Consider the following 115343-nt stretch of genomic DNA (forward strand, 5'->3'; position numbering starts at 1 on the left):
CGCCCGGTTACATTCCGAACCCGGAAGCTAAGCCTTTCAGCGCCGATGGTACTGCAGGGGGGACCCTGTGGGAGAGTAGGACGCCGCCGAACAATCTTTCAGGACCCTTGGTCCCAGCGTTCAACGCTGGGACCAAGGGTCCTTTTTGTTTTGCCGAAGCGCGTCGGATGGTCGGCTGCGCGAGAATGTCTGTGGTACCCGATGACAGGAGTCACCCCCATGTCCACCAACTCTTCCGACGACCGTCCGGAGCGCGAGCCGCGTCGCCGTGACGGCGGTGACAGGGGCGGTTTCCGTGGCGGTCGTGACGACCGGTCCGGCGCGCCTCGACGTGACACCAACGACCGTTCCGGCGGCCCCCGCCGTGACGACAGCCGTGGTGGCAGCGCCGGTGGTGGTTTCCGTCGTGACGACCGGGCTCCGCGTCGTGACGACCGTCCCAGCGGCGGCCCTCGTCGTGACGACCACCGTGGTGGCAGCGCCGGCGGCGGCTTCCGCCGTGACGACCGGGCTCCGCGTCGTGATGACGAGCGTGGTGGGTATCGCGGTGGCCAGCGCGACGACCGCGGCGGTCGCCCCAGCGGTGGTTTCGAGCGGCGCGACGACCGCGCTCCGCGTCGTGACGACCGTCCCAGCGGCGGCCCCCGCCGCGACGACAACCGCGGTGGCAGCGCCGGTGGTGGTTTCCGTCGCGATGACAGCCGTGGTGGGTACCGCGGTGGTCAGCGTGATGACCGTGGTGGTCGCCCCAGCGGTGGCTTCGAGCGTCGTGACGACCGGGCCCCGCGTCGTGACGACAGCCGTGGTGGCAGCGCGGGCGGTGGTTTCCGTCGCGATGACAGCCGTGGTGGTAGCACCGGTGGTGGTTTCCGTCGCGATGACAGCCGTGGTGGCAGCGCCGGTGGTGGTTTCCGTCGCGATGACAGCCGTGGTGGGTACCGCGGTGGTCAGCGTGACGATCGCGGTGGTCGCCCCAGCGGGGGCTTCGAGCGTCGTGACGACCGGGCCCCGCGTCGTGACGACAGCCGTGGTGGCAGCGCCGGCGGCGGTTTCCGTCGCGATGACCGGGGTGGTCGCCCCAGCGGTGGCTTCGAGCGTCGTGATGACCGTGGTGGCCGTCCCAGCGGTGGGTTCGAGCGTCGTGACGACCGTCCCAGCAGCGGCCCCCGTCGTGACGACAACCGTGGCGGCAGCGCCGGCGGCGGCTTCCGCCGTGACGACCGGGCTCCGCGTCGTGATGACGAGCGTGGTGGGTATCGCGGTGGCCAGCGCGACGACCGCGGCGGTCGCCCCAGCGGTGGCTTCGAGCGTCGCGACGACCGTGGTGGTCGCCCCAGCGGTGGTTTCGAGCGCCGTGACGACCGGGCTCCGCGCCGTGAAGACCGTCCCAGCAGCGGCCCCCGTCGTGACGACAGCCGTGGCGGCAGCGCCGGCGGCGGCTTCCGCCGCGACGACCGGGCTCCGCGTCGTGACGACAGGAGCCGTGACCGGGACCGTGCGCCCCGTCGCGACAACGACCGCGGTGGCTACCAGGGCCGCGACGACCGTGGTGGCTACCAGGGCCGTGACGACCGTGGTGGCTATCAGGGCCGCGACGACCGCGACCGTGAGCCGATCAAGCGGCTTCCCATCCCGGACGACGTCACCGGCCACGAGATCGACAAGGATGTCCGGCAGGAGCTGTACAGCCTTCCGAAGACCCTCGCCGAGGACGTTGCACGGAACCTCGTGATGGTGGCCCGCCTCCTCGACGAGGACCCGGAGCAGGCCTACGCCTACTCGCGTATCGCACTGCGTCTGGCCTCGCGCGTCGCAGCGGTGCGTGAGGCTGCCGGCTTCGCCGCGTACGCGACGCAGAAGTATGCGGAGGCACTGGCCGAGTTCAGGGCGTCCCGTCGCATGACCGGCTCCGTGGACCTGTGGCCCGTCATGGCCGACTGCGAGCGTGGACTCGGCAGGCCCGAGCGGGCGATGGACATGGCCGGTGGGCCCGAGGTCCAGAAGCTGGACAAGGCCGGCCAGGTCGAGATGCGCTTGGTCGCCGCCGGAGCCCGCAGGGACATGGGCCAGATCGACGCGGCAATCGTCACACTGCAGGGCCCCGAGCTCGCCTCCAGCGCCGTCCACTCGTGGACCCCGCGCCTGCGGTACGCGTATGCGGACGCGCTCCTGGAAGCAGGGCGCGAGGACGAGGCACGCGAGTGGTTCGGCAAGGCCCTCGAGGCGGACAAGGACGGCACGACCGATGCGTCGGACCGGCTCGCCGCGCTCGACGGTGTGGAGTTCGTCGACGCCATGGGTGAGGACGACGAGCACCCGGCCGTGGTCGAGGCCGAGGCGCCGGGCGCCGAGGAGCAGGACGACGAGGACGACGGCGTGGAGGAGTACTACGACGACGATGACGAGGAAATCGAAGAAATCGAGGACGACGACGCGGAAGGCTCCGCGAAGGCGTAAGCGCTGAAGGGCTGACAGAAGAGGGCGGCACCCGTCACGGGTGCCGCCCTCTTCTGTTTGCTGCCCGTTGCTCAGTCCGTGTCGAGAGTGCGCAGGACGAGTCCCGTGGCCGGCTTGGGGCCGAACGAGGTCGACTTACGGGGCATGGTGACGCCCTGTCTGGCCAGTTCCCGGACGACGTCCTCGCGGACCGGGTGCATCAGCACTGCCGTGGCATTGTGCCGCTCTGCCTGCTCGACGGCCGCCGCGGTGTCGTGGATGTAGGCGATGTGCTCCGGGGCGTCGGGAATCCTCCAGACGTGGTCCAGGAGTGTGGAGTGCAGCACGGTCGCATCCAGTGCGCGCCAGGCCGCCGGCTGGTCGGCACGGACCGTGCGGCTGAGGAGATCTCCGTCCGGCCGGTCGACGAGGTGGAAACTGCCGTCGCCCGCGAGCAGAAAGGCGTTGCCCCCCGCGGCGGCCTCGGTGAGTGCGTCGAGGGCCCGGGGGAGCGGTCCGCCGATCTCCCTTACCCGGAAGCTGCTGCCCAGGGCCTCGATGGCCTCGGCGACCGGAAGGCGGTGCAGCAGCCGGTGGATGGCTCGGACCCGCAGCGGATAGCGGGCGGTGTCGACGAGCAGGACGAGACCGAAGTCCCAGGGCCCGGGGGCAGACTGCTCCCGCTGGAGCCGCAGATAGGTGGCCCAGCGGTGATGGCCGTCGGCGATCAGTGCCTGGCGGTGGGAGAGATCGGACTCGATCTCCGCCCGCTCCGCAGGGTCGGAAACGGCCCAGAGACGGTGGCTGAAACCGTCCTCGGTCGTCGTGGTGAGGAGCGGAAACCGCTCCACCACCCGCTCGATGACGGCCGTCGTGCCGCACGGCCCGCCGTCTCCCGCGTAGCTGAGGAGCAGGGGCTCGAGGTGGGCGGCCGCGGTGCGCATCAGGTCGGCGCGGTCCTCCACGACATCGGCCATGACGTCCTCGTGCGGCAGCACCACACCCTCCGACGCGGGGGAGAGGGCCAGGGCCCCGATCACACCGCGCTGAAGGATGTCTCCGGCCCGCTGTTCGTAGACGTAGAGCACGGGCACCGGGTCCGGGGCGAGGACGCCCTCCGCGAGCCAGCGTTTCAGGGTGTCGGCGGCCTGCCGGTGGCGTGCGGCGGCCGTGCCGGCCTGCGGGAGGATCAGCCGGACGATGTTGTGCGGGTCCGCGGACTCCAGGTGGTGCAGCCCGTCGGGCCGGACGACGACGTCGTACGGAGGCGAGGTCACCGCCGCGAGGCTGCCGACCCGTTCGGGGACGTATCGCAGTCCACGGAAGGGGACCAGCCGCAGTCCCTCGCCGGCAGCGGGCCCGGATGTGTTCATTCGCGCATCGTATGTGCGCTCCCGCGATGCGCGATGATCGGGGGAGAAGCATGGAAAGAGGAGCGTACGCATATGAGTCAGCAGTACAGGTCCCGGCCGCTCGGAAGCGGCGTGGCGCTGAGTGAGGCGTACGACACGGCCCTGCTTGATCTCGACGGGGTGGTGTACGCGGGCGGGCACGCGATCGTCCATGCCGTGGAGTCGCTGGGCAGTGCGCGCGCGGGCGGCATGCATCTCGCGTACGTGACGAACAACGCGCTCCGGACGCCGGACGCCGTGGCGGAGCACCTGACGGAGCTCGGCGTGCCGGCCGATGCCGCTGATGTGATCACGTCGGCGCAGGCGGTGGCCCGGCTGATGGCCGATCAGCTGCCGTCCGGGGCGAAGGTGCTCGTGGTAGGCGGCGAGGGGCTGCGGGTCGCGCTGCGCGAGCGCGGCCTGGTGCCGGTGGAGTCGGCGGACGACGAACCCGTCGCCGTGGCTCAGGGGTTCGGCGGGCCGGATCTGGCATGGGGCCGCTTCTCCGAGGCGGCGTACGCGATCTCGCGCGGGGCCGTGTGGTTCGCGTCCAACACGGACCTGACGATCCCCGGCGCCCGGGGTATCGCTCCGGGCAACGGCGCGGCGGTCGAGGTCGTACGGATCGCGACCGGTGCCGAGCCGCAGGTCGCGGGCAAGCCGCTGCCGCCGATGCACCGCGAGACCGTGCTGCGGACCGGGGCGAAGCGGCCGCTGGTCGTCGGGGACCGGCTGGACACGGACATCGAGGGCGCGTTCAACGGCGGCGTGGACTCGCTGCTCGTCCTCACCGGGGTGACCGACGCGGCACAACTGGTCGCGGCCGAACCCAAGTACCGCCCGACCTATGTGGACCGGGACCTGCGTGGTCTGCTCACCGGGCAGCCCGAGGTGACGGAGGAGGACGGTGGGTTCCGCTGCGGCGGCTGGACGGCCGTGGCGCGCGGGGACGCGCTCGTGCTGGAAGGTGACGGCGACGCGATCGACGGGCTGCGAGCCATGTGCGCAGCGGCGTGGACGCATGCCGGGGACGGCTCGTGCGGGCTGGACGCGGGGAAGGCCGTGGCCAGGCTCGGGCTGTAGCGGGGGAGGCCGGCCCGCCCACGGCGCGGTGGACGTCCTGGTCGGCCCCGCTCCACGGAGCGGCGCCGGCCGGCCGGGCAGCGGTTGCCTCCGGCTCCCCCTGGTGGCCGGAACCGGAGGGTAGGCTACCCTAACCCGGTGTTGGTCGAGAGCCCTTCTGAAACGAACGCCGGTCCCGCGGCGGCGCCGGACGAGTCCGCGCGCACCGGGCGCCACGCGGCACGAGCCGTGGGGCTGCTGGTCGCCGTGGGCGTACTGGTCCTGGTGTGCCTCGCGAGTATCGCGATCGGCGCCAAGGCCCTGCCCCTCTCCGAGGTGTGGCACGGCCTGTTCCACTACTCGGGCACCAACGGCGACGTGCTCGTACGGGATGTGCGGGTCCCGCGCACCGTGCTGGGGCTGATCGTCGGGGCCGCCCTGGGGCTGGCCGGCGCCGTGATGCAGGCGCTGACCCGCAATCCGCTCGCCGAGCCCGGCCTGCTGGGTGTCAACGCGGGTGCGGCGGCGGCCGTCGTCTCCGCCATCACCTTCCTCGGCGTCACCTCGCTCACCGGATACGTCTGGTTCGCGTTCGGCGGCGCCGCGATCGTCTCCGTCGCGGTGTACGTGCTCGGCGGCAGCCGCTCCGCCAACCCCGTACGACTGGCGCTCGCCGGCACGGCGGTCACCGCGGCGCTCTTCGGATACGTCAACGCCGTACAGCTGCTGGACTCGGCGGCCCTGGACCGGCTGCGCTTCTGGACCGTGGGATCGCTGGCCTCCGCGAACCCGGAGACCGTCGGTAAGGTGTGGCCGTTCATCGCCCTGGGCGTGCTGCTCGCCCTGCTCATCGCCCGGCCGCTCAACGCGCTGGAGATGGGCGACGACACGGCCAGGGCGCTCGGCGCGCATCTGACCCGTACACGCGTCCTCGCGATGGTGGCCGTCACCCTGCTCTGCGGGGCGGCGACCGCCGCCTGCGGGCCGATCGTCTTCATCGGGCTGATGATCCCGCACCTGGTCCGCACCATCACCGGCCCGGACATGCGGTGGATCCTGCCCTACGCGGCCGTCCTCGCGCCCGTGCTGCTGCTCGGCGCCGACGTGGTGGGCAGGGTCGCCGCCCGCCCCGCCGAACTCCAGGTCGGCATCGTCACCGCGCTGCTGGGCGGGCCCGTCTTCATCCATCTCGTACGTCGCAAGAGGATGGCCCAGCTGTGAAGGCCGCACAGGACACCACGAAGACCGTCCACGCCGTGCGGACGGCCGGCGGGCTCTCCTTCCGGGTGGACGCACGGGCGTTCGCGGTGATCGCGCTGCTCGTCGCGGCGGCGGCCTTCGCCGCCGTGGTGCTGATAGGCAGCGGCGACTACTCGATGTCACCCGGACAGGTCGTCACCACCCTGTTCGGCAACGGAACCTTCCAGCAGGAGTTCATCGTCACCGAACTGCGGCTGCCGAGGGTCCTCGTCGGGCTGCTCGTCGGCGCGGCGCTCGGTGTCGGCGGCGCCGTCTTCCAGAGCGTCTCGCGCAATCCGCTCGGCAGTCCGGACGTCCTCGGCTTCGGCCAGGGTGCCGCGGTCGGTGCCCTCACCGTGATCGTGCTCTTCCACGGCGGACCGACCGAGGTCGCCGCGGGCGCAGTCGGCGGCGGCCTGCTGACGGGCGTCGCCGTCTACCTGCTGGCCTGGAGGCGCGGGGTGCACGGCTACCGGCTCGTCCTGGTCGGCATCGGCGCCGCCGCGATGCTCACCGCCGCGATCCACTATCTGATCACCAAGGCCAACCTCGTCGACGCCACCCGCGCCGTCGTCTGGATGACCGGCTCGCTGGACGGCCGGGACTGGGCCCAGGTCTGGCCGCTCCTCGCGGTCTGCTGCGTCCTGTTCCCCCTGATCCTCGGCCACGGACGGGCGCTGCGCATGATCGAGATGGGCGACGACGCCGCCCACTCCCTGGGCGTACGGGTCGAACGCACCCGGCTCGTCCTGCTGGGCTGCGCCGTGCTGCTCGTCGCCGTCGCCACCGCCGCCGCCGGACCCATCGTCTTCGTCTCGCTCAGCGCCCCGCAGGTCGCCCGCCGCCTCACCCGCGCACCCGGTCCCAACCTGGCCGCCGCGGCCGCCACGGGGGCGGCCCTGCTGCTCGTCGCCGACTGGACCGCCATGAACGCCTTCGGGGACCGCCAGCTCCCGGTGGGCGTCGTCACCGGCGTACTCGGCGGCTGCTACCTGCTGTGGCTCCTCGTGTCCGAGCGCAGGGCGGGCCGCATATGAAGCCGGGCACGCAGACCAACCCCACCGACTCCGGGAGTACGACCATGCAGCGCCTCATCGCGGACTCGGTGACCCTCGGCTACGACCAGCGGGTCATCGCCGAGAACCTCTCGGTCGAGATCCCCGACAACTCCTTCACGGTCATCGTCGGCCCCAACGCCTGCGGCAAGTCGACCCTGCTGCGCGCCCTCTCCCGGATGCTGAAGCCGAACGCCGGGGACGTCCTGCTGGACGGGCAGTCCATCCACCGGATGCCCGCGAAGAAGGTCGCCAGGACGCTCGGCCTGCTGCCCCAGTCCTCCATAGCCCCGGACGGCATCACCGTCGCCGACCTCGTCTCACGCGGCCGTTACCCCCACCAGGGGCTGCTGCGCCAGTGGTCACCCGAGGACGAGCGCATCGTGAAGGAGTCAATGGAGTCGACCGGTGTCGGAGAGCTCGCCGACCGATACGTCGACGAGCTGTCCGGCGGCCAGCGCCAGCGGGTCTGGATCGCCATGGCCCTCGCCCAGCAGACCCCGCTCCTGCTGCTGGACGAGCCGACCACGTATCTCGACATCCAGCACCAGATCGACGTGCTCGACCTCTGCGCGGAACTCCACGAGACGCAGGGCCGCACCCTCGTCGCCGTGCTCCACGACCTCAATCACGCCGCCCGGTACGCCACCCACCTCATCGCCATGCGCGAGGGCGCGGTCATCGCCGAGGGCGCGCCCGGTGACGTCGTCACCGCGCAGCTCGTGGAGGAGGTCTTCGGGATGCGGTGCCAGGTCATCGACGATCCGGAGACGGGGACGCCGCTCGTCGTCCCCGCCGCCCGCAGGAAGCGCACGGCGGCCTCCGTCTGAGGCCGCGCCGGTCACAGCAGCGACTTGAGCTTCAGCAGATCGCGGAAACCGGCCTCCAACCGCACCCGGCCGGAGGCCCAGGCCTTCGCGAAGTTCAGCTCGCCGTCGACCATGGCCACGAGGTCGTCCCCGGTCATCGCGAGCCGGATCTCGGCCTTCTCCCTGGGCGGGCCGTCGTACGTGTCCAGCACCCGGATCCGGCCGTTCGCCAGCCGTCCGGTGAACGTCACGTCGAGATCCCTGATGTGGCAGCTCAGCGAGCGGTCGAGGTCGGCGGCGCCGCGGACGTCGCCGTCCGCCCCCGCCAGATTGTCGGAAAGTGTGTCGAGTGCGCTGCGGCACTCCGCCATGGTCGCCATCGTCACCGACGGTACACCGGCCCTTCGGGGTAGCGTTCCCGTATGAGCGACTGGATGCCGGGGCCGGACACGGCGCAGCAGGGTGAGGCGGCCGAAGCGGACGCGGCGCCGCCCGCCGCGCCTCCCGCGCCCTCCTTCGACCCCGCCCCGCCCGCACCCCTCGGCGTCGCACGCACCCCGACGGGGCACGCCGGGGTGGACGCCCGGCTGGAGCGGCTGGCCGACGCCGACCACCTCGCGGCGGACGGCCACACCGAGGTGTACGAGGATGTACACCGTGGGCTGCGTGACGAACTCACCGCGCTGGACGCACGGCCCGCACCCGCACCGACGCCCGCGCACGACAACAGGAGCTGAACCGAACGTGGCAGGAGTGGCACGTCGCCGCCTCGACGCCGAGCTGGTACGCCGCAAGCTCGCCCGCTCGCGCGAGCACGCGAGCCAGCTGATCGCAGCGGGGCGGGTGACCGTCGGCGGGAACACCGCGACCAAGCCGGCCACCCAGGTCGAGACCAGTGCCGCCGTCGTCGTCGTCAAGGACGACAGCGACCCCGAGTACGTCTCGCGCGGCGGGCACAAACTCGCAGGCGCCCTCGCCGCCTTCGAGCCCCGGGGCCTGAAGGTCGAAGGCCGGCGGGCGCTGGACGCCGGTGCCTCGACCGGAGGCTTCACCGATGTGCTGCTCCGGGCCGGCGCAGGCCACGTCGTGGCGGTGGACGTCGGCTACGGGCAGCTCGCCTGGTCCCTGCAGTCCGATGAACGCGTCACCGTCAAGGACCGCACCAACGTGCGCGAGTTGACGGTGGAGCAGATCGACGGGAAGCCGGTGGACCTGGTGGTGGGAGACCTCTCGTTCATCCCGCTCGGCCTGGTGCTGCCCGCACTCGCGCGCTGCGCCGCCCCCGACGCCGACCTGGTGCTCATGGTCAAGCCGCAGTTCGAGGTGGGCAAGGAGCGCCTCGGCAGCGGCGGTGTCGTCCGCAGCCCGGAGCTGCGGGCCGAAGCCGTACGGGAAGTGGCGCGCCGGGCCGGTCTGCTGGGCCTCGGTGTCCAAGGGGTGACGGCGAGTCCGCTGCCCGGCCCGTCGGGAAACGTCGAGTATTTTCTGTGGCTGCGGGCCGGCGCACCTGAGCTGGATCCCGCGGACGTCGACCGCGCAGTGGCGGAGGGGCCCCGTTGACAACGCAAGCCGCACAACCAGGGAACGCGGAACGCACCGTCTTCCTGCTGGCGCACACCGGCCGCCCGGCCGCGATCCGCAGCGCCGAGCTCGTCGTCCAGGGCCTGCTGCGCAACGGCCTCGGCGTCCGGGTGCTGGCCGTGGAGGCGCAGGACCTGCCGCTGCCCTCGTCCGTGGTCAAGGTCACGGACGCGACACCCACGGCCGTGGACGGCTGCGAGCTCCTGATCGTCCTCGGCGGGGACGGGACGCTGCTGCGCGGGGCCGAGATCTCCCGCGCCTCGGGCGTGCCGATGCTCGGCGTCAACCTCGGGCGGGTCGGCTTCCTCGCCGAGGCCGAGCGTGACGACCTGGACAAGGTCGTCGACCGCGTCGTCACCCGGGCGTACCAGGTCGAGGAGCGGATGACCCTCGATGTCATCGTGCACAGCAACGGCGACATCGTGCACACCGACTGGGCGCTCAACGAGGCCGCCGTCCAGAAGGTCTCGCCCGAGCGGATGCTCGAAGTGGTCCTGGAGATCGACGGCCGTCCGGTGACCGGCTTCGGATGCGACGGGATCGTCTGCGCCACCCCGACCGGCTCGACCGCGTACGCCTTCTCGGCGGGCGGCCCCGTCGTATGGCCGGAGGTCGAGGCGCTTCTCATGGTGCCGATCAGCGCCCACGCACTGTTCGCGAAGCCGCTGGTGACCTCGCCCGACTCGGTGCTGGCGGTCGAGGTCCAGCCGCACACCCCGCACGGGGTGCTGTGGTGCGACGGCCGCCGGACGGTCGAGCTGCCCGCGGGGGCCAGGGTGGAGGTGCGGCGCGGCGCGGTGCCCGTACGGCTCGCGCGGCTGCACCAGGCGTCGTTCACCGACCGCCTGGTGGCCAAGTTCGCGCTGCCCGTACAGGGCTGGCGGGGCGCTCCGCACTGATTTCCCGGGCCGCTGCTCACACCCGCGTGAGTGAATCCTTCACCGGGGCCCGTCGCACACCGGGCCCCGGACCTCGTAAGGTCATGTCCGTGTTGGAGGAGATGCGGATACGGTCGCTCGGAGTCATCGACGACGCGGTGGTGGAGCTGTCACCCGGTTTCACCGCGGTGACGGGCGAGACCGGCGCGGGCAAGACCATGGTCGTCACCAGCCTCGGGCTGCTGCTCGGCGGGCGCGCCGACCCCGCCCTCGTGCGGGTCGGCGCCAAGGCCGCGGTCGTCGAGGGGCGGATCACGGTGTCCCGGGGCGACGCGGCGGCGGTGCGCGCCGAGGAGGCCGGGGGCGAGATCGAGGACGGTGCGCTGATCATCAGCCGTACCGTTTCGGCGGAAGGGCGGTCCCGGGCCCATCTCGGAGGCAGATCCGTGCCCGTGGGGCTGCTCGCCGAGCTCGCCGACGAGCTCGTCGCCGTGCACGGCCAGACCGACCAGCAGGGACTGCTCAAGCCCGCACGGCAGCGCCAGGCCCTCGACCGCTACGCCGGGGGAGGTGTCGAGGGCCCGCACACCAAGTACGCGGCGGCCTACCGGCGGCTCCGCGCGGTCGTCACCGAGCTCGACGAGCTGACCACCCGGGCCAGGGAACGCGCCCAGGAGGCGGACCTGCTGCGCTTCGGCCTCGACGAGGTCGCCGCCGTGGAGCCGCTGCCAGGCGAGGACACCGAACTCGCGGCGGAGGCCGAGAGGCTCGGCCACGCCGAGGCGCTCGCCTCCGCGGCCGCGCTCGCCCACACGGCGCTCGCGGGGAATCCGGAGGACCCGGAAGGCGTGGACGCCACCACGGTGGTGGCGGCCGCCGGACAGTCCCTGGACGCCGTACGGGCACACGATCCCGCGCTCGCCGCGCTCGCCGACCGGATCGGCGAGATCTCGATCCTGCTCGCCGACGTGGCAGGGGAGCTCGCCGGATACGCCGACCAGCTCGACGCCGACCCGCTGCGGCTCGCCGTCGTGGAGGAACGGCGTGCCGCGCTCACCGCGCTCACCCGTAAATACGGCCGGGCCGGTGGGGACACAGCCTCCGTGCTCGCCTGGGCCGAGGACGGCGCCTCCCGGCTGACCGAACTCGAGGGCGACGACGACAGGATCGGTGAGCTGACGGCGGAGCGCGACGCGCTGCGCGTCGAGCTCTCGGCCCTCGGCCAGGAACTGACCGACGCGCGGACCGAGGCGGCGGCGCGCTTCGCCGAGGCCGTCACCGAGGAGCTGGCGTCACTCGCGATGCCGCACGCCCGGGTCTCCTTCGCCATCGGGCAGACCGAGGCGCCGGACGAGGAGTCCGGCATCGACATCGGCGGCCGCAGCGTGCTGTACGGGCCCTCCGGCGCCGACGAGGTGGAGCTCCTGCTGGCGCCGCACCCCGGCGCCCAGCCCAGGCCGATCGCCAAGGGCGCCTCCGGTGGTGAGCTGTCCCGGGTGATGCTCGCCGTCGAGGTGGTCTTCGCGGGCTCCGATCCCGTGCCGACGTACCTCTTCGACGAGGTCGACGCGGGCGTCGGCGGCAAGGCGGCCGTCGAGGTCGGCCGGCGGCTGGCGAAGCTCGCCAGGTCCGCGCAGGTCGTCGTGGTCACCCACCTGCCGCAGGTGGCCGCCTTCGCCGACCGGCAGCTGCTGGTCGAGAAGACCGTGGACGGATCGGTGACCAGGAGCGGCGTCACGGTCCTCGAAGGCGAGGACCGGGTGCGTGAGCTCTCCCGGATGCTCGCCGGGCAGGAGGACTCGGAGACCGCCCGGGCGCACGCCGAGGAGCTGCTGGAGACCGCGCGAGCGGACGGATAGCGGCCCGCCGGCGTCAGTCTCGCGCCGCCCGCCTCACTCGTACGGGTGGGGCGGGCCGCCCGGCCGTCGACGCGAGGACGGGAACAACGTTTCTTCGGTCCCGGAACGTGCGTACGGACTGGCATCCTTGGCGCTGTACTTGTCACCGACTCGGGATCCCCGGGAGCCAATCAACGTGTCACAGCTGCGTACGGTCCAAGTCCTGGGCGGCGGTGCCGGAAGCAGCGCTCATGTCAGCTCGCTCGCCGCGGGTCTGGTGGCCAGAGGCGTGCAGGTCACCGTCTGCGCCCCGGCCGGCTCCGGCCGCGCCCACGGCCTCCCCGCGACGGGCGCCCGCTTCGTCGCGGTACCCCGGCGCAGCGACCCCGCGGCCGTCGCCGCTCTCCGTACCGCCTGCACCGGGGCGGACATCGTCCACGCCCACGGGTTGCACGCCGCCGTACGCGCCGGGATCGCCCTCAGCGGCCGGGGCATCCCCCTGGTCGTGACCTGGCACACGCGCACCCACGCGGACGGGACCCGCGGCAGGCTGCTGCGGCTGCTGGAGCGGAGGGCCGCACGCGCGGCCGCCGTCGTCCTGGGCACCTCGTGGGAGCTGGTCGACCGGGCCCGCCGCCGGGGCGCCAGGGACGCCCGGCTCGCACCGGCCGCGATCCCCGCGAGCCGCTACCCGGACACCCCCGACGACGGCAAGGCGCGCGCCGAACTGGGCGCGATCGGAAGGCCGTTGCTGGTGTCGGTGGCGCAGCACGACCACGAGACACTGCTGGACGCGGCGCGCGGGTGGAGAGCCCTGGACCCCGCGCCGCTGCTGGCCGTCGCGGGGGAGGGGCCCCGGGCCGGTGCCCTCCGACGACGGATCGCGGCGGAGGGGCTGCCCGTCGTCCTCACCGGCGGCTCGGACGGCATCGGCGAACTCCTCGCCGCCGCCGACATCGCCGTACTGTCCGGTCGCGGGGAGGGCGGGCCGCTGCTCGCCCAGGAGGCCCTGCGGCTCGGCGTCCCGCTGGTCGCGGCCCGGGCCGACGGACTGCCCGAACTCGTCGGCGAAGCAGCAGAGCTGGTTCCGTACGGGGACGCCGATGCGCTGGCCGGAGCCGTCGTACGGCTCCTCGGCGACCCCGGGCGACGGGAGCGGCTCGCCGACTCGGGGCGCGCACAGGCCGAGAGCTGGCCGACCGAGGACGACACGGTCGCCCATGTGCTCTCCGTCTACGACGAGTTGGCGCAGCCCCTGGCGGCCGCCCGCGGCTGACCTGTCAGCGGGTGTGGCGGCGGGCCCGCAGGGCCAGGCTCAGGGCGAGCACCGCCTGCGGGTCGTCCAGGTCCGTGCCGAGCAGTTCACCGATGCGGGCCAGCCGGTTGTAGAGCGTCTGCCGGTTCAGATGCAGTTCGCGCGCGGCCTCCGCCTTGCGGCCCGCATGGGCGAGGTACGCCTCCAGAGTGGGCAGCAGGGCGGGACGCGACGTCCGGTCGTGTTCGCGCAGCGGCCCGATCGCCCGGTCCACGAAGGACTCCAGGTCCGGTTGGTCCCGCAGCCGCCACAGCAGCAGATCGATGTCCAGGCTGCGCGCGTCGTACCAGGGGCGCTCCCCGAGCCCCTGCGCGGCCGTCGCCGCCTCCGCCGCGTGCCGCAGCCCAGCGCCCGCCGCCGCCCAGCCGCCCGCGGCCCCCACCACCACGACGACCGGCGTACGGTCACCGGCCCGCTCCAGGCCGGCCCGCCCGGCCCCGGCCCGCAGCGCGGTCGCCACCCGGTCACCGAGCGCCGCGCGGGTGGTCCCCGGACGCAGCGCCAGCAGCAGCGGGACCCTGCCCTCCACCGGGCGCACCCCCACCAGCACCGGCGCGCCCACCGCCGCGAGCTCCTCCGTCACGGCGCGGGCCAGCAGCGCCCAGCTGCCCGACGGCGCCGACTCGGGCGCGAGCCTCATCACCACTGGCAGCAGTGGATCCCCGCCCGGCCGGAAGCCCAGCACACCGGCCTGCGCGGGAGCGTCCTCGGGAGCGATCCGGCCCTCGGCGAGATCCGTGAGGAAGTCGCCGCGTCCCCGCGCCGCCACCTCGTCCTCCTGACGGGCCTGCATCAGCACGACCGCCAGGATGCCCGCCGCCCGTTCGGCCGCCATCCGGTGCACCGTCACCAGCGGGCCCGACACCGCGAGCAGCACCAGCCGCGCCCGTACGGAACCGGCCCCGGGGCCGCCTCCCGGCACCTCCACCAGGAGCGCGCCGGCCGGTGGCGCCTCACGGGCCGCACGGGCCCCGCGCAGCCCCTCCCAGACCTGCAGCGGATCGGTGCCCACCGGCCCGGCCCCCGCGGCGAACAGCAGCCGGCCGTCCGGAGTCTCCAGGAAGACCGGGTTCGCGGCGAAGTCCGCCAGGATCCCCAGGACCTGCGGCACCCCGCCACCGCCGAGCACCGCCTGTGTGCACCGCCGGTGGACCTCCTCCGCCCGCTGGAGCAGAGCGTAGTGACCGTTGACGATCTCGGTGTGGATCTCCTCGGTCACCGCCACGAACGGCACCTCGCGGTGCAGCTGCACGAGCGGCAGCCCCGCCGTCCTCGCCGCCTCCACGATCGCCGTCGGCAGCCGCTCGAAACGCGGCCCGAGCTCCACGACCAGCGCGGCGATTCCGCGGTCGGCCAGCTTGCGGACGTAGGCGCGCTGGTCGGCGGGCCGCGAACCGAGGCCGAGACCCGTGGAGAGCAGCAGCTCCCCGCCCTTGAGCAGCGCGGGGATGTTCGGCGCCTCCCCGGCGTGCACCCAGCGCACCGTCCGCTCCAGCCGGTCCGCGCAGGTCAGCACCTCCGGCAGTCCGGCGCGCAGCCCCGGCAGCTCCAGGGCCCGCCGCACGGTGATCCCGCCCTCTGTCTCCACCGGTTCCGGCCTCGTGCTTCCGTATCGGCGCCTGCGCGCTCGTGCTCCGTCCACGTGGGGCGCGAACGCCCCCGGTCAGGAAGTTACCCGCCCCTCGCCGGGCGCGTCACACCGCGGCCACGGCCGGCTTGACGTTGTGGTTCAGATGGAACACGTTGTCCGGGTCGTAGCGTGCCTTGACCCGGGACAGCCGCTCGTAGGCGTGCTCCCCGAAGCCCGCGACGACCCGCTCCTGGCCCTCCCGCCCGATGAAGTTGAGATAGACCGCGCCGCTCGCCCACGGCATGACCGCCCCGCGCACCCGGCGCACCCACTCCCTGCCCTGCTCGTCCTCGGCCTCGCTCTCCCAGACGCCGAACGGATGCACCGCCCACGGGGAGGAGCGCCAGGGCAGCGGGTAGTCGGCGGGCCCCCGGGCGACCGCGCCGCCCATCGGGAACAGCACATGCTGCGAACCGGAGGGGACGGGCATCGTGGCGGCACCGGCGCAGAAGGCGGCCGTGGCCTCGTCGGGAAGGCCGTCCAGATACTCCGCGGACCAGTAGTTCCGCATGCCGGGCGGGTCGTCGAGCATGCACTGCAGGTCCGCGTAGTCGACCGCGTCGATCACCCCGGCCTCGCGCTCCAGCGCCAGCAGGGGTGCCGCGACCTCGCGCAGTTCCGCCTCCGTACCCGCGTAGGTGACCAGGACCGCGCACACGAGGTGGCCCACCAGGCCCTCGGGCACCCACTCCTCGGGCGGCCCGGTGATGTAGATACAGGCACCGCCCGCCGCGTCCGGGGCGGACTCCATCACGTCCCGGTACGTACGGACCGCTTCCGGGCCGTTCTCGGGGCGGAGCAGGAGCAGCGCCATGCTCATCGCCGGCAGGTCGTGGAGCCGCAGCGTCAGGGAGGTGACCACACCGAAATTGCCGCCGCCGCCATGGAGCGCCCAGAAGAGCTCCGGGTTCTCCTGCGCGCTCGTGTGTACGGAGCCGCCGTCGGCCGTGACCACCTCGGCGGCCAGCAGATTGTCACAGGCCAGCCCGAAGGCGCGCTCCAGCCACCCCGAACCGCCGCCCAGCGTGAAGCCGCCGACGCCTGTGGTGGAGACCCGCCCGCCCGTGGTCGCCAGGGCGTACGGCTGGGTGGCCCGGTCCAGATCGCTCATGGTGGCTCCGCCGCCGACGCGGGCCGAGCGGGCGTCCCGGTCGACCTCCACCGCGCGCATCCGCCGCAGGTCGATCACCAGACCGCCCTCGCTCAAAGCCATGCCCGCCACGCTGTGACCGCCCCCGCGCACGGCGACCTCCAGGCCCTCCTCGCGTGCGAAACGGAGAGCCCGCGCGACATCCGCCTCGGAGGCGCACTGGGCCACCACCGCGGGTCTGCGGTCGATCATGCTGTTGAAGACGGTCCGTGCCTCGTCGTAGCCCGGATCGCCGGGGACATGGATCCCGCCGGCGAAACCGGAGCGGAGACCGGCCGGAGCGGAGTCCGTCGCAGGGGTGCGGGGCGTCATGGCGTGCCCCCTTCGCAAGGCGTGACAGGGCCCTTCCATCGTAGGTCCGGCCGTGGAAGTCGGCCGTCCCACCGGGCCCCGTCACACCCTCAGGATCAGCCGACGTACGCCCCGCTGGCCGTCAGCCGCAGCGCCGTGTCGATCAGCGGCACATGGCTGAACGCCTGCGGGAAGTTGCCCACCTGGCGCTGGAGCCCGGAGTCCCACTCCTCGGCCAGCAGACCAAGGTCGTTACGGAGGGCCAGCAGCTTCTCGAAGAGCCGGCGGGCCTCGTCGACCCGGCCGATCATCGCCAGGTCGTCCGCCAGCCAGAACGAGCAGGCCAGGAACGCGCCCTCGTCGCCCTCGAGGCCGTCGACGCCCGCGTCGTCCCCCTCGGTGGGGTAGCGCAGGACGAAGCCGTCCTCCGTGGACAGCTCCCGCTGGATCGCCTCGATCGTGCCGATGACGCGCTTGTCGTCGGGCGGCAGGAAGCCCATCTGCGGAATCAGCAGCAGGGACGCGTCCAGCTCCTGCGAGCCGTACGACTGGGTGAAGGTGTTGCGTTCCTTGTCGTAGCCCCGCTCGCAGACATCGCGGTGGATGTCGTCGCGCAGCTGGAGCCACCGCTCCAGCGGCCCCTCCGCGTCCCCGGACTCGATGAGCTTGATCGTGCGGTCGACGGCGACCCAGGCCATCACCTTGGAGTGCACGAAGTGCCGGCGCGGCCCGCGCACCTCCCAGATGCCCTCGTCCGGCTCTTCCCAGTGCTTCTCCAGATAGCTGATCAGCTTGAGCTGGAGGCCCATGGCGTAGTCGTTGCGGGTCAGCCCCGTCATGTGCGCCAGGTGCAGCGCCTCGGTGACCTCGCCGTACACATCGAGCTGCAGCTGGTTCGCCGCGCCGTTGCCGACCCGGACCGGTCCGGAGTTCTCGTACCCGGGCAGCCAGTCCAGCTCCGCCTCGCCGAGCTCACGCTCACCCGCGATGCCGTACATGATCTGCAGGTTCTCCGGGTCGCCCGCGACGGCTCGCAGCAGCCACTCGCGCCAGGCGCGGGCCTCCTCGCGGTACCCCGTGCGCAGCAGGGACGAGAGCGTGATCGCCGCGTCCCGCAGCCAGGTGTAGCGGTAGTCCCAGTTCCGGGAGCCGCCGATGTCCTCCGGCAGGGAGGTGGTCGGCGCGGCCACGATGCCGCCGGTCGGGGCGTAGGTGAGCGCCTTCAGCGTGATCAGCGAGCGGACGACGGCCTCCCGGTAGGGGCCGTGGTAGGTGCACTGTTCGACCCACTCGCGCCAGAAGCTCTCCGTCGCCTCCAGGGAGGCCTCCGGCTCCGGCACGCTCGGCGGCTCGTGGTGCGAGGGCTGCCAACTGATGGTGAACGCGATCCGGTCGCCGGGGGCCACGGTGAAGTCGGAGTACGTCGTCAGATTCTGGCCGTACGTCTCCGCTTCCGTGTCCAGCCACACCGAGTCGGGCCCCGCGACGGCGACCGTACGGCTGTCGACCTTGTGCACCCAGGGGGTGACCCGTCCGTAGCTGAAACGCATCCGCAGCTCGGAGCGCATCGGCACCCGGCCGCTCACGCCCTCCACGATGCGGATCAGCTGGGGCGCACCGTCACGCGGCGGCATGAAATCGGTCACGCGGACCGTGCCGCGCGGGGTGTCCCACTCCGATTCCAGGATGAGCGAGTCCCCGCGATAGCGGCGGCGGTCCGCCGCCGGCGGCTCCGCCCCCTCGGGACGGGCGGGTCCCAGCCGCCAGAAGCCGTTCTCCTCGGTACCGAGAAGTCCGGCGAAAATCGCGTGTGAGTCGAAGCGGGGCAGGCACAGCCAGTCCGCTGTGCCGTCCCGGCAGACCAGGGCTGCGGTCTGCATGTCTCCGATGAGTGCGTAATCCTCGATGCGCCCGGCCACGTGCGTCTCCAGTCGAACGGCCATGTCGCCCCGGAGGGCGCTTACTGCTGGTCAAGGGGTCGTTGTAATAGAACCGACGAGCTCTTGCACGGGTGAGCGGGCTGGGGTGGAGCCGCTGGGCCGGCCAACTCGGCAGCGAGTGTCCGAGCAGGATACGACGCACCTGGGGGTTCCGCGCGACTGTCCAGCAGTTGTCCGTCGCCTGTCACGGGCGAATGGGTGGGACCTGAAACGGACGTGGTGATCTTGTGCCCACACCGGAGGGGCATGGCCGGAAGCAGCCTCCCCTCGTCGCTGTTACCCTGGTAGCCCGTGGACCGGTGGTCGTCCCGACAGTGGACGAGGCCCCCGAACCGCAGCGACGGCGCCCGAAGAAAATCTTCGTCGGCATGCCGGCACGCACCTCACGATCGCGACCACGGGAGCCCCCTTTGGCTATGCAGCCCACATCCACGACGACCAAGCACATCTTCGTCACCGGGGGTGTCGCCTCCTCCCTCGGCAAGGGTCTGACTGCCTCCAGCCTGGGTGCCCTGCTCAAGGCTCGTGGCCTGCGGGTCACCATGCAGAAGCTCGACCCCTACCTCAACGTCGACCCCGGCACGATGAACCCCTTCCAGCACGGTGAGGTGTTCGTCACCAACGACGGCGCCGAGACCGACCTGGACATCGGCCACTACGAGCGCTTCCTCGACGTCGACCTCGACGGTTCGGCCAACGTCACGACCGGCCAGGTCTACAACACCGTGATCGCCAAGGAGCGGCGCGGCGAGTACCTCGGCGACACCGTCCAGGTCATCCCGCACATCACCAACGAGATCAAGCACCGCATCCGCCGCATGGCGACCGACGACGTGGACGTCGTCATCACCGAGGTCGGCGGCACGGTCGGCGACATCGAGTCGTTGCCCTTCCTGGAGACGGTCCGACAGGTCCGCCACGAGGTCGGCCGCGACAACGTCTTCGTCGTGCACATCTCGCTCCTGCCCTACATCGGCCCGTCCGGCGAGCTGAAGACCAAGCCCACCCAGCACTCCGTCGCCGCCCTGCGCAACATCGGTATCCAGCCGGACGCCATCGTGCTGCGCGCCGACCGCGACGTCCCGACCGCCATCAAGCGCAAGATCTCGCTGATGTGCGACGTCGACGAGACCGCGGTGGTGGCCTGCAAGGACGCCCGGTCCATCTACGACATCCCCAAGGTGCTGCACACCGAGGGCCTGGACGCCTACGTCGTCCGCAAGCTCGACCTGCCGTTCCGCGACGTCGACTGGACCACCTGGGACGACCTGCTGGACCGTGTCCACAACCCGGACCACGAGGTCACCGTCGCCCTGGTCGGCAAGTACATCGACCTGCCCGACGCCTACCTCTCGGTCACCGAGGCCATCCGGGCCGGCGGCTTCGCGAACAAGGCCCGCGTCAAGGTCAAGTGGGTCGCCTCCGACGACTGCAAGACCCCGGCCGGCGCCCAGAAGCAGCTCGGTGACGTGGACGCCGTCTGCATCCCCGGCGGCTTCGGTGAGCGCGGTGTGATCGGCAAGGTCGGCGCCATCCAGTACGCCCGCGAGAACAAGGTGCCGCTGCTCGGCCTCTGCCTCGGCCTGCAGTGCATCGTGATCGAGGCCGCGCGGAACCTCGCCGGGATCACCGACGCGAACTCCACCGAGTTCGACGCGGCCACGGCCCACCCCGTCATCTCGACGATGGAGGAGCAGCTCGCGTACGTCGAGGGCGCGGGGGACCTGGGCGGCACCATGCGGCTCGGCATGTACCCGGCGAAGCTCGCCGAGGGCTCCCTGGTCCGCGAGGCCTACGCCGACGAGCCGTACGTCGAGGAGCGCCACCGCCACCGCTACGAGGTCAACAACGGCTACCGCGCGGAGCTGGAGAAGAAGGCCGGACTGGTCTTCTCCGGCACCTCCCCGGACAACAAGCTCGTCGAGTACGTCGAGTACCCGCGTGAGACGCACCCCTACCTGGTCGCCACCCAGGCGCACCCGGAGCTGCGCTCCCGCCCCACCCGCCCCCACCCGCTCTTCGCCGGCCTGGTGAAGGCCGCCGTGGAGCGCAAGGTCGCGGCACAGGGGACCGGCGCCGAGGCGTAGGCGATACCGTTGACCGGGGTACGGATCCTTCACTGGATGCGTGCCCCGGTTTCTGTTTGTTCGTGGGAGGACGTACATGGGGTTCCAGGACACGCCCGAGGAATGGCAGGTCACCGCGACGGTGACGCCCTTCACCGGTAACAAGACCAGCGTCCGTACCGACGACGTCGTGATGCCCGACGGGAGCGTCCACAGCCGCGACTACCAGGTCCACCCCGGTTCGGTGGCCGTCCTCGCGCTCGACGCGGAGGGCCGGGTGCTCGTCCTGCGGCAGTACCGGCACCCGGTGCGCCACAAGCTGTGGGAGATCCCGGCGGGGCTGCTCGACATCCCCGGCGAGAACCCGCTGCACGCCGCGCAGCGCGAGCTCTACGAGGAGGCGCACGTCAAGGCCGAGGACTGGCGGGTGCTGACCGACGTCTACACCACGCCGGGAGGCTGCGACGAAGCCGTGCGCATCTTCCTCGCCCGGGACCTCTCCGAGGCCGAGGGCGAGCGCTTCGAGGTCTCCGAGGAGGAGGCCGACATGGAGCAGGCGCGGGTGCCCCTCGAGGAGCTCGTACGGGGTGTGCTGGGCGGCGATCTGCACAACAACTGCCTGGTCGTGGGAGTCCTGTCGCTCACCGCGGTGCTCGCGGGCGACGGTGTGGACTCGCTGCGCCCGGCAGAGGCGCCCTGGCCGGCCCGCCCGTTCGAGGCCTGACCCGGTCCGGCCGGTCCGCCCTTCCGAGGGGCGGACCGATGCCGGGCCGATCATGGGCCGATCGTACGAAATGCTGATCCGATCGAGGGACGTGTCCGCCGCGCTCGGCCGTGATCGCCCGCACCACTGAACTACGCTCGAAAGGCCCCGACCGGACTTCCGGCGGGCAACCGCGTGCAGCGAAGTGGAGCGTGGCCCGTGACCGATCAGGCGGTGGACACCAGCGGCCCGGCCGGAGTGGCGGGGACGGCGGGAACCAGAGAGCCGCCGGAAGTGACTCCGTCTCAGTTCTTCGGCCGGGCACGCGAGTTGAAAGCCCTTCAGGAGGACATCGAGCGCGCGGGCCTGGACACCCTGGCGGGCCGCAAAGCCGCCCGCGCACGGGTCCTCCTGATCGCCGGCAGGCCCGGATCCGGACGCACCGCACTGGCCGCCGAACTCGCCCGCCGGCTGGCGGAACCCGGTGACTACCCCGACGGCGTGTTCCGGGTCCCGCTCACCGAACCGGGGGGTGAGCGCGTCCCCACGGAGCGGACCGCACGCACACTCCTGGACCTGGTCGCCGTGACCGCCCCGCCCGGAGCGGACGAGGACGAGCTCTCCGAGATGGTCCGCGAGGCCTTCGCCCTGCGCCGCGCCCTGCTCCTGCTCGACGACGCCGTCGACGCAGAGCAGGTCGAACCGCTGTTGCCGGACAACCCCGACTGCCTGGTCGTCGCCACAGCGACCGGCCCCCTCACCGGCATCCCCGACGTCCGCCCCTGCACCATCGGCGGGCTGGACGCCGGCTCCGCGGTGCAGCTGCTCGCCCGCGCCATCGGCCAGGTCCGCATCACGGTCGACCCGCGGACCGCCGAGACACTCGCGGAGGAGTGCGGCGGACAGCCCGCCGCCCTGACCCTGGTCGCCGGCTGGCTCGCGGCCCGGCCCGGCGCCTCGGTCGCCGACGTCGCCAAGCAGCTGCGCGACCAGCAGGACGGACCCGAACAGCCCGCCGGCGGCCGCCCGCTGGCCCGGGCCTTCCGGCTGGTGCATGAATCGCTGCCACCGGCCGCCGCCCGGATACTGCGGCTGCTCGCCCTAGCCCCCGCCGGGCTGGCCGACGCCCACACCGCCTCCGCCCTGGCCGGGTGCTCCGTATCGGCCGCACAGACGACTCTGGACGAGTTCGTCAGGTTCGGGCTGCTCGGGTCGAACGGCGCCGAGCAGCCGCAGTACGAGATGCCCGGCTGCCTCGCCCCGCTGGTCCGCGCCGTGCTGGAGGAGCGGGAGCGGCCGGCCGAGATCCAGCTCGCCCGGGCCAGGATGCTGGAACGGACCGTGCGCCGGCTCCAGGCATGCCGTGCGGTCACCGACCCCGAGGACTCCCCGGCCCGCCGCCGGCTCGCCGGACTCCCGCGTTCGCTGCGCTTCCCGAGTCCGGAGAACGCCGCCGAGTGGCTGCGGATCCGCGAGCCGGCGCTGCTCGCCTCCGCCCGTGCCGCGGTGCGTGACGGCGATCTGGACACGCTCGCCCGCCGGCTGGTGGCCGCCCTCGTCCGCGCCCTCGCCGTGCACCGGGGCACCGAGGACGCCGCCCCCGTGCTCTACGGGCTGCACGGGCTGGTCCTCGAGGTGGCGGAGCGCCGGGACCTGCCCCGGGAGAAGGCGGCAGCCCTGCTCAACCTCGCCGATCTGGACGCCGGAACCGGCCGTACGCGTGAGGCGCTGGCCCGCTACCGGGCGGCGCTGGACGCCGGACGCGCGGCGAACGACCTCTACGCGACCGGCAGGGCGATGGAATCCGCAGGCGGCGCGTACGCCGAGCTCGGGGACTTCAACCGGGCCTCCGACTGGTACGGCCGGGCGCTCGCGCAGCGGCTCACACAGGCGGAGCCGGCCGACGCGGCACGGCTGTACGGCCGGCTCGGAGCGGTCCACACGTACGCCGGGCGGTACGGCGAGGCGCTGCGCGACTGGCGCGCCGCGGCGGCCGGCCACCGCAGGCTCGGGGACCTCCCGGCCCAGGCGCGTGCGCTCAGCGAGGCCGCCCGGGTGCAGGAGTACGCGGGCAGGCCCCAGGAGTCGCTGCACACCTGCCGGGAGGCGGTCGACCTGGCACGCAGGGCGGGAGACGCGCGTCTCCAGGCAGCGCTGGAGCTCAGGCTGGCGGACACCCTGGACCGGCTCGGGGACCCGGCGGCGGCCAGGCTGCACCGGGCGGCGGCCGACAGATTGCTTGGTGACGAGGCCTCTGCCTGCGAAATCCGTAGTACTTCGAACAAAACTTAATGCTTTGTAAGGCTGGACAGCGGGAAGTCCTTCATTAATGATGGCTCTGCCGCAGATCTCTGCGGTGTCCCCCTTTATGCTTGGTTCAAGTGGGTATGTCCCGCTATGCCCAGCCAGCCTCCGAGTCAAGGACCGTGATCGACGTGAAGGTCGGCATCCCCCGCGAAGTCAAGAACAACGAGTTCCGGGTGGCGATCACCCCTGCCGGAGTGCATGAGCTCGTACGCCACGGCCACCAGGTCCTCGTCGAGCAGCACGCCGGCGAGGGATCCTCCATCCCGGACGAGGAGTACGTCGCCGCCGGCGCGCAGATCCTGCCCACCGCCGACGAGGTCTGGGCCGCCGCCGACCTGCTGCTCAAGGTGAAGGAGCCGGTCGCCGAGGAGTACCACCGCCTCCGCAAGGGCCAGACGCTCTTCACGTACCTGCACCTCGCCGCCTCCCGCGCGTGCACGGACGCCCTGCTGGAGTCGGGCACGACCGCCATCGCGTACGAGACCGTCGAGACCGCGAACCGCGCGCTGCCGCTGCTCGCCCCGATGTCCGAGGTCGCCGGCCGCCTCGCCCCGCAGGTCGGCGCCTACCACCTGATGCGCTCGGTCGGCGGGCGCGGCGTGCTCCCCGGCGGGGTCCCCGGCACGGGGTCGGCCAGGGCCGTCGTCATCGGCGGCGGGGTCTCCGGCTGGAACGCCACGCAGATCGCCGTCGGGCTGGGCTTCCACGTCACGCTGCTCGACAGGGACATCAACAAGCTGCGCGAAGCGGACAAGGTCTTCGGCACGAAGGTGCGGACGGTCGTCTCCAACGCCCTCGAGCTCGAGAAGGCCGTCGTCGAGGCCGACCTCGTCGTGGGCGCGGTGCTGATTCCGGGCGCGAAGGCGCCGAAGCTGGTCACCAACGAGCTCGTCGCGAAGATGAAGCCCGGAAGTGTTCTTGTCGACATTGCGATCGACCAGGGAGGCTGCTTCGAGGACTCGCATCCGACGACGCACGCCGAGCCGACCTTCATGGTCCACAACTCGGTCTTCTACTGCGTCGCGAACATGCCGGGCGCCGTGCCGAACACCTCCACCTACGCACTCACGAACGCCACGCTTCCCTACATCCTGGAGCTCGCGAACCGGGGCTGGGCCGATGCCCTGCGCCGCGACGCCGCACTGGCCAGGGGTCTCAACACCCATGACGGCCAGGTGGTTTACCGCGAGGTGGCCGAGGCGCACGGCCTCGACCACGTCGAACTGGGCGCGCTTCTCGGCTGAGCGGTCAACCCTCCCCGTCAACCTCATGCGTCCGGCCGGACCTTGCCCAGCAAGGTCCGGCCGGACGCATGAGAGGGTCCAAATCAACTCGCCTGAGACGTAACCCTCTACCCGTTTTGCACCCCCGCGAAAGGTGCGCCCCGGGCGCTCCGTGCTCTTGACAGAGGGGTGTTCGATTGCCGACACATAGGGCCGGGTCCGGCGGATTGTGTTGCTGCGAACCGGTGACACGCCATAGAGTCGCCAATCGTCGGCATGGTGCCACGCTGACCTATCGATAAGTTTCCTGGTCACATCCAAGGAGGTAAGACGACTTGTGAATGAGTCGACAATTACTCCCGGGGGTGGTCAACCAGGGATGCCTGCACGGGGTCTGAGCCCGATCGGGCTCGAAGCTGTCGGCTCCGTCGCTGTCCGCACCTTCGCCACCCACCAGCACATGACGACAGCCCCCCAGATGATGGACGGCCTACACGTGAACGCCATGGCCGGCAACGAAAGTGGCCGAGAGACCTCCCACTTCGCCGACTTCGCCGAGGTGCCCGAGGGGCACTTCTACGACCCCGATGCCGAATACGAGCCCGATCCGGAGTACGCGGCCACCCTCGCGCCCGACGCCGCCCGCCAGCGCCGCGAGCGAATCGGCCCGACCGGCCGGCCGTTGCCGTACTTCCCGATTCCAGGTCCCCTGACGGACCACGGCCCCGCGAAGATCATCGCGATGTGCAACCAGAAGGGCGGCGTCGGCAAGACCACGTCGACCATCAATCTGGGTGCCGCGCTCGCGGAGTACGGCCGCCGTGTCCTTCTCGTCGACTTCGACCCGCAGGGAGCGCTGTCCGTCGGCCTCGGGGTCAACCCGATGGAGCTCGACCTCACCGTCTACAACCTGCTCATGGAGCGGGGCATGGTGGCCGACGACGTGCTGCTGAAGACGGCCGTGCCCAACATGGACCTGCTCCCCAGCAACATCGACCTCTCCGCCGCCGAGGTGCAGCTGGTGAGCGAGGTGGCCCGGGAGTCGACGCTGCAGCGCGCCCTCAAGCCGCTGATGGCCGACTACGACTACATCGTGATCGACTGCCAGCCCTCGCTCGGCCTGCTCACCGTGAACGCCCTGACGGCGGCTCACAAGGTGATAGTCCCGCTCGAGTGCGAGTTCTTCGCGCTGCGCGGTGTGGCGCTGCTCACCGAGACCATCGAGAAGGTCCAGGAGAGGCTCAATCCCGAGCTGGAGCTGGACGGCATCCTGGCCACGATGTACGACTCCCGCACGGTGCACAGCCGTGAGGTGCTCGCGCGTGTCGTCGAGGCCTTCGACGACCACGTCTACCACACCGTCATCGGACGTACGGTGCGCTTCCCGGAGACCACGGTCGCCGGTGAGCCCATCACCACGTACGCGTCGAACTCGGTCGGTGCCGCCGCCTATCGCCAGCTCGCCAGGGAGGTGCTCGCCCGGTGTCACGCCGAGTGAGTCTGCCGGGGGCCGACGAGCTGTTCCGTACCACCGGGGGCATGGGTCTCCAGGGCTCGTCCCCCGCCGAGCGGCGACGCAAGGCGAACGGCGAGGCGCGGGTTCCCGCACCGGCCGGAGGAAGCGATTCGGCGCCGTCCGACACCGGCCAGGGCGGTACTCCGGGAAGCGGCGACACGCCCGCCGGGGCCTCCCGGGAGGAGCACTCCGCGGCGGACGCCGACGGCGGCGGCTCCCGCAGCCGCGCCGACGGGGACGACCGGGGCCAGGCCGCCCCGCCCCGGGCCCGTACCGCGCCCGGTCAGGAACAGACCGGGACGTCCGCCACCGTCCAGCCGCAACGCGGACGCGGGGGCGGACGGGGAGCCAACCGGCGGCCCAGTGGCCGTGAGCGTCACGACGAGAAGATCACCGTCTATGTGTCGGCCGAGGAACTGATGGACCTCGAGCACGCGCGCCTCGTGCTGCGCGGCGAACACGGACTGGCCGTGGACCGCGGGCGCATCGTCCGCGAAGCGGTCGCGGTGGTGCTGGCCGACCTGGAGTCGCGCGGCGACGCGAGCATCCTCGTACGGAGGCTGCGGGGCCGCTGACCGGCGCGGCGCCGGTAGCCTGCCGGGGGAGGGCCGCCGTACGGACGGCCCCGCCCCGGGGCCCACCGCCCGCCTCCCGCCGCACCCCTGGACCCCAGCACATGCCGACTGCCGACGACACGCCCCGCCCGACCCGCCGTGCGCTCGGCCGCGGGCCGGGGACACGGCCCGCGGAGGCTCCAGCCGCCCCGGAGGCTCCTCCCGGGCCGGTGGCGGCCGTACAGGCCCCGCCGGCCCCGCCGGCCGCTGACGGGCCCGTGGAGAGCCCTCCGGAGGCGGTTCCGGTGGCGGCCGTGCCCGAGGCGGCCGAAGTCGTACCCGCGGCGGGCGATTCCGGGGAGGCGGCCGGCGGGGCCGTCGGCGACCGGCGGTTCACCGTGCGGCTGGTCAACTTCGAGGGCCCCTTCGATCTGCTCCTCCAGCTGATCTCCAAGCACAAGCTCGATGTGACCGAGGTCGCCCTGTCGAAGGTCACCGACGAGTTCATGGCGCACATCCGGGCCATGGGAACGGACTGGGACCTCGACCAGACCACCGAGTTCCTCGTCGTCGCCGCGACCCTGCTCGACCTGAAGGCCGCCCGGCTGCTCCCCACCGCCGAGGTGGAGGACGAGGCCGACCTGGCCCTCCTGGAGGCACGGGACCTGCTCTTCGCGCGGCTGCTGCAGTACCGCGCGTACAAGAGGATCGCGGAGATCTTCAGCGACCGGCTCGAGTCCGAGTCCCGCCACTACCCGCGCACCGTGGGGCTCGAACCCCAGCACGCGGAGCTGCTGCCCGAGGTCGTGATCAGCATCGGCCCGGAGGGGTTCGCGCGGCTCGCGGTGAAGGCGATGCAGCCCAGACCCAAGCCGCAGGTGTACGTCGACCACATCCACGCCCCGCTGGTCAGCGTGCGCGAGCAGGCGGAGATCGTGGTCGCGCGGCTGCGTGCGGAGGGCGAGATCAGCTTCCGGGAGCTCACCGAGGACGCGGAGGACACCCTCACGGTCGTCGCCCGCTTCCTGGCGCTCCTGGAGCTCTACCGGGAGAAGGCCGTCGCGCTCGACCAGGAGGAGGCGCTCGGTGACCTCCTGGTGCGCTGGGCCGGGGGCGAGGAGACCGAACCGGTGGTCACGGACGAGTTCGACCAAGAGGCGCGCGAGCCACAGGAGGACGTACAGGCATGAGCACAGACGACGAGGGGCGTGAAGCCCTGGTTGCCGGGCTCGACCTCAAGCCCGCGCTGGAGGCGGTCCTCATGGTCGTCGACGAGCCCGCCACCGAGGAACACCTCGCCAAGGTCCTCCAGCGGCCCCGCAGGGCCGTCGCGGACGCCCTGCGGGAGCTGGCCGACGAGTACACCGTCCAGCGCCGCGGATTCGACCTGAGGCTCGTCGCCGGGGGCTGGCGCTTCTACACCCGTCCGGAGTACGCGGAAGCGGTCGAGGGCTTCGTCCTGGACGGCCAGCACGCCCGGCTCACCCAGGCCGCGCTGGAGACGCTCGCGGTGGTCGCGTACCGTCAGCCGGTCAGCCGGTCGAGGGTCTCGGCGGTACGCGGAGTGAACTGCGACGGCGTCATGCGGACCCTGCTCCAGAGGGGTCTCGTCGGGGAGGCGGGCGCGGAACCCGAAACAGGTGCGATCCTGTACAGGACGACGAACTACTTTCTGGAGCGCATGGGCCTGCGAGGCCTGGACGAGCTCCCGGAGCTCGCGCCCTTCCTCCCGGAGGCGGACGCGATCGAGGCTGAGACGCTAGAGGGTGTGCCGTCGTTCGATCCGGACGCACCGGACACCCCGGATACTCACGCACACGACAAGACGGATTTTTGATGCGAAGCAGTGGCAGGAACAGCGGAAGCGGCAGCGGCGGCAACAGCGGCGGCCGGAGTGGTGGCGGCGGCCGGAGCGCCAGGAACAACACCGGCACCGGCAGGAACAGCAACCCGAACCCCCGGGTCTCCGGCTCCGGGCGTGAGGACAAGCAGGAGCAGCGCCCCCGCCGGCCCCGCCCCGAGGAGCGCCGCTACGACGTGGGCTCCGACAAGCCGGGCGGCGACGGCGGCCCCCGCAAGGGCCGCGGCGCCGCTGCCCGCGGCGGTGCCAAGGGCGGACCGAAGCCCGCGCAGAACGTGAGCAAGGGCGGCCGGCGCCAGGGCGCGCCCGCCCGCCCCCGCGAGCTGGACGCCAAGATCGAGCAGCGCAACCGCGACCGTTACGCGGAGAAGCCCGAGATCAGGACGCCGAAGACGCACCCCGGAGCCGAGCAGGAGGGTGAGCGTCTGCAGAAGATCCTCGCCAGGGCCGGCATGGGCTCGCGCCGGGCGTGCGAGGAGCTGATCGAGCAGGCCCGTGTCGAGGTCAACGGCGAGATCGTCCTGGAGCAGGGCAAGCGTGTCGACCCGCAGCACGACGAGATCAAGGTCGACGGCCTGACCGTCGCGACCCAGTCGTACCTCTTCTTCGCGCTGAACAAGCCCGCCGGCGTCGTCTCCACCATGGGCGACCCGGACGGCCGCCAGAACCTCGGGGACTACGTGAACAACCGCGAGACGCGGCTGTTCCACGTGGGACGGCTCGACACCGAGACCGAGGGCATCATCCTGCTCACCAACCACGGCGAGCTGGCCCACCGCCTGACGCACCCCAGGTACGGCGTGAAGAAGACCTACCTGGCCGCTATCCAGGGACCGCTCCCGCGCGACCTCGGCAAGCGGCTCAAGGACGGCATCCAGCTGGAGGACGGCTACGCCCGCGCCGACCACTTCCGGGTCGTCGAGAACACCGGCAAGAACTACCTGGTCGAGGTCACGCTCCACGAGGGCCGCAAGCACATCGTCCGCCGGATGCTGGCCGAGGCCGGCTTCCCGGTCGAGCGCCTCGTGCGCACGTCCTTCGGGCCGATCCCGCTGGGCGACCAGAAGTCGGGCTGGCTGCGCCGTCTGACCAACACCGAAGTCGGCATGCTGATGCGCGAGGTCGGTCTGTAACCGCGCCCCGCACCGAACGGCCCGCGGCCGGTTCCTCGTTCACTTTTTCGAACGGGAACCGGCCGCGGGCCTTTTGCGACCGGCGTTTCTTCTTTATAGTCAGAGTGACCATAAAAGAAGGAGGGCGGCGTGACGCTCGCGGACATACTCGATCCTTTGCAGCAGCCCCTCGTGACGGTCCTGGACACTCCGGTCAGCTGGACCGAGGTGCTGGGCTTCGGCAGCGGCGCGCTGTGTGTCTGGCTCGTGGCCCGCCAGCATCTCGCCAACTGGCCGATCGGCATCGCCAACAACCTGTTCTTCATCCTGCTGTTCGCCCAGTCCGGTCTGTACGCCGACGCCGGCCTGCAGATCGTCTTCATCTCCCTCGCCGCGTACGGCTGGTGGACCTGGACCCACGGGGGTGGACCAGGGACATCCGTCCTGCCGGTGCGGAGCACCACCCGCACCGAGTGGGCCTGGCTGTTCGCGGCGGGGGTGGCGGGGACCCTCGGCCTCACCCTGCTGCTGTCCCGGGCCACGGACTCGACCGTGCCGTTCTGGGACGCCCTGACCACCTCCCTGTCGCTCATGGCGACGTACGGGCAGTGCCGCAAGCGGGTCGAGTCCTGGTGGCTGTGGATCGCCGCCGACGTGGTCTACATCCCGCTGTACGCGTACAAGGAGCTCTACCTCACCTCCCTGCTGTACGTCGGCTTCCTCACGCTCTGCCTCATCGGGTTGCGCAGCTGGAGCCGGGACCTGGCCGCCGGCCGGCGCGAGGACACGGTGGTGCCCGTATGAAGCGCCACGGGCACGGACTGGTCCTCGGCAAGTTCTATCCGCCGCACGCCGGCCACCACCACCTCGTCCGCACCGCACGGGACCGCTGCGAGCGGCTCACCGTCCTCGTCTGCGCCGCCTCGGTCGAATCCGTGCCGCTCGCCGACCGGGTCGCCTGGATGCGCGAGGCGCACCCCGGCGTCCGGGTGGTGGGGACCGTCGACGACATCCCCATGGACGTCACCGACCCGGCCGTCTGGGACGCCCACATGGAGGTGTTCACCGGCGCGGTCCCCGAACGGGTCGACGCCGTCTTCACCTCCGAGGCGTACGGCGGGGAACTGGCCCGCCGCTTCGGCGCGGAATCCGTCCTGGTCGACCCCGGCCGCACGCTCTTCCCCGTCTCGGGCACCGCGGTGCGCGCCGATCCCGCCGGCTGCTGGGACTACCTGGAGCCGCCCGTGCGGGCCGCGCTCGCGCGCCGGGTCGTCGTCCTCGGCGCCGAGTCCACCGGCACCACCACCCTGGCCCTGGCACTCGCCGACCACTACCGCCGGCGCGGCGGGACATGGGCGCGGACGCGGTACGTCGCCGAGTACGGGCGGGAGTTCAGCGAGGCCAAGCTCGCCGCCCTGCGCGAGCGGTGGCCGGACGCCCAGTGGGAGGACGTCTCCTTCACCACGGACGACTTCCCCCTCATCGCCGAGACGCAGAACGCCAGGGAGGACGCCGCCGCGCGTGCGGGGTCACCGGTCCTCGTCTGCGACACCGACTCCTTCGCGACCACCGTCTGGCACGAGCGCTACATCGGCGGACGCAATCCGCTCGTCGAGAAGACCGCCGACCGGGTCACCCACCACCTCTGGCTGCTCACCGACCACGAGGGTGTCGCGTTCGAGGACGACGGGCTGCGCGACGGCGAGGAGCTGCGGCCCTGGATGACGGACCGCTTCCGAGCCGAACTCACCCGTACCGGAAGGCCGTTCATCGAGATCACCGGGGACCGCGGCGAGCGCCTCGAAGCGGCGGTCGCCGCCGTGGACGAGCTCCTCGCCACCGGCTGGCACTTCACCGCACCCCTGCCGGAGCGGCGATGAGCACCGCGCCCGAGGGGTACGACCCCCACGCCTTCTTCCCGTTCGCCGTCACCGTCGACCTCGCCGTCTTCACGGTCCGCGAAGCACGGCTCCATGTACTGCTCGTCGAGCGCGGCGAGGCCCCCTACAAGGGGCGGTGGGCGCTGCCCGGCGGCTTCGTCCTGCCCCGGGAATCCGCCGAGGAGGCCGCCCGCCGCGAGCTCGCCGAGGAGACCGGCCTCACGAAGAGGTCCGTGTGCGCCTTCCACCTCGAACAGCTGCGCACCTACAGCGATCCGGACCGCGACCCCAGGATGCGGGTCGTCTCCGTCGCGTACGCCGCACTCGTGCCCGACCTCCCCGAACCCCGGGGCGGCGGGGACGCGGCCCACGCCCAGTGGTGGGACGCGGGAACCACCGGGCCGCTCGCCTTCGACCACGACCGCATCCTGGCCGACGCGCACGACCGGATCGGCGCCAGGCTCGAATACTCCTGCCTGGCCACCGCGTTCTGCCCCGCCGAGTTCACCCTCGGGGAGCTCCAGGGGGTCTACGAGACCGTCTGGGGCGTCGAGCTCGACCGGCCCAACTTCCGGCGCAAGGTCCTCACCACGCCCGGCTTCGTCCAGGCCGTGGACGGACCGCCGCGCCGCACCGGCGGACGGGGAAAACCGGCCGCTCTCTACCGGGCGGGTGCCGCTACCGCCCTGCACCCTCCACTGCTGCGCCCGGAAGGACGCCCTGAAGGACGGACATCATGATCCCGACACGTATTCTCACCAAGCAGGCGGCCACAGGCACACTGACCGGGCTCGCGCTCGGCGACGCCCTGGGCTTCCCCACCGAGTTCAACGACGTTCCCGCGATCCTCGCGAAGTGCGGGCCCTGGCGCGAGATGCGGCTCCCGGAGCCCGCGTTCGTCACGGACGACACCCAGATGACCCTCGCCCTGGGACGCGGCATCCGGACCGCCATGGACCAGGGGCTTCTCACCCCGGAGCGGATGGTCGGCCCGGTCCGGCAGGAGTTCGTGCGCTGGAACCGCTCACCCGACAACAACCGCGCTCCCGGCCGTACCTGCCTGGAGGCGTGTGCGTTGCTGGAGGGCGACCGGATCTGGCAGGAGGCCAGCCGGACCGGATCCAAGGGCTGCGGCGCCAACATGCGCGTCGCGCCCGTCGGCCTCGTGCCCGGCCTCAGCGACGAACAGCGTGCCGGGGCCGCCCAGCTCCAGGCCGCCCTCACCCACGGCCACCCCACCGCCCTCGCCGCCTCCGACCTGACGGCCCGCGCGGTGTACCTCCTCGCCCAGGGGGCCGAACCGCTCGGCCTGGTGGGCCAGCTGCGCTCCTACGCGTACGAGAACCGGGGCCGCTACCTGAACCGGTGGCTCGGTGACCTGTGGCGGTACACCCATGACGCCTCGCCCGAGGCGTTCATCAGCCGGGGCTGGGACGAGTGCCTGACCGCACTCGCACACGTCCAGGACGCCCTGCGCGACCCGTCGCCGGAGACCGACCCGTGCGAGCGGACCGGCGACGGCTGGATCGCCGAGGAGGCACTCGCCACCGCCCTGCACTGCTTCCTGCTCTTCCCCGAGGAACCGCTGACCGCCCTGCGCCGCGCCGCCTGCACCGGGGGCGACTCCGACTCCATCGCCTGTCTCACGGGCGCGTTCGCCGGAGCGCACCTGGGGGCGGGAGCCTGGCCCAAGGAGTGGTCGGAGCGCGTCGAGTACCGCAGCGACCTGCTGTCGCTGGCCGCGCTCTGGGACGCTTGATCCATGCGCAGCGACACGACGCTCCTGCGACAGGCCGGGCTGCCGGTCACCGACCTGACCCCGGTGCTCGGACAGGAGCCCTGCCCGCTCCTGTTCGCCACGGTCTCGGGCGCCCATCTGTACGGCTTTCCCTCGCGGGACTCGGACGTGGACCTGCGGGGGGTCCACGTCTTGCCCGCGGAGGATCTCGTAGGGCTCCGGACGCCGGAGGAGACAAGGTCACGGATGTGGGACCACGAGGGGTTCGAGATGGACCTCGTCACCCATGATCTGCGCAAGTTCGTCAGGCTCATGCTGAAACCCAACGGCTATGTGCTCGAACAGCTGCTGTCCCCGCTGGTGGTGCACACCACGGCGCTCCACGCGGAACTGGTGGAGCTGGCACCGGCGGTGGTGACCCGCAACCATGCCCACCACTACCGGGGCTTCGCCGGTACGCAGTGGCGGCTGTACGGGAGGACCGGCGAGCTGAAGCCGCTCCTCAACACGTTCCGCGCACTGCTCACCGGCATCCATCTGATGCGCACCGGCACCCTGGTGGCGCATCTGCCGACCCTGCTGGGCGAGGTGGCCGCGCCGGCCTACCTGCCCACGCTGATCGAGGCGAAGGCGGATGCCGAGCACGGGGCCGCGCACCTGGCCGACGACCCGGCCGTCGCACAGGACGTCGAGGCCCTGAGCGCGGTGCTCGACGAGGCGCAGACCGCGTCACGGCTCGCCGAGGCGCCCTCGGGCTTCGACGCCCTGCACGATCTCGTCGTCCGCGCGCGGCTGGGGGAGACCGCCCCGTCCTGACGGCCCGGCGGCCGCCCTCTCACCCGCGTTCGCGCAGATGGGAGCGGCGGCCGTCCCGGTCGAAGATGCCGAGGACCTCGGCCGGGCCGCCGACGGCGCCCAGCGCGTGCGGGAGCATCGTGGTGAACTCCGCCGCCTGCCCCTGCTCCACCCGTAGCCGCCGTTCCCCCAGCAGCAGCAAGGCCGTGCCGGACAGCACCGTGAACCACTCCCGGCCGGGGTGAGCCTTGAGCGCCGAGGGGCCTTCGGCCGGGGGACCGGTCAGCCGTATCCGGGCCACGGTGACGCCGGGCTGGCCGCGCAGCGCCCACTGGGTCAGACCTCGCGCCAGATCGAGGGTGGGGTTCGTGACCACGTCGTCGGCGTCCGTCTCGACGAGCTGGTCGAGCGAGGTGCCCAGCGCCCGGGCGATCACGGTGAGCTGGTCGAGCGCGATCCTCCGGTGACCGGTCTCGATCCGGCTGAGCGTGGAAGCGCTGAGGTGGCAGCGGGCGGCGAGGTCGTCGAGCGACCAGCTGTGCGCGGCACGCAGGGCCCGGATCCGTTTGCGTACGAGGCCGTCCAGACCACTTCCTTCTTGCGTCATAGGCAAGAGAGTATGCGCTGTGCGCAAACCTTCGTAGGCTCGGTCGCATGACATCCTCCGCTTCCCACACGCACCACCACGGCCCCGGCCACCACCACGAGCACGGCCATGGCCAGGTGGACACCGGCCAGGACGAGGCTCTCGCCGTCGTGCTCGAGCTCGACGCCGAGATCTTCGCCCCGTACCTCACCTCGGTGACCCGCCGGGTCGTCGAGCTCACCGGGGACGGCGTCACCCATGTCGTCGACCTGGGGTCGGGCACCGGAACCGGCACGTTCGCCCTGCTGGAACGCTTCCCCCACGCCCGTGTGACCGCCGTCGACAGCTCACCCGCCATGCTCGCCCGGCTGGTCGAGGCGGCCCGGGCGAAGGGCTTGGGGGACCGGGTGCGCACCCTGGAGACGGACGCGGGTGCCGGGCTCGCCGGCATCACGGACGCCGACCTCGTCTGGGCCTCGGCCTCCCTCCACCACGTGGACGACCCGGCGGCCGCCCTCGACGGGGTCCGAGCCGCGCTGCGCCCCGGCGGACTGGTGGCCGTCGCCGAGCTGGACGGGATGCCGCGTTTCCTTCCGGACGACGCCGTGGCCGGCCGCCCCGGCCTGGAAGCGCGGTGCCGCGAGGCGCTGGACGGCCTCCACGCCGAGCAGATGCCGCACCTGGGCGCCGACTGGGGAGCCATGCTGGCCGAGGCCGGCCTCCTCGTCGAGGACGAGCGCACGGAGCGGCTGGAGCTGCGCGACCCGCTGCCCGCCGGCGTCGGCCGGTACGCCCACGTCGTGCTCGACCGCATCCGTGGCGCCCTCGACGGCCGGGCCGACCCCGCGGACCTCGCCGCGCTCGGCACCCTGGTCGGCGGAGGCCCGGCGGACGTGCGCCACCGGGACGACCTCGTCGTCCGCTCGACACGCCGGCTCTGGGTCGCCCGCCGCCCGTCGGACACCGTCTGAGGGCTAGCCCTCAGCCGACGCCCGCCGGGCCCGGACCATGAAGGCCTCCACGCGTGCCCGGTCGGGCTCCGGCGGCAGCGGGGAGCGGGCGGCCGCCTCGTCGTTCTCCTCGGCCAGGCGCGTCATGCGGCGCTCCACCTCGGCCCACGGGACCTCGCCCCGCTTCACCGCCAGCAGATCCTCGCGCGCGTCCCCGACCTCGATCCGCAGCTGGCCCGTCCGCAGCAGATCCCGGCAGGAGGCCAGCAGCCGCAGCAGATGCATGGCGTGCTTCCAGCGCGGAGCGCCGTGCGCACGGACATCGGCCTCCAGCTTCCGCCGCTGGCCCAGCGCGTAGCGTACGAACGTTCCGTGGGCCTGCCGGGACAGGAAGGCCCCGCGCAGGCCGAGGAGTTCGCGGCCCGTGGCGTCCACCCGCTCCACGAGCGGGGAGTGCAGGCACTCCAGCACATTGGGGTTCGCCCGCAGCGCCAGTTCGCAGAAGCGCTCCAGCTCCCAGGAGAACTGCTCATCGGCCGGGCCCTCGACGTGGCTGGGGGGCTTCGTGAAGCCCCAGAACAGCGGGGTGGGGGCGAGAAAGACCCCGCGCCGGTCCGTGTCGCTGCCGTCGGTGGCCAGCCCGAACGCGCGGGAGCCCATCACACAGGAGTAGACGGTGTGCTCCCGGACGAGCCGCGCGCCGTCGGCGGGATCGAACGCCGCGTCAGGCGACGTTCCTGCGGGAGTACTGACGGGGTGCACCGTGACTTCTCCATGGGGACGGGCCCTTGCCGCCGCGACGGAGGAGGGTCGCGACGACCTGGCGGCATGACGGCCGATCCTACGTCCGGCGTCGGCGTGGGACGCGGCGGCCGACGGGGCACCCGGTGCGCTCAGGCCGCCTCCGCGCCCTCTCCGGGCCCGGCGCACGCCTCGGCCAGTACGGCTGCGATGTCCGGGACCAGCCCGGCGACGGGATCGTGGGTGAGCTCCGTCATCCGGAGCCGCCCGCCGACGGTCACGACGCCGAGCACGTGCTCCACGGACAGCTGGGTGATCTGCGCCGGGCCCCACAGGGCGGTGAGTGTGCCCGCCCCCTTCCGCCGTGGTTCCGCCACACCGAGGTTGGTGATCTGGATGTCGGCCGCGGTGGCGGCCGCCATCATCGCTTCGGCCTCCTCCCCGCTCGTCGGGGCGTGCTCCGCGAGCGCCGCACCGGCTGCCTTGAGGACATGCGGAGCGCGCTGTCGCGTGAGCGACCCGCCGGTGCCACGGGCGAGCTTCCAGAAGTCGTCGGCCTCGTGCGCCTCACTCGCGGTCCGTGCCCCGACGAAGCGGTTCACCACCTCGTCGGGCAGGCCGCCGGCCCGGCGCAGGTCCACCGGGGTCAGCACCCGTACGAACTTCCGTCCACGCCGGTGGAACACCACCGCGGCGGCGGCACAGAGCGCACCGTGCACCGATGTGCTCTCCAGCCGGCAGCGGCGGACGAGCCGGGCGGTCAGCTCCTGGTCCAGCGCCAGAGCCTGCAGATGCGGCACGCGCCCGGAGAACGGCGCGAGTTCGCCGGGGGTGCTCATGCGCGGATCGGCCGCGGGCGGGGCGGCGGCCGCCGGGTCCGGCGCCGTGGCGACGCGGGCGAGGAGGTCCTCCTGCGCCTCCGGGACGCCGCCGGGCACCTGCTCCTCGCCGTCCAGGGCCGCCACCAGGTCCAGCAGCGCACGCAGCCCGCCCACCCCGTCGGCGATCTGGTGGGCGAAGGTGAGCAGGATGTCGCACCGCGGGCCCCGCGGCAGCAGGACGGCGCGCGCGAGGGGGGCCGGTGCCGGAGGGACCGGCCGGGTCTGCTCGGCGGCCACGGCGGCTTGCCAGGGCGTGCCCTCGGCGAGCGTCGTCACCGGGATCGCGGCGTCGGTCTCCCGGTACGCAGCCTCGGGTGCGGTGCGGTCCACCGTCACCGCGAGCAGCGGGTGCCGGCGGCGCAGCTTGCCCAGTGCCGCAGCCAGCTCGGCCGCCTGTACGGGCCGGTCGATCTCGGCGACCAGGGAGAACTGGATGGGATTCCGGCGCATGTAGAAGTCGATGGTCCGCTCGAACGCGCCCAGCGGTCGAACGACTGCTCCTCGGCTCGTCGTCACCACGTCCTGCCTTCTTTCCGGTGGCGGTCAGGCGTGCGAGGTCAGGCGTGCTTGGCGGGCAGCAGCCCGATGGCCCGCAGCCGCTTGTTCGAACGCCGGGCGGCCCAGGCGACGACCAGGAGGGCCAGGGCGAGCAGGGGGAAGCCCATGGCGATCTTGGCGAATCCCAGCGAACTGACCTGGTCGGTCTCGTAGAAGTACCGCTGGACGACGAACCGGGCACCGAAGACGGCGGCCAGCACCAGGGTGGCCACGTCGTAGTAGAGCCGCGAGCGCTTGTCCGCGCGCCAGACCGTGCCCTTGCCGGTCGCCGCGTTCCAGATCACGCCGGCCAGCGGCCACCGCACCAGGACGGAGGCGAGGAAGAGGACGGCGCCTGCCAGGCTCGCCCAGATGCCGATGAGGAAGTAGTCCTTGGCGGAGCCGGTGAACCAGACGATGCCGGCGGCGATCGCGACGCCGAACACGCCGCCGATCGCCGGCTGCACCGACTCCTTGCGCACCAGCCGCACCACCCCGATGGCCACCGCGACGGCGAACGCGGCGACGATCGACGCCGTGAGCCCGCGGAAGTTGTGGGCGATGACGAACGCCAGCACGGGCAGCGTCGAGTAGACGATTCCCTTGGTGCCTCCCGCCTGGTCGAGGACCGAAGGCTGCTGTCGGGGGGCCGCTTGCTCCGCCTGCGTGTCGGACTCTGTCTCCAGGAAGCTCTTGGTCTTCATGGTGGTCAGTTCTCCCGATTCCGTCTGGGGGCGAGATGCGATGTCAAGGTGTCACTAAATGACATCGTGACATCAAGTGACGCTCTTGGCTACCCGTCCCACCCTCGTGTGGCGTGAGTCACATGGCGGCCCTCGTTCGGTCTCCTGCCCCCGGGCCGGACGCTCGAACGCCGCCGCGCCCCCTACGCGAGCCGGATGCTGTCGCCCTCGACGGTGATCCGCTCGGCGGGCAGCGGGCGCGTCGCCGGGCCCTTGCGCCCGACCGGGTGCCCCGGGAGCGCCGCGCACCCCTCCGCGTCTCACGGACAGAGCACCGTGACCGGCGGCGCCGCCGCACCTCTAGGCTGAAAGGGCACGCAGCACGAGGCGACGAGGGGTACGACGTGGCGGTACGAGCAGTCCGTGGAGCCGTCCAGCTGGACCGGGACGAAGCAGGTCACATGGACGAGCGGGTGAGTGAGCTCCTCACCGCGGTCCTGGAACGCAATCAGCTCGTCGCCGACGACCTGATCAGCGTCTGGTTCACCGCCACCCCTGATCTGCACAGCGATTTCCCGGCCGCCGCGGCCCGAGGCCTCGGCATCGTCGACGTCCCGCTGATCTGCGCCCAGGAGCTCGACATCACCGGGGCCATGCCCCGCGTGGTGCGCATCATGGCCCATGTGGAGACGTATCTCTCCAAGTCCGAGATCAGCCACGTCTACCTCGGCGCCACCGGCGCCCTCCGCAAGGACATCGCCCAGTGAGAACCGCCCTCGTCATCGGAACCGGACTGGTCGGCACCTCCGCCGCCCTCGCCCTCGCGGGGCGCGGCGTCCCGGTGCACCTCGTCGACCGCGACCCGTCCTCGGCCCGGACCGCCGCCGCGCTCGGCGCCGGCACGGACGAGGCACCCGAGGGCCCCGTGGACCTGGCGATCATCGCCGTGCCGCCCGCCCACACCGCGTCCGTGCTGGCCACAGCCATGCGGGACGGGATCGCGCGCGCCTACCTCGACGTCGCCAGCGTCAAGGGCGGCCCGCGCCGTGAGCTGGAGGCGCTCGGCGTCGACCTCACGCCGTACATCGGCACGCACCCCATGGCCGGCAAGGAGCGCTCCGGGCCTCTCGCGGCGACCGCCGACCTCTTCGAGGGACGCCCCTGGGTCCTCACACCGACCCGGGAGACGGACACCGAGGTCCTCAACCTCGCCCTGGAACTGGTCGCGCTCTGCCGCGCCGTCCCCGTCGTCATGGACGCCGACGCCCACGACCGCGCCGTCGCCCTGGTCTCCCACACCCCGCAGCTGATCTCGTCGATGGTCGCCGCCCGCCTGGAGGAGGCCGACGAGACCGCCGTACGCCTGTGCGGTCAGGGGATCAGGGACGTCACCCGCATCGCGGCCTCCGACCCCCGGATGTGGGTGGAGATCCTCTCCGCCAACCCCGGCCCGGTCGCGGACGTGCTGGCGGGCGTCGCCACCGACCTGGACGAGACGGTACGGGCGCTGCGCGGCCTGCAGTCCGCCGACGAGGACAAGCGCCGCACCGGCACCGAAGGCATCGAGGACGTCCTGCGGCGCGGCAACGCGGGCCGGGTCAGGGTCCCCGGCAAGCACGGGGCGGCCCCGGCCTCGTACGAGATCGTCGCCGTGCTCATCAGCGACCGGCCGGGCGAGCTGGCATCGATCTTCGCCGACGCGGGGCGGGCCGGCGTCAACATCGAGGACGTACGCATCGAGCACGCCACCGGCCAGCAGGCCGGACTGGTCCAGCTGATGGTCGAGCCGAGCGCCGCACCCGCGCTGAGCGCGGCCCTCAGCGAACGGGGCTGGTCGATCCGCCCGTAAGGGCCCTCCGTCACGGAAGGCCCGGCGGGTCCGGCGGCGGGCCCCGGAGACAGGGGTGCAAAGGCGCTTCGCGCACTCGGTAACCTTGTGGGGAGGGCGCCCCGGTCTGCCCTGCCCCGCTCCGCCCGTCCCCGTGTACCAGGAAGGTGTCCACCACCGTGGAAACCGTAAGCGCCGCCGCCCGGACCGCCCCGGCTGCAGTGATCGTCGCCATCGACGGCCCCTCCGGCACCGGCAAGTCGAGCACCTCCAAGGCCGTCGCCGCCCAGCTCGGCCTGAGCTACCTGGACACCGGCGCCCAGTACCGGGCGATCACGTGGTGGATGCTGAACAACGGCATCGACGTGCAGAACCCGGCCGAGATCGCCACGGCCGCCGCCAAGCCGGTCATCGTCTCCGGCACGGACCCGTCCGCCCCGACGATCACCGTCGACGGCGAGGACGCCTCGGGCCCCATCCGCACCCAGGAGGTCACCTCCAAGGTCAGCGCGGTCAGCGCCGTGCCCGAGGTACGCGCCCTGATCACCGAGCTGCAGCGCTCGATCGCCAAGGAGGCCGAGCGCGGCATCGTCGTCGAGGGCCGTGACATCGGCACCACGGTGCTGCCCGACGCCGACATCAAGATCTTCCTGACCGCCTCCCCGGAGGCGCGCGCCGCCCGCCGCAGCGGTGAGGTCAAGGGCTCCGACCTGGCCGCCACCCGGGAGGCGCTGATCAAGCGGGACGCCGCCGACTCCGGCCGCAAGACCTCGCCGCTGGCCAAGGCCGGTGACGCCGTCGAGGTGGACACCACCGACCTGACTCTCGGACAGGTCATCGAGTGCGTCGTCACCCTCGTCGGGGAGAAGCAGGCCGCGAAGTGACCGAAGCCACCGCCGCCCCGACGCTGCGCGGAGCGGCCGTCGGGCGCGGGATCGGCATCGGGCTCATGTACGGGCTGTTCAGGCCCCGTGTGCTCGGAGCATGGCGCGTCCCCACCACGGGACCCGTCATACTCGCGGTGAACCACGCGCACAATCTCGACGGACCGATGCTGATGGGCACCGCGCCCCGGCCCGTCCACTTCCTGATCAAGAAGGAGGCGTTCGTCGGCCCCCTCGACCCGTTCCTCCGCGGAATCGGGCAGCTGAAGGTGGACCGTACGACCGTCGACCGCAACGCCATCACGCAGGCACTCGGCGTGCTGGACGACGGCGGGGTCCTCGGGATCTTTCCCGAGGGCACCAGGGGCGAGGGCGACTTCGCCTCCCTGCGTGCGGGGCTCGCGTACTTCGCGGTGCGCGGCGGGGCGCCGATCGTGCCCGTCGCGGTCCTGGGAAGCACGGAGCGTCGCGGACGGTTGATATCAGTGCTGCCTCCGCTGCGCAGCAGGGTCGACGTCGTCTTCGGCGACGCCTTCCAGGCCGGTGACGGCAGCGGCCGGCGTACGAGGAAGGCGCTGGACGAGGCGACTCTCCGGATCCAGGGAGAGCTGACCGCGCACCTGGAGAACGCCAGGCGCCTCACCGGGCGCTCGGTCAAGACTTGAGTAGTGGGCCGCGCGATCGCGGCCCATCGATGATGATGCAAAGAGGAACGGACTTCATGAACGACCAGATTCACTCCGACGGCTCGGACCACGAGCACGGAGCACTTGGCGATGCCGAGTACGCGGAGTTCATGGAGCTCGCCGCGCAGGAGGGGTTCGACCCCGAGGAGGTCGAGGGCGCGATCGGTGCGGCCGGTCACGGACCGCTTCCCGTGCTCGCCGTCGTCGGCCGCCCGAATGTCGGCAAGTCGACCCTGGTGAACCGGATCATCGGCCGCCGTGAGGCCGTCGTCCAGGACAAGCCCGGCGTCACCCGTGACCGCGTCAGCTACGAGGCCGAGTGGGCCGGGCGCCGCTTCAAGGTCGTCGACACCGGTGGCTGGGAGCAGGACGTGCTGGGCCTCGACGCCTCCGTCGCCGCCCAGGCCGAGTACGCGATCTCGACGGCCGACGCGGTCGTCTTCGTCGTCGACGCCACGGTCGGCGCGACCGACACCGACGAGGCCGTCGTCAGGCTGCTGCGCAAGGCCAAGAAGCCCGTCGTCCTCTGCGCCAACAAGGTCGACGGACAGAGCGGCGAGGCCGACGCCACGGCACTCTGGTCGCTCGGTCTCGGTGAGCCGCACCCGGTCTCCTCGCTGCACGGCCGCGGCACCGGAGACATGCTGGACGCCGTCCTGGAGGCGCTGCCCGAGGCCCCGGCCCAGACCTTCGGCACCGCGCTCGGCGGCCCCCGCCGCATCGCGCTCATCGGCCGCCCGAACGTCGGCAAGTCGTCCCTGCTGAACAAGGTCGCCAACGAGGACCGTGTCGTCGTCAACGAGCTGGCCGGCACCACCCGCGACCCGGTCGACGAGCTGATCGAGCTCGGCGGCATCACCTGGAAGTTCATCGACACGGCCGGCATCCGCCGCAAGGTCCACCTCCAGGAGGGCGCGGACTACTACGCCTCGCTGCGCACCGCGGCCGCCGTGGAGAAGGCCGAGGTCGCGGTCATCCTGATCGACTCGAGCGAGTCCATCAGCGTCCAGGACCAGCGGATCGTCACCATGGCCGTGGAAGCGGGCCGTGCGATCGTGATCGCCTTCAACAAGTGGGACACCCTCGACGAGGAGCGCCGCTACTACCTGGAGCGTGAGATCGACACGGAGCTCGCGCAGGTCGCCTGGGCCCCGCGCGTCAACGTCTCGGCCGTCACCGGCCGGCACATGGAGAAGCTGGTCCCGGCGATCGAGACCGCGATCGAGGGCTGGGAGACCCGTATCCCCACCGGCAGGCTCAACGCCTTCCTCGGTGAGATCGTCGCCTCGCACCCGCACCCCGTGCGCGGTGGCAAGCAGCCCCGCATCCTCTTCGGTACCCAGGCGGGCACCAAGCCGCCGCGGTTCGTCCTCTTCTCGTCCGGCTTCCTGGAGCACGGCTACCGCCGCTTCGTCGAGCGACGCCTGCGCGAGGAGTTCGGCTTCGAGGGCACGCCGATCCACATCTCGGTGCGGGTGCGCGAGAAGCGCGGCCGCAAGAAGTGAGCTGCTGAGGGATCACGGCGAAGCCCCCTGGGCCCCGCATGGGGCCCAGGGGGCTTCGCCGTGTCCCTCAGGCGTCCGTCGACCCGGGCGGCAGCGCCGCGGGCCGGGCACGCCCGGCATGCCGTCCGACCCGCTGCCAGGAACCGGGGTTGCCGCCGCCCGCACTGTGGCTGCCCTGCGCGTTCGCCGCCGTACGGCCGCTCAGCGGTGCTCGGCTGCCGAACGTCCCGATGCCGAACGTTCTGAAGCCGAGATTCTCCTCACCGGTGCGGTCCCCGGGAAGCGCCCGGAACGATCGCCTGTACTCGGAGTACAGAGCGTCGTAGATCGGGGTGGGGGACTTACCGCCCGAGGGGTCCTGCGACGGGCGCATGGCCGGAATCGGGGTCTGCTGCTGGCGAGGAGGGTCGTATGAGTGCACGTAGGTGCCAACGACCTCACCGCCCGTCGGATGCGGGCCTGACGGAGAAAACGCTGTTCGGCGGGCAGGGGAGGGCAGCAGGGACACGGTCAGGTCCCGGCGAGCGGCATCGTCGCGGCGACCAGGAGGCCGTTGACCGCGGCCTTGTCCAGCGCGTCACGGAGCAGGTCCTCGCGCGGCTGCTGGCCGATGGAACCGGCCGGAGCGGCGAACACCAGGACGCTCTGCGCCTTGTTGGCGGCCGTCCGCCAGCCCTCGGTGACCTGGAGCGGCTGGTGCGCCTGCCACCAGGCGACCGGGCTGCCGCCGCCGGCGCCGGGCTGCAGCACCGCGTGCAGCTGACCCATGGCGAGGAGGACGGACCAGCCGGCGAGAACACCGGGCAGGCGGTTGAGGTGGGGCGTGGGCTGGAAGCCCTGCTCCAGCAGGAGCTGGAGGAACTGGTCGCCGCCGCTGCCGTCCGTGCCGGGCCGGGCGATCGGCCCGGTCGGCTCGACGACCAGGGCCGGGCGGAGGTCGTCCTCGATCAGGACGAGACCGCTGGTGATGCCGAGGACGGCCTGTTCGGGCATGAGGCCCTCCGGATTCTGTGGCTCACTGCCGGTGATGGACCGCACGGCGCCCTGGAGCTGGTCCTCCGCGACCTGGACGACCTGCGAGGGGATGCAGGTCGCGTGGGCGAAGGCGAGCACGGCGGTCTCGTCGCCCACGAACAGCACCGTGCTGGTGCGCTCCTGGTCGGAGTCGCCGGGGGTGCGGCATGAAGTGCAGTCGTAACTGCCTGGGGCACTGTCGCCGACGAGCAGCCGGTCGGCTTCGGCATCGCCGATCTCGGCGCGTACGTCCTCGCTGACGTCGAGCATGCGCGGCACGGGTGGCTCCTCGAACTCGGTGCGTGAGCCGGGCGGTTCCCGGCTCATGGAAGACAACGGAAGACCCGGGGCCGGGGTCACGCGCGAATCGGGAGATTAAGAGACCGGTCAAGCGCCGGAGCCGGCAGGCCGATGAACCGGAAGATCGCGCGGACGAAACGGAGCCCGACCTTCCGTGCGAAGGCCCCTGATGCACGGGCCTTCGTTCGAAACGTCACGGCTCTGTGCGACTCCTGTGCGAATGCTGTGGCGTGACCTGACGCCACGTAGGGTCCGTTGCAGACCAGTCGAACAGGGGAAACGACTACGTAATGCACATTTCATTTCTGCTCCACAACGCGTACGGCATCGGGGGAACGATCCGTACCACCTTCACGCTCGCCGGGACCCTGGCGGAACAGCACGACGTCGAGATCGTCTCCGTCTTCCGGCACCGCGACGACCCGAAGCTCGGCGCACCCGAGGGTGTGCGGATGAGCCACCTCGTCGATCTGCGCACGTCGAGCCCGGGGTACGACGGAGAGGCCGAGGAGCACGCCAGGCCCGCGTCGGTCTTCCCGCGCGGCGACACCAGGCACCGGCAGTACAGCAGACTCACCGACCGCCGCATCGCGGCTCATCTGGGAGCCCTGGAGGCCGATGTCGTCGTCGGCACGCGCCCCGGCCTCAACGTCCACATCAGCCGGCAGGCTCGGCGCGGCCCGGTGCGGGTAGGTCAGGAGCACCTCACGCTCGAGAGCCACGGCTACCGCCTCCGCCGGGAGATAAGCCACCGGTACCAGCAGCTCGACGCGGTCACCACCGTCACCGAGGCCGACGCCCGGGACTACCGCACCGGTCTGCGGCTGCCCGGCGTGCGGATCGAGGCCATCCCGAACAGCGTGCCCGAGCCCGCCGGACCGCCCGCGGACTGCGACGCCAAGTCGATCGTGGCGGCGGGCCGGCTGCACCGGGTCAAGCGCTACGACGTACTGATCCGGGCCTTCGCCGAGATCGCGGCGGTGCGCCCGGAGTGGCGGCTGCGGATCTACGGTGCCGGGGACGCGTCGGGCAACGAGCAGAAGCCCCTGCGCGGGCTCGTCGACGAGCTCGGGCTCCGGGAGCGGGTCTTCCTCATGGGTTCGGCCGACCCGATGGAGGAGGAGTGGCCCAAGAGCTCCATCGCCGCCGTCACCTCCGAGCGGGAGTCGTTCGGCATGACCATCGTGGAGGCGATGCGGTGCGGGGTGCCCGTCGTGGCGACGGACTGCCCCCACGGGCCGGCCGAGATCATCGACGACGGCACGGACGGGCGGCTCGTTCCGCCGGGGGACACCCACGCGTTCGCCAAGGCCCTGCTCGGGCTGATCGACGACGACGCCCTGCGGCACCGCATGGGCCGGGCCGCACGGGCCTCCGCCGCGCGGTTCGATCCGGCACCGATCGCGGAGCGGCACGAGAGGCTCTTCGCCGAGCTGGCCGCGCAGGGCGGCGGGACGCGGTCCCAGGGCGTCCTGCGCGGTGCGTACCACCGGTCCAAGGGCGGCGTGCTGGACGGGGCGTACGCGCTGCGTTACAAGGCCGCGGGGGTGATCCGCAGGGGAGCGTGAGCCGGGGCACCCGGGAGGCCGGGCCGGGGTAGGTAAGGAATGTATAAGGGGGAGTGAATTCGAGGTGGCGTGCCCGTATATTCTTCTTTCCGGGGTCTCCGAAAAGAGGATCACGCGCGGTATCCTCTCCCCTTCAATTCCCGCCCGGCGGCTCTCGCTGGTGCATTTACCGGATGCCCCGTAATTCGGCCCGGGTGGAGCCCGGCTGCCGTTCGGGTGAAGTCGTCCCGGGTAAACGCGCGTGGGGATCCTGTGACACAAGCGTGACCGCCGAGGTACACGGAGATGCATCGGGACCCGTGACCGCCACCGCTTCCGTGACGGCGCGGGGCGGCCTACGGTGAGGGGTATGGCATCTGTACCGACCCCTCCCGCCCAGCCGGACGACACCCCCGAGACGTACGTCGGCCTCGACGCGGAGGCCGCCGAACGGCAGGCCAGAGCGCGTGGCTGGAGCACGGTCCGGGCTCTCGCGCCGGGCACCGTCATCACCATGGAGTTCCGCGGCGGACGCATCAACTTCGAGGTGGACGCCTCGACCGTGACCCGCTGCTGGGTCGGCTGAACCCGGCCCGACGAGCGAAGGCCCCGACCGGAGTCGGGGCCTTCGTCGTGTGTGACCTGCGGTGACGCGGAGGTCCCCGCAGGTCAGAGAGCAGAGTGGTCAGGGAGCGACCGGCCCACCGGCCACCGGGCGGGACGGGCCCGCGCTGCTTCTCGCCGAGCGGTCCGCGTGAGGCGGACGGCGCGAGCCGGCCGTGGTCGGCGGCGTCCGTTCCGGACGCGAGGGGTGTGCCGGATACGCCCGGGCCCTGGCGGCGGCCCCCGGGTGACCCGCGCCCGCGGTTCCCGGTGCCCCGGACGCCGCAGCCCTGCTCGCGGCCCCCTGGGCCCCCTCGGCGGCCGCCCCGCCGCCCAGCGCCTGCGGCAGCAGAACGGGCTCCGGCGCCACGGGAGACGGCGGCACGGGCTTCCGGAGGCGCCTGCGGCGGTTCCGCCACTGCTCGCGCACCGAGAGGATCAGGACCTCGGTACGCGTGATCAGTGGCTCGAACCACGGCAGGGCGAGCAGGATCAGCAGACCGGCGGCCCAGCCCAGCAGGACGTCGCTGAGCCAGTGGGTGCCGATGTAGACCGTGGTGAGCCCCACGCCCAGCGAGACGAAGGCCGACACGGCCGAGAGGTAGCGCCTGGCCCGCGGCGTGGTGGCCAGGTAGGCGAGGATTCCCCAGGTCACGACGGCGTTGGCGGTGTGGCCCGAAGGAAATATATCGCCGCCGGCGAAGAGCTCCGCTGAGCCGATCTGGGTGGCGTAGTGCGGGCCGAGCCGCCCCAGGCCGAGCTTGACCGCGCCCACCGACAGGTTGAGCAGCAGCAGGGACGCACCCAGCGTGAGCAGCGGGCGCAGCGTGTGCTGGCGCCAGGAGCGCCAGCCGAGCCAGGCGGCGACCATCACGGCCGTGGGGCCACGCTGGCCGAGCACGACGTAGTAGTCGAGGAAGGCGTGGAGCTCCGGCCACTGCTGGTAGGGCCGGAACAGCATGACCTTCCAGTCGAGGGCCACCAGCCAGGACGAGACCAGCACGGCAACGACGATGGCGAGATAGAACGCCAAAGTCCCGCCGAAGAGAGCGATGCGGTGACGGCTCATCCGCGGGGTCTCTATCTTCGGCGGTTCCGGCTCCCGGTCCAGACGGGCAAAGATGTCGGTACGCACACAATGGACGTTACAGCGAGTGAGTGTGTGATCCGGCCGATCCCGCGTCTTTGTGATGACGATGTGATGTGGACTTTGTCTCAGACAGGTATCTATTCCCGGTGCGCCGGGGAATGGGTTTCGGCCCGCCGCCTTTTAGTCCCACGCGCTATTCGTAGAAATGTTTGGGTGTCGATGGAATGGCGCAGCGTGACCGTGCCGGGGAGTCGCGGTGCCATTCGACGGGCCCGTCGGCAGGCGCGCCGACGCGCCGCCGGGGGGCCCGGTGCGGTGGGCCGGGCGTCCCCTCGGCGCGGGAGGCGGAGTGGCGTACGCCACACCCGGTGGCCGGCGAACGTATGAGCTGCACCACGCGTGACCACCTGGAACTCGCGTACGCTGACGGCTCACTCGCCCGTCGATGCCGGGCCCGGGGGACGCCGTGAGCCGGCCCCAGCAGGTCTGCCGAGCGCGAGGGACTCATTGTGGGAGGTACGTACATGACTGGGACGTCCACGGCCGTGAGCAGGCTGCGCGCAGCAGCCGACGGTGCCAACCGCTGGGTGGTCCTGGTCGTCCTCTGTCTCAGTCTCCTGCTCGTCGCGCTCGACGCGACCGTGCTGCACGTCGCCGTCCCCGCCGTCACCGAGGACCTGCGGCCCAGCGCCGTCGGCCTGCTGTGGATCGTGGACGCCTACCCGCTGGTCTGCGCCTCGCTGCTGATCCTCTTCGGCACGCTCGGCGACCGGATCGGCAGACGGCGTGTCCTTCTCTTCGGTTACGCGCTCTTCGGGGTCGCCTCCGCGCTCGCCGCGACGGCCGGCTCGCCCGGTGTGCTGATCGCCGCGCGCGCCCTGCTCGGCGTGGGTGGCGCGATGATCATGCCGGCCACGCTCTCGATACTCCGCCAGGTCTTTCCCGACCGCCGCGAGCGGGCCCTGGCCATCGGCGTGTGGACCGCGGTCGCCGCCGTCGGGGCCGCCACCGGACCGGTCATCGGCGGCTTCCTGGTCGAGCACTACTGGTGGGGCTCCGTCTTCCTGATCAACATCCCGCTCATGATGGTGATCCTCCCGGTCGGCCGCTGGCTGCTGCCCGAGTCCCGCGGTGTGGACGACGGCCCGTGGGACGTGCTCGGCGCGCTGATGGCGGCGGCCGGGGTGCTCGGAGTGGTCCTCGGGATCAAGCGGATCGGCGGTGGCGAAGGCGTGCTGGACCCCGCCACCCTGGTCCCGCTGTTCGCCGGAGCCGCTCTGGTCGTCCTCTTCGTACGCAGGCAGAAGCGGCGTACGCACCCGTTGATCGACATCGCGATGTTCTCCCGGCCCGCCTTCACGACCGCCGTCGGCTGCATCGTGCTCGCCATGCTGGCCCTGGTCGGCCTGGAGCTGATCGCGGTCCAGTACCTCCAGCTGGTGCTGGACCTGAGTCCGCTGCAGACCGGTCTGCGGCTGCTGCCGCTGACCTTCGCCGCGATGGCGGCCGGTGCCACGGGTTCGTACACCCTGAGCCGCGTCGGTCCTCGCCGGATGGTCGGCTGGGGCTTCGTGCTCACGGCGGCCTCGGTGCTCCTGCTGACCCTGATGGGACAGCACGACCGGCCCGTGCTGCTGACCGCCGGCTTCGTGCTGCTGGGCTTCGGGCTGCAGTCCACGCTGTTCGGGGCGTACGAGTCGATGCTGAGCGAGGTTCCGGCCGAGCGGGCGGGCGGCGCGGCCGCGATCGGCGAGACCTCCTACCAGCTGGGTGCGGGCATGGGCATCGCGCTGCTCGGCAGCGTCATGAACGCGGCCTACGCGCCCGGGCTCTCCCGGCTCCACGAGGAGGGTGTGCCGGCCGCCGCGGGATCGGCGGCCTCGCACTCGCTGGGTGAGGCCTACCAGGTGGCCGGCCGGCTGGGCGGCCCCATGGGTGACCTGCTGCGGAACACCGCCCGGCACGCTTTCGTCGACGGCCTCCACATCACCCTGCTGGTCAGCGCGGGCCTTCTGCTGCTCGGTGCGCTGGCGGCGCTGCGTCTCCCGCGTGTCATGGACTGTCCGCCCGTGAAGGGCGCCTGCCGGGAACGGGAGGCCGCCCTTCCGGAGCAGGCCGTGGGGCCCGGTACGGCCGGGTCCGCACCGCGTGGCGAGCACCGTCCGCTCGCGGCGTCCGACGCCCCGGCACGCCGGGTCCCGCTTCCCTCCCGGCGTGAACCCGCCGAGGCGACGGGCTCTGGACGATCAGCACGCTGAGCCGTAACGTCGGCACGGCGCCGTAACTACCACTGCTAGTTTTAGTACCGTGGCGCGTTTCTGTACCGTGCGAGCCGCCGGAGGCACTATGTCCACCACCGAGTCCGCGAAGCCGTCTGCGCCGTCCGCGCCGTCGAAGGGCAGGCCGTTCGATCCGGGTGACCCGCTCGGCATCGACGACCTCCTCGACCCCGAGGACCTCGCGATCCGCGACACCGTGCGCACCTGGGCCGCCGACCGGGTCCTCCCGCACATCGCCGAGTGGTACGAGAACGGCGAGCTCCCCGGTATCCGCGAGCTGGCCCGCGAGCTGGGCTCGCTCGGCGCGCTGGGCATGTCGCTGCAGGGATACGGCTGCGCCGGGGCGAGCGCGGTCCAGTACGGCCTGGCCTGTCTGGAGCTGGAGGCCGCCGACTCCGGCATCCGCTCCCTGGTCTCCGTCCAGGGCTCACTCGCCATGTACGCGATCCACCGCTTCGGCTCCGAGGAGCAGAAGCAGCGGTGGCTGCCCGGCATGGCGGCCGGCGAGACGATCGGGTGCTTCGGCCTCACCGAACCGGACCACGGCTCCGACCCCGCGGGGATGCGGACGTACGCCGAGCGGGACGGCGAGGACTGGATCCTCACCGGCCGCAAGATGTGGATCACCAACGGATCGGTCGCCGGGGTCGCCGTCGTATGGGCGCAGACCGACCAGGCGGGTGGCGGCTCAGGGATCCGCGGCTTCGTCGTGCCCACGGACAGCCCCGGATTCTCCGCGCCCGAGATCAGGCACAAGTGGTCGCTGCGCGCCTCGGTCACCAGCGAGCTGGTGCTGGACGGCGTGCGGCTGCCCGCCGACGCGGTCCTGCCCGGAGCCACCGGGCTGCGCGGCCCGCTCAGCTGCCTCAGCCACGCCCGCTACGGAATCGTCTGGGGAGCCATGGGCGCCGCGCGCGCCAGTTTCGAGGCGGCGCTCGACTACGCGAAGTCCCGTGAGCAGTTCGGCAGGCCCATCGGCGGCTTCCAGCTCACCCAGGCCAAGCTCGCGGACATGGCCCTGGAGCTCCACAAGGGCATCCTGCTCGCCCACCACCTGGGCCGCCGGATGGACGCCGGCCGGATCCGCCCCGAGCAGGTCAGCTTCGGGAAGCTCAACAACGTGCGGGAGGCGATCGAGATCTGCCGTACCGCGCGCACGATTCTCGGCGCCAACGGGATCTCGCTCGAATACCCCGTGATGCGGCACGCGACGAACCTGGAGTCGGTGCTCACCTACGAGGGCACCGTGGAGATGCACCAGCTGGTGCTGGGCAAGGCGCTCACCGGCCTGGACGCTTTCCGGTAGGGCTCTCCGGCGAGCGCCCTGCTCAGCTCTGGTTGAAGAAGCCGTCGGCGGGCCGGCCGGCGGCTTCGCCGTTGACCACCTGGGTGTGGGCGGGGGACAGCAGGAAGACCCGGGTCGCCACGCGCTCGATCGAACCGTGCAGGCCGAAGATCAGTCCCGCGGCGAAGTCCACGACGCGCTTGGCGTCGCCGGGGTCCATGGCTGTGAGGTTGACGATCACCGGCACACCGTCCCGGAAGAGCTCGCCGATGGCGCGCGCGTCCCGGAAGCTGGCCGGGGTGACGGTGGCGATCCGGCGGCCCTTGTCCTCGGCCTTCTCGGAGGCGACCCGCACCCGCGGGTCGGTCACCCATGGCTGATTCGTGCCGGTCTCAGCATCCTCGGAGTACTCGTCGTCGTAGTACCGCTCGTCGTTGTCCTCCACGAGGCCCAGCCAGGCGCTCGCCTTGCGCACCGATCCCATGGACGCCTCCTCTCACCGCGGTTCGTTGGTTCCGTATCTCTTTCCTATCCCTATGGTCGTCCATGATGCGGATACAGCGCCAAGGGGATAGTCACCGCGCAGGCGATTCGTGACGCTACTGGTGCAGAACATGTGTCGGTTCGTCAGGGTTCGTACCGCATAGGGGGGCTTGCGGAAGGAAAATATGATGCACCCGTCCGTACGGGTGAGATGGGGGGCGTACGGGTGAACGGGCGGCTCGATACGATGCACCCCGCGCAGGCGCATGAGCGCGGCTCGTCAGGTGAACGGCTCCCGGGGGATCGTCGTGTTCGGAATCGTGAGGCCATGTACCCATCGGCTGTCCGAAGGGCTCAAGACCGAGTGGATGGCTCATCTCTGCGGGCTCTGTCTCGCTCTTCGCGCGGACCACGGACAGTTCGCCCGGGTCGTCACGAACTATGACGGCCTGATCGTCTCGGTCCTGACGGAGGCTCAGTCCGAGCGCTCCGCCGGACAACGGCGCACCGCGGGCCCCTGCCCCCTGCGCTCCATGCGGACGGCTCCGGTCGCCCGAGGGGAGGGGGCCAGGCTGGCCGCCGCCGTGTCGCTCGTGCTGGCGTCCGCGAAGGTGCGCGACCATGTGGCCGACCGCGACGGGCTGTTGAAGCGGCGCCCGGTGGCCGCCGCCGCACGCCGGGTCGCGGCGGGCTGGGACAGGGCCGGTGCGCGCACCGGGGCCGAGCTCGGCTTCGACACCGCGGTCCTGGTCGACGCGGTCGACCGGCAGACCGGCATCGAATCCCTCGCCGGCCCCGGCACCCCGCTGCTGACCGTCACCGAGCCCACCGAGACGGCGACGGCCGCGGCCTTCGCGCACACCGCCGTGCTCGCGGGAAAGCCGCAGAACGCGGAGCCGCTCGCCGAGGCGGGGCGGCTCTTCGGGCGGCTCGCCCATCTCCTGGACGCCGTCGAGGACCGGGAAGCTGACGCCGCGTCGGGTGCCTGGAACCCGCTCACCGCGACCGGCACACCGCTCACCGAGGCCCGCCGCCTCTGCGACGACGCCCTCCACGGCGTGCGCCTGGCGATGCGGGACGCGGAACTCACCCACGGCACGCTGGCGCACGTGCTCCTGGTGCACGAGCTGCGGCGTTCCGTGGACCGGGCCTTCGGGCCCGGGGCGTGCTCCCACCAGGCCGGCGGGCAGCCCTCGGGCGCCTACGGCCCGCCGCCCGGCAACCCGTACGCACCGACCCCGGGAGGCCCGTCCGGCCCTCCCGGTCCGCCGCTCCCGCCCGAGCCGCCCCGCAACCGGCGCGGCCTCATAGCCGGCTGCCTCGTCTGGGCGGGGCTCGCCTGCACCTGTCAGATGTGCTGCGCCGGCAGCTTCAACGACCCGTGGAGCGGCCAGGAGCGCGAAGGGCTCTGCCACAAGGCGGACTGTGACGAATGGTGTGAGGGCTGCTGCGAGGGCTGCAACTGCTGCGGCAACTGCTGCAGCTGCTGCGAGGGCTGCGACTGCGGGTGCGACTGCTGACGGGCAGTCACCCGTCCACGCCCCGCGGACTCACCTGACCTCGGCCGGGGAGATCTGCGACGTCCCGATCGCCGATCCGGTGGTGCCCCACTTCTTCAGGATGCGGTCGTAGGTCCCGTCGGCCTTGAGACCGTTGACCGCGGCCTGGAAGGCCGGCGCCAGCGGGGTGCCCTTCTTGAAGGCGAAGCCGACGTCGAGCCGCTTGTACTCGTTGAGGAAGCGCAGCCCGTCCAGCTGGGTCACGCCGTAGCGCAGCCCGTTGATCGTGCTCATCACGACATCGCTGCGGCCCTGCTGGAGCGAGATCCAGACCGCGGACGGATCGGAGTACGTCTTGACCTCGTACGGCTTCTTGCCCCCGTCGGCGCACAGGTGCTTGTTCTCCTCCAGGGTCGCCTCGAAGGTCGTGCCCGCCCCGGTGCCGACGGTCAGGCCGCAGAGCTGGGTGAGGCCGGTGACCTTCTTCAGATCGCTGTCGTCACGGACGGCGAAGCCCTGCCCGTCGTTGATGTAGGTGACGAAGTCGATCGTCCTCCTGCGCTCGTCCGTCACCCCGAAGTTGCCCGTGCCCAGGTCGTACTTGCCACTGCCGAGGGCCGGCAGGATCGCCTCGAAGGAGGCGACCTGCCGCTTCAGCTTCAGCCCCAGGGCCTTGGCCGCCGCGTCCGCGAAGTCGATGTCGGCCCCGGCGAGCGTCTTCCCGTCCTCCAGGTAGAAGGCGCCGGGAGGGGCTCCCGCGGCGGCCGCGATGGAGAGGGTGCCCGCGGCGCGCACCTTCCCGGGCAGCAGCTTCGCCGCGTCCTCGTTCTTCTTCACCCGCGAGACCACGTCGGCCGTCGGGATCTTCCCCTCGGCCGCGGATCCCGCTCCGGCCGGAGAGGTGGCGGGGTCACCCGACCCGCAGGCGCTGAGCGACAGTGCGGCCACGGTGATCAGTGCGAAGGCAGCGGTCTGCCTGGTTCGGGGCATGACGGAGTTACTCCGGATTCGTCGACCCCGCTCCGGGGCCAGGGCAGCACGGAGCGTCGGGGCGGGAGATCAGCTGTACGAGGGGAGGGCCGAGCCACGTCGTGTACGCGAAGGAACGCGGGAGGATCCGCTCCAGCGCCGGCAAGGGCGCGAGCGGGAAAAAAGGAGACGCAGGGGGTCAGCTCAACAGGAACAGGACCACACGCGACCGAAGTCGATGTGGGAGCGGGTGACCAGCCACTGCTGCGAATACATGGCCCAAGTGGAACAGGCATCCGGTGGCGCGTCAACTGAACCGAGACGTACGGCTCACACTGTGGACAAGCTTGACAACGGCACCGGGTGGCGCTTTTCTCGGAAGCGGACCGGTGCTGAGGGGCCCGGTCCACGTCGTGTTTCGCGCTGAAGGCACGCCCCGTGTTCGATCTCTGCATCCACGGAGCCTTCGCATGTCCGCGCAGACAGAAAACCCTGCCCCGTCACTTCCCGCCCCACCGGACGAGCACGCCGGGAAGGACGCCCATCGCATCGTCCCCGTACGCCGAACCGGCCAGTGGGCGGCGGCCGTTGCCGTCCTGCTCCTCCTCGGCGGAGTCCTGGTCTCGGTCGTCCGCAACGACGCCTTCCAGTGGGACGTCGTGGGCGCGTACCTCACGACCGATTCCGTGCTGCGCGGCCTCGGCCTCACCTTGTGGCTCACCGGCCTCGTCATGGTGCTCGGCTTCGCCCTCGGCACCCTGCTCGCCGTGTTCAGACTCTCCGGCAACCCCGTTCTCCAGGCGGTGAGCTGGGGCTACATCTGGCTGTTCAGGTCGACGCCGATCCTCGTCCAGCTGCTCTTCTGGTTCAACATCGGCGCCCTCTACCCGCGGATCCTCGGCGTCGACACGGTCAACCTCCTCAGCCCCATCGCCGTAGCCGTCATCGGCCTCACGCTCCACGAGGCCGCGTACGCCGCCGAGGTGGTCCGCGGCGGCATCCTGTCCGTCGAGCGCGGACAGCTGGAGGCGGCCCAGTCGCTCGGTCTCGGGCCCTGGCGCCGGTTCCGGCGGATCGTGCTGCCGCAGGCCATGCGCTCCATCGTGCCGCCCGCCGGGAACATGCTGATCGGGACGCTGAAGGGCACCTCGATCGTCAGCATCATCGCCGTGCAGGACCTGCTCTACTCCGTGCAGCTCGTCTACCACCGCACCTACGAGGTCATCCCGCTGCTGCTGGTGGCCACCCTCTGGTACGCCCTGATCACCTCGCTGCTCTCCATCGGCCAGTACTACGTCGAACGCCACTACGCTCGCGGCACGGCGGGTACCCGGTGAGCGACACCCCGACGCTCGTCGTCATAGGCGGCGGACCGCGCGGCACCGGCGTCATCGAACGCATAGCCGCCAACGCCGCCGAGCTGTACGGCGACCGGCCCCTGGACATCCACCTCGTCGACCCCTACCCGCCGGGCGGCGGCCGGATATGGCGGCAGGACCAGTCCCCGCTGCTCTGGATGAACTCCATGGCCGAGGACGTCACCATGTTCACCGACGACACCGTCCAGATGGACGGCCCGGTGAACCCCGGCCCCGCCCTGCACACCTGGGCCGCGGACGTCCGCGAGGGGCGGACCGTCATCTCCGCCGATCCCGGGGCCCTGGAGGAGATCCGCGGTCTTGACGGCCAGGGCTTCCCCAGCCGGCGGCTGCAGAGCGCCTATCTGCGCTGGGTGTACGGACAGGCCGTCGCCGCGCTCCCGCCCGGGGTCAGGGTCCACGAACACACCGGCCGCGCCCTGCGCGTCTCGGGGCCCCGCGACGGCCGGCAGCGCGTCCGGATCGAGGGCCGCGCCGAGCCGCTCGTCGCCGACCTCGTCGTCCTCACCGTCGGCCACCTCGACGCCGAACCGGACGCGGAACAGCAGGAGCTGTCCGCCTTCGCCGCACGTCACGGGCTGGTCCACCTGCCGCCCGACTTCACCGCCGACACCGATCTGTCGGCAGTGCCTGCGGGCGAGCCCGTCCTCGTACGGGGCTTCGGACTCGCCTTCATCGACCTGATGGTGCTGCTGACCGAGGGGCGCGGCGGACGGTACGAGGGCGGGGTCTACGTCCCCTCCGGCAGGGAGCCCGTCCTGTACGTCGGGTCACGGCGGGGCGTCCCGTACCACTCCAAGATCGGCTACCCCTGGCAGGGCGAACGGCCGCCCCTGCCCCGTCACTTCGGCAGTGCCCAGGTGGAGGAGATCGTGAACAGACCCGGCCCCGTGGACTACCGGCGTGACCTCTGGCCGCTGATCGCCAAGGAGCTGGGCCACGCCCACTACCACCGGCTCTTCACCGCCCACCCGGAGCGCACCGCCGTGGACCTGGGCGACTTCGAGGAGAAGTACGCCGTCGCCGAACCCGGCAGCCCCGAGCTCGCCGCGCTCGTCGCCTCGGCCGTCCCCGACCCGGCCGACCGGCTCGACCTCGACGCCCTCGACCACCCGCTCGACGGGGTACGCCACGCCACGTACGACTCACTGCAGGACGGGCTGCGCGCCTACATCACCGCCGATCTCGAACGTCGCCACGACCCCGCGCACAGCCCCGACCTCGCCGTGTTCCTCGGACTGCTCTCCGTGTACGGCCAGCTGGTCGGCGCCGGCGACATCGGCGTGCGCTGGCACGGCTTCTTCAGCTACCTCGCCTCGGGGCCCCCCGGGCCCCGGCTGCGCCAGCTCCTCGCCCTCTCGAAGGCCGGGGTCGTCCGCTTCCTCGGCGCCGGCATGACCGTCGAACCCGACGAGGGCCAGGGCGTGTTCCGCGCCCGCAGCACCACCGTGCCCGGGGCGTACACGGAGGCCCGGGCCCTGGTGGAGGCCCGGCTGCCCGACCCCTCGCTGCGCAGGACCCGCAGCCCGCTGCTGAGCGCGCTGTACGAGGACGGGGCGGCCGGCACCGACACGGGGCTGCTCTCCGTGGACCCCGCCGACAACCGGATCCTGGAGCTCGACGGCAGCCCGCACCCGCGCCGCTTCGCCCTCGGCCCCTGCACCACCGCGCGTGCCGGCGGCGCCTTCACCCGGCCGCGCACCGGCGGCCCGGCCTTCCGGCAGAACGACGCCACCGCCCGCACGGCCCTCGCGTTCCTGCGCGACCTCTCCTGTCGGGACCGCCTCACCGCGTGAGCACGGCGCCCCTGTCTCGCATCCTGTCGCAGAAGGAACCCACACCATGTCGCTGACCAGCGATCCGACCGTCGACCCGCACGCCGGGACCGACCCCGGCGAGGAAGTGGCCGTCCGCGACCACGACCACGACCACGCGGCCCTGAAGGTCGTCCCCCTGCGCCACCCGTGGCGCTGGGTGGCCGTCGCCGCCACGGCCGTGCTGCTCGCCCAGTTCCTGAACGGGCTTGTCACCAACCCCGGCTGGGAATGGGACGTCTTCGCCCGGTTCATCACCGCGGAAGCCATCCTGCACGCCGCCTGGGTCACCATCCAGCTGACCTTCTACGGCACGGTGACCGGCTTCGCGCTCGGCATCGTCCTGGCCTTCATGCGGCTGTCCGACAGCCCCTTCCTCAGAGGGGTCTCGTACGCCTACATCTGGGCGTTCCGCTCGATCCCTCTCATCGTCCAGCTGCTGTTCTGGTTCAACCTGGCGTACCTCTACAAGGAACTCGAGTTCGGTATCCCCTTCGGGCCCGGGTTCGTCTCCTTCGACACGATGAACCTCGTGGGCGCGATGAGCGCCGCCGTCCTCGGACTCGCCCTGCACCAGGCGGCGTACGCGGCGGAGATCGTCCGTGGCGGCGTACTGGCCGTGGACGGCGGTCAGTCGGAAGCAGCCGCCGCGCTCGGGATCCCACGGCTGCGGCAGCTGCGGCGCATCGTGCTGCCGCAGGCGATGCGCTCCATCCTGCCGAACGCCGCCAACGAGATCATCTCGCTCTTCAAGGGCACCTCGATCGTCTCCGTGATGGCGATCGGCGACCTCTTCTACCAGGTCCAGGTCGTCTACGGCCGCAACGGCCGGGTGGTTCCCCTGCTCATGGTCGCGACGGCCTGGTACATCCTCCTGACCACCCTGCTCTCCGTCCTCCAGCACCACGTCGAACGTCACTACGCCAAGGGGGCCGTGCGATGAGCGCACCCACGGAAGAATCCACCGGCTCCGGCCCCATGGTCGAGATCCGGTCCGTCCACAAGAGCTTCGGCCCGCTCGAGGTGCTCCGCGGCATCGACCTGTCCGTACGCGCGGGCGAGGTGACCGTCGTCCTCGGCCCCTCGGGGTCGGGGAAGTCCACCCTGCTGCGCACCATCAACCACCTGGAGAAGGTCGACCAGGGCTGGATCAGCGTCGACGGCACCCTCGTCGGCTACCGGAGGTCCGGCGACAAGCTGTACGAGCTGCGCGAGCGCGAGGTCCTGCGGCAGCGCACCAAGATCGGCTTCGTCTTCCAGAACTTCAACCTCTTCCCGCACCTCACCGTTCTCGAGAACGTCATCGAGGCCCCCGTCGCCGCGCTCGGCCGTCCGCGCAAGGACGCCGTCGCGGCGGCCGGGAAGCTCCTGGCACGGGTCGGGCTCGCCGACAAGGCAGGCGCCTACCCCAAGCAGCTCTCCGGCGGCCAGCAGCAGCGTGTCGCGATCGCCCGCGCCCTCGCCCTGGAACCGAGACTGCTGCTCTTCGACGAGCCGACCTCGGCGCTGGACCCCGAGCTCGTCGGCGAGGTCCTCGACGTCATCAAGGACCTGGCCCGCGGGGGCACCACGATGATCGTCGTCACGCACGAGATCGGTTTCGCCCGCGAGGTCGCCGACACCGTCGTCTTCATGGACGAGGGACGGATCGTCGAACAGGGCCCGCCCGCAGACGTACTCGACCGCCCGGTGCAGGAGCGCACCCGCGCCTTCCTCTCCAAGGTCCTCTGACCCATGTCCCCGGACCCGTCCCCGCGACCGTTCCCGCACCCGAGGAGCCACCACGTGTCCGTCCGCCGCACCCTCACCGCAGTCCTCGCCACGCTCACCGCCGCCGGCCTGCTCACCGCGTGCGGCGGCAGCGACGCCGTCGAGGACGTGATCGGCGCCGAGGGGCAGAAGGACACCGGTGTCAACATCGGCCCCGACCAGAACCGGATCAGAGGCAAGAAGGTGGACGCCGTCGCGGCCGAGGTGCCGGCCGCGATCCGCGAACGCGGCACGCTGCGGATCGGCGGCAGCGCCGACAGCACGCCGCCACTCGGCTTCTACGCGACCGACGACAAGACCCGGATCGGCGTCGAGATCGACCTGGCGACGCTGGTCGCCGACACCCTCGGACTCAAGCCGGTGTTCGAACAGGTCTCCTGGGAGAACCTCTTCGTCGGCCTCGACAGCTCCAAGTTCGACGCGGTCCTCTCCAACGTCACCGTGACCGAGGAGCGCAAGGAGAAGTACGACTTCGCCACCTACCGGCTCGACAACATCGCCTTCGAGGCGAAGAAGGGATCCGGCTGGAAGGTGAACGGCCCCGCCGACGTGGCGGGGAAGACCATCGCCGTCGCCTCCGGCACCAACCAGGAGAAGATCCTCGTCGAGTGGGACGAGGAGAACGTCAAGGCCGGCCGGAAGCCGGTGGAGATCAAGTACTTCCAGAACACCACCGATTACCACATCGCCCTCCAGTCGGGCCGCATCGACGCCTACTTCGGCCCGAGTCCCTCGGCCAACTACCACGTCGCGTCGGCCGGCCGGTCCGAGGTCGTCGGCACGCTCTCGGGCGGGGGCGACGCCGTCCAGGGGAAGATCGCCGCCACCACGAAGAAGGGCAGCGGCCTGGTCGAGGCGTACGGCGCCGCGATCGACCACATCATCCAGGACGGCTCGTACGCGAAGGTGCTGAAGCGCTGGGGCCTGACCGACGAGGCCGTAGAGAAGTCGGAGATCAACCCGCCCGGCCTCCCCAAGACCGAGAACTGACCCGAGAGGTCCCCCATGTCCGCCACCAGGCCACTCCACCTCGCCGCCGAGATCGGAGGCCCCCCGCGCTACGCCGCGGGTTCCCACGTCACGCTCGCGCGCCTCGCCGAAGGGGGAGCGCTCGACTACGTCACCCTGAGCGACTCCTTCGGCCGCCCGGGTCCCGACGCGCTCGCCGTGCTGGCCCGCGTCGCCCCGGCCACCACGCGGATCGGTCTCGTACCGACCGTCACCACCACCCACACCGAGCCCTTCCACGTCTCGTCCGCCGTCGCCACCCTCGACTGGGTCAGCAAGGGCCGGGCCGGGTGGCAGGCCGACGTGTCGACGACCGAGGCCGAGGCCCGGCTGTTCGGCCGGCGGTCCGCCGCACCCGCCGGCGCCCTGTGGCAGGAGGCGGGGGAGGTCGCCGACGTCGGGGCCCGCCTGTGGGACAGCTGGGAGGACGACGCCGAGATCAGGGACGTCGCCACCGGCCGCTTCATCGACCGCGACAGGCTGCACTACGTCGACTTCGAGGGCAGCACCTTCTCCGTCCGGGGCCCGGCCATCGTGCCCCGGCCGCCGCAGGGCCGGCCCGTCACCGTCATCGACGGCACCAGCGGCCCAGCCCGGGAGACCGCCGCGCGGTACGCCGACGTCGTCCACGTACGGGCGACCTCGCCCGAACAGGCGGCCGCGCTCCGCGACGACCTGCGCCGGAGTGCCGCGGCCCACGGCCGGGACCCCGACAGCCTGCGGATCCTGGTCGCCCTCACCGTCGATCTCGGGGACGCCGAGAAGGCACCCGAACCCGGTCTGGAGAGCGGTCCGCAGCTCGCCGCTCGGGGGACCTACTTCCGGGGCGGCCCGGTCGACCTCGCCGAACTCATCACCCGGTGGCACCGGGGCGGAGCCGTGGACGGCTTCCACCTCACCCCCATCACACCCGAGCGCGACCTGGAGAGGATCGTCAACGGGACGGTGGCCCTGCTCCAGCACCGCAGCCTGTTCCGCACCTTCTACCCGGGCGGCACACTGCGCGAGCACCTCGGCCTCGGCCGGCCCGCCAACCGCCACACGCTCGCGAGGACCTCAGGGGGCCGTTCATGAAGCAGATGCATCTCGCCGCCCACTTCCCGGGCGTCAACAGCACCACGGTGTGGACCGACCCGCGCTCCCGGAGCCAGATCGACTTCTCCTCGTTCGAGCACCTGGCGAGGACCGCGGAGCGCGGGAAGTTCGACTTCTTCTTCCTCGCGGAAGGGCTGCGGCTGCGCGAGCACAACGGCCGCATCCACGACCTGGACGTGGTCGGCCGCCCCGAGTCCCTCACCGTCCTGAACGCCCTGGCCGCCGTCACCGAACGCCTGGGGCTCGCCGCCACGGTCAACGCCACCTTCAACGAGCCGTACGAACTCGCCCGGCGTCTCGCCACGCTCGACCACCTCAGTGACGGGCGTGCCGCATGGAACGTGGTGACCTCGTCCGACGCCTTCACCGGCGAGAACTTCCGCCGCGGCGGCTACCTCGACCGGGCCGACCGGTACACCCGCGCGGCCGAATTCGTCTCCACCGCACGGGAACTGTGGGACTCCTGGACACCGGAGGGCGACTCGCGGCCGTTCGCGCACTCGGGGCAGCACTTCGACATCTCCGGGGAGTTCACCGTCCCGCGCTCCCCGCAGGGGCACCCGGTCGTCATCCAGGCCGGGGACTCCGACGAGGGCAGGGAGTTCGCCGCGTCCGCCGCCGACGTCATCTTCACCCGGCACGGCACCCTGGAGGCCGGCCGGCGGTTCTACGCCGACGTCAAGGCGCGGCTCGCCAAATACGGCAGACAGCCCGGTGACCTGAAGATCATGCCCGGGGTCACCGTCGTCCTCGGCGACACCGACGCCGAGGCCCAGCAGAACGCCGCCGAGATCCGCCACCAGCAGGTGTCGCCGCAGAACGCGATCCTCGCCCTCGAACAGATCTGGGGCCGCGACCTCTCCTCGTACGACCCCGACGGGCCCCTTCCCGACATCGACCCCGACCCGGCGTCGGACCTGGTCCAGGGCAGGGTCCGGGTCGCGGACCCGCTGGCCGCGGCCGCGCGATGGCGGGAGCTCTCCGAGGCGAAGGGGCTGTCCATCCGGCAGACGGCCATCGAGGCCACGGCCCGGCAGTCCTTCATCGGTTCCCCCGCGACGGTCGCCGCCGAACTGGAGACGTTCGTCGCCACCGACGCGGCCGACGGCTTCATCCTCGTACCGCATCTCACCCCGGGCGGCCTCGACGGCTTCGTCGACCGGGTCGTCCCGCTCCTCCAGGAGCGCGGGGCCTTCCGCACCGAATACACCGGCTCCACGCTGAGGTCGCACCTCGGCCTGGCCCGGCCCGTATGGAAAAGTTGACCGCATGAGCACGGACGCACAGCAGGACAGCGAGGAGTTCCACGCCTGGCAGCGCTGGCACGAGCGGCGCATCGTCGCCGTGGCCGCGCCGCACGGCCCGCTCTCCCTCACCGGCACCCACTGGCTCGCCGACCACCCGGAGGGTCGAATTCCGGCCGTGCCCGGTCAGTGGCGCGAGGAGGGCGGCGAGGTGGTGCTCACCGCCACCCCCGAGGACGGGCTGACCGTCGACACGAAGCCGCTGTCGGGCGAGGTCCGCCTCGGCGCCGACCGGGGCCCCATCGACACCTCCCGGGTGGCGCAGGGGGAGCGCCGCCTGGTCGTGCTGAGCCGTGAAGGCCTGTGGGCCGTAAGGGACTTCGACCCCCAGTCTCCGGCCAGGCACGCCTTCCGGAGCATCGACGCCACCCCGTACGACCCGAAGTGGTCGCTGGACGGCACCTTCCGGCCGTACGACTCCGACCGGACCGTCCGCGTCGAGAACGCCGACGGGCGCCGGCGGGGGCTGGGGCTCGCGGGCGAGATCGACTTCACCCTGGACGGCACCGAGCACACCCTCCAGGTGGCGGTCGAGCCCGACGGTTCGCTCTGGGCCGTCTTCGCCGACGCCACCAGCGGGAACGGCAGCTACCGCTTCCGCTTCCTGAGGCCTCCGGCGCCCGACGCGGAAGGCCGGGTGCACGTCGACTTCAACCGCACCCTGCTGCCGCCGTGTGCCTTCGCCGACCACTTCATCTGCCCCTTCCCGCCACCGGGCAACACCCTCACCGTGGCGGTCCCCGCGGGGGAGCGGATCCGTATCGACGGCTGAACCGCCCCACCCCCGGACGCGAGGCGAAGGCTGCCCCGTCAGCACCGCCGGCCCCGGTGGCCCCAGGGCTGCCGGGGCCCGCCACACCGCGCCCGCCCCGCGTCCGAAAAGGCATCCTTGCGCGCCCTCCTGACGCCCCCTGATACTCCCGAGCAGCGCCCGTCAGGAGTACGACACATCCGGAATTCGAACGTTTTTCGGAACCGTGTCGTGCTCCATGACCGCGCCTCACGGGCCCGGCCACCCCACAGGCGGACCCCCGACTCCCCTCGGGAGGAATGAAAAGTGAGGATCAAGCGCACCAACCCCCGCAGCGGCAGCACCGCGAGACGCACCCGGATCACAGCCGTCTCCGCCGGCCTCGTCGCCGTCGCCGCCCTCGCCGTCCCGGCGGCCAACGCCGACCAGGCCGGAACATACGGCGCCGACCAGCTCAGAGCGGCCGGAGAGGCCGTACTCGACGCCGACATCGCCGGCACCGCGTGGAACGTCGACCCGGCGACCGGACGGGTCGTCGTCACCGTGGACAGCACCGTCTCGCAGTCGGAGATCAACCGGATCAAGGAGTCCGCCGGTGCCGACGCGGGCGCCCTGCGCATCGAACGCACCCCTGGAAAGTTCACCAAGCTGATCTCGGGCGGCGACGCCGTCTACGCCTCCAGCTGGCGCTGCTCCCTCGGCTTCAACGTCCGCAGCGGCAGCACCTACTACTTCCTGACGGCAGGTCACTGCACCGACGGCGCCGGGACCTGGTGGTCCGACTCGGCCCACACCACGGTCCTCGGCACGACCACGGGATCGAGCTTCCCGACCAACGACTACGGCATCGTCCGCTACACCAACACCTCGGTCACCAAGTCCGGCACCGTCGGCAGCCAGGACATCACCAGCGCGGCCAACGCCACCGTCGGCATGTCCGTCACCCGGCGCGGCTCCACCACCGGCACCCACAGCGGCACCGTCACCGGCCTCAACGCCACGGTCAACTACGGCAGTGGCGACATCGTCTACGGCATGATCCGCACCAATGTGTGCGCCGAACCCGGCGACTCCGGCGGTCCCCTCTACTCGGGCACCCGGGCGATCGGTCTCACCTCCGGGGGCAGCGGCAACTGCAGCTCCGGCGGGACGACCTTCTTCCAGCCGGTCACCGAAGCACTCAGCGCGTACGGCGTCAGCGTGTTCTGACCCGGCCGGGCACCGCCGCACTCCCGTGAGCCCCCGCCGATCCCCGGCGGGGGCTCCCTTTCGGCCCGCTGCTCTTGAGAGGATGTGGGGACGGTCGGTCGCAGAGGTACCACGGGGGGCGGACGCCGCGCGGTCCGGAGGGATGCCTTCCGGGAGCCCCCGCAGACACCAGGGGGTTCAGGTCCGTGAAACGCATCGGAGTGACCGGTCACCGTTCCATCCCCCGGGAGGCCCAGGAGCATGTGCTGGAGGGGCTGAGGGCGGCACTGTGCGGACACGAGGGATCCCTGGAGGCGCTCTCGAGCCTGGCGGTCGGGGCGGACCAGCTCTTCGCCGACCTCGCACTGGCCCAGGGCGCGGAGCTGACCGTGGTCATCCCCAGCGGGGACTACGAGGAGGGCTTCGCCGACGAGGAGGACCTCGCGCGCTACCGGACGCTCAAGGCCCGGGCCGCCCGCGAGATCCGGCTGGACTTCGCGCACTCCACCGACGAGGCCTACTACGCGGCGGGCGCCTGGATCGCCGACCACTGCGACCGGCTGATCGCGGTCTGGGACGGCATGCCCGCACGGGGCCTCGGAGGCACCGGCGACATCGTGACGTACGCCCGCAGCCTCGGCCGGCCGGTCACCGTCATCTGGCGCGACGGCGTGGAGCGCGGCTGAGCCCACGCGCACTCACATCCGGTGCCTGACCAGCCAGTCCGTATGCTCGGGCGAGACGATCCGCTCGGTCTCGAAGACGGCGGCCGCCCACTGCCGTTCGGTGAGGGTGGTCTCCATCGCGGCCTGCATGTTCTCCAGGTCGTCCTCGACCAGGGAGTGCGCGGTCACCAGAGGATGGTGCCGGCGCATCTCGTTCCAGGCGAGGCAGGCGGCGGCCGCGGCGGAGAACGTCCCGGTGAGCGCGAACGACCCGGCACCGCCGAAGGTCTGCAGCACGGCGAGGACCAGCGCCGGGAGCGTCAGCGCGGCGATGGTGCTGGACCAGACGAGCGCACCGCGCCGCGACACCAGCCTGCGCCTGCGGTACCAGCGCCGCTGCTCGATCAGCCGGTCCCGGACGTACGTCTCCTTGCGTACGGTGAACGCCTTCTCCCGCAACTCCCGCATGGACGCGGTGATGATACCGCCGCCCGAGTCCGCCAGCTCCTCCCTCGGATCGTCCCACCCCACCTTCCGTAACTCCTGGAGCCCTTCCTCGAGCCGGCTGGCGAACACCGCCTCGGGGTGCTGGACGGACGAGTCGAAGGGGGAGCCGTGGACCGCGTAGCGCCAGCAGTTCGACTTGATGAACTCCGCTGCCGAGCGGTTGAGTTGCCAGTGCGACTTTGCTTTGCGCCGGGAGCCGAGGTAGGTCGTGATCAGGACACCGAGGTAGGCCAACACCGCGATACCATTGAGGAGTTGGATACCGGAACCGATCTCGGCGTGCCAGGGCAGGGCGGCGGGCACGGTGCCCAGGACGAGCAGGACGAGCTGGCCGCGGGTGGTGTTGACCGCCTCGCGCTGGCGTGCGACGGCCACGGCGTCGGTGTGGTGGAAGAGTGCGGGCAGATCAGCGCTCCTGAAGACCATGCTCTGCAGCGGTCCTGGAATCGCCGTCATGATCACCCCTGTATTCGATGTAGTGGTCACCCCGGGCGGTGCGTGAATGGGTTATGGCCCATTTGGAGTAATCCCGCAAATCACTCGGGTTACGGCTGTACGAGTCGAGTTGCACACCGGGGCCATGAGAGTAAAGTCGTGCCGCCGGACACTGCAATGGTGCAGGTGCCGGTGCTGTTTCCGTGTCCGGAACGAGCCCATCAAGGACGGCCGTGAAGACCTACGAATCCACCCCGAGCTTCGCTGCCGCGAAGCGTCGTGTGCCGCTTGCGAAGATCGACGCATCCGGCAGTGCAGCAGCAGAGAAGATGGGCCGGGTGCTCGCGACGGCAGGCGGCCGCCCGACACAGATCTCGACATTCAACTCCTCGCTGTAGGAACAGCGGGGCCGCCGCTGCCGTAAAGCTGTAAGAATTCCACCCGTTCGGCCGATCGGCCACTGTGGCCCGTCGTCCGGATTCGCGGCGCGGCTGGACTAGAGTGGTGGAATGACAGGCCCCGCGGTCCCGTTCCGCGAAATCGTTCTGAAGGTTCACAGCAGGTGTGACCTAGCCTGCGATCATTGCTATGTCTACGAACATGCTGATCAGAGCTGGAGAACCCGGCCGAAGACTGTTTCTGATCACGTCATCTCCAGAACGGCGCAGCGCCTCGCTGAGCACGCGAAGACACACGCACTGCCCTCCGTGTCAGTGATCCTGCACGGAGGGGAGCCTCTGCTCGCGGGACCCGCCCGACTGCGGCGCGTCTGTGAGGAGTTCGGGTCGGCCCTGGCGGGCGTCGCCGAGCTGGACCTCCGGATCCACACCAACGGCCTTCAGCTCAGTCCCCGGTATCTGGACCTCTTCGACGAGTTCGACGTCAAGGTGGGTATCTCCCTCGACGGCGACCGTACGGCCAACGACCGGCACCGGCGATTCGCCGACGGACGCAGCAGCCACCCCCTCGTGCTGAAGGCGGTCGAGCTCCTCCGGCAGGATCGCTACCGTCATCTCAACCTCGGTCTCCTGTGCACCGTCGACATCGAGAACGACCCGCACGCGGTGCTGGACGCCCTGGTGGCACTCGATCCTCCGCTCATCGACTTCCTCCTCCCGCACGCCACATGGGACGAGCCGCCGCCCCGCCCGGACGGATCGCCCACCGCCTATGCCGAGTGGCTCCTCGCGGTCTTCGACCGCTGGCAGGAGGAGGGGAGCCCGGTGCCGGTGCGCCTGTTCTCCTCGGTGCTCTCCACGCTGAGCGGCGGCCCCAGTCTCACCGAGTCCCTGGGGCTCGCCCCCGCGGACCTGGTGGTCGTCGAGACGGACGGTCAGCTGGAACAGGTCGACTCCCTCAAAAGCGCCTACGAGGGCGCCGCGGCCACCGGGTTCGACGTGTTCTCGCACTCCTTCGACGACGTCGCCGCCCACCCCGGGGTCCGGGCGCGGCAGCTCGGTCTGGCAGGTGTCAGCGAGACGTGCCGCCGGTGCCCCGTCGTGCGCTCCTGCGGCGGCGGGCTCTACACCCACCGCTACAGCTCGGCGAACGACTTCGACAACCCGTCGGTCTACTGCGCCGACCTGGAGGCGCTGGTGCGGGGCGTCCAGGCGCGCACGAGCGCGGCCGCCGTGTCCCCGGCCCTGGCCGACCGGCGTGAACTGGCCGCCGAGCAGCACGACCTGACCCGCACACTCCTCGCCGGCCTCCACGAGGCGCTGGACGGCCGTGGCGGAGCCCGGTGGGACGAGGCCTGGGGGCTCGCGGGTGTTCTGGAGTCCTCCGGTGAGGGCGCCGCCGGGCTCGACCGCGTCATGGCGCACCCCTACACGCGTACGTGGCTGCTGGACGTCCTGGAAGGCCTGCACGCCGAACGCCCCGAAGCCGTCGGCCAGGCGCTGCGGCTGCCGGCGTACGTCGCGGCTGCCGCGGTGCGGTCCGGTCGCGGCCTGGAGGTGCCCTGTGACTACCGGGACGGCAGGCTCTTCCTTCCCACCCTCGGCGAGCTGCGGGTCGCCGGACCGGGCGGGACGGGACGGGTTCTCGTACGAGCCCTCGGTGAGGGGTTCGCGGTCCGGCGTGAGGGCGGCGGTGAACGGATCGTCGCGAGCGAGGCGGAGGGGCCCGACTGGCTCCCGGTGCGGCACTTCGCGGCGGGGCGCGCGCCCCGGCTCGCCCTCGACGACCTGGACCCGTACAGGGACTGCTTCGACGCCCCTGCCGCGCCCCGCCTGAGCCCGGCGGACGCGGAGGCCTGGGCCGAAGGCGTCGGCCGGGCGTGGGAGCTGCTGGAACGGGCCGCGCCACGCCAGGCGGCGGACGCCGCGGAGAGCCTGACCACGCTGACCCCGCTCGTCGCCGGTCGCAACACGAAGCGGCCGCACGGCCACGGGGCCGTCGGACTCGTGTGGACCGAGGACGCCCGGGAGCTCGCCCTCGCGCTGCTGCGCGGTCTGCGACGGGCCAGGCTGCGGGCGCTCCTGGACGTCACGGATCTCTACGCGCTGGACGGAGCCTGGGAATACCGGCTGCCCTGGGACCGGAATGCGAAGGTCCCCTTTTCCGGACTTCTGGCCGGCACGTACGAACGTGTGGGACTTTCCCTCCTCGTTCCCGGATTCATGGACGGAGTGCCCGAGGCACTCGACATGATGGACGGGGCGGCCGAACCCACTGTCGGAGGAATGCGGTTGCTGGGGTCGCTCCGTGACGAGGCGAGAGGTGTACATGGGACAAGTGGGATGAACGTCCTCATGAATGCCGTGGATCAAGAACCTGTTCGATGATTCCTGGGTATGGATGACTGAAAAGCGGCGTTGATTGACCGAACGCCGTGGGGGTGGAGCACAGTCCGCTCCGGAATGATGAATTCGCTCGCACCCTCTCCACAGTCCTGGGATGCGGGTGCTCACACAGGACGGGGGTCGTGTGCACGCATGACGCAACAGCGAGCGGACCATCGGCCGTACTTTTTTCTGAGTTACGCGCATACACCGGGGTACGGCGGTGGATCGGACCCAGACATGTGGGTCGAACGGCTTTTCCAAGATCTCTGCGGTCATGTGATGGCCATGACCAATCTCCCCGCGGGATCACCGGCCGGATTCATGGACCGGGAGATACGCTCCGGCGAGGGCTGGTCCGAACGGCTGGGCAATGTCCTGGCCAACTGCCGGGTCTTCGTCCCGCTCTTCTCGCCGCGCTACTTCGCCAGCGAGATGTGCGGCAAGGAGTGGTACGCCTTCGAGCAGCGCGCGATTCACCACCGGGCCCGGTCGAACCAGCCGGCGGAGGCGATCGTGCCCGCGCTCTGGGTGCCGGTACAGCCGAGCCAACTGCCGGGCCCCGCCGAGCGGTTACAGTTCAACCACCGGGACTTCGGGGACCGGTACGTCAGCGACGGGCTCTACGGGCTGATCAAACTCACCCTGTTCGCCCAGGACTACGAGCAGGCCGTCTACCAGCTGGCCAAACGCATCGTCCACGTCGCCGACAGCGTGCAGATCGGCTCGGGCAGACCCCTCGACTTCCGCCTCGTCCCCAGTGCCTTCGGTGCGCCGGGCAGCGGAGCGGGCGCACCGAGGCCCATGCGGATCACCATCGCCGCCCCCACCCGCCACGACCTGCCGGAGGGCCGGAACCCGGAGTACTACGGCGACAATCCGCAGGAGTGGAACCCCTACCATCCGGCCGCCGCCAGACCGCTGGCCTATGTCGCCGAAGAGCTCGTGCGCTCCCTCAACTACCAGGCCGTCATCACGTCGTTCGACGAGGAACCCGGCCAGCGGGAGGGCAAGCAGCCGCCGAGCACCCCCGAGATCCTCCTGGTCGACCGCTGGGCCCTGCGGGACGAGGACCTGAGACGCCGGCTCGCCGCCTTCGACCGGGAGAACCGGCCCTGGGTGACCATGGTCGTCCCGTGGTGCAGGGAGGACCATCAGAGCAGGGCGGCCGAAGCCGAACTGACCGAGAAGCTCGAGGAGACGATGCCGGTCAAGATGCGGCAGGGGCGGGCCTTCTGCCGTGTCGCGGCCAAGGGGGTACCCAGCATGGAAGCGTTCGGCCAGATCCTGCCCCAAGTGGTCGAGGTGGCTGCCCAGCAGTATCTGAGGCACGCCACGGTCTATCCACCTGCCGGCGGGCGGCACAGCGAGCGGACGCGGCTGATGGGGCCCATGGGCAACACCCAGTTCATACCCGACATGCACGACCCTGCGACGGATGCGGAGGACGTATGACAGCCGGTCGTGACGGGCGCGTCGTCACTTTCTACTCGTACAAGGGCGGTACGGGGCGCACCATGGCCCTGGCCAACACCGCCTGGATCCTGGCCGCCAACGGCAAGCGGGTGCTGGCAGTCGACTGGGACCTGGAGGCACCGGGGCTCCACCGGTTCTTCCACCCCTTCCTCGACCCCTCGACGCTCGGGGCCACCACCGGCGTGATCGACCTGATCACCGAATACGCCTGGGCCGCGACCAACCCCGCCCAGCGGGCCGACGACTGGCACCGCGACTACGCCCGTATCCAGCCGCACGCCGTCTCGCTCACCCCCGAGGCGCTCGGCTGGGAGTTCCCGAGGGGCGGCACCCTCGACTTCGTCTCCGCCGGACGGCAGAACCGCGAGTACTCCGCGACCGTCTCCACCTTCGACTGGGACAACTTCTACGACCGGCTCGGCGGCGGCCACTTCTTCGACGCCCTGCGGGACGACATGAAGGCCAACTACGACTACGTCCTCATCGACAGCCGCACGGGCCTCAGCGACATCGCCGACATCTGCACCGTCCACCTCCCGGACGTGCTCGTCGACTGCTTCACCCTCAGCGACCAGTCCATCGACGGCGCGGCCTCCGTCGCGCGGCAGATCGCCGAGCGTTACACCGGCCGGCCCATCTCGATCTTCCCCGTCCCCATGCGGATCGACGAGGGCGAGAAGGAGAAGGCCGACGCGGGGCGGGCGCTGGCCCGGCTGAAGTTCGACCGGCTGCCCCGTGACCTCTCGGGCGACGAACTCACCGCCTACTGGGGCGCGGTGGAGATCCCGTACCGCCCCTACTACGCGTACGAGGAGACCCTCGCGACCTTCGGTGACGAGGCCGGGCTCAGCAACTCGCTCCTGTCCGCCTTCGAACGCCTCACCGCGGTCGTCACCCACCAGGAGATCACCTCGATGCCCCCGGTGGGCGAGGAGGTCCGGCTCCGCATCCGCGACGCGTTCACCCGGCGCAGGCCCGCGCTGCCCGCCGATCTCTTCCTCAGCTATGTGGCGGAGAACCGCATGTGGGCCGACTGGATCGAATCGGTCCTCACCCGGGCCGGATTCCGGGTCGTCCCGCGCGACGTCTCCGCCGAGCCCGGCCCCGCGGACGCGAACCACGCCGTCGAGACCGCGACCCGCACCGTCGTCCTGCTCTCCAGCGCCTACCTCAAGTCCCAGCGGGCCGTGGACCTCTGGGAGCGCGCCGTCTCCGAGGACCCCGGTGGCGGGCGGCGTCAGCTGCTGCCGCTCAGGGTCAGCGACGTCCGGCTCTCCGCGCCGTACATCGACCGCAACCCGGTCGACCTGTTCCGGCTGGACGAGGTGCACGCCACCACGGCCCTGATGCGCGCTCTGGACCGGCCGGTGCAGCTCGGCGACGGGATGTCGCCCGGACCCCGCTTCCCCGGCACCGTGCCGAGGATCTGGAACGCACCGCCCCGCAACCCCGGCTTCACCGGCCGCTCCCTGGTCCTGGAGCGGATGCGCGACCAGCTCGGCGGCGGCATGGCCGTCGTGCTGCCGCAGCCGCAGACCCTGTACGGCCTGGGCGGTGTCGGCAAGACACAGGTGGCCCTGGAGTACGTGCACCGCTTCATGGCCGACTACGACCTGGTGTGGTGGATATCGTCCGAGCAGATCGACGACGTCGTGGCCAGCCTCGCCGAACTCGCCGTACGGCTGGGGGCCCAGGGCGGGGACGACATGGCGGCCGCCTCGCAGGAAGCGGTGGACCTGCTGCGGCGGGGGGTGCCCTCGGAACGCTGGCTGCTGGTGTTCGACAACGCCGACGATCCGGAACGCCTCAGCCGGTACTTCCCGCAGGGCGGATCCGGACACATCCTCGTCACGTCGAGGAACCAGTCCTGGTCGCAGCACGGTGACGCGCTGCCCGTCGACGTGTTCCTGCGGGAGGAGTCGATCGAGCACCTCCAGCGCCGTGCACCGGGGCTGAGCGACGAGGACGCCGCCCAGGTGGCCACCGCGGTCGGGGACCTGCCGCTGGCCGTCGAACAGGCGGCGGCATGGATCGCGGAGACCGCGACCCCGATCGACACCTATCTGGAGCAGCTGGCACAGCAGGCCCCGGAGGTCCTGGCCCTGAACCAGCCGGCAGGGTATCCGCAGCCCGTCGCCGCCACCTGGAACATCTCCATCGAACGCCTCAAGGAGCGCTCACCCGCCGCGGTGCGGCTGCTCCAGCTCTGCGCGTTCTTCGCACCCGAGCCGATCTCCGCGAATCTCCTCTACAGCAAGGAGATGATCGAGGCACTGAAGCCGTACGACGCCTCGCTCCAGGAGAAGCTGGTCCTGGGCCGGGTCATCCGGGAGATCGGCCGCTTCGCCCTGGCCAAGGTCGACCAGGTGTCGAACTCCATCCAGGTGCACCGCCTGGTGCAGGCGGTGATCAGGGCCCAGCTCAGCGAGGAGGAGCAGCGCGAGGCGCGGCATGTCGTCCACCGCATCCTGGCGGGTGCCCGGCCCGACGACGACGAGCCGATCGACAACCCCGCGACCTGGCCGCGCTTCGCCACGATCTGGCCGCACCTCGGCCCGTCGGACGCGCGCAACTGCAAGGATCCGGAGACCCGCAGGCTGCTGATCGACCGGGTGCGCTACCTGTGGAAGCGGGGAGACGTCCGGACGGCGGGACGGCTCGGGGACGAACTCCGCGACACCTGGCGGGAGATGCTGGGAAACCAGGATCTGCAGTACCTCTACCTCTGCTTCCACCTCTCCAACATCCTGCGCACCCGCGGCCGGTACGTGGAGGCCAAGGAGCTCGACGAGGTGACCCTGGGCAGGCAGCGGGAGGTGCTGGGGCCGGAGCATCCGCACACATACATGACCACCAGCAGCCTGGCTATCGACCTCGGGCTACTCGGTGACTACGGAAAGGCGATCGAGCTGGCGACCGCGGCGCACGAGGGGTTCAGCCAGATCTTCCACGACAGGCATCCCCGGACGCTGGCCGCGGCGAACAACCTGGCACTGAACCTGCGGAGCGTCGGGCAGTACGCCCGCGCGAGGGAGATCGACCAGGACGTCTACGACCTGCGGTCCGAGGTCCTCGGCCCCGAGCATCCGTACAGCCTGTCCTCGGCCATCTCACTGGCACGTGATCTGCGCGAGGTGGGACGGTACGAGGACTCGGTCGGCCTGCTCAGCCGGACGTACGACGCGTACAAGGCAACCCTCGGCCGGACCTACCCCACCACGCTCAGCGCCGCCAAGAGTCTGGCGGTCTCGCTGCGCAGGGCGGGGCAGCTGGAGGACGCGCGGAGGCTGACGGTGGCCACCCGGGCGAGGTACCGGGCCAAGTACACCGCGGCCAACCCCGAGTCACTGGCCTGCGACCTCAACATGGCGTCCGACCTGTTCGCCGCGGGGGAGGCCGCCGAGGCGAGGGACACCGCGCAGGAGGTGGTGGACCAGTACATGAACGTGCCGGGGGAGCACCATCCGTACACCCTGGCCGCGCAGAACAATCTCGGCGCCTACCTCTCGGGGGCGGGCGAAACGCTGGAGGCGGAGAAGCTGTTGACGCGGGTGGTCGCCTCGATGCGTGAGGTGTTCGGCCGCGAGCACCCGAACACGCTGTTCTGCGTCATGAACCTGGCGAACGCGACGGCCGGGCGGGGCGATCTCGAACTCGTCCTGGAGACGGAGCGGCGGGTCGCCGGCCAGCTCCGGGACGTTCTCGGGGCGCATCACCCGGAGACCCTGGCCATGACGTCGAACCTCGTGGTCACGCTCGACGCGATGGGACGCAAGGACGAGGCGCTGAGTCTGCGGGCGGAGACGGGGGACGAACTGGCGCGGCAGCTCGGCGACGAGCATCCGCTGACCCGGATAGCGAGGGACGAGCGCAGGTTCTGGCGCGAGCTGGAGCCGATGTCGGTGTGACGCCGGGGCGCCCCGGGCTCCGGACCTCTGGAGCCCAGGGCACCCTCCGGGATCAGCAGACCGCTGCTTTCCCTGCCTCCCGTTCGTCCAGCAGCCAGTTGAGCACCTCGGGCAGCACGGACAGCGCGTCGAAGTGTGCCGCCGCCGGTTCGAGTACGGCGGTGGCGCCCGGGATCTGTCCGGCCAGCCATCGGGAGTGGCCCACAGGGGAGAACACGTCCTTCACGCCGTGCCACAGCATCACGGGACACCTGATGTCGGCGGGGTCGAACCCCCACGGCCTGCAGAACGCGAGCGCGTCGTCGATCCAGCCGTACGCCGATGTGCGCAGTCCTTCGCGGAAGTTGGCGAGCAGCATCGTGCGGATCCCGGCGTCGTTGACCACGGTGCGGTCGGAGTCGGTCAGCTCCCGGCGCAGGTCGTCCAGGAGCCGGGCCGGGTTCCGCCGGATCTCCTCCGAGCGGCTGATGAAGGATTCCGCCAGCCCGTCCGGGTCCGCCGCCGCCCTGGAGTACGCGAGCACGTTCGAAGCGGCCATCCCCTCGAACCAGTCGAGCCCTTCGGCATCCGGGGGAGCCAGGCTGACCAGAGCGGCGCCACGGGTGACCCGGTCGGGCATCAGCGCGGCGCAGGCCAGAGCGTGCGGCGCACCGCCGGAACGGCCGACCACGGCGAAGCGTTCCAGGCCGAGCGAGTCCGCGATCGCCCGTACGTCCTCGGCGACGTCCATCACCCGTCGCCCCGGCAGCCGGTCCGAGCCGCCGTACCCCGGGCGGTCGTAGGCGATCAGCTGCATGTTCCGCTGGTAGAGGACCATTCCGCGTGGAGCGGGCCCCAGCCGGCTGCCCGGCATGCCGTGCAGGAGGAACACCGGTCTGCCGCGGGGGTCCCCCTGTCGCTCGACCATCAGATGCCGTCCGTCGGCCACGCGCACCCGACTCCGCACGACGTCCCTCCGCTCATCACCCCGCTCGGTCCGGACACCAAGTGCCCGGTGTGTACTGCCAGTTCGATGATGACCTATCGGAGGCGATACCGGCGCTCCCTGTCGGTACGAGCCGGTGGTGTTCGGGACGTTCGGGGGCATTCGGTGGTGTTCGGCTTCAGGAGTGCCCTCCACAGCATCCGGACTCCAGGAGCCATTACAGGACAGGACTAGTCCTCACCCGCTGCCGACGGGCCATCGCACCGGGTGTTCGCGAACGGAACCGACGTGGTGCGACACCCGGGTTGTGAACACGGCGCGGGCGAACCGTCGTCGTCATGTGCGCGTCCGGAAGTCGACCTTGTGTGCTATCGGCCGCATCGGAATAGTGGGCGCCCCATCCTCCGTGCTCCGGACACCCCACTTGTCCGTGCACGGCCCCACAGGAGGTCGAAGTTGAAGCACCGACGCATACCCAGGAAGCGTGTGGCCCTGGCCGGATCGGCCGTCCTCGCCCTGGTCGCGGCAGGAGTCACGTTCCAGACCGCGAACGCCAGTGACGACGTGCCCCAGTTCACCGCGAAGACCCTCGACGCCCACTCGGCCGGAAGTCTCGCCACCACCCTGGACAAGGCCCTGGGCGGCGACAAGGCGGGCTCGTACTACGACGCCAAGGCCAAGAACCTCGTCGTCAACGTCATCGACGAGGCGGCGGCCGAGCAGGTCCGCCAGGCCGGCGGCAAGGCCAGACTCGTACAGCACACGCTCGCCGAGCTGACGAACGCGCGGCAGACCCTCACCGACAAGGCCACCATCCCCGGCACCTCGTGGGCGGTCGACCCGGTCAGCAACAAGGTGGTCGTCACGGCCGACCGCACGGTCGACGGCGCGGCCTGGGACAAGCTCAGCAAGGTCGTCGACGGGCTCGGCGCCAAGGCCGAACTCAAGAAGTCCGCAGGGGAGTTCAAGCCCCTCATCGCGGGCGGCGACGCCATCTGGGGCGACGGCGGACGCTGCTCGCTCGGCTTCAACGTGGTCAAGGGCGGGGAGCCGTACTTCCTGACCGCCGGCCACTGCACCGAGGGGATCACCAGCTGGTCCGACTCGCAGGGCGGCACGGAGATCGGCGCCAACGAGGGCTCCAGCTTCCCGGACAACGACTACGGCCTGGTCAAGTACACCTCCGACGTCGAACACCCCAGCGAGGTGGACCTCTACAACGGCTCCACCCAGGCGATCACCCAGGCCGGTGACGCCACCGTCGGCCAGACGGTGACCCGCAGCGGCTCCACCACCCAGGTCCACGACGGTGAGGTCACCGCACTGGACGCCACGGTCAACTACGGCAACGGCGACATCGTCAACGGCCTCATCCAGACCACGGTCTGCGCCGAGCCCGGCGACAGCGGCGGCTCGCTCTTCGCGGGCGACACCGCGCTCGGTCTCACCTCGGGCGGCAGCGGTGACTGCTCCGCCGGCGGCGAGACGTTCTTCCAGCCGGTGCCCGAGGCACTGGCGGCCTTCGGCGCCGAGATCGGCTGAACCTCCGGCCCTCCTTCGGTTCCGGTGAACCGGCGAGCCCGCCCCCTCGCACGAGGGGGCGGGCTCGCCCGCGTCGGTGCCACCTCCGCGCGAACGACACGAACGCCGCCCCTGTGAGTGCGTCCGACCGCAGCTGCTCGGGTGCGACCAGGCGCTGGGGCACAGGAGGCGTGCTTCGACCCCGGCCTGCAGATCGCGCTGCTCACGGTGGCTCCGGCGAAGGCCGATGAAGCTTCCGGGAGCGATGTCATGCGCAGACTGGCCGCTGCTTCACGCAGCGAGCGACGGAGCGCCCGCCTTGGCCGGGGCGACGCCGAAGATGTCCACCGCGTGGTAGTACGTCCACGCCGTGCTGTTGCACGAGGTCAGTTTGGCGCCGGAGTAGGCGGCGCACACGCGCTTGAGGTCCGAGTAGAACGCGGAGTCGATGCGGGACTTGTTCGCGGTGAACGTGCCGGCGGCCTTGTAGTTCCGGTAGCCGAAGTCATGGCGGGCGCAGGCCGTCTGGAAGGGGAAGCCGAACGGGTTGTCGGGTGAGGTGCTGCAGTAGTCCGTCGACCAGTCGAAGCCGTACGCGGCCCAGGCGCCCTGGTTGTTTCGGGCGGCGTTCCACGCGTTGTAGCTGGAGGCGCTCGTCTGGGTCCAGGAGCTGAGGACCTGCGGCTTGTCCGACGGGGCGGCCGAAGCGGAAACGGCAGGTACGAGGGCGAGCGGCAGCGCCGCAGCAAGGGCGGCGAACGGGACGGTGAATCGGCGACGCATGAGCAACCTCCGGCGGATGAAAGGGGGTTGTGCCGACCGTGCGCCTCGCGGGTCTCACGAGGCGCTCTCAGGATGCCGTCATGAACCTGTCATGACTAGTGACTTCGCCGATCGGTCGCCAGGAGTTCAGCTGCGCCTCGGCCGACATGGGCGGAGCAGCGCCCCGTTTCCGTACCGCGTGCCCGTGCGCACCCTTCCGGAGGCGCGACGCCGTGACGTTCGTCGGCCCCTGCTCCGGCTCCCGCGCGGGGCCGGGAGACCCGGGCCCGGCTTCTGTGGCGACCTGGTCGGCCGGCACGTCGTGCTACGGATCGGGGGCCGCCGGTCTCGTCGAGGAGATGCTGGACCGGCTCCCGGCCTCAGGCGAGGCTCGAGCTGTTCCCGGGGGAGTCCGCTTCCCCAGGGGCAGTCGCCCGCCGCGTCCCGTCCGTGTCCCGGCGGCGCATCGACAGGAGCAGGGTCAGGGCCGTGCCGACGACCGCCCAGGCGGAGAGCACCAGCAGGGGGCCGGTGACCGCGTTGCCCCTGAAGTACGCGATCGAGCGGGCCACCCAGGTGCCCGCTCCCGGTGGCAGGGCGGGGCCGATCGCCCGCCAGAAGTCCGGCAGCATCGGCAGCGGGAAGGCGCCGCCGGCGCTCGGGTTGCCCGCGATCACGATGAGCAGGACGGCCAGGCCGATGCCGACGATGCCGGTGAGCGCCTCCAGGGCGAGCGTGATCATGCCGACAGCGAAGACGGTCAGGGCGCCCAGACCGGCCAGGGCCCACACGCTGCCCGGGAGTGCGCCGAGGATCGGGCCGATGATGACCGCGCCGCCGATCCCGCCCGCGATCGAGTACAGCGCCATGACCGCGGTGCGGATCACGGCGCGCTGCCGGTTGGCCGGCTTGGTGCCCGCGCTGATCGCCAGGATCGACGCGCAGAGGTAGCCGCCCACGCACCAGCCCACGACCAGGTAGAACGACGAGAGGCCGTCGAAGTCGTCCGGGGAGGCGGGCGCCACGTCCACGGTCCGTACGGTGCGCTGCCGGGGTCCCTCCGCCTCCTTGATGATCTTGGTGAGCGAGGTGGCCAGCACGGTGCCGCCCCCGGAGGCGACGAGCACGGTGTCCGTCGCCCCGGTGGGGCTGACGATCAGGGCGCCGTCGATCTCGCGGTTCTGGATCTGCCGGCGGGCCTCGGCCTCGCCGGAGACCGCGCGCGGATCGAGCGGACCGCCCGGCAGATCACTCAGCTGGGTGACGAGCCGCCCGGACGCCTGCTGCGGGGCGACGACCCCGAAGGGGACATCCGTCGGGTCGGGCCTGTGCAGCGCGCCGACGTACGAGGCGATGAACAGCAGCTGCAGTGCCAGTACACCGACAACCAGCAGCGCGGCCCGTGTGGTGACGGCGCTCTTCACCTCGTCAGCGAAAGTCATGCCCCCACGGTCCGGGGAGTCCGGCGTTCGCGCAGGTGGGGCCGGGCCGAATGGCGGAGAGGTGGCCCCGCACCCGGTTATCGTACGAACGTTCGAAACTTGGTCTATGGTGGAGAGCGAGGGGGTGACGAGTACGGATCGGTCCAGGAGGTGCGGATGCCCGGGTTCACGCATCTGCATACCGTTTCCGGGTTCTCCCTGCGGTACGGGGCATCGCACCCGGAGCGGCTGGCCGAGCGTGCCGCCGAGCGGGGGATGGACGCCCTCGCGCTGACCGACCGCGACAGTCTCGCGGGCACGGTCCGCTTCGCCAGAGCCTGCGAGAAGGCCGGGATACGTCCGCTTTTCGGGGCGGAGCTCGCGGTGGCGCGGCAGGCCGCCGGAGGAGGGCGTACGCACAGACCGCGCACACCGGTCCGCGGAGGTGCCTTTGTCGATGAATCCGCACCCCGGGTCACCTTCCTCGCCCGGGACGGCGCCCGCGGCTGGGCCGAGCTGTGCCGGCTGGTCACCGCCGCCCACGCCCCCGGCCTCGGGGACCCGGACGCCGGGCAGCCCCTGGTCGGCCGGGACACGCTGCCCGCCGAAGGGCTCACCGTGCTGCTCGGCCCCGCCTCCGAGGTGGGCGCCGCGCTGGCCGCGGGCCGGCCCGACCGGGCCGCCGCCCTGCTCGCCCCCTGGCGGGAGATCTACGGTGACGCCCTGCGCCTCGAAGCCGTCCACCACGGCCGCGAGGGCACCGGCCCCGGATCGCTGCGGCTCGCCGCCCGTACCGTCGGCTTCGCCGCCGAGCAGGGGGTGCGAGCCGTCCTGACCAACGCCGTCCGGTACGCCGACCCCGGGCAGGGCCCCGTCGCCGACGTGCTCGACTCGGCCCGCCGGCTCGTCCCCGTCGACCCGCGCCGCTCCCCCCTCGACAGCGGGGAGCGCTGGCTCAAGGACGCCGGTGCGATGCGGGAGGCCGCCGAGCGGATCGCCTCCGCCGCGGGGCTCGGACGGGACGCGGGGCAGCGGCTGCTCGCGGAGACCCGGCACACCGCCGACGCCTGCCTCGTCGACCCGGCGGACGACCTGGGGCTCGGCAGCGTCCACTTCCCCGAACCGCACCTCGTCGGCGCCGGCCGGCGCACCGCCCAGCGGGTGCTGGCCTCCCGCGCCGCCGCCGGCATGGTGCGGCACGGCTACGACCGCAGGCGCGACTACTGGGACCGGATGCACCACGAGCTGGACATCATCGCCCACCACGGTTTCGCCTCCTACTTCCTGACGGTCTCCCAGGTCGTCGACGACGTGAAGGGGATGGGCATACGGGTCGCCGCACGCGGCTCCGGGGCCGGCTCCCTGGTCAACCACCTGCTCGGGATCGCCCACGCCGACCCGGTCGAACACGGGCTGCTCATGGAGCGCTTCCTGTCCAAGCGGCGCTTCGTGCTGCCCGACATCGACATCGACGTCGAGTCGGCCCGCCGCCTGGACGTCTACCGCGCGATCATCGGGCGCTTCGGCGCCGAGCGGGTCGCGACCGTCTCCATGCCCGAGACCTACCGGGTGCGCCACGCCATCCGCGACGTCGGAGCCGCGCTCTCCATGGACCCGGCCGAGACCGACCGGCTCGCCAAGGCCTTCCCGCACATCCGGGCCAGGGACGCCCGTGCCGCGATGGAGGAGCTGCCCGAACTGCGCGCCGTGGCCGGACGGAAGGAGCAGTACGGCCGGCTCTGGGAGCTGGTGGAGTCACTGGACGCGCTGCCGCGTGGCATCGCCATGCACCCGTGCGGGGTGCTCCTCTCGGACGACTCGCTGCTGCGGCGTACGCCGGTCATGCCCACCAGCGGCGAGGGCTTCCCCATGTCCCAGTTCGACAAGGACGACGTGGAGCACCTCGGGCTGCTCAAGCTCGATGTGCTCGGCGTGCGGATGCAGTCGGCGATGGCGCACGCGGTGACCGAGCTGAAGCGGGCCTCGGGCCAGGAGGTCGACCTGGACGCCGTGCCGCAGGGCGACCCGGAGACGTACCGGCTGATCAAGAGCGCCGAGACGCTCGGCTGCTTCCAGATCGAGTCCCCGGGCCAGCGCGACCTGGTCGGCCGGCTCCAGCCCGCCACCTTCCACGACCTGGTCGTCGACATCTCGCTGTTCCGGCCGGGGCCGGTCGCCGCCGACATGGTGCGGCCGTTCATCGAGGCCAGACACGGCCGCGCGCCCGTGCGTTATCCCCATCCCGACCTGGAAGGGGCGCTGCGCGGCACCTACGGGGTGGTCGTCTTCCACGAGCAGATCATCGAGATGGTGAACATCATGACCGGCTGCGGACGCGGCGAGGCCGACCGGGTGCGGCGCGGGCTCTCCGACCCCGAGTCGCAGGCCAGGATCAGGGTCTGGTTCGCACAGCGGGCGGCGCGCAGGAAGTACGGCGCCGAGGTGATCGCCCGTGCCTGGGAGATCATCGAGGCGTTCGGGAGCTACGGCTTCTGCAAGGCGCACGCGGTCGCCTTCGCCGTGCCGACGTACCAGTCGGCCTGGCTCAAGGCGCACCACCCGGCGGCCTTCTACGCCGGGCTGCTCACGCACGATCCCGGGATGTACCCGAAGCGGCTGCTGCTCGCGGACGCGCGTCGGCGCGGGGTGCCGGTGCTGCCGTTGGACGTGAACCGGTCGGCGGCCGCCCATAGGATCGAACTGGTGTCTGGCGACAACGGTGATAAATGGGGATTGCGGCTGGCCCTCTCGGACGTCCACGGCATCAGCGAGGCCGAGGTCGCCCGGATCGAGGCCGGGCAGCCCTACACCTCGCTGCTGGACTTCTGGCAGCGGGCCAGGCCCGGAAAGCCGGCCGCCGAACGGCTGGCCCAGGTCGGCGCGCTGGACTCCTTCGGCGCCAACCGCCGGGACCTGCTGCTGCATCTGTCCGAGCTCCACCGCGCCCAGCGGAGCTCCGGTTCCGGCGAGGCGGGCGCCCAGCTCCCGCTCGGCGGCGGGCACAGGACCGGCACCGTCGGACTGCCCGACCTCAACGACGCCGAACGCCTCAGCACCGAGCTCGGCGTCCTCAGCATGGACGTGTCGCGCCATCTGATGGGCGATCACCACGCCTTCCTGAAGGAGCTCGGCGCGGTCTCCGCCCAGCGGCTGCGGGAGGCGGGGCACGGGGAGACCGTGCTGGTCGCGGGGGCCAAGGTGGCCACCCAGACCCCGCCGGTCCGCTCCGGGCGCCGGGTCATCTTCACCACCCTGGACGACGGGACGGGTCTGGTCGACCTCGCCTTCTTCGACGACAGCCACGCCGCCTGCGCGCACACCGTCTTCCACTCCTGGCTGCTGCTCGTGCGCGGAGTGGTCCAGCGGCGTGGCGCGCGCAGCATGAGCATCGTCGGCTCGGCGGCCTGGAACCTGGCGGAGCTGGCCGAACTCCGGCGCACCGGCGGCCTCGACGCGGTCGCGGCGCGGCTGGCGGAGGAGCCCGCCTCCGGCGAGGAGGAGGCACCCGACGACGGCCGCCGTATCCAGCTGCCGACCGGTTACGAGATGAACCCGTGGTCCGATCTCCAGCCGGCCGGTGAAGGGACGCCCACCGGGAGGAAGCTGTGGCACCGGAGCCAGGGGAGCGCGGGATGAACGACCAGCCGGCCGTCCTGTGCCTGCGGTTCCGCCGGATCGGCGGCGGACTGCCGGACAGCGCGGGTTACGAGGGGCTGCTCGCCCTCCTCGGGGCGTTCACCCCGGTCGTCGAGGCGGCACCGCCCGGCGCCGCGCTCGCCGATGTCAGCGGCGCGCTGCGCTACTTCGGACAGGACGCGGCGGGTCTGGCCTCCGTGATCCGGGTGCGTGCCCTCGCCCTGCACGGCGTGGACTGCGCGATCGGGGCGGCCTCCAACCCCATGCTGGCCAGGATGGCCGCACGGCAGGCGACGCCCGGCACGACCTTCGTGGTGCCCCCCGGTGAGCACGCCGGCTTCCTCGCCTCCAAGCCCGCCGCCGCGCTGGACGGCGTCGGGGCGGCGACCGCGCGCACCCTGTGCGGATACGGGCTCGACTCCATCGGCCGGATAGCCGCCGCGCCGCTCGCCACCCTGCAGCGGATCACCGGCGTACGGACCGGTCGCGAGCTGTGGGAGCGGGCCAACGGCATCGACCGTACGCGGGTCGTGCCGAACGCCGCCGCCCGGTCGATCGCCGCCGAACGCTCCTTCCCCCGCGACGAGCTGGACCCGGAGCAGCACCGCCGCGCGCTCCTCTCGCTCACCGAGGAGCTGGGGGCCAGGCTGCGCGGTGACGGCCAGGTGTGCCGTTCGCTCGCGGTCTCCGTGCGCTACGCCGACCGGACCGGTTACGCGACGCTGACCCGCAGCCGTACGCTCCCGGAGCCCACCGCGCACTCGGCGGCGCTCACCTCGCTCGCGTACCGGATCCAGGACTCGTTCGCCCTGCAGCGGGCGCGGGTGCGGGGGATCGGGCTGCGGGCGGAAGGGCTTCACGACGCGGAACGCGCCGCCCATCAGCTCACCTTCGACCCGGTGGACGAGCGGGCGCGGCGGATCGAGGCCGTGTCCGACAGGCTGCGGGCCAGGTTCGGCCCGGGAGCCGTGAAGCCGGGACGGCTCGCGGCCTGACCTCGGGGCACCGGAATCTTTTTACCGACGCGTAACTTCCCCCGCGACCTTACCCGTGCGTAACTTGGCATGAGCACGTTGAAAAAACGTCATTCGCTGCGGTCCGGACCGCAGGGCGCACCGACATCGCAACTCCCTTGAGCCGCAAGGAGACCACCCGATGCTGCCCTGGACCCGTGCCCGGCGCTCCCCGCGCGCACGCCGCACCCTCGCCGCCCTGCTCCTCACCGTCGCCGCGCTCGTCGCCCCCACGGCGACCGCGACCGCGGCGGAAACCGCCGCTCCGTCCCGTGGATGGAACGACTACTCCTGCAAGCCCTCCGCAGCCCACCCCCGGCCGGTCGTCCTCGTCCACGGAACCTTCGGGAACTCGGTCGACAACTGGCTGGTCCTCGCGCCGTACCTCGTCAACCGGGGCTACTGCGTCTTCTCGCTGGACTACGGACAGCTACCGGGCGTGCCGTTCTTCAACGGACTCGGCCCGATCGACAAGTCGGCAGGACAGCTCGACGTGTTCGTCGACAAGGTGCTCGGCGCCACCGGTGCGCCCGAGGCCGACCTCGTCGGCCACTCCCAGGGCGGCATGATGCCCAACTACTACCTGAAGTTCCTCGGCGGAGCCGACAAGGTGAACGCTCTCGTCGGGATCGCCCCCGACAACCACGGCACCACGCTTCTCGGCCTCACCCAGCTGCTGCCGTACTTCCCGGGCGCCGAGGACCTCCTGACGAAGAACACCCCGGGCCTCGCCGACCAGATCGCCGGCTCCGCCTTCATCACGAAGCTCAACGCGGGCGGCGACACCGTGCCCGGGGTCCGCTACACCGTCATCGCGACCCGGTACGACGAAGTCGTGACCCCGTACCGCACGCAGTACCTGGACGGGCCGAACGTACGCAACGTCCTGCTCCAGGATCTGTGCCCGGTCGGCCTGTCCGAGCACGTCGCGATCGGGACCATCGACAGGATCGCCTTCCACGAGGTGGTGAACGCCCTCGACCCGGCGCACGCCACCCCGACCACCTGCGCCTCGGTCATCGGCTGAGACGCGCGGCGGGGCCTCCGGAGGCCCCCAGGCCCCGCCGTCACCACCGGTCAGGCGCGGTGCGCGCCGCCCGAGGACCGGCGACGGACCGACACGAACAGGGCGCTCGCACCGAGGGCCAGTGCGGCGGCTCCGCCCATCGCGAGGTACGAGGTGCTGCTGCTGCCACCCGTCTCGGCGAGGGCCTCGTCCGCCGGGACCGTGTCCGCGGGGGAGGCGGCGACGTTGTTCGGCTCGGGTGCGTTCGCCCCGGTGTCCTCGGCCGGGGCCGCCTCGGTGACCTCCGCACCGGTCGAGGCGTCGTCGTCCCCGTGTCCGCCGTGCTCGACGGACGACTGGTCCGCACCCTCGTCGATCTCCTGCTCGGAAGGGGCGGACGCGGTGGGCGCCGGCGCGGCCGCGACGGAACCGCTGCCGGACTTCTCGCCGCCGAAGACCACGTCGGAGCAGGCGTAGAAGGCCTCGGGGGAGTCCGACCGCTGCCAGACCGTGTAGATCAACTGCCGTCCCGACGCCTCCGGCACGGTGCCGTCGAAGACGTACGAACCGTCCTCCAGCGTCGGGTCGGTGGCCGTGGCGAACGGCTTCTCCTGGAGGTCCGACCACTTCAGGGGCTGCGCCGGGTCGTAGCTCGCCTTGGTCAGGTACAGCTCGAACGAGCCCTTGTGCGGAGCCGTCGCCCGGAACCGGAAGGTGTGGCTGCCCGCCTCCATGGGCGTGGACGGCCAGTCGGCGCGCGGCAGGTCGAGCCCCTTGAACTTGTCGTTGCCCGCGCTGCACAGCTTGCCGTCCGGGATCAACTCACGGTGCTTGCCGGCGGCGTTGGCGATGTTCACGCCGTTCCAGTCGTACAGCGCCTGGACCCCGCCCGCCGCGACCGCCGCCTGGCAGGCCGCCGACCGCGGGCTCTCCGGCCCTTCCGCGAAACAGGCCGAGACCCGGCTGACCGGATCGCTCAGCGAACCGTGGGCGGCGGCCGGGGATGCGGTCAGCCCGGTCAGCGCGAGCGGCGCGACGCCGAGCGCGACGACGACTCCGGCGACCTTGCGGCGAGCGGTGGTGATGACGGCCATGGTGGTGGTTCTCCTTCGACGGCACGGCTGTTGACCAGGTCTGGTGATCAGCAGGCTAGCCACCGCCGGAAGCGGGTCCGGGCCGGAAAAGGCGCAGGTGGCGATCGTTATGGCGCGCTTAAGGGATGGTTAGGGGAGGGCTCAGGAAGGCCGGCCGGTGAGCCTCCGCGGGCACTTCTCACGTGGCCCTGGACGCTCGAACGGCGTGCACCGCGGCGAAGGGCAGGAGGAGGGCTGCGATCCGGGCCGGATCCTCCAGAATGGGTGTGTGCCCGGCACCGGGCAGCAACTCGACCTCCGCGCCCGGAACGACGCGGTAGTCGGCCGCGGAAGCCGGTCGCCATCTGCGGTCCTCGTCACCGAAGATCACCTGCAGCGGTTTGCCGAGGGCCGTCAGCCGGTCCGGGAGCGGGCGCTGGTTCAGATAGGCGATGGACGCCTGCATCGCCGCGGTGACCGCACGGTAGGTCATGCCGCGCAGTTCGTCGACGAGTTCCTGCGGGACCCGGTACCCCGCGCGGAAGGCGGTGCTCGCGAACTCGCGGATCCGGTCGTCGGCCGGCGGCCACTGCGCGGGGTCGAACACGGCGGCCCCCTGTGGGATGAAGGCATCCATGCGAGGGCCCGTGCTGATGAGCGCGAGCGCGGCCACCAGGCCGGGTCGGTGCTCGGCCAGAGCGGTGGCGGCATAGCCGCCGCTGGAGTGGCCGACGACAGTGGCGTGCCCGACGCCGAGCCGGTCCAGCACCGTGCCGATCCTGCGTCCCTGCTCCGGGGTCGCGTAGTCGCCGTCGGCCGGTTCGGCCGAGCGGCCGTGCCCCGGCAGGTCGATCCGGATGACCCGATGGAGCGTGGCCAGCAGCGGCACCATGGCGTCCCACGAGCGGCCCGATGCCGCGGATCCATGGATGAGCAGGAGCACGGGGGCGTCGCCAGGGCCGTCCTGGGAGACGTGGATGTCGCCCTGCTCCAGGCGGAGGACCGAGTCCTCGGGGGCGGCGGCGTTCACATGAGGGTGTCTCTCGGGAGGAGTCATGAGCCCACTGTCGCCGCCGGTGCGCACCCACGGCTTGGACGTATGTTCCCTCCTCGGGTCCGCGTAGCATGTGGAGATGGGGTCCCTCACGGGTGAACATGACGCTCCCGCTGTGTGGGACGTCGCACGTCCGCAGCGGTCCGGCCGGGTGGCCGGTGTCGACATGGCCGGGTTCCATGTACCCGGCCCGTTGGCCGGTGGTCTGCGGGTGGTTCCGCACCCGGCCGTGACGCTGATCCTGGAGATCGGGGCGAGCGCGTCCACCGTGGAGGACGACGCAGGCCGGCGGTGCGGCGGGAGCCTCGTCGCCGGGCCCGGGTTCGGCTCCGGAGGCGGGGTCCGTGCATGGGGCGAACACGCCCGGTGCGTGCAGGTGCGTCTGTCCCCGCTGGTCGCAGGCGCGGCTCTGGGGGTGTGTCCGGCCGATCTGGGCGGTTCTCCGGTCTCCCTCGACGACGTATGGGGCAGGGAGGCGGCACGCATTCGCGAGCAACTGGGCGAGATCCCCTCGTGGCAGGACCGCTTCGCGTTCACGGACGCGCTGCTCGCCCGACGGCTTCGGGGGCGGTCGCCGGTGGACCCGGCGGTTGCCTGGGCCTGGAGACGGATCGTCGCGGGCAGGGGCGCCGTCCGGGTCGACCACCTGGCGGACGAACTCGGATGGAGCCGGAAGCGCCTGTGGTCGCGGTTCCGGTCGGACATCGGCATCCCGCCGAAGAGCGCCGCGAAGCTGGTCCGCTTCGACCATGCCGTGCACCGTCTGGTCGCGGGCGAGAGCCCGGCCCGCGTCGCCGCGGACAGCGGCTACCACGACCAGCCCCATCTGCACCGGGACGTCATGGAGTTCACCGGCGCGACCCCGGTGACCGTGTCGGGCGAGCCGTTCCTGACGGTGGACGAGCGTGCGTGGCCGGGTGCGGGGCGGCCGGTGAGGCCGCGGTTCGCGGCGCCGCCGTGGGAACGGGTCAGGTAGCCCCCGCCGCGTCCCCTTCACGTGCGGCGCGGACCGGCCGCCCCTTCTCCAGCCAGGTGGTCAGGACGGAGACCTCCGCGTCCGGTGCCAGTCGCAGACCGGCCGCCGTGAGGAAGTCGGGGAGCGCGATCTCTCCGCCGTCGGTTCCGTCGTCCCACATGGTCAGGAGCCTGGAGCCCTCGCCGTCCCACGTGTCGGTGTCCTCGCTCGGATGCTGCTCCACGCTTCCCACTCCGTGCCGGTAACGGAGGTACAGGTACTGGTCGTCCGTCGTCCAGGCATCCCACTGGGAGGGGGAGGCCAGACAGGTCCTGACGACCTGCGCCAGCGTGACGTCCTCGTGCAGAAGGGCCTCGACGGCTCCGAGGTGCCGGCCGTGGGCGACGACCAGCTCCCCGTCGAGGGCCAGCAGGCGCACCTCGCCGTCGCTGAACCCGATCGTCAGGCCGCACACCTGGTCGACGACGCCCCCGCGACAGCGGATCTCCCGGACCGAACGGATCGTCCCGCCCACGAAGTGCGTCAGCGCCACGTCCTGGGGGCCGGACACCACCGAGGTGTCGTCGGTCCAGGGTTCCGCCGTGAGCGACAGCGTGAATCCCTCCGCGTGGAACCGGACGGGCGCCGCCCCCTCCGGATGCAGCCACAGGGCCGGGACCGGACGGCTCACCGGGGCGCTCACGCCCAGCAGCCGTACGCCGATCAGGTCGGAGGGGTACAGAGCGTCGTCATCGTCCATCCACCGATGCTGACAGGCGGCGAGGCACGGCGAAACGGGTTTTGGGCCCGGGCGCCCCGGGCCCCCGGCCCCGGGCCGCACGGACGGTCAGACCTGGACGCCCGGGGTGCCGTCCTCCACGACCACGCTCGCGCGGGTGCTGATCGTGGCGTCCGGCTTCGTCACGAAGGGCAGGACGCGGAAGTCGCTCGTCCACCGCTCGCGGTCCACCGTGACGCGTACGTAGCCGCGCTGGTTGTTGAAGAACTTCATGTGCGGGTTCGCCGCGAGGAAGGTCTCGCCCTGAGCCGTCATGTCCGCGCCGTCACCGCCGCTGGTGATCGAGGTGCCCACGAACTCCGAGCCGACGGTCGCCGACTCCGGGTCGGCGAAGTCGCGCTTGAGGTCCCAGGCGTAGTTCTGGTGCCGGTCACCCGTGATCACAACCAGGTTGCGCACCCCGCGGGTGTCCGCCTCCGCGAGCAGCCGGTTGCGCTCGGCGACGTAGCCGTCCCACGGATCCATGAAGACGTTCGTCGCCGGGCCCGGGTCCTGGTCGGTCTGGCCCATCGGGGCCTGGTTGCCGAGGATCTGCCAGCGCGCCTGCGAGCGGCTGAAGCCCTTGAGCACCCAGTCCCGCTGCCGGGCCCCCAGCAGGGTCCGGTCCGTGTCGAAGCGGTCGTCGCAGACGGCCGACGAACCGTCGCCGCACGCCTGGTCGTCGCGGTACTGGCGGGTGTCGAGCATGGTGAAGTCGGCGAGCCGGCCGTAGGGGAGCCTGCGGTACATCTGTACGTCGGGGCCCTCGGGCAGCTGGGGCCGGCGCAGCGGTGCGTGCTCGTACAGGGCCTGGAAGGCTTCGGCCCGGCGCTGCAGAAACGTCTCGGGGTTCTCGTTGTTCTCGGAGGTCTCGCCCGCCCAGTTGTTCTCCACCTCGTGGTCGTCGAACGTCATGATCCACGGGAAGTTGGCGTGCGCCTCGCGCAGCGGGGCCTCGGACTTGTAGAGGCCGTACTGGAGGCGGTAGCGGGCGAGGTCGAGGGTCTCCGTGTGGAACTTCGCATCGGTCGTCACGCCGCGCTTGTTCGTCTTCACGCCGGACTCGTACAGGTAGTCGCCGAGGTGCACCACCAGGTCCAGGTCCTCCTGCGCCATGTGGTGGTAGGCCGTGAAGTAACCGTCCTGCCAGGCCTGGCAGGAGGCGAAGGCGAACTTCAGCTGCCGAGGGGAGTCCCCCGGCGCCGGAGTGGTGCGCGTACGGCCCACGGGGGAGATCGCGGAGCCGGCCTTGAAGCGGAACCAGTACGTGCGGTCGGGGGCGAGCCCGTGCACCTCGGGGTGGACGGAGTGCGCCAGTTCGGGAGTCGCGACGACGCTGCCGCGGCGTACGACCCGGCGGAACCGCTCGTCGAGCGACACCTCGTAGTGGACACGGACCGCCTTCGCCGGCATGCCGCCGAGACCGTCCTGTGCGAAGGGTTCGGGAGCCAGGCGGGTCCAGAGCACGACGCCGTCCGACGTAGGGTCGCCCGAGGCGACACCCAGGGTGAACGGGTCACCCTTCAGGGTGGGCGCGGCGAACGCGGACTGCGCCTCCCACGCCCCCGTCCCGAGCATCAGCGCGGTGGCTGCCGCCCCGCCGAATCCGAACATCTGCCTGCGGGACACGGAATTCGCGACCACGGGTTACGCCCTCCTCGGTTGATCTGCGCCAACCTCGGACACGCTGCCGGGAATTGATGTCATGCTCACACGCAGCGTATGGCCGCGGGCCGAGCGTTACGTGAACAGGACAGCTATGCGGTGAGCGGCTCGGGGAACCGGCCGTACGGGGGCGCCTCCTCCTGAGCCGGCCCGCCTCAGGACACCGCGCGATAGCGGCGCTCCGGCCGGCCCGTCCCGCCGTAGCGCAGGGACACCTCGGCCCGGCCGGTCTCCGCGAAGTACTCCAGGTAGCGGCGCGCGCTGACCCGGGAGAGGGCGCCCGCCTCGGCGCACTCGGAGGCCGACAGGCCGTCGGGGTGTTCGCGCAGGACCCGTTCGACCAGGTCCGCGGTGTGGGCCGCCAAGCCCTTGGGGAGCTCGCGGGAGCCCGGGGGACGGGTGCCGAAGATACGGTCCACATCCTCCTGACGGGCCTCCTGGCGGGCCTCGTCCAGCGCGTCCAGGCGGTTGCGCAGTGAGGCCACGTGGTGCAACTGCTCCTGGAGGGCGGAGCGGTGGAACGGCTTGATCAGGTAGTGCAGGGCACCCGCCCGCAGGGCGGCCCTGACCACTCCCGCATCGCGGGCGGCGGTGATGAAGAGGGCGTCCGCGCTGTGCGTGCCGCCGTCCGATTCCTCCGCCGCACGCAGCTCCCGCAGTACCTGGATTCCGTCCATGTCGGGCAGGTAGATGTCGAGCAGGACCAGGTCAGGACGCGTTCTGCGGGCCGCGCGCAGGGCCTCGGCGCCCGAGTGGGCCACGCCGACGACCGTAAAACCGTCCAATGCGGACACATACCGGCTGTGCAGCTTCGCGACCATGAAGTCGTCGTCCACCACCAGCACTTTCGTCACGCGGCCACGGTAGGGCGCGACCACAACGACCACAACGTCCATTGATTCCGGAAAGGCGACAGGTCGTTAACGCGCAGGCAACATGTGGGCCACCTCACACGCGATCACACCCGTACACGTAGAGCTCGAAAGGCGGCATCCGGTGCGACTGCGCACTCCACTCGCCCTGTTCGGGGCAGCGCTGCTGGTGCTCGTCGGTCCGCCGCTGCTGTCCACCGGCAGCGGTTCCGACACCGGCACGCAGATCCCCGGACTGCGCTTCATGGTTCCCAACACACCCGGCGGCGGTTACGACATCACGGCGCGCACCGCGGCGAAGAACGCCGAGGACGCGGGGCTCACCCACGGCATCGAGGTGTTCAACCTGCCCGGCGCGGGCGGCACCGTCGGCGTGACCCGGCTGGCCGCCGAGCACGGCAACGGCAAGCTCGCCATGTCCATGGGCCTCGGTGTGGTGGGCGCCGTGCACACCAACAAGTCGCCCAAGACCCTCGGTGACACGACCCCGATCGCCCGGCTCACCGAGGAGCAGGACATCGTCGTCGTCGCCAAGGACTCCCCGTACAGGACGATCGGCCAGCTGCTCACCGCCTGGAAGAAGGACCCGGGGAAGATCCCGGTCGGTGGCGGCTCCTCGCCCGGCGGGCCCGACCACCTGGCGCCGATGCTGATGGCGAAGGCCGCCGGGATCGCACCCAGGCAGGTCAACTACATCCCGTTCGACGGCGGCGGCGAACTGCTCGCCTCGATCCTCGGCAACAAGGTCGGCTTCGGTGTCTCCGGCGTCGGCGAGTACCTCGACCAGATCGAGGCCGGTGAGCTGCGTCTGCTCGCCGTCACCGGCCCGAAGCGGGTCCCGGGCCTCGACGCGCCCACCCTCCGCGAGGCCGGTCTCGACACCGACTTCACCAACTGGCGCGGCATCGTCGCCCCGCCAGGGCTCTCCGAGGCCGAGCGCGACAAGCTCGTCGGGCTGGTCAGCGAGCTGCACGACTCGAAGCAGTGGCGGGACTCCATGAAGAAGAACGGCTGGGACGACGCCTTCCTCACCGGTGACGCCTTCGGTGACTTCCTGGACGCCCAGGACCGCCGCGTCGCCACCGTCCTCAAGGAGCTGGGACTGTGAGCGACGAGAACACCCCCGCCCGGCCCGCCACCGCCCGCGCCTGGCTGCGCGAGCACTCCGAACTCGGCGTCTGCGTCCTGCTGCTCGTGCTCGGCGTCCTGGTCCTGACCGACGCCCTGACGATGAGCGTGGACATCACCCAGCGCGGACCCGTCGGTCCCAGGACCGTCCCGGTCGCCGTCGGCATCGGGCTGCTGGCCGTCGCCGTTCTGCTGGCCGTCGACGTCCTGCGCGGCGGCCGCGGCGAGGCGGAGGCCGGCGAGGACGTCGACCTCGACGAACCCGCCGACCGGCGCACCGTCGCCCTGCTCACCGGCGTCTTCCTCGCCTTCGCCGTCCTCATCGGCCCGCTCGGCTTCCCGATCTCCGGCGCCCTGCTCTTCTGGGGCTCGGCCTACGCGCTGGGCAGCCGCCACCTCGACCGCGATCCGCTCATCGCCGCCGGGCTCTCCCTCATGACCTACTTCGTCTTCGACAACCTGCTCGGGGTGCCCCTCCCGGGCGGCCCGCTGATGGGGGTGCTCTGACCGATGGATTCCCTCAACTCCCTCATCGACGGCTTCGGCACGGCGCTCACGCCGGTCAACCTGCTCTGGGCCGCGCTCGGTGTCCTCCTCGGCACGGCCATCGGTGTGCTCCCCGGCATCGGCCCCGCCATGGCCGTGGCGCTGCTCCTGCCGGTGACGTACGGACTCGAACCGACCGGCGCCTTCATCATGTTCGCCGGGATCTACTACGGCGCGATGTTCGGCGGCTCCACCACCTCGATCCTCCTCAACACCCCGGGGGAGAGTGCGGCCGTCGTCGCCGCGATCGAGGGCAACCCGATGGCGAAGGCCGGGCGCGGCGCACAGGCGCTGGCCGCCGCCGCCGTCGGTCACTTCGCCGGCGGCATGATCGGCACGATCCTGCTGGTCGTCCTCGCCCCGACCGTGGCCTCGCTCGCGGTCGACATCGGCGCCCCCGACTACTTCGCCATCATGGTGCTGGCCTTCATCGCCGTCACCTCCGTCCTCGGCTCCTCCCGGATCCGCGGCCTCGCGTCGCTCCTCATCGGTCTCACCATCGGCCTCGTCGGCCTGGACCAGATGACGGGCCAGCAGCGCCTGACCTTCGGCTCGCTCCAACTGGCCGACGGCATCGACGTGGTGATCGTGGCCGTCGGACTCTTCGCCATCGGGGAGGCCCTCTGGGTCGCCGCCCACCTGCGCCGCACCAGCGGGAAGCCGATCCCCGTCGGCCGCCCCTGGCTGGGCAGGGACGACGTACGGCGCACCTGGAAGTCGTGGCTGCGCGGGCCCCTCATCGGCTTCCCGTTCGGCGCGATCCCGGCGGGCGGCGCGGAGATCCCCACCTTCCTGTCGTACGTCACCGAGAAGCGGCTCTCCAAGCACCGCGACGAGTTCGGCAAGGGCGCCATCGAGGGCGTCGCCGGGCCGGAGTCGGCGGCGTCCGCCTCCGCCGCGGGAACGCTGGTCTCCATGCTCACGCTCGGCCTGCCCACCACGGCCGTCGCCGCCGTCATGCTGGCCGCCTTCCAGCAGTACGGCATCCAGCCCGGCCCGCTCCTGTTCGAACGTGAACCCGAGCTGGTCTGGGGCCTGATCGCCTCCCTCTTCGTCGGCATGGTGCTGCTGCTCGCCCTGAACCTGCCCCTCGCGCCGCTCTGGGCGAAGCTGCTGCGGATCCCGCGTCCCTACCTCTACGCGGGCATCCTGTTCTTCGCCGCCGTCGGTGCGTACGCGGTGGGCGGGGAGGCCGTCGACCTGGTGATCCTGCTGGTGATCGGGCTGATCGGCTTCGGGATGCGCCGGTACGGCCTGCCGGTGCTGCCCGCGATCATCGCGGTCATCCTCGGGCCGTCCGCCGAACAACAGCTGCGGCGCGCCCTCCAGATCAGCGACGGCAGCGTGACGGGGCTGGTCAACACCCCGTTCTCCGTGACCGTCTACGTCATCGTCGCGCTGATCCTGCTGTGGCCGCTGGTGAGGAAGGCGCTGGGGCGAAACCGGGCGTGACGGACTGTCGGTGGCGGCTGAGAGGATTGCGGTATGACCACGATCGACTGGGACGCCGCCGCCGACTCGTTCGACGAGGAGCCCGACCACGGGCTCCGCGACCCCGTGGTCCGCAGCGCCTGGGCGCGACGGATGGAGACCTGGCTGCCCACCGCGCGCTCCGCGGTCCTCGACCTCGGCTGCGGTACGGGCAGTCTGGCCCTGCTCGTCGCCGGCCAGGGGCACCGCGTCACCGCCGTCGACCGCTCGGCGCGCATGGTGGAGCAGGCGCGGGCCAAGCTGGCCGGGACGGGTACCGACGTGTTCGTCGGCGACGCGGCGCACCCCCCGGTCGGCAAGCAGCGGTTCGACGTGATCCTCGCCCGGCACATCGTGTGGCTGCTGCCCGACCCGGCGGCCGTCCTGCGGCACTGGTTCTCGCTGCTGCGGCCCGGCGGCCGGCTGGTGCTCATCGAGGGCGTGTGGAACGGCACCGGGATCCCCGCGGCCGACCTCACCGCACTCCTCACCGAGCACACGGAGCGCGTCCACCACGAGCCGCTGTCCGGGGACTCCCGGCTCTGGGGAAAGGAGGTCGACGACGACAGGTACGCCCTGGTGGCCCGCGCCGAGCCGCCGCACCGGCACACCGAGGTCGTCGACGTCCACCTCATCCTGCGCAGGGGCTCCGACGTGCTGCTCGCCCGGCGGGCCGGCACGGGTTACGCCGACGGGCTGCTCCACGCCCCCTCCGGCCACGCGGAGGACGGCGAGGACGTCCGGGCGGCGATGATCCGGGAGGCGGCGGAGGAGATCGGCGTCGACCTGGATCCGGACGAGCTCCGGGTGGCCCTGGTCATGCAGCACAGGGGGCCGGGCGGCAACCCCCGGATGGGCTGGTTCTTCGAGGCGGACCACGACCCCGCGCGCCCGCCCCGCAACGCGGAGCCGGACAAGTGCTCCGAGCTGGGCTGGTTCCCCCTGGACGCGCTGCCCGACGACATGGTGGCGTACTGCCGCGCGGGCCTCGACGGATACCGCGCCGAGCAGCGCTTCCTGATCCACTGGCACGAGGACGACGACACCGTGGCGTACGCACCGAGGGGCACCCGGCGCGCCGTCCCGCTGCCGGTCGCGGCGGCCCCCACCGGACGTCTGCACCACGTCGAGCTGTGGGCGCCCGACCCGGCCGAGGCCGACGCCGAGTGGGGCTGGCTGCTCGGACGCCTCGGCCATGTCCCGTACCAGCGCTGGGCGCACGGCCGGAGCTGGCGGCGCGGCGACAGCTATGTGGTGGTCGAACACACACCCGGCCCGACCGGCGGCCGGGTGGACAGCCCGCGCCCAGGCATCAGCCGCCTGGCGTTCCACGTCCGCGACCGTGCCACGCTCGACGCCCTGGTGACGGACGCCCCAGGGCACGGCTGGCGGCCGCTGTCGACCGGCCTCCCTCCGGGCGCCGACGAGAGCGGGCCCTACGCGGCCCGCCTGGCGAGCACGGCGGGGCACGAGGTGGAGCTGGTCGCTCCCTGGAGCTGAGCGGCTCCGGCGACGGTCGAGTCGCGCGTCGGACCGGAGGGCTGACCCGATGAGCCTCCGTCCGGCCCCTACGGAGAGGGCAGACTGGGCGCCATGGGGCATCCGGTGGAGAGGTGGTGGGACGAGGTGTGGGCGCGCACCCGTCTCGTCGAGGTGCTGGCCGGGGGAGAGGGCCCGGAACCACTGGACGAGCGGACGGTGCTCGCGCGGATCGACTCGGCGGAGGCACTCGCGGAGCTGAGGGCCCTGTCGACGCGGGGCACCGTCGGGGACGATCGCTGTCGCTGCCTCGGCAGCACGACTCTCGCTCTGTGCGACGGCGAGGGGCAGTTGCTCGGACGGGCGAGCCTGCACGGGAACGACGCCCTGCTGTGGGAGGGCGGCCGGTTCTGCGGCAACCTCGACCTCGCCGACCCGGCCGGACTCCTGCTCCTGCTGGCCCGGCAGGGGACCGTCCGGCGGCTGGCTCTCCTCTCCACCCGGCTCGCGTACGCGCTGGAACTGCGTGAGGGACGCCCGCAGTTCAGGCAGGCGGGCAGCGGGCCGCACGGGGCGAGGCTCCTGGAGACGCGCCGCGTGCCGGACGTGCTGCGGGCGCGGCTGAGGGAGGTGCCGGGGCGCGAATGCGCCGATCTCGACGCACCGCGCGTGGACGATCTGCGCGTTCTCCTGGCCGGCGCCGAGCCGGACGGACACCTGCGCGCGCTCGCCCTGCTGGCCTGGCTGGGCAGGCTGCCGGAACCGATGGAGGCCGGGTGGGGCGAGGGCGTCCTCGTACGGGCGCTGCTACGCGGCCTGGACCCGGTCGAGGCCGCTGCCGGCAGCGCATGGGAGGACGATCCCTACCTCGTGCTGGGGCTCCTGCGGTGGGCGGACAGCGAGGAGACGCCGGAAGAGACGGCCACGGACATGCACGGGGGCGTGCTGGCCGACCTCGTCGCCCCGGTGCTGCGCCGCTTCCTGCCCCCTGAGCCCGCCCCCGTTCTCAGGTGACGAGCCCGGCCAGCCCCTCGGTGCGGGCGAGGAGTTCCAGCTCGTCGAGGGCCCGGACCGCTGCCTCCGCCGCCGACGGGTCGCGGGCGGCCAGGCCGCTCTCCTCGAACTCGTCCTCGTCGAGCCGCAGTACGGAAGAGCCGTCCGCCGACACCCACAGGTCCAGGTCCAGGTCCTCGACCAGGAGCTCGGTGTCCCGCAGCACGGCGGGCCGTGTGATGTCGCAGTACCAGCCCTTCAACCGACCGTCTCCGGTGCGGACCTCCTTCACCGCGTACCACCGGTCACGCCAGTAGTGCTCGGTGAGGACATCGCCTGGCTCGAACCGCACGAAACCGAAGTCACGGGCGTGCGGTGCCGCCCAAGGGGCCCGGACGGTGATGCGGGTGCCGTCGTCGCGGACGAGGCCCGCCGGGTAGCGGATCTTGGTGCTGCCCGCCTTGACCAGGTTGACGGACAGGTCGCTCTCAGGGGAGACGGCGGACATGACGCACCTCCGTGGCACAGATCTCGTAGCCGAACCAGCGGTTGACCGCCAGCATCGGACCGTTGTCGGCGTCGTTGCCGGTGTAGGCGTCCGTGTATCCGGCGGCGCGCGCCCGGTGCAGCGAGTCGCTCTTGGCGAGCTTCGCAAGCCCCCTGCCCCGGAAGGCGCGCAGGGTGCCGGTCATGGCCGACGAGTAGCGGGTGAGACCGTCGGTCATCGCCGCGCTGAACGCCGCGACCTGCCCGTCCACCGTCACGACGCTGGTGAGCGCGTGGTCGAAGCCGGGCCGCCGCCAGGTCGTGGCCAGCCAGTCCTCGTAGTCGGAGAACTCCACCGGGACGTCGCTCGGCTCGTCCGCGGTCGTCTCCGCGTCGGCCTCGAACATCGGGCGCGGGTCGTCCTCGAAGTCGGCGGCCGTGAGGAGCTCGACCCCGGCAGGGAGCTCCGGGAGCGGGGGCAGGGCGCCCTCCGCCAGGCCGAGACGGAGGAAGTGCGCCGGCCTGCGTGCCGCATAGCCGCGCTTCTCGGCGAACGCGCGGTTGCCCGGCTCGTCGAGCACCCAGGTGTAGACGGCGGTCGCGTCCACGTCCCTCAGATGCTCCTCGCCGGTCCGCGCCAGGAGTGATCCCGCGCCCCGGCCCGTCCTGTCCGGACGTACGTACGGATTGCAGAACCCCTGGCCCGGCTCCGGGCTCTCGTGGGAGACGCCCACCTGCGCGGTCCCGATCACCTCGCCGTCCTCCTCGGCGACCAGCAGGCGGTAGTGCCGACCGGGGTGGGCGTCGGCCAGGTCGCTCAGGACCTGCTCCGGAGTCGTCACCATGTAGGGCAGCGCGGCACGCCGCACCTGTACCCAGGCCTCCGCGTCGGAGGGCCGGAAGTCACGCACGATCACCGTCATACGCCGGACGGTACGCGGGCGACCCGCCCGGTCGCCTCCGATTTTCCGCCGGTGGGAGAGAATCGGCGCGTGACCCTGAAGATCGCCGTTGACCCGGACTCCGCCACCGCCCCGTACGAACAGTTGCGCGCCCAGCTCTCCGAACAGGCCCGCTCCGGCGCCCTGCCCGTCGGCTACCGCCTCCCCACGGTGCGCGGCCTCGCCGGGGAGCTGGGCCTCGCCGCCAACACCGTGGCGAAGGCCTACCGTGCGCTGGAGGGTGACGGGGTGATCGAGACGCGGGGGCGCAACGGGACGTTCATCGCCGCCGCGGGCGACGCGGCGGCCCGCCACGCGGCGACGGCGGCGCAGGAGTACGCCGAGCAGGCCCGGCGCCTCGGCCTCTCCAGGGCCGACGCGCTGGCCCTGGCCGAGGACGCGGTACGGGCGGCCTACACGCGGTAGCGCGGCCGGTAAGGCACAGCTCAGAGGTACAGCCCCGCGTCGGCCCCCGCGTCCTGCTTCGGCACGGACGCGGGACCGTTGCCCCGCCGCAGGGCGTACAGTTCGGCCAGCGTCGCGCCCTCGCGGCCGAGCCCTTCCTCCGTACCCAGCCAGGAGACCGACTCCGCACGGGTCAGCGAACCCACCTCGATTCGGGCGAGGCAGCGGCCCGGCCTGACCACCGCGGGGTGCAGCCGCTCCAGGTCCTCGTTGGTCGTCACCCCCACCAGCACATTGCGGCCCTGGCCCAGCAGGCCGTCCGTCAGATTGAGCAGCCGGGACAGCGCCTGACCCGCCGTGTGCTTCGCCTCGCCGCGGATCAGCTCGTCGCAGTCCTCCAGGAGCAGCAGCCGCCAGCGCCCCCTCGCCGAACCGTCGTCCTCGCCGATGGCGATGTCCATCAGATAGCCGACGTCGTTGAAGAGCCGCTCCGGATCCAGGACGCAGTCGACCTGGCACCAGTCGCGCCAGGACCGGGCGAGCGTGCGCAGCGCCGAGGTCTTGCCGGTGCCGGGAGGGCCGTGCAGCAGGAGCAGCCGGCCGGAGATGTCGTCGGGGGTGACCTTCATCAGCCGGTCCATCGCATCGGCCACCGGGGCCGTGTAGTTGGACCGGACCTCCTCCCAGGTGCCGGCGGCGATCTGCCGGGTGGTGCGGTGCGGACCGCGGCGCGGGGAGACGTACCAGAAACCCATGGTCACGTTCTCGGGCTGCGGCTCCGGCTCGTCCTGGGCCCCGTCGGTCGCCTCGGACAGCACCTTCTGAGCCAGCTCGGCGGTGGTGGCGGTGACCGTGACGTCGGCGCCCCGGTTCCAACGTGAGATCAGCAGCGTCCATCCGTCGCCCTCGGCGAGGGTCGCGCTGCGGTCGTCGTCACGGGCGGCCCTCAGGACCTTGGCGGCCGCGGGCAGCAGGGTCGCCCCCGACTTCACGCGGTCGAGGGAGGAACTGTGGGAGTACGGCTGCTCGCCCGTCGCGAAGCGGCCCAGGAACAGCGCGTCCACGACGTCGGACGGCGAATCGCTGTCGTCGACATTGAGCCGGATCGGCAGGGCGGACTCGGGGTTGGCAGACATGGCGCCCATGATCCGGTAAGGCGGCGCCCCGCGCACCCAGGTTTCAGGAGCCGGCCCTGGGGTCTTGCGCCCGGATCCGGACGGAAGACCCCAGGGCGCGGGGAATCAGCCCGGGGCGCCGGCCGGCCCGGAGCCCCGGAACCCGCGGACCGCCCGGCGCGCGCCGCGCACGACGGCGAACCCCTTGGTGAGCGCACGGTCCACAGCGAACGCCCGTGCGACAGCCCGGCCTTCCACCAGCCGGGTGAACTCGGCGGCGCCCGTACCGCGGCGGACCGTCACCCGCTCCAGGGCGTACGGGCCCTGGCGGCGGCGCGCCAGGGCGTTGCCCACGGCGAGGGCCTGGGCGAAGCCCGCCGCACGCACGGACCGCCGCACCCGGCGGGTGGAGTAGCCGTAGGGATAGGCGAAGGAGGCCGGAGGAGCGCCCAGTTCGGCGGTGACGATCTCCCGGCACCGCACGGTCTCCGCCCGCAGGGCCGTCCCGCCGAGCTGGTCCAGCTGCGGATGGGTGTGGCTGTGGCCGCCGATCTCCACACCCGTGTCGGCGAGTTCGCGCACCTGGCCCCAGTCGAGCATGGTGTCCAGGGCGCCGCCCTCGTCGTACGGCCCGCGCAGCCAGCCGGTGGTGACGAAGACGGTGGCCGCGAAGCCGTGCTCGGCGAGCACCGGCAGGGCGTGCCGGTGCACCCCTTCGTAACCGTCGTCGAACGTGATGAGCACCGGCCTGGGCGGCAGGGGCCGCCCCGTGCGCCAGTGTTCGCCCAGCGCGGCCGTGGTGAGAGGGGTGAAGTCGCGCCGTGCCAGGATCTCCATCTGCGTACGGAAGGCGCCGGGCGACACCGAGAGGCCGTACACGCCGTCGGCCGGGCGGTCGCCGACGGCGTGGTACATCAGGACCGGCACGGCCTCGCTCGCCGGCCCTGGTCCACGCACCGGACCGTCCCCGCTCACCGGCCCCGCCCCGCTCACCGCACCTCCTCGACGGCGCCCGCCCGTTCGATCGCCGGTACGTCGAAGGACGCGCCGTCACGCCGGACGCGCACGCTCCCCACCGCGTAGCCGGCCGCCGCCGTCAGCACTCCCGCGACGACCGCGCCGGCGCGGCCCGCTCCGCCGGGGCGGCCGAACAGGAAGTCCCGGGCGCCGCGCAGCACCCCGGCCGGGAGCACCCGGGTGGTGTAGCGGCGCTCGGACTCCAGCCCCTTGTCCGCACCGACGCTCCGGGCGACGAGCGCCTTGGAGAGCCCCTCGGCGTACGTACGGGTACGGAAGTAGCCGAAGCGCTCCCGTATCCGGGGGACCTTGTGGCGGATCACGGCGCGGTCGTCGATGAGCAGGACGGCGTGGGGGAGTGCGCGGCTCAGCCGGATGCACAGCTCGGTCTCCTCACCGCCCAGCGGCCGCTTGTCCCCGTCCCGGCCGATGCCGGTGGCGAAGCCGCCCGCCGCGTCGAAGGCCGTACGGCGGAACGACGCGTTGCCACCGAGGACGTTGCGGACCCGGACCGTGCCGGGCGGCAGACCCAGATAGGTGCACCCGACGACCCAGTCGAACTCCTCGGGGAACCAGACCGGCCTGCGGCCCGAGGCCCACGACGGCAGGGTCCGGCCGCCGACGGCCATCACCTCCGGGTCGTCGTAGCCCTTGTCGAAGTGGCGCAGCCAGTCCGGCTCGGCCACCGCGTCGTCGTCGAGGAAGGCGACGATCGTGCCACGGGCCGCGGCGATGCCCGTGTTCCGGCCCGCCGACAGACCACGGGGGCCCGCGTTCGCGAGCACCCGCACCTCCGGACGGTCCCCGTACTCCCCGGCAAGACGGCGCAGCAGCGCCGGGTTGTGGTCCACCACCAGGAGGATCTCCCGCGCGGGCAGGGACTGCGCGCGGACGGACGCCACGGCCTCGAGGATGTCCGCCCAGCGCTCCTCGGTGTAGACGCAGACGACGACGGAGAAGTCGCGTGCGCTCACAGCACCTGTCCCCGGCCGATCACGGCGGGCACGGCCGCCGTCCGGCGCCCGCCGCGGCGCACGCCCTTCTCCTTGAGGATCACCCTGAGCACCCGGAGCCCGTCCCGTACCGCGCTGAGGTTGCTGACGCCGTGGATGCGGTTGTACTCGTGGCTGGGCACCTCCTGGACCCTGAGGCCGGCCTTGACCACCCGGATGTTCATCAGGGTCTCTATCTCGAAGCCGGTGCAGTCCAGGGTGATCCTGTCCAGGCAGTGCTTCCAGAACGCGTTGTAGCCGTAGCAGAGGTCGGTGTAGCGGGCCCCGAACTTGCGGTTGACCACCGTGCACAGCGCCCAGTTGCCGAGCTTGCGGACGGGCGTCATGTCGTCCGTGCCGCCGCCGTTGGCGAAGCGGGAGCCCTTGGCGAAGTCGGCGCCGCCGACCAGGGCGGAGACGTAGCTGACGATCTCCTCCCCGTCCGCCGAGCCGTCCGCGTCGACCATCACGATGATCTCACCGGTGCAGGCGGCGAAGCCGCTGATCAGGGCGTCGCCCTTGCCCTTGCCGACCTGTTTGACGACCACGACGTCCGGCCGGAGTTCACGGGCGACCCGGACGGTGTCGTCGGTCGAATTCCCGTCCACGAGCACGACTTCATGAATCCAGTCGGGCAGCGTCTTGAACACATAGGGAAGATTCTCCGCCTCATTCATGGCGGGGATCACGACACTTACCGGCGGCGCTATCGCGAGGTGTGAAGAGATCGGACGGTATTCGCTCTTCATTCGAGCGGCTTCGGTCTCTTCGACGGCAGGTCTGATCGAGGAAGGCAGGACTGAACTCATGAGTCTTTTCCCTCTCGTCCGGTGGACGGCCCACCCCCGGGCTGTCCGGATACAGGTCCGGTTCGAAAGGGGGGTTCTCACCCCGGCCATGCCGGTATGGCGCTCCGAGCTGGCGTGATGAGGTGGCACAACTGGCCGCGCGGCGACCGACTCGTCCGAGTGCGGCCGCTGGCACGGCACCCCCCTACCGTGCCCCGCTCCGGTATCCACCGCGGCTTCCTGAGCCCTCCCCTGGAGCCGCCTGCGTGATGGACCGTTACGGGTTGATCTACGACGGTATTAACGATGGGAACTGTATGGCAAGACATGCAGGGGCGTCTCGCTCTTTTCAGACTTTGACGGAACTGTCACATTCGGCTGCGGAATTGACGCTTCCTATTTCCCGGCGGCCGGGCGTGAAGTGCGCGGCATGGGTCGCGAAGAGGTGAAAGAGCGCGCAAGGGGCGCGCGGTGGTGAATTGATTCCGATGAGGGCCGGCTCGGTGCCCGCCCCGGTCACCGAGCCGCGCCGCCGTCGGAACGGGCGCCCCGGCTGTCCCCGTCTCATGGTTGATGATCCGCATCGGCGGCTTTGCCCCCGGTGCGCCGGATGTCGGATTTCGATGTGGCGCACCGCCAGGGAGGCGTCAAGGAGACGTTGTCGAAGCTTCTTGGCATGGACACTTCCGGAATTCGGGGTGGTCCTGCTACCACGGAGTAGGCAGAGATCCTGCCCAAGGAGGTTCCATGAAAATGTCCAGACTCGTGGCGTTCTCGTCCTCTCTCCTGCTCGGCACCGTTCTCGCTCTGACCGGTGCGAGCGTCGCCCAGGCCCAGGAATCCGCACAGTCCGTCGACTACGTGGCCCTGGGTGACTCGTACTCGTCGGGTGTCGGAGCCGGCGCCTACGACAGCGCGAGCGGCGACTGCAAGCGCAGCACCCGCGCGTACCCCGTCCTCTGGAAGGCGGCCAACAACCCCGCCTCGTTCGCCTTCACCGCGTGCTCAGGGGCCAGGACGGGCGATGTGACAGCCGGCCAGCTCGGCCCCCTGACCTCCGCGACCGACCTCGTCTCGATCTCCATCGGCGGTAACGACGCCGGCTTCGCCGACGTCATGACCACCTGTGTCCTGCAGTCCGAGGCCACCTGCCTGGGCAGGATCGCCACCGCCCGCGCCTACGTCGACTCGACCCTCCCCGGCAGACTGGACTCCGTGTACGCGGCGATCAGCGCCAAAGCGCCCGCGGCCCACGTGGTCGTCCTCGGCTACCCCCGCTTCTACAAGCTCGGCGGCAGCTGTATCGCCGGCCTGAGCGAGAAGGAACGCTCCGCCATAAACGGTGCCGCCGACTACCTCAACGCCGCCACCGCCAAGCGCGCGGCGGACCACGGGTTCACCTTCGGTGACGTCACCTCGACCTTCACCGGGCACGAGATCTGCTCGGGCAGCGCCTGGCTGCACAGCGTGAACTGGCTCAACATCGGTGAGTCCTACCACCCCACGGCCGCCGGACAGTCGGGCGGCTACCTGCCCGTCCTCAGCTCGAAGTCCTGACCGCACCTCCGCAGCGCAGCGCGCCGGCTCAGCCGTCCGCCGAGGAGGGGACTCCGCCCCGCGGGGTCTCCTTCCCGCCGCCCCTCTCCTCCGTGTCGTCGTCAGCCCGCCAGCGCCCAGACGAGGCCTCCGGCGACGAGCAGCGCGACAACCGCCCCCACGGCCACCAGGACGCCCGTGCGCCTCGTCAGGCCGACGGGTTCCGGTGTGCCCGTGGCGGCCTCCGGTTCCCCGGCAGCCACGGCCGTTTCACCTGTCGGCGGCGCAAGCGCAGGGCCGGTTGCTCCGCCGGCAGGCGACCCGGTCCCGCCCGCGGCCAGGATCCGCAGCCTGCGTTCCGCGTCCCCGGCCGTGAGCCGCTCGGCCGGATCCTTGCGCAGCAGCCCCTCGATGACGGGGGCGAGCGCCCCCGCCCGCCGGAGCGGTGGTGGCTCCTCCTCGCCGACCGCGCGCAGGGTGTCCGGCGGAGCGTCCCGGCCGAACGGCGACCGGCCCTCGGTGGCGACGTACAGAAGCACTCCCAGCGCCCAGAGGTCGGATTCCGGCCCCGGCGTGCGCCCCTGCGCGCGCTCGGGAGCGAGATATTCCGGGGAGCCGATGGGCTCACCCGTGAGGCCGGACCAGCCGTCGGCCGGGGTGATGCCGAAGTCCTTCAGCATCACCCGCCCGTCGTTGGCCAGCAGCACGTTGCCCGGCTTCACGTCACGGTGCAGCACGCCGGCGTCGTGGGCGCCGCGCAGCGCCGCGAGCACCTCCGCGCCGACCCGGGCCGCCCGCCGGGGGGACAGCGGGCCGTCGGCGTCCAGTACGTCGGAGAGGGCGAGCCCCCGGACCAGCTCCATCACGATCCAGGGCCGCGAGTCCTGGGTGACGACGTCGTGCACGGCGACGGCGTTGCGGTGCGTGACACGGGTCGCCTCCCTGGCCTCCCGCTCCAGGCGGCCGTGCAGAAGCTCGGTGCCCGCGGTGGACAGCTCCGCCGGGGCCCGCACCTCCTTCACGGCCACCTCGCGCCCCAGCACCTCGTCACGGGCGCGCCACACGATGCCCGCCCCGCCCTCGCCCAGTGGGTCCAGAAGACGGTAACGATCCGCGATCACACGTCCGGTGCCCGGGACTTCACTCATCGGTGACCCTCCATCAGCAGCTGTGCGCAGTACGGACGAATCCCCTCCAAGCTAACGCAACCCGTCCCGGACCCGACAGCATCCGGTAACGGGCCGTCAACCCCCGTGTGCAGGTGTGTAATCCTGCGGCCGGGATACACGAGTGTCACCGCGGGACGATAGGGTTAACCTGCCCGGGCCGGGTGCCCTCGTACGGGTGGGGAGTGACATGGAACAGATAACGGTGCGCAGCAGGCCGCGTGTGCCTGCCATTACATGTGGGAGCGGTGCGACCAGTTCGCGCCTCGACCGCCATCTCGCAGTGCTGGGCGGCCCCGCCGTTCCGCAGCGGGAGTCGGCGGAGGCGACGCTGCTGATGCTCGAGCTCACCTCGCGCGACGCCGCGCACACCCGCAGGAGCAGGAGCGCGCGTGTCTCGCTCTTCGCCCCGCTGCGGCGACTTCGGCGCTCGCTCTTCGGCAGCCGCCGCTGACCGACGGCTCCACGACCGGTGCGGCCCTCCGCTCAGGGCCGTGTCCACGACCACTCCGTCCCGGCGCAGTGCTGCTCTCCGTCCGTCCGTCATCCCCAGGGCCGGCAGCGTTGCGTCGGTGTGCTCCCTCTGCGCCGGTACGGCACCCATCGGCGCCGGCGCCCCCGCCCGGCAGCGTGGCGCCGGAGCAGCAGCGTTCGCGACACGCCCACAGCGGTGACCACTGCCCGCACTCTCACAACAGCGCGAACTGCCCCTCCGGGCCCTCCTCCTGGTGATCCAGCACGGACGCGGGAAGCCGGGCCGGCGCAGGGACGGGGAGCACCCCGGCCGTGTGCAGCCCGTCCCTGGTGAGGACCTCCGCCTCCTCCAGCCGCTCCAGCAGTGCCTGTTGCCGGGGCCGCAGCCCGGCGAGCAGCGCCAGGACGGTGATCAGCTCCAGCAGCTCCGAGGTCCGCTCCTGCGGCCAGCCGCGCGGCCCCACCGCCGCGAGGCCCTCGCCCGCCGCCGTGCGGCGCTCGAACCACAGCTCCAGCATCCGCACCCCGCTGACCCGGAACTCCCAGGCGCCGGCGGGAACGGGTGAGACGCGCCCCTCGCCGACGACGAGCGTCTCCTCCTCGGCCTCGTAGCGCAGCCCGTCGGGCCGGGGCGGGATCGCGGCCCGCACATACGGGCGCCGGCCGCCCGGCAGCCGCGGGCGTTCACCGCCGCGTGTCCCGCGCAGCTGCAGCCGCAGCAGCTCCTGGCCGAGCTCCACGCCCCGCTCCCACAGCGCGCCGTCGGCGGGCAGCGGGACGAGCGGCCCGGCGGGGGAGGGGCGGGCGGCGGCAAGGGCCCAGGCGAAAACGGATCCGGCGGTGACCGGCACCCCGTAGCGCGCGGCCAGCTCGGCGGTCAGGCCCGGTGCGAGATTGGGCTCCAGGCCGCCAGGCCGCCGGTAGAGCGGCCGTATCCGGCCGGGCCGCCCCGCGGGGGAGTGCCCGTCGGGCAGCAGGGTGGTCGCGGAGAGGGCGGGGCCGCCGTCCTGGGGCACGTATCCGTGCTCGACGGCGAAGAGCTGGTGCCCGTCGGCGACCCGCCACAGCTCGGGGCGAGCCGCGTCGAGCAGCCGGTGGTCGGGAATCAGCCACTGCTCGTCGAAGGGCCCGTGCGCGATCCGTACCGGTTCGGGATACGGCCCGGGCTCCCGGGCGAACGCACTCGTGCCGGTGGACCTGCCCGGCAGCGCCGCGGCCGGGGTCAGTGGCGTACGGGAGCGGCTGGGGTGGAACAGCCGTTCCTGCTCGGCGCCCTCCGCCCGTGCCAGCAGGTCCCAGCGGGCCCGGAGCGAGGAGGCGTCGGGCGCCGTCACCCAGGGGCGTCCCGGTCTCATGGGGCGCACCGACCAGGGCATGAGGTCGTCCAGCAGCGGGAGCGCGTCGCTCCCGCCGGTTCCGGCCGCCACCCGTGCTGCCACCGTGTCGTCCTCCCCCTCGCCACGTCCGCCGCCCCCGGCATCGTAACGGCCTCCCCCGTGACGACCGCCCGTCGCGCGGCCCCGCCGTCAGTGCGCCTCGACGGTCACGGAGAAGGAGAAGCGGTCACCCCGGTAGCGGATACGCGCCACGTCCACGACCGTGCCGTCCTCGTCGTACGTCACGCCCGTGTAGTGCAGGATCGGGCTGAGCAGGGGGACCCCGAGCAGCTCCGCCGTGACGGGGTCGGCGAGACGCGCCTCGACGGTGTCCGTGATCCGGGCGATGCGTACGCCGACGGAGTCACGCAGCACCTTCGTCATCGGCCACCGCTCCAGATCGGCCACGTCGAGCCGGTCGGCGATCTCCGGGCGCACCGCGTTCTCCGCCCAGTTGGTGGGCTCGCCCGTCGCGTCGTCGCAGCGGAGCCGCCGGTAGCTGACCACCTCGGGGCAGTCCGGGAAGAACTCGGCGAGATCGCCCGGAACGGGTGCCCGGCCGTGGCCGAGCACGGTCGTGCGCTCGCCCGACTGCTGGGCGACGATCGCGTCGATCGAGCCCAGCAGCCGGACCGGCGACACCCGCCGGGCGCGCGGCTCGATGAACGTGCCGCGCCGCCGGTGCCTGCTGATCAGCCCCTCGGTCTCCAGCTCCTTGAGGGCCTGGCGCATGGTGAGGACGCTGACGCCGTAGTGCAGTGCGAGCTGTTCCTCGGTGGGCAGCCGCGTCGAGGCGTCCTGGGGACGGCCCAGTATGGAGGCGCGCAGTGACTGCGAGACCTGGTACCAGAGGGGCAGCTTCCGGTTCAGCACCAGGGAGTCGGGGGCGAAGCCGGGCGGACTCGCCTCGTTCACCTGATCCATCTGGTTCACCCGAGCTCTCTGCGGTGCGGTCTCACGGCCGGAAGTTGCGGCTCAGACCCTGCCACACGTCGTCGTACCCGCGCTGGAGACGGTCCGTCCCCGCGGCCTGCGCGGTCGCCGTGACCGGCCAGCGGGTCTCGAACATGAACGCCAGGCCGTCGTCGATCTTCTGCGGCTTCAGCTCCGCCGCGCTCGCCCGGTCGAAGGTCTCACGGTCCGGACCGTGCGCGGACATCATGTTGTGCAGCGAGCCGCCGCCGGGCACGAAGCCGCCCGCCTTGGCGTCGTACGCGCCCTCGATCAGGCCCATGTACTCGCTCATCACGTTGCGGTGGAAGTACGGCGGGCGGAAGGTGTCCTCGCCGACCAGCCAGCGCGGGGCGAAGACGACGAAGTCGACGCCGGCCAGCCCCGGGGTGTCGGACGGCGAGGTCAGCACGGTGAAGATCGACGGGTCCGGGTGGTCGTAGCTGATCGTGCCCATCACATTGAAGCGGCGCAGGTCGTAGACGTACGGCGTGTGGTTGCCGTGCCAGGCGACGACGTCGAGCGGCGAGTGGGCGTACGTCGCCGACCAGAGGTTCCCGCAGAACTTGTTGATCACCTCGACCGGGCCCTCGCGGTCCTCGAACGCGGCGACGGGCGCGAGGAAGTCCCGGGCGTTCGCCAGGCCGTTGGCGCCGATGGGCCCCAGGTCGGGCAGGACGAACGGCTGCCCGTAGTTCTCGCAGACGTAGCCGCGGGCGGTCGTGTCCAGCAGCTCGACACGGAAGCGGACGCCACGCGGGATCAGCGCCACATGGCCGGGCTCGGCCCGCAGCAGACCGAGTTCGGTGCGGAGCAGCAGGCCGCCGCGCTCGGGGACGATCAGGAGCTCCCCGTCGGAGTCGCTGAACACCCGGTCCGTCATGGAGGAGTCCGCGCTGTACAGGTGCACGGCCATGCCGGTGCGCTGCGTGGCGTCGCCGTTGCCGCCCAGCGTCCAGAGGCCGGTCAGGAAGTCCGTGCCGGGCGCGGGTTCGGGGAGCGGGTCCCAGCGCAGCCGGTTCGGGTCGGGGACCGTCTCGGTGAAGGGGGCGGTGCGCAGGGTGCCGTTGTCGATGCGGACGAAGGCGGGATGGGCGGCCGACGGACGGATCCGGTAGAGCCAGGAACGGCGGTTACGGGCTCGGGGTTCGGTGAAGGCCGAGCCGCTCAGCTGTTCCGCGTAGAGCCCGAGCGGGGCGCGCTGGGGCGAATTGCGGCCGTGGGGCAGGGCGCCCGGGACGGCCTCCGAACTGTGCTCGTTGCCGAAGCCCGACATATGGCCGAGATTCTCCGCCGCTTTCCTCGCCTGCTCGATGCCGCTCATCATGCGCTCCCGTTGGATGAGGAATCCCGTGGATCCCCTGACGAAGAATCCTATGGATCACCGTAGGAATCGAAACGTGGCCCGTCAACGGCATACAGGCATCATGGAGCCGTGTCCCACGCTCATACGAACCTCCGACGCGTCCCCGTGCAGCAGCGCAGCGCCGACCGCCTCGCCCGCATCCTCGACGCCGGCGCCGCGCTGCTCGACGAGACCGGCTACGAGCAGCTCTCCACCCGGGCGGTCGCCGACCGGGCCGGCGTGCCCATCGGCTCCGTCTACCGCTTCTTCCCCAACAAGAGGGCGCTGGTCGACGCCCTGGCCGAGCGCAACCTGGAGGTCTACGCCGGCCGGGTCGTCGCCAGGCTGGAGGCGATCCCGGAGCGGGAGTGGCGCGAGGCCATCGACGCCGTGCTCGACGAGTACCTGGCGATGAAGCGCTCCGTCGCCGGCTTCGCCCTCGTCGACTTCGGCCCTCCCGTGCCCGTCCCGGGGCCGCTCGACGCGGAGGTGAACCGGCGCGTCGCGGGGCGTCTGACGGAGCTGCTCTCCGGGCATCTCGGCCGGGGGCGCGACGGGGCCGCCTCCGACGCCCGCCTCGTCCGCACCGTTCTGGTCTGCGTGCAGGCCGCCGACGCCCTGCTCCAACTCGCCTTCCGTGCCGACCCCGAGGGGGACCCGGACCTGATAGCGGAGACCCGGGTCCTGCTCCGGGCCTATCTCGCGGGCGTCCTCGAATAGCGGCGCGGGGCGGCGGACCGATGGGCCGGAGAACGGCGGGACCGACGGGCCGGAGAACGGCGGGACGAACGGCTCGGGGGCGGCGGGACAACGGGTCGCGCCAGAGCCTCGCCAGCATCCGTACCGGTCGGTATGCTCGGTTCGCCGGGAGCCCGCGCCCGCCGAGCGCGCCGCGGGACGCCGGATCACGCCCGCGCGCCACCGCTGCCGCCGCCCCGGGGAGGGCCCATGTCCCACGAATCCCGTACCGCTCTGCGTGTCTGCCCGCTCTGTGAGGCCACCTGCGGACTCACCCTCTCGATCGAGGGGACCGAGGTCACCGGTGCCCGTGGTGACCGCGAGGACGTGTTCAGCAAGGGGTTCATCTGCCCCAAGGGCGCCTCCTTCGGGGCACTCGACGCCGACCCGGACCGGCTGCGCACCCCGCTCGTCCGCACGGACGGCGTCCTGCGCGAGGCGACCTGGAGCGAGGCCTTCGACGCGATCGCCGCGAAGATCCCGGCACTGATCGGGGAACACGGCAAGCAGGCCGTCGGAGTCTTCCTCGGCAACCCCAACGTGCACACGATGGCGGGCGGGCTCTACCCGCCGCTGCTGCTGTCCACCCTCGGCACCCGCAACGTCTTCACCGCCAGCACCCTGGACCAGATGCCCAAACACGTCTCCAGCGGACTGCTCTTCGGCGACGCCAACGCCATCCCCGTGCCGGACCTGGACCGCACCGCACATCTGCTGCTGATCGGCGCCAACCCGCTGGAGTCCAACGGCAGTCTGTGCACGGCGCCCGACTTCCCGGGCAAGCTCAAGGCGCTCCGCAAGCGCGGCGGCACCCTCACCGTCATCGACCCGCGCCGCACCCGCACCGCCCGCCTCGCCGACCGGCACGCCGCGATCAGGCCCGGCACCGACGCCCTGCTGCTCGCCGCGCTCACCCAGGTCGTCGTCGAGGAGAAGCTCGCCGACCCCGGAGTGCTCGCCGAGCACCTCGACGGTTACGACGAACTGGGCGAAGCCGTCGCGGACTTCACCCCCGAGGCGGTGGCCGGGGCCTGTGGCCTGGACGCGGACACCATCCGGGAGATCGCCCGCGAGCTGGCCGCCGCCCCCTGCGCGGCCGTCTACGGGCGTATCGGCAGCTGCACCGTGGAGCACGGCACCCTGGCCAGCTGGCTCGTCGACGTGCTGAACATCCTCACCGGCAACCTCGACCGCCCCGGCGGCGCCCTCTTCCCGCTCTCCGCCACCGGCCGCGCCCCGCGCGCCGCCGGGCCGGGGAAGGGCTTCTCCCTCGGCCGCTGGAGCAGCCGGGTCTCCGGGCACCCCGAGGCCAAGGGAGAACTGCCCGTCGCCGCGCTCGCCGAGGAGATCGAGACACCGGGGGAGGGCCGGATCCGGGCGCTGATCGTCATCGCGGGCAACCCGGTGCTCTCCGCGCCCGACGGGGACCGCCTGGACCGGGCGCTCGCCGACGGCCTCGACTTCATGGTCAGTGTCGATCCGTACCTCAACGAGACCGCGCGTCACGCGGACGTCGTGCTGCCCCCGCCGCCGCCCTCGCAGAGCGCCCACTTCGACTTCGCGTTCAACTCCCTGGCCGTCCGCAACCAGGTCCGCTACAGCGGCCCCGCCGTGCCCCTGGAGGAGGGGCGGATGGACGAGAGCGAGATCCTCGCCCGGCTCGTCCTCGCCGTCGGCGGCAACCACGGCGCGCCGCCCGAGGCCGTCGACGACCAGGTGATCACCACCACGATCGCCAAGGCGGGGCTCCCCGAATCGCTCGCGGCCGACCTGACCGGCAGCACCGGGGCCGAACGGCGTCTCGACCTGATGCTGCGCCTCGGTCCGTACGAGCTCACGCTGGAACAGCTCCTCGCGCGGCCCCACGGGATCGATCTCGGCCCGCTGGAGCCGCGCGTTCCGCAGGTGTTCAGGACCCGCAGCGGCCGCATCGAGCTGTTCCCGGCGCCGATCGCCGCCGATCTTCCCCGGCTCCGCGCGTCGATGGGCGCGCGGCCCGACGGGCTCGTCCTCGTCGGCCGCCGCCACCTGCGGTCCAACAACAGCTGGATGCACAACGTCGCCGCGCTGCGTGGCGGCTCGAACGTCTGCACCTTGCAGATCCACCCCGACGACGCGGCCCGGATCGGACTCGCGGACGGCGACACCGCCCGGATCACGGCCGCGGGCGGCGAGGTCGAGGCGCCCGCCGAGATCACCGACTCGGTGCGGTCCGGGGTCGTGAGCCTCCCGCACGGCTGGGGCCACAGCCGGCCCGGCACCCGCATGTCGGTCGCCGAGGCGGATCCGGGCGTCAACGTGAACCAGCTCCTGGACGGCACCCTCCTGGACCCGCTGTCCGGCACCGCGGTGCTCAACGCCGTCCCCGTCTCCGTAGCACCGACTCGTTGACCTGGGGTTTTGCTCGTATTGCTCACACGTCAACATCTTGTTAACGCTGCTTCAGGGCCCCTAACGTCATCCGGACCGCCGGCACCGGTGAGAGTTCAAAGGTGAACGTTAGGTATCCCATATGTTGACAATCCTCGGCTTTGCCATGATCGCGACCTTCCTGGTCCTGATCATGATGAAGAAGATGTCGCCGATCGCGGCGCTGGTCCTGATCCCCGCCCTGTTCTGCGTGGCCGTCGGGCAGGGCGCGAAGCTCGGTGACTACGTCATCGAAGGGGTCGGCACCCTCGCGCCGACCGCGGCGATGCTGATGTTCGCCATCGTCTACTTCGGCGTGATGATCGACGTCGGCCTCTTCGACCCGATCGTCCGGGGCATCCTGCGCTTCTGCAAGGCCGACCCGATGCGGATCGTCATCGGGACGGCCCTGCTCGCCGCGGTCGTCTCGCTGGACGGCGACGGCTCCACCACCTTCATGATCACGGTCTCGGCGATGTACCCGCTCTACAAGCGGCTGAAGATGAGCCTGGTCGTGATGACCGGTGTCGCCGCCACCGCGAACGGGGTCATGAACACCCTGCCCTGGGGCGGCCCCACCGCCCGCGCGGCCACCGCGCTCAAGGTGGACGCGGCCGACATCTTCGTCCCGATGATCCCGGCTCTCGCCGTCGGCCTGCTCGCCGTCATCCTCCTCGCCTGTGTCCTGGGCCGCCGCGAGCGCAAGCGGCTCGGCATGCTCACGCTCGACGAGGCGCTGGTCACCGAGCCCGAGACCGTCCTCGTCGGCGCGGGCGGTGGCGACCGGCTCACGAAGGCCCCGAAGAGCACCGGTGGTGCGGGCACCGCGGGCGGCACCGAAGGGACCGGCGCCGAAGACGGGGACGAGGACGAGGAGTTCAAGGGCCTCGACCCCGACCGGTCCACGCTGCGCCCCAAGCTCTACTGGTTCAACGCCGGCCTCACCGTCGCCCTGCTGGCCTCGATGATCCTGGAACTCATGCCGATCCCGGTGCTCTTCCTGCTCGGCGCGGCCCTCGCCCTCACCGTCAACTTCCCCCACATGCCCGACCAGCGGGCCAGGATCGCGGCCCACGCCGACAACGTGCTCAACGTCTCCGGCATGGTCTTCGCCGCGGCCGTCTTCACCGGTGTGCTGACCGGCACCGGTATGGTCGAACACATGGCGGACTGGCTCGTCGGGGCGATCCCCGACGGCATGGGCCCGCACATGGCCATCGTCACCGGTGTCCTGAGCCTCCCCCTCACGTACTTCATGTCCAACGACGGCTTCTACTTCGGAGTTCTGCCCGTGCTTGCCGAGGCCGGCGCCGCACACGGCGTCTCCCCCCTGGAGGTCGCCCGCGCCTCCATCGTGGGACAGCCGCTGCACATGTCGTCCCCGCTCGTGCCCGCCGTCTACGTCCTGGTCGGCATGGCAAAGGTCGAGTTCGGCGACCACACCCGCTTCACCGTCAAGTGGGCCGTGCTCACCTCGCTGGTGGTCCTCGGCGCGGGAATCCTCTTCGGGATCATCTGATGCCTCCGGAACCACGGCCCGGCAGGGGCTGGCTGCTGCGCCTCGTCATCGCCTTCGCCTTCGCGCAGGGGGCGGTGTCGATGGCGCGGCCCGCCGTCTCCTACCGGGCTCTCTCGCTGGGCGCCGACGAGCGCGCGATCGGCGTGATCGCCGGTGTGTACGCGCTCCTGCCGCTCTTCGCCGCCGTACCGCTCGGCCGGCGGACCGACCACGGGCGCTGCGCTCCGCTCCTGCCCGTCGGGGTCGTCCTGATCGGCGGCGGCTGCGCGCTCAGCGGCACCGCGGGCTCGCTCCCGGCGCTCGCCGCCTGGAGCGGGCTCATGGGCCTCGGCCACCTCTGCTTCGTGATCGGCGCCCAGTCGCTCGTCGCCCGGCAGTCCGCCCCCGCGGAACAGGACCGCAATTTCGGCCACTTCACCATCGGCGCCTCGCTCGGCCAGCTCGTCGGGCCGATCGCCGCGGGCTGTCTCATCTCCGAGCGGGACGGCGCGATGGCCCGTACGAGCGCCCTCGCCCTGCTGGTCTCGGCGGCCGTCGCCGCCGTCTCCTTCACCTCCCTCTGGCGCATCGAGCACCGCAGGACCGCCGGCCCGCCCCGCAAATCAGCCGAAAAGGTGCCGGTGGGCAGCATTCTGCGCACCAAGGGGGTCCCGGCCGGCATCTTCGTCAGCCTCGCCGTGCTCTGCGCCACCGACATCCTCACGGCGTATCTGCCGGTGGTCGGCGAGCACCGGGGCATCGCGCCCGCCACCGTCGGCCTGCTGCTCAGCCTGCGGGCCGCCGCGACCATCGCCTGCCGGCTCGTCATGACACCGATGCTGCGTGCGGTCGGCAGGACGGCCCTGCTCTCCACGACCTGCCTGCTCGGCGGCCTGCTCTGCGCGGCCATCGCCCTGCCCGCCCCGGTGTGGGGCCTCGCCGTGATGCTCGCCGTGCTGGGCTTCTGCCTGGGGGTCGGCCAGCCCCTCTCGATGACCACCGTCGT

100 protein-coding genes and 1 rRNA gene (1 of these 101 running past the window's edge) are annotated in these 115343 nt (G+C 71.8%); 67 read left to right on the top strand and 34 right to left on the bottom strand.

The features are described 5' to 3' along the window. Positions 1–92: ribosomal RNA gene (gene rrf, locus ACIQM3_RS29800) — 5S ribosomal RNA — on the top strand; the annotation flags it as partial. 28 nt (positions 93–120) lie between these two features. On the opposite strand, the gene ACIQM3_RS29805 is transcribed toward rrf, so the two are convergent. Continuing rightward, positions 121–1653, bottom strand: coding sequence for a hypothetical protein (locus tag ACIQM3_RS29805; protein WP_401629815.1), 1533 nt, complete (start codon positions 1651–1653; stop codon positions 121–123). A 78-nt stretch (positions 1654–1731) separates the two neighbouring features. Here ACIQM3_RS29805 and ACIQM3_RS29810 point away from each other — a divergent pair, with 78 nt between their 5' ends. After that, positions 1732–2457 carry a hypothetical protein gene (locus ACIQM3_RS29810; RefSeq protein ID WP_401629818.1) on the top strand — a complete coding sequence of 242 codons (726 nt, stop codon included), beginning with the start codon at positions 1732–1734 and terminating at the stop codon, positions 2455–2457. Between the two features lie 71 nt (positions 2458–2528). Here the strand turns inward: ACIQM3_RS29810 and ACIQM3_RS29815 are convergent, their stop codons facing one another. Then, complete coding sequence (locus ACIQM3_RS29815; RefSeq protein WP_401629821.1) at positions 2529–3809, bottom strand: DUF1015 family protein; 1281 nt, start codon at positions 3807–3809, stop codon at positions 2529–2531. Between the two features lie 72 nt (positions 3810–3881). On the opposite strand from ACIQM3_RS29815, the gene ACIQM3_RS29820 reads away from it, so the two are divergent. The 4 genes from ACIQM3_RS29820 to ACIQM3_RS29835 all read left to right on the top strand — a co-directional run bounded on the left by ACIQM3_RS29820 (position 3882) and on the right by ACIQM3_RS29835 (position 8013). Then, complete coding sequence (locus ACIQM3_RS29820; protein ID WP_401629824.1) at positions 3882–4910, top strand: HAD hydrolase-like protein; 1029 nt, start codon at positions 3882–3884, stop codon at positions 4908–4910. Between the two features lie 138 nt (positions 4911–5048). Then, positions 5049–6110, top strand: a complete 1062-nt coding sequence (locus ACIQM3_RS29825; protein ID WP_401629827.1) for a FecCD family ABC transporter permease — start codon at positions 5049–5051, stop codon at positions 6108–6110. Continuing rightward, positions 6107–7165 (top strand): FecCD family ABC transporter permease, encoded by a 1059-nt coding sequence (locus tag ACIQM3_RS29830; RefSeq protein WP_401629830.1) that lies wholly within the window; start codon positions 6107–6109, stop codon positions 7163–7165. The genes ACIQM3_RS29825 and ACIQM3_RS29830 overlap by 4 nt, the downstream gene beginning before the upstream one ends. 44 nt (positions 7166–7209) lie before the next feature. Further along, the gene (locus ACIQM3_RS29835; RefSeq protein ID WP_401629833.1) at positions 7210–8013 is read left to right on the top strand and encodes an ABC transporter ATP-binding protein; all 804 of its coding nucleotides are present in this window, start codon (positions 7210–7212) and stop codon (positions 8011–8013) included. Positions 8014–8024: 11 nt separating this feature from the next. On the opposite strand, the gene ACIQM3_RS29840 is transcribed toward ACIQM3_RS29835, so the two are convergent. Continuing rightward, positions 8025–8372, bottom strand: a complete 348-nt coding sequence (locus ACIQM3_RS29840) for an alkyl sulfatase C-terminal domain-containing protein (protein WP_393757852.1) — start codon at positions 8370–8372, stop codon at positions 8025–8027. 42 nt (positions 8373–8414) lie between these two features. Between ACIQM3_RS29840 and ACIQM3_RS29845 the strand changes: the two genes are divergently transcribed. The 5 genes from ACIQM3_RS29845 (at position 8415) to ACIQM3_RS29865 (ending at position 13565) form a co-directional block, all read left to right on the top strand. Next, positions 8415–8729 carry a hypothetical protein gene (locus ACIQM3_RS29845; protein WP_401629836.1) on the top strand — a complete coding sequence of 105 codons (315 nt, stop codon included), beginning with the start codon at positions 8415–8417 and terminating at the stop codon, positions 8727–8729. Between the two features lie 7 nt (positions 8730–8736). Beyond that, complete coding sequence (locus ACIQM3_RS29850) at positions 8737–9552, top strand: TlyA family RNA methyltransferase (protein WP_401629839.1); 816 nt, start codon at positions 8737–8739, stop codon at positions 9550–9552. Continuing rightward, positions 9549–10472: an NAD kinase gene (locus ACIQM3_RS29855; protein ID WP_401629842.1), complete on the top strand. Its 924-nt coding sequence runs from the start codon at positions 9549–9551 to the stop codon at positions 10470–10472. Before ACIQM3_RS29850 ends, ACIQM3_RS29855 begins: the two co-directional genes overlap by 4 nt. Before the next feature lie 83 nt (positions 10473–10555). Beyond that, complete coding sequence (recN, locus tag ACIQM3_RS29860) at positions 10556–12310, top strand: DNA repair protein RecN (RefSeq protein ID WP_401629844.1); 1755 nt, start codon at positions 10556–10558, stop codon at positions 12308–12310. A gap of 175 nt (positions 12311–12485) precedes the next feature. Further along, positions 12486–13565, top strand: coding sequence for a glycosyltransferase family 4 protein (locus ACIQM3_RS29865; RefSeq protein WP_401629847.1), 1080 nt, complete (start codon positions 12486–12488; stop codon positions 13563–13565). 4 nt (positions 13566–13569) lie between these two features. On the opposite strand, the gene ACIQM3_RS29870 is transcribed toward ACIQM3_RS29865, so the two are convergent. The 3 genes from ACIQM3_RS29870 to ACIQM3_RS29880 all read right to left on the bottom strand — a co-directional run bounded on the left by ACIQM3_RS29870 (position 13570) and on the right by ACIQM3_RS29880 (position 18594). Continuing rightward, complete coding sequence (locus ACIQM3_RS29870) at positions 13570–15192, bottom strand: PucR family transcriptional regulator (protein WP_401629849.1); 1623 nt, start codon at positions 15190–15192, stop codon at positions 13570–13572. Between the two features lie 106 nt (positions 15193–15298). Further along, positions 15299–16696: an FAD-binding oxidoreductase gene (locus ACIQM3_RS29875; protein WP_401629851.1), complete on the bottom strand. Its 1398-nt coding sequence runs from the start codon at positions 16694–16696 to the stop codon at positions 15299–15301. 95 nt (positions 16697–16791) lie between these two features. Continuing rightward, on the bottom strand, positions 16792–18594 hold the full coding sequence (locus ACIQM3_RS29880) for a glycoside hydrolase family 15 protein (protein ID WP_401630597.1): 1803 nt from the start codon (positions 18592–18594) through the stop codon (positions 16792–16794). A gap of 437 nt (positions 18595–19031) precedes the next feature. Here ACIQM3_RS29880 and ACIQM3_RS29885 point away from each other — a divergent pair, with 437 nt between their 5' ends. From ACIQM3_RS29885 to ACIQM3_RS29950, 14 genes are all read left to right on the top strand, one after another. Beyond that, positions 19032–20702 carry a CTP synthase gene (locus ACIQM3_RS29885; RefSeq protein ID WP_401629854.1) on the top strand — a complete coding sequence of 557 codons (1671 nt, stop codon included), beginning with the start codon at positions 19032–19034 and terminating at the stop codon, positions 20700–20702. A gap of 76 nt (positions 20703–20778) precedes the next feature. Continuing rightward, the gene (locus tag ACIQM3_RS29890) at positions 20779–21405 is read left to right on the top strand and encodes an NUDIX domain-containing protein (protein ID WP_401629856.1); all 627 of its coding nucleotides are present in this window, start codon (positions 20779–20781) and stop codon (positions 21403–21405) included. Between the two features lie 198 nt (positions 21406–21603). Beyond that, positions 21604–23676: a tetratricopeptide repeat protein gene (locus ACIQM3_RS29895; RefSeq protein ID WP_401629859.1), complete on the top strand. Its 2073-nt coding sequence runs from the start codon at positions 21604–21606 to the stop codon at positions 23674–23676. A gap of 143 nt (positions 23677–23819) precedes the next feature. Next, a complete protein-coding gene (gene ald, locus ACIQM3_RS29900; RefSeq protein WP_401630599.1) occupies positions 23820–24935 on the top strand; it encodes an alanine dehydrogenase in 1116 nt (371 codons plus the stop codon). 358 nt (positions 24936–25293) lie between these two features. Next, positions 25294–26412 (top strand): ParA family protein, encoded by a 1119-nt coding sequence (locus ACIQM3_RS29905; protein ID WP_401629861.1) that lies wholly within the window; start codon positions 25294–25296, stop codon positions 26410–26412. Continuing rightward, the gene (locus ACIQM3_RS29910; RefSeq protein WP_393757875.1) at positions 26397–27005 is read left to right on the top strand and encodes a hypothetical protein; all 609 of its coding nucleotides are present in this window, start codon (positions 26397–26399) and stop codon (positions 27003–27005) included. Before ACIQM3_RS29905 ends, ACIQM3_RS29910 begins: the two co-directional genes overlap by 16 nt. Before the next feature lie 101 nt (positions 27006–27106). Next, the gene (locus ACIQM3_RS29915) at positions 27107–28174 is read left to right on the top strand and encodes a segregation and condensation protein A (RefSeq protein ID WP_401629864.1); all 1068 of its coding nucleotides are present in this window, start codon (positions 27107–27109) and stop codon (positions 28172–28174) included. Next, entirely contained in the window at positions 28171–28821 is a 651-nt protein-coding gene (gene scpB / locus ACIQM3_RS29920) for an SMC-Scp complex subunit ScpB (RefSeq protein ID WP_401629867.1), read from the top strand. The genes ACIQM3_RS29915 and scpB overlap by 4 nt, the downstream gene beginning before the upstream one ends. Beyond that, on the top strand, positions 28821–29978 hold the full coding sequence (locus ACIQM3_RS29925; protein ID WP_401629869.1) for a pseudouridine synthase: 1158 nt from the start codon (positions 28821–28823) through the stop codon (positions 29976–29978). The genes scpB and ACIQM3_RS29925 overlap by 1 nt, the downstream gene beginning before the upstream one ends. 129 nt (positions 29979–30107) lie before the next feature. After that, a complete protein-coding gene (pnuC, locus tag ACIQM3_RS29930; RefSeq protein ID WP_401629872.1) occupies positions 30108–30761 on the top strand; it encodes a nicotinamide riboside transporter PnuC in 654 nt (217 codons plus the stop codon). Next, positions 30758–31837, top strand: a complete 1080-nt coding sequence (locus tag ACIQM3_RS29935; protein ID WP_401629874.1) for an AAA family ATPase — start codon at positions 30758–30760, stop codon at positions 31835–31837. The genes pnuC and ACIQM3_RS29935 overlap by 4 nt, the downstream gene beginning before the upstream one ends. Next, positions 31834–32577, top strand: a complete 744-nt coding sequence (locus ACIQM3_RS29940; RefSeq protein ID WP_401629877.1) for an NUDIX hydrolase — start codon at positions 31834–31836, stop codon at positions 32575–32577. Before ACIQM3_RS29935 ends, ACIQM3_RS29940 begins: the two co-directional genes overlap by 4 nt. Continuing rightward, positions 32574–33596 carry an ADP-ribosylglycohydrolase family protein gene (locus tag ACIQM3_RS29945; protein ID WP_401629880.1) on the top strand — a complete coding sequence of 341 codons (1023 nt, stop codon included), beginning with the start codon at positions 32574–32576 and terminating at the stop codon, positions 33594–33596. The genes ACIQM3_RS29940 and ACIQM3_RS29945 overlap by 4 nt, the downstream gene beginning before the upstream one ends. 3 nt (positions 33597–33599) lie before the next feature. After that, positions 33600–34391 (top strand): DNA polymerase beta superfamily protein, encoded by a 792-nt coding sequence (locus ACIQM3_RS29950; RefSeq protein WP_401629883.1) that lies wholly within the window; start codon positions 33600–33602, stop codon positions 34389–34391. 19 nt (positions 34392–34410) lie between these two features. Here ACIQM3_RS29950 and ACIQM3_RS29955 read toward each other — a convergent pair whose 3' ends face one another. After that, positions 34411–34977, bottom strand: a complete 567-nt coding sequence (locus ACIQM3_RS29955) for a helix-turn-helix domain-containing protein (RefSeq protein WP_401629886.1) — start codon at positions 34975–34977, stop codon at positions 34411–34413. Between the two features lie 47 nt (positions 34978–35024). Here ACIQM3_RS29955 and ACIQM3_RS29960 point away from each other — a divergent pair, with 47 nt between their 5' ends. Then, complete coding sequence (locus tag ACIQM3_RS29960) at positions 35025–35927, top strand: class I SAM-dependent methyltransferase (protein ID WP_401629889.1); 903 nt, start codon at positions 35025–35027, stop codon at positions 35925–35927. A gap of 3 nt (positions 35928–35930) precedes the next feature. Here the strand turns inward: ACIQM3_RS29960 and ACIQM3_RS29965 are convergent, their stop codons facing one another. The 3 genes from ACIQM3_RS29965 to ACIQM3_RS29975 form a co-directional block, all read right to left on the bottom strand. Next, a complete protein-coding gene (locus ACIQM3_RS29965; protein WP_401629891.1) occupies positions 35931–36668 on the bottom strand; it encodes a DNA polymerase beta superfamily protein in 738 nt (245 codons plus the stop codon). A 131-nt stretch (positions 36669–36799) separates the two neighbouring features. Continuing rightward, positions 36800–38047, bottom strand: a complete 1248-nt coding sequence (locus tag ACIQM3_RS29970; protein ID WP_401629894.1) for a peptide synthetase — start codon at positions 38045–38047, stop codon at positions 36800–36802. Positions 38048–38085: 38 nt separating this feature from the next. Continuing rightward, complete coding sequence (locus ACIQM3_RS29975; protein WP_401629897.1) at positions 38086–38769, bottom strand: DUF3159 domain-containing protein; 684 nt, start codon at positions 38767–38769, stop codon at positions 38086–38088. 383 nt (positions 38770–39152) lie between these two features. Here ACIQM3_RS29975 and aroH point away from each other — a divergent pair, with 383 nt between their 5' ends. The 5 genes from aroH (at position 39153) to der (ending at position 43651) form a co-directional block, all read left to right on the top strand. After that, positions 39153–39515, top strand: coding sequence for a chorismate mutase (gene aroH / locus ACIQM3_RS29980; protein ID WP_104790132.1), 363 nt, complete (start codon positions 39153–39155; stop codon positions 39513–39515). After that, a complete protein-coding gene (locus ACIQM3_RS29985) occupies positions 39512–40597 on the top strand; it encodes a prephenate dehydrogenase (RefSeq protein WP_401629901.1) in 1086 nt (361 codons plus the stop codon). The genes aroH and ACIQM3_RS29985 overlap by 4 nt, the downstream gene beginning before the upstream one ends. Positions 40598–40743: 146 nt before the next feature. Next, a complete protein-coding gene (gene cmk, locus ACIQM3_RS29990) occupies positions 40744–41460 on the top strand; it encodes a (d)CMP kinase (protein ID WP_356716239.1) in 717 nt (238 codons plus the stop codon). Further along, positions 41457–42125: a lysophospholipid acyltransferase family protein gene (locus ACIQM3_RS29995; RefSeq protein ID WP_401629903.1), complete on the top strand. Its 669-nt coding sequence runs from the start codon at positions 41457–41459 to the stop codon at positions 42123–42125. The genes cmk and ACIQM3_RS29995 overlap by 4 nt, the downstream gene beginning before the upstream one ends. Positions 42126–42181: 56 nt before the next feature. Next, entirely contained in the window at positions 42182–43651 is a 1470-nt protein-coding gene (gene der, locus ACIQM3_RS30000; protein WP_401629905.1) for a ribosome biogenesis GTPase Der, read from the top strand. A gap of 67 nt (positions 43652–43718) precedes the next feature. Here der and ACIQM3_RS30005 read toward each other — a convergent pair whose 3' ends face one another. Continuing rightward, a complete protein-coding gene (locus tag ACIQM3_RS30005; protein WP_104790137.1) occupies positions 43719–44024 on the bottom strand; it encodes a hypothetical protein in 306 nt (101 codons plus the stop codon). 137 nt (positions 44025–44161) lie between these two features. Continuing rightward, a complete protein-coding gene (locus ACIQM3_RS30010; protein WP_362931936.1) occupies positions 44162–44944 on the bottom strand; it encodes a hypothetical protein in 783 nt (260 codons plus the stop codon). Between the two features lie 311 nt (positions 44945–45255). On the opposite strand from ACIQM3_RS30010, the gene ACIQM3_RS30015 reads away from it, so the two are divergent. Both ACIQM3_RS30015 and ACIQM3_RS30020 read left to right on the top strand, forming a co-directional pair. Further along, positions 45256–46533 carry a glycosyltransferase family 4 protein gene (locus ACIQM3_RS30015; protein ID WP_401629907.1) on the top strand — a complete coding sequence of 426 codons (1278 nt, stop codon included), beginning with the start codon at positions 45256–45258 and terminating at the stop codon, positions 46531–46533. Between the two features lie 349 nt (positions 46534–46882). Beyond that, positions 46883–47098, top strand: coding sequence for an I78 family peptidase inhibitor (locus ACIQM3_RS30020; RefSeq protein ID WP_356716230.1), 216 nt, complete (start codon positions 46883–46885; stop codon positions 47096–47098). Between the two features lie 99 nt (positions 47099–47197). Here ACIQM3_RS30020 and ACIQM3_RS30025 read toward each other — a convergent pair whose 3' ends face one another. Further along, positions 47198–48250, bottom strand: coding sequence for a phosphatase PAP2 family protein (locus ACIQM3_RS30025; protein ID WP_401629910.1), 1053 nt, complete (start codon positions 48248–48250; stop codon positions 47198–47200). 479 nt (positions 48251–48729) lie between these two features. Here ACIQM3_RS30025 and ACIQM3_RS30030 point away from each other — a divergent pair, with 479 nt between their 5' ends. Together ACIQM3_RS30030 and ACIQM3_RS30035 are read left to right on the top strand one after the other, a co-directional pair. Further along, complete coding sequence (locus tag ACIQM3_RS30030) at positions 48730–50463, top strand: MFS transporter (protein WP_401629913.1); 1734 nt, start codon at positions 48730–48732, stop codon at positions 50461–50463. Positions 50464–50551: 88 nt separating this feature from the next. Continuing rightward, positions 50552–51790, top strand: coding sequence for an acyl-CoA dehydrogenase family protein (locus ACIQM3_RS30035; RefSeq protein WP_401629915.1), 1239 nt, complete (start codon positions 50552–50554; stop codon positions 51788–51790). Between the two features lie 22 nt (positions 51791–51812). Here the strand turns inward: ACIQM3_RS30035 and ACIQM3_RS30040 are convergent, their stop codons facing one another. Continuing rightward, complete coding sequence (locus tag ACIQM3_RS30040) at positions 51813–52253, bottom strand: cell division protein SepF (protein ID WP_401629917.1); 441 nt, start codon at positions 52251–52253, stop codon at positions 51813–51815. 307 nt (positions 52254–52560) lie between these two features. Between ACIQM3_RS30040 and ACIQM3_RS30045 the strand changes: the two genes are divergently transcribed. Continuing rightward, complete coding sequence (locus ACIQM3_RS30045) at positions 52561–53772, top strand: DUF5685 family protein (RefSeq protein ID WP_401630601.1); 1212 nt, start codon at positions 52561–52563, stop codon at positions 53770–53772. A gap of 30 nt (positions 53773–53802) precedes the next feature. On the opposite strand, the gene ACIQM3_RS30050 is transcribed toward ACIQM3_RS30045, so the two are convergent. Next, entirely contained in the window at positions 53803–54741 is a 939-nt protein-coding gene (locus tag ACIQM3_RS30050) for a transporter substrate-binding domain-containing protein (protein ID WP_401629919.1), read from the bottom strand. A gap of 449 nt (positions 54742–55190) precedes the next feature. Between ACIQM3_RS30050 and ACIQM3_RS30055 the strand changes: the two genes are divergently transcribed. From ACIQM3_RS30055 to ACIQM3_RS30100, 10 genes are all read left to right on the top strand, one after another. Next, on the top strand, positions 55191–56057 hold the full coding sequence (locus tag ACIQM3_RS30055) for an amino acid ABC transporter permease (protein ID WP_401629921.1): 867 nt from the start codon (positions 55191–55193) through the stop codon (positions 56055–56057). Next, positions 56054–57895, top strand: a complete 1842-nt coding sequence (locus ACIQM3_RS30060; protein WP_401629923.1) for an FAD/NAD(P)-binding protein — start codon at positions 56054–56056, stop codon at positions 57893–57895. The genes ACIQM3_RS30055 and ACIQM3_RS30060 overlap by 4 nt, the downstream gene beginning before the upstream one ends. Positions 57896–57941: 46 nt before the next feature. Further along, on the top strand, positions 57942–58856 hold the full coding sequence (locus ACIQM3_RS30065) for an amino acid ABC transporter permease (protein WP_401629926.1): 915 nt from the start codon (positions 57942–57944) through the stop codon (positions 58854–58856). A gap of 35 nt (positions 58857–58891) precedes the next feature. Next, positions 58892–59644 carry an amino acid ABC transporter ATP-binding protein gene (locus ACIQM3_RS30070; RefSeq protein WP_401630603.1) on the top strand — a complete coding sequence of 251 codons (753 nt, stop codon included), beginning with the start codon at positions 58892–58894 and terminating at the stop codon, positions 59642–59644. A 54-nt stretch (positions 59645–59698) separates the two neighbouring features. Then, the gene (locus ACIQM3_RS30075) at positions 59699–60673 is read left to right on the top strand and encodes an ABC transporter substrate-binding protein (RefSeq protein WP_401629928.1); all 975 of its coding nucleotides are present in this window, start codon (positions 59699–59701) and stop codon (positions 60671–60673) included. A gap of 15 nt (positions 60674–60688) precedes the next feature. Beyond that, positions 60689–61765: an LLM class flavin-dependent oxidoreductase gene (locus ACIQM3_RS30080; RefSeq protein ID WP_401629931.1), complete on the top strand. Its 1077-nt coding sequence runs from the start codon at positions 60689–60691 to the stop codon at positions 61763–61765. Continuing rightward, positions 61762–63051 carry an NtaA/DmoA family FMN-dependent monooxygenase gene (locus ACIQM3_RS30085; RefSeq protein WP_401629934.1) on the top strand — a complete coding sequence of 430 codons (1290 nt, stop codon included), beginning with the start codon at positions 61762–61764 and terminating at the stop codon, positions 63049–63051. Before ACIQM3_RS30080 ends, ACIQM3_RS30085 begins: the two co-directional genes overlap by 4 nt. A gap of 4 nt (positions 63052–63055) precedes the next feature. Next, positions 63056–63862, top strand: a complete 807-nt coding sequence (locus tag ACIQM3_RS30090; protein ID WP_401629936.1) for a DUF1684 domain-containing protein — start codon at positions 63056–63058, stop codon at positions 63860–63862. Positions 63863–64147: 285 nt separating this feature from the next. Next, positions 64148–65050 (top strand): S1 family peptidase, encoded by a 903-nt coding sequence (locus ACIQM3_RS30095; protein WP_401629938.1) that lies wholly within the window; start codon positions 64148–64150, stop codon positions 65048–65050. Positions 65051–65235: 185 nt separating this feature from the next. Next, entirely contained in the window at positions 65236–65715 is a 480-nt protein-coding gene (locus ACIQM3_RS30100) for a hypothetical protein (RefSeq protein WP_401629940.1), read from the top strand. Between the two features lie 12 nt (positions 65716–65727). On the opposite strand, the gene ACIQM3_RS30105 is transcribed toward ACIQM3_RS30100, so the two are convergent. Then, a complete protein-coding gene (locus tag ACIQM3_RS30105) occupies positions 65728–66657 on the bottom strand; it encodes a DUF4231 domain-containing protein (protein WP_401629942.1) in 930 nt (309 codons plus the stop codon). Between the two features lie 212 nt (positions 66658–66869). Between ACIQM3_RS30105 and fxsA the strand changes: the two genes are divergently transcribed. The 4 genes from fxsA (at position 66870) to fxsT (ending at position 74803) form a co-directional block, all read left to right on the top strand. After that, positions 66870–67034, top strand: a complete 165-nt coding sequence (fxsA, locus tag ACIQM3_RS30110) for an FxSxx-COOH cyclophane-containing RiPP peptide (protein WP_401629943.1) — start codon at positions 66870–66872, stop codon at positions 67032–67034. A 111-nt stretch (positions 67035–67145) separates the two neighbouring features. Next, the gene (gene fxsBH / locus ACIQM3_RS30115; RefSeq protein ID WP_401629945.1) at positions 67146–69422 is read left to right on the top strand and encodes a radical SAM/SPASM protein FxsBH, inactivated beta-hydroxylase extension form; all 2277 of its coding nucleotides are present in this window, start codon (positions 67146–67148) and stop codon (positions 69420–69422) included. A 150-nt stretch (positions 69423–69572) separates the two neighbouring features. Further along, on the top strand, positions 69573–70874 hold the full coding sequence (fsxC, locus tag ACIQM3_RS30120) for an FxsC protein (protein ID WP_401629947.1): 1302 nt from the start codon (positions 69573–69575) through the stop codon (positions 70872–70874). After that, the gene (gene fxsT / locus ACIQM3_RS30125; RefSeq protein ID WP_401629950.1) at positions 70871–74803 is read left to right on the top strand and encodes an FxSxx-COOH system tetratricopeptide repeat protein; all 3933 of its coding nucleotides are present in this window, start codon (positions 70871–70873) and stop codon (positions 74801–74803) included. The genes fsxC and fxsT overlap by 4 nt, the downstream gene beginning before the upstream one ends. A 52-nt stretch (positions 74804–74855) precedes the next feature. On the opposite strand, the gene ACIQM3_RS30130 is transcribed toward fxsT, so the two are convergent. Next, complete coding sequence (locus ACIQM3_RS30130; protein WP_401629953.1) at positions 74856–75749, bottom strand: alpha/beta fold hydrolase; 894 nt, start codon at positions 75747–75749, stop codon at positions 74856–74858. Positions 75750–76184: 435 nt separating this feature from the next. On the opposite strand from ACIQM3_RS30130, the gene ACIQM3_RS30135 reads away from it, so the two are divergent. Further along, positions 76185–77270, top strand: a complete 1086-nt coding sequence (locus ACIQM3_RS30135) for a S1 family peptidase (RefSeq protein ID WP_401629955.1) — start codon at positions 76185–76187, stop codon at positions 77268–77270. 270 nt (positions 77271–77540) lie between these two features. Here ACIQM3_RS30135 and ACIQM3_RS30140 read toward each other — a convergent pair whose 3' ends face one another. Both ACIQM3_RS30140 and ACIQM3_RS30145 read right to left on the bottom strand, forming a co-directional pair. Then, positions 77541–78032, bottom strand: coding sequence for a phospholipase (locus ACIQM3_RS30140; RefSeq protein ID WP_401629958.1), 492 nt, complete (start codon positions 78030–78032; stop codon positions 77541–77543). A gap of 359 nt (positions 78033–78391) precedes the next feature. After that, complete coding sequence (locus tag ACIQM3_RS30145; protein WP_401629961.1) at positions 78392–79453, bottom strand: DUF3533 domain-containing protein; 1062 nt, start codon at positions 79451–79453, stop codon at positions 78392–78394. A gap of 156 nt (positions 79454–79609) precedes the next feature. Between ACIQM3_RS30145 and ACIQM3_RS30150 the strand changes: the two genes are divergently transcribed. The 3 genes from ACIQM3_RS30150 (at position 79610) to ACIQM3_RS30160 (ending at position 85108) form a co-directional block, all read left to right on the top strand. After that, positions 79610–83068, top strand: a complete 3459-nt coding sequence (locus ACIQM3_RS30150) for a DNA polymerase III subunit alpha (RefSeq protein ID WP_401629964.1) — start codon at positions 79610–79612, stop codon at positions 83066–83068. Beyond that, on the top strand, positions 83065–84063 hold the full coding sequence (locus ACIQM3_RS30155) for a hypothetical protein (RefSeq protein ID WP_401629967.1): 999 nt from the start codon (positions 83065–83067) through the stop codon (positions 84061–84063). Before ACIQM3_RS30150 ends, ACIQM3_RS30155 begins: the two co-directional genes overlap by 4 nt. A gap of 160 nt (positions 84064–84223) precedes the next feature. Next, positions 84224–85108 (top strand): esterase/lipase family protein, encoded by an 885-nt coding sequence (locus tag ACIQM3_RS30160; protein WP_401629970.1) that lies wholly within the window; start codon positions 84224–84226, stop codon positions 85106–85108. Between the two features lie 50 nt (positions 85109–85158). On the opposite strand, the gene ACIQM3_RS30165 is transcribed toward ACIQM3_RS30160, so the two are convergent. Then, the gene (locus tag ACIQM3_RS30165) at positions 85159–86181 is read right to left on the bottom strand and encodes a lytic polysaccharide monooxygenase (RefSeq protein WP_401629972.1); all 1023 of its coding nucleotides are present in this window, start codon (positions 86179–86181) and stop codon (positions 85159–85161) included. Between the two features lie 178 nt (positions 86182–86359). Then, positions 86360–87217: an alpha/beta fold hydrolase gene (locus tag ACIQM3_RS30170; protein ID WP_401629975.1), complete on the bottom strand. Its 858-nt coding sequence runs from the start codon at positions 87215–87217 to the stop codon at positions 86360–86362. A gap of 76 nt (positions 87218–87293) precedes the next feature. Here ACIQM3_RS30170 and ACIQM3_RS30175 point away from each other — a divergent pair, with 76 nt between their 5' ends. Next, on the top strand, positions 87294–88190 hold the full coding sequence (locus tag ACIQM3_RS30175; protein WP_401629978.1) for a helix-turn-helix domain-containing protein: 897 nt from the start codon (positions 87294–87296) through the stop codon (positions 88188–88190). Here ACIQM3_RS30175 and ACIQM3_RS30180 read toward each other — a convergent pair. The 3 genes from ACIQM3_RS30180 to ACIQM3_RS30190 form a co-directional block, all read right to left on the bottom strand. Then, entirely contained in the window at positions 88183–88929 is a 747-nt protein-coding gene (locus ACIQM3_RS30180) for a hypothetical protein (protein WP_401629981.1), read from the bottom strand. The genes ACIQM3_RS30175 and ACIQM3_RS30180 overlap by 8 nt on opposite strands. 87 nt (positions 88930–89016) lie before the next feature. Further along, positions 89017–90591 (bottom strand): alkaline phosphatase D family protein, encoded by a 1575-nt coding sequence (locus tag ACIQM3_RS30185; protein ID WP_401629984.1) that lies wholly within the window; start codon positions 90589–90591, stop codon positions 89017–89019. Positions 90592–90767: 176 nt separating this feature from the next. Beyond that, entirely contained in the window at positions 90768–91508 is a 741-nt protein-coding gene (locus ACIQM3_RS30190; RefSeq protein WP_401629987.1) for a response regulator, read from the bottom strand. Positions 91509–91608: 100 nt separating this feature from the next. Here ACIQM3_RS30190 and ACIQM3_RS30195 point away from each other — a divergent pair, with 100 nt between their 5' ends. The 5 genes from ACIQM3_RS30195 to ACIQM3_RS30215 all read left to right on the top strand — a co-directional run bounded on the left by ACIQM3_RS30195 (position 91609) and on the right by ACIQM3_RS30215 (position 97121). Next, positions 91609–92592, top strand: a complete 984-nt coding sequence (locus tag ACIQM3_RS30195) for a Bug family tripartite tricarboxylate transporter substrate binding protein (RefSeq protein WP_401629990.1) — start codon at positions 91609–91611, stop codon at positions 92590–92592. Next, entirely contained in the window at positions 92589–93119 is a 531-nt protein-coding gene (locus ACIQM3_RS30200; protein WP_401629993.1) for a tripartite tricarboxylate transporter TctB family protein, read from the top strand. The genes ACIQM3_RS30195 and ACIQM3_RS30200 overlap by 4 nt, the downstream gene beginning before the upstream one ends. 3 nt (positions 93120–93122) lie before the next feature. Beyond that, complete coding sequence (locus tag ACIQM3_RS30205) at positions 93123–94610, top strand: tripartite tricarboxylate transporter permease (protein ID WP_401629996.1); 1488 nt, start codon at positions 93123–93125, stop codon at positions 94608–94610. 33 nt (positions 94611–94643) lie between these two features. Next, on the top strand, positions 94644–96128 hold the full coding sequence (locus ACIQM3_RS30210) for a trifunctional class I SAM-dependent methyltransferase/NUDIX hydrolase/VOC family protein (RefSeq protein ID WP_401629998.1): 1485 nt from the start codon (positions 94644–94646) through the stop codon (positions 96126–96128). Positions 96129–96221: 93 nt separating this feature from the next. Continuing rightward, a complete protein-coding gene (locus ACIQM3_RS30215; protein ID WP_401630000.1) occupies positions 96222–97121 on the top strand; it encodes a hypothetical protein in 900 nt (299 codons plus the stop codon). Here the strand turns inward: ACIQM3_RS30215 and ACIQM3_RS30220 are convergent. Both ACIQM3_RS30220 and ACIQM3_RS30225 read right to left on the bottom strand, forming a co-directional pair. Further along, positions 97114–97608, bottom strand: coding sequence for a DUF402 domain-containing protein (locus tag ACIQM3_RS30220; protein ID WP_401630002.1), 495 nt, complete (start codon positions 97606–97608; stop codon positions 97114–97116). The genes ACIQM3_RS30215 and ACIQM3_RS30220 overlap by 8 nt on opposite strands. Next, entirely contained in the window at positions 97589–98509 is a 921-nt protein-coding gene (locus ACIQM3_RS30225) for a GNAT family N-acetyltransferase (protein ID WP_401630004.1), read from the bottom strand. Before ACIQM3_RS30225 ends, ACIQM3_RS30220 begins: the two co-directional genes overlap by 20 nt. Positions 98510–98578: 69 nt before the next feature. Between ACIQM3_RS30225 and ACIQM3_RS30230 the strand changes: the two genes are divergently transcribed. Beyond that, positions 98579–98953 carry a GntR family transcriptional regulator gene (locus ACIQM3_RS30230; protein WP_362931778.1) on the top strand — a complete coding sequence of 125 codons (375 nt, stop codon included), beginning with the start codon at positions 98579–98581 and terminating at the stop codon, positions 98951–98953. A gap of 20 nt (positions 98954–98973) precedes the next feature. On the opposite strand, the gene ACIQM3_RS30235 is transcribed toward ACIQM3_RS30230, so the two are convergent. The 4 genes from ACIQM3_RS30235 to ACIQM3_RS30250 all read right to left on the bottom strand — a co-directional run bounded on the left by ACIQM3_RS30235 (position 98974) and on the right by ACIQM3_RS30250 (position 102805). Then, positions 98974–100068, bottom strand: coding sequence for a DUF5925 domain-containing protein (locus tag ACIQM3_RS30235; protein WP_401630005.1), 1095 nt, complete (start codon positions 100066–100068; stop codon positions 98974–98976). A 105-nt stretch (positions 100069–100173) separates the two neighbouring features. Further along, positions 100174–100962: a polysaccharide deacetylase family protein gene (locus ACIQM3_RS30240; protein WP_401630604.1), complete on the bottom strand. Its 789-nt coding sequence runs from the start codon at positions 100960–100962 to the stop codon at positions 100174–100176. 74 nt (positions 100963–101036) lie between these two features. Then, a complete protein-coding gene (locus tag ACIQM3_RS30245) occupies positions 101037–102038 on the bottom strand; it encodes a glycosyltransferase family 2 protein (RefSeq protein WP_401630006.1) in 1002 nt (333 codons plus the stop codon). Beyond that, complete coding sequence (locus tag ACIQM3_RS30250; RefSeq protein ID WP_401630606.1) at positions 102035–102805, bottom strand: glycosyltransferase family 2 protein; 771 nt, start codon at positions 102803–102805, stop codon at positions 102035–102037. Before ACIQM3_RS30250 ends, ACIQM3_RS30245 begins: the two co-directional genes overlap by 4 nt. Positions 102806–103591: 786 nt before the next feature. Here ACIQM3_RS30250 and ACIQM3_RS30255 point away from each other — a divergent pair. Next, positions 103592–104401: an SGNH/GDSL hydrolase family protein gene (locus ACIQM3_RS30255; protein WP_401630007.1), complete on the top strand. Its 810-nt coding sequence runs from the start codon at positions 103592–103594 to the stop codon at positions 104399–104401. Positions 104402–104502: 101 nt separating this feature from the next. On the opposite strand, the gene ACIQM3_RS30260 is transcribed toward ACIQM3_RS30255, so the two are convergent. Continuing rightward, positions 104503–105528, bottom strand: coding sequence for a serine/threonine-protein kinase (locus ACIQM3_RS30260; protein WP_401630008.1), 1026 nt, complete (start codon positions 105526–105528; stop codon positions 104503–104505). 208 nt (positions 105529–105736) lie between these two features. Here ACIQM3_RS30260 and ACIQM3_RS30265 point away from each other — a divergent pair, with 208 nt between their 5' ends. Then, positions 105737–106000, top strand: coding sequence for a hypothetical protein (locus ACIQM3_RS30265; protein WP_104790182.1), 264 nt, complete (start codon positions 105737–105739; stop codon positions 105998–106000). 235 nt (positions 106001–106235) lie between these two features. Here the strand turns inward: ACIQM3_RS30265 and ACIQM3_RS30270 are convergent, their stop codons facing one another. The 3 genes from ACIQM3_RS30270 to hmgA all read right to left on the bottom strand — a co-directional run bounded on the left by ACIQM3_RS30270 (position 106236) and on the right by hmgA (position 109671). Continuing rightward, positions 106236–107459 carry a type ISP restriction/modification enzyme gene (locus tag ACIQM3_RS30270; protein ID WP_401630010.1) on the bottom strand — a complete coding sequence of 408 codons (1224 nt, stop codon included), beginning with the start codon at positions 107457–107459 and terminating at the stop codon, positions 106236–106238. A gap of 87 nt (positions 107460–107546) precedes the next feature. Beyond that, positions 107547–108320 carry a GntR family transcriptional regulator gene (locus ACIQM3_RS30275; protein WP_401630012.1) on the bottom strand — a complete coding sequence of 258 codons (774 nt, stop codon included), beginning with the start codon at positions 108318–108320 and terminating at the stop codon, positions 107547–107549. Between the two features lie 31 nt (positions 108321–108351). Continuing rightward, positions 108352–109671, bottom strand: a complete 1320-nt coding sequence (hmgA, locus tag ACIQM3_RS30280; protein ID WP_401630014.1) for a homogentisate 1,2-dioxygenase — start codon at positions 109669–109671, stop codon at positions 108352–108354. 111 nt (positions 109672–109782) lie between these two features. Between hmgA and ACIQM3_RS30285 the strand changes: the two genes are divergently transcribed. The 4 genes from ACIQM3_RS30285 to ACIQM3_RS30300 form a co-directional block, all read left to right on the top strand. Next, positions 109783–110412, top strand: coding sequence for a TetR family transcriptional regulator (locus tag ACIQM3_RS30285; protein ID WP_401630016.1), 630 nt, complete (start codon positions 109783–109785; stop codon positions 110410–110412). 228 nt (positions 110413–110640) lie between these two features. Further along, a complete protein-coding gene (locus tag ACIQM3_RS30290) occupies positions 110641–112821 on the top strand; it encodes a molybdopterin oxidoreductase family protein (protein WP_401630018.1) in 2181 nt (726 codons plus the stop codon). 121 nt (positions 112822–112942) lie between these two features. After that, positions 112943–114358: a CitMHS family transporter gene (locus ACIQM3_RS30295; protein WP_401630020.1), complete on the top strand. Its 1416-nt coding sequence runs from the start codon at positions 112943–112945 to the stop codon at positions 114356–114358. Beyond that, positions 114358–115343, top strand: partial view of an MFS transporter gene (locus ACIQM3_RS30300; protein WP_401630022.1) — the 5' portion only. 286 nt of this gene lie beyond the right edge of the window; 986 of the gene's 1272 nt are visible here — the first part of the coding sequence; the start codon lies at positions 114358–114360; its stop codon lies off the right edge, out of view. The genes ACIQM3_RS30295 and ACIQM3_RS30300 overlap by 1 nt, the downstream gene beginning before the upstream one ends.

The sequence above is a fragment of the Streptomyces sp. NPDC091271 genome (genome assembly GCF_044757505.1).
Lineage (GTDB): Bacteria > Actinomycetota > Actinomycetes > Streptomycetales > Streptomycetaceae > Streptomyces.

Bases quoted from the DNA above. Each gene is read 5' to 3' on its own strand.
- ACIQM3_RS29810 (WP_401629818.1), top strand. From the start codon at position 1,732: ATGGTGGCCCGCCTCCTCGACGAGGACCCGGAGCAGGCCTACGCCTAC.
- ACIQM3_RS29815 (WP_401629821.1), bottom strand. From the start codon at position 3,809: ATGAACACATCCGGGCCCGCTGCCGGCGAGGGACTGCGGCTGGTCCCC.
- ACIQM3_RS29820 (WP_401629824.1), top strand. From the start codon at position 3,882: ATGAGTCAGCAGTACAGGTCCCGGCCGCTCGGAAGCGGCGTGGCGCTG.
- ACIQM3_RS29835 (WP_401629833.1), top strand. From the start codon at position 7,210: ATGCAGCGCCTCATCGCGGACTCGGTGACCCTCGGCTACGACCAGCGG.
- ACIQM3_RS29840 (WP_393757852.1), bottom strand. From the start codon at position 8,372: ATGGCGACCATGGCGGAGTGCCGCAGCGCACTCGACACACTTTCCGAC.
- ACIQM3_RS29845 (WP_401629836.1), top strand. From the start codon at position 8,415: ATGAGCGACTGGATGCCGGGGCCGGACACGGCGCAGCAGGGTGAGGCG.
- recN (WP_401629844.1), top strand. From the start codon at position 10,556: ATGTCCGTGTTGGAGGAGATGCGGATACGGTCGCTCGGAGTCATCGAC.
- ACIQM3_RS29875 (WP_401629851.1), bottom strand. From the start codon at position 16,696: ATGACGCCCCGCACCCCTGCGACGGACTCCGCTCCGGCCGGTCTCCGC.
- ACIQM3_RS29885 (WP_401629854.1), top strand. From the start codon at position 19,032: ATGCAGCCCACATCCACGACGACCAAGCACATCTTCGTCACCGGGGGT.
- ACIQM3_RS29890 (WP_401629856.1), top strand. From the start codon at position 20,779: ATGGGGTTCCAGGACACGCCCGAGGAATGGCAGGTCACCGCGACGGTG.
- ACIQM3_RS29905 (WP_401629861.1), top strand. From the start codon at position 25,294: ATGCCTGCACGGGGTCTGAGCCCGATCGGGCTCGAAGCTGTCGGCTCC.
- ACIQM3_RS29915 (WP_401629864.1), top strand. From the start codon at position 27,107: ATGCCGACTGCCGACGACACGCCCCGCCCGACCCGCCGTGCGCTCGGC.
- scpB (WP_401629867.1), top strand. From the start codon at position 28,171: ATGAGCACAGACGACGAGGGGCGTGAAGCCCTGGTTGCCGGGCTCGAC.
- ACIQM3_RS29925 (WP_401629869.1), top strand. From the start codon at position 28,821: ATGCGAAGCAGTGGCAGGAACAGCGGAAGCGGCAGCGGCGGCAACAGC.
- ACIQM3_RS29935 (WP_401629874.1), top strand. From the start codon at position 30,758: ATGAAGCGCCACGGGCACGGACTGGTCCTCGGCAAGTTCTATCCGCCG.
- ACIQM3_RS29940 (WP_401629877.1), top strand. From the start codon at position 31,834: ATGAGCACCGCGCCCGAGGGGTACGACCCCCACGCCTTCTTCCCGTTC.
- ACIQM3_RS29945 (WP_401629880.1), top strand. From the start codon at position 32,574: ATGATCCCGACACGTATTCTCACCAAGCAGGCGGCCACAGGCACACTG.
- ACIQM3_RS29950 (WP_401629883.1), top strand. From the start codon at position 33,600: ATGCGCAGCGACACGACGCTCCTGCGACAGGCCGGGCTGCCGGTCACC.
- ACIQM3_RS29955 (WP_401629886.1), bottom strand. From the start codon at position 34,977: ATGACGCAAGAAGGAAGTGGTCTGGACGGCCTCGTACGCAAACGGATC.
- ACIQM3_RS29960 (WP_401629889.1), top strand. From the start codon at position 35,025: ATGACATCCTCCGCTTCCCACACGCACCACCACGGCCCCGGCCACCAC.
- ACIQM3_RS29975 (WP_401629897.1), bottom strand. From the start codon at position 38,769: ATGAAGACCAAGAGCTTCCTGGAGACAGAGTCCGACACGCAGGCGGAG.
- der (WP_401629905.1), top strand. From the start codon at position 42,182: ATGAACGACCAGATTCACTCCGACGGCTCGGACCACGAGCACGGAGCA.
- ACIQM3_RS30005 (WP_104790137.1), bottom strand. From the start codon at position 44,024: ATGCGCCCGTCGCAGGACCCCTCGGGCGGTAAGTCCCCCACCCCGATC.
- ACIQM3_RS30015 (WP_401629907.1), top strand. From the start codon at position 45,256: ATGCACATTTCATTTCTGCTCCACAACGCGTACGGCATCGGGGGAACG.
- ACIQM3_RS30020 (WP_356716230.1), top strand. From the start codon at position 46,883: ATGGCATCTGTACCGACCCCTCCCGCCCAGCCGGACGACACCCCCGAG.
- ACIQM3_RS30030 (WP_401629913.1), top strand. From the start codon at position 48,730: ATGACTGGGACGTCCACGGCCGTGAGCAGGCTGCGCGCAGCAGCCGAC.
- ACIQM3_RS30035 (WP_401629915.1), top strand. From the start codon at position 50,552: ATGTCCACCACCGAGTCCGCGAAGCCGTCTGCGCCGTCCGCGCCGTCG.
- ACIQM3_RS30040 (WP_401629917.1), bottom strand. From the start codon at position 52,253: ATGGGATCGGTGCGCAAGGCGAGCGCCTGGCTGGGCCTCGTGGAGGAC.
- ACIQM3_RS30050 (WP_401629919.1), bottom strand. From the start codon at position 54,741: ATGCCCCGAACCAGGCAGACCGCTGCCTTCGCACTGATCACCGTGGCC.
- ACIQM3_RS30055 (WP_401629921.1), top strand. From the start codon at position 55,191: ATGTCCGCGCAGACAGAAAACCCTGCCCCGTCACTTCCCGCCCCACCG.
- ACIQM3_RS30065 (WP_401629926.1), top strand. From the start codon at position 57,942: ATGTCGCTGACCAGCGATCCGACCGTCGACCCGCACGCCGGGACCGAC.
- ACIQM3_RS30070 (WP_401630603.1), top strand. From the start codon at position 58,892: ATGGTCGAGATCCGGTCCGTCCACAAGAGCTTCGGCCCGCTCGAGGTG.
- ACIQM3_RS30080 (WP_401629931.1), top strand. From the start codon at position 60,689: ATGTCCGCCACCAGGCCACTCCACCTCGCCGCCGAGATCGGAGGCCCC.
- ACIQM3_RS30085 (WP_401629934.1), top strand. From the start codon at position 61,762: ATGAAGCAGATGCATCTCGCCGCCCACTTCCCGGGCGTCAACAGCACC.
- ACIQM3_RS30090 (WP_401629936.1), top strand. From the start codon at position 63,056: ATGAGCACGGACGCACAGCAGGACAGCGAGGAGTTCCACGCCTGGCAG.
- ACIQM3_RS30105 (WP_401629942.1), bottom strand. From the start codon at position 66,657: ATGACGGCGATTCCAGGACCGCTGCAGAGCATGGTCTTCAGGAGCGCT.
- fxsBH (WP_401629945.1), top strand. From the start codon at position 67,146: ATGACAGGCCCCGCGGTCCCGTTCCGCGAAATCGTTCTGAAGGTTCAC.
- fsxC (WP_401629947.1), top strand. From the start codon at position 69,573: ATGACGCAACAGCGAGCGGACCATCGGCCGTACTTTTTTCTGAGTTAC.
- fxsT (WP_401629950.1), top strand. From the start codon at position 70,871: ATGACAGCCGGTCGTGACGGGCGCGTCGTCACTTTCTACTCGTACAAG.
- ACIQM3_RS30140 (WP_401629958.1), bottom strand. From the start codon at position 78,032: ATGCGTCGCCGATTCACCGTCCCGTTCGCCGCCCTTGCTGCGGCGCTG.
- ACIQM3_RS30145 (WP_401629961.1), bottom strand. From the start codon at position 79,453: ATGACTTTCGCTGACGAGGTGAAGAGCGCCGTCACCACACGGGCCGCG.
- ACIQM3_RS30150 (WP_401629964.1), top strand. From the start codon at position 79,610: ATGCCCGGGTTCACGCATCTGCATACCGTTTCCGGGTTCTCCCTGCGG.
- ACIQM3_RS30155 (WP_401629967.1), top strand. From the start codon at position 83,065: ATGAACGACCAGCCGGCCGTCCTGTGCCTGCGGTTCCGCCGGATCGGC.
- ACIQM3_RS30160 (WP_401629970.1), top strand. From the start codon at position 84,224: ATGCTGCCCTGGACCCGTGCCCGGCGCTCCCCGCGCGCACGCCGCACC.
- ACIQM3_RS30165 (WP_401629972.1), bottom strand. From the start codon at position 86,181: ATGGCCGTCATCACCACCGCTCGCCGCAAGGTCGCCGGAGTCGTCGTC.
- ACIQM3_RS30170 (WP_401629975.1), bottom strand. From the start codon at position 87,217: ATGACTCCTCCCGAGAGACACCCTCATGTGAACGCCGCCGCCCCCGAG.
- ACIQM3_RS30175 (WP_401629978.1), top strand. From the start codon at position 87,294: ATGGGGTCCCTCACGGGTGAACATGACGCTCCCGCTGTGTGGGACGTC.
- ACIQM3_RS30180 (WP_401629981.1), bottom strand. From the start codon at position 88,929: ATGGACGATGACGACGCTCTGTACCCCTCCGACCTGATCGGCGTACGG.
- ACIQM3_RS30190 (WP_401629987.1), bottom strand. From the start codon at position 91,508: ATGGACGTTGTGGTCGTTGTGGTCGCGCCCTACCGTGGCCGCGTGACG.
- ACIQM3_RS30205 (WP_401629996.1), top strand. From the start codon at position 93,123: ATGGATTCCCTCAACTCCCTCATCGACGGCTTCGGCACGGCGCTCACG.
- ACIQM3_RS30210 (WP_401629998.1), top strand. From the start codon at position 94,644: ATGACCACGATCGACTGGGACGCCGCCGCCGACTCGTTCGACGAGGAG.
- ACIQM3_RS30215 (WP_401630000.1), top strand. From the start codon at position 96,222: ATGGGGCATCCGGTGGAGAGGTGGTGGGACGAGGTGTGGGCGCGCACC.
- ACIQM3_RS30220 (WP_401630002.1), bottom strand. From the start codon at position 97,608: ATGTCCGCCGTCTCCCCTGAGAGCGACCTGTCCGTCAACCTGGTCAAG.
- ACIQM3_RS30225 (WP_401630004.1), bottom strand. From the start codon at position 98,509: ATGACGGTGATCGTGCGTGACTTCCGGCCCTCCGACGCGGAGGCCTGG.
- ACIQM3_RS30235 (WP_401630005.1), bottom strand. From the start codon at position 100,068: ATGTCTGCCAACCCCGAGTCCGCCCTGCCGATCCGGCTCAATGTCGAC.
- ACIQM3_RS30240 (WP_401630604.1), bottom strand. From the start codon at position 100,962: ATGTACCACGCCGTCGGCGACCGCCCGGCCGACGGCGTGTACGGCCTC.
- ACIQM3_RS30250 (WP_401630606.1), bottom strand. From the start codon at position 102,805: ATGAAGAGCGAATACCGTCCGATCTCTTCACACCTCGCGATAGCGCCG.
- ACIQM3_RS30255 (WP_401630007.1), top strand. From the start codon at position 103,592: ATGAAAATGTCCAGACTCGTGGCGTTCTCGTCCTCTCTCCTGCTCGGC.
- ACIQM3_RS30260 (WP_401630008.1), bottom strand. From the start codon at position 105,528: ATGAGTGAAGTCCCGGGCACCGGACGTGTGATCGCGGATCGTTACCGT.
- ACIQM3_RS30265 (WP_104790182.1), top strand. From the start codon at position 105,737: ATGGAACAGATAACGGTGCGCAGCAGGCCGCGTGTGCCTGCCATTACA.
- ACIQM3_RS30275 (WP_401630012.1), bottom strand. From the start codon at position 108,320: ATGGATCAGGTGAACGAGGCGAGTCCGCCCGGCTTCGCCCCCGACTCC.
- hmgA (WP_401630014.1), bottom strand. From the start codon at position 109,671: ATGAGCGGCATCGAGCAGGCGAGGAAAGCGGCGGAGAATCTCGGCCAT.
- ACIQM3_RS30290 (WP_401630018.1), top strand. From the start codon at position 110,641: ATGTCCCACGAATCCCGTACCGCTCTGCGTGTCTGCCCGCTCTGTGAG.
- ACIQM3_RS30295 (WP_401630020.1), top strand. From the start codon at position 112,943: ATGTTGACAATCCTCGGCTTTGCCATGATCGCGACCTTCCTGGTCCTG.